Raw genomic sequence first — 109,116 nt, 5'->3', positions numbered from 1 at the left:
GCGACGAGTGGGAAAGTCTATCTGGCGCGCGACTTCCGCGCGTCCAGCCCAGACATTTTGGCGGACTGCGCCGCTGCTGTCACCGCTGCGGGGATGACGCCGGTCGATTGTGGAGCGGTTCCAACGCCAGCCTTGGCGCTGCATGCGATGAGCGATGCTTCGCCAGCGATCATGGTGACTGGTAGTCATATTCCGGCGGATCGAAACGGGCTCAAATTCTACGTTCCGACCGGCGAGATTTCGAAGGCAGACGAAGCGGGTATTCTCGCTGCGCTGCAGGACGATGATATCGATGGCGCTGGCTATGGTGCTGCAAATGAGTTTGGCGCGGCGACAGAGCGCTATATTGCTCGGTTTGAGCCCATTCTGCCGATTGGCGCCCTCAACGGTCTGCGTGTGGGTGTCTATGAACACTCGACAGTCGCGCGCGATATTCTCCACCGGGTCTTGCGCCATCATGGGGCGGAAACGCTGAGCCTTGGACGCAGGACCGACTTTGTCCCGGTGGATACGGAAGCCTTTGGCGACGCCATTTTTGCGCCCCTTAAGGCGTGGCTTGATGAACATGAGCTCGATGCCATTGTGTCGGCAGACGGAGACGGGGATCGTCCTCTTCTTATGGACAACACCGGCGCGTTCGTACGCGGTGACGTCTTGGGCCTGCTGACGGCCAAGTTTTGCGCGGCCAAGACTGTTGTGACCCCTGTGACCTCGAACTCTGCCATTGAGCGGACAGGCTTGTTTGAAAGCGTTGTTCGGACGCGCGTGGGCTCGCCTTATGTGGTGGCCGAACTTGAGGGCGCCGAAGGGCCTGCTATCGGCTTTGAGGCCAACGGCGGGACATTTGTGGGGCAGGGTGTGCTTGTGAACGGTAAGCGCCTAGCGCCTCTTGAAACACGTGATGCTGTTCTGCCTATTCTTGCAGTGCTTGGGTTGGCCGCAGCTGCGAAACAATCCGTGGCAGAAATCGTCGCTGATCTGCCGTTGCAGCATGCTGTTGCGGATCGCTTGCAAGACGTGCCCAGCGAGAAGAGCGGCGCGTTTCTGAAGCGCCTAGGCGAAGATCGTGCCTATGCGGAGCAGGTGTTCGCGCCGCATGGTATCTCCGGGTTTTCTGATATTGACGGTCTACAGTTCCGCACCAGTTCGGGCGATATGGTGCATTTCCGGGCCTCGGGGAATGCTCCGGAACTGCGTGTTTATGTTGAGGGCTCGACGAGAGAGCGGGCAGACGAACTGCTTGCGTGGGGTCTGCAAATCGCGGCGCAAGCTGTAGCTTAACCAAAAAAATAGGGGCCGGTTGACCGGCCCCTTTTGTCTTATTGCGCGTTGGCGGTGACGTTGATCTTGGCCAGAATGGCCATTGGATCGTCTTCCGCCGCTTCAAATTCCTCGAGCGAAATGCCGTTTTCTGATTTGGCTGCGATGCCAATGTTCAGAGTCTTGGCTGTGCCAGCAACGAATTTGCTGACAGCATCGCCGAGATCCGCTGCGTCTGCGAGGTCGGCGAGATAGGCGATAATCGTACCCTTCACCAAATCCGCGTAAACCGGGCGCATGGCGTTGGCGTCGGCGCCCATTTCGCCGCTGACGGCTGCGAGAACCACTTCGCTAATGCCGTTGTCGACCGTGGAGAGATTGAGGGTTCCGAGGGCGAGAGCACGGCTTGCGGCGAGTGCCTTGATGTAGTCGACGTCAAAGAGCGTTGGCGAGGCGTTGACGAGCAGGCCATCAAGTTTCACGGAACCCATATCTTTGAGGTCGAAGGAAATCTCTTCAAGGGTGATCGCCTCGTCCGCTTCGGTCCATTCTCCGGCAACACGGAAGCTGCCGTTGATTTCGGTGAGACCGGCCAAGAGCATCATCGATAGAAGTTCATCGCTCTCGTTCTCAGGAATGTTGACGATGATATTGTTGGCAGAGACGTCGGCCTTCGACGGAATTCCGTTGATGTAATTGGCCAGCGTGAGGTCGAAATCTGCGACGGTGAGCTTAAAGGGTTCGTCGTCCACGAAGTCGAGTTCCAAGCCCGTAAACGACAGACCTGCAAAGTTCGGCGACAGTAGGCGCTGGTTGGTGTCCATCCATTCTTCGGTGATCGGCTGCGGAGCCGCTTCGATCGCTGCGATGATGTCGGTGAAGTCAGACGGCTTGGAGGAGATTTCAGTGATCGAGAGGTGGTTCTCGTCTTCGAAGGTGCCGCGAATGTTTTTTGCCGTTACGGCCGGGGAGAAGCCTGGCTCGATCGCGGCGATCGAGATCGTCTCGATATCGACGCGGTCGTTGAACTTGTTTTCGTCGTCACCGGACACTTCGCGGCAGTAGAAATCTTCGACTTCGGACGGGCCGGATTTTACAGAGGTAACCAGATGCGCGTAGCTGGTGAGCAGGGGGGCCAAAAGCGCTAGATCGTCGCTTCCATCCCAAATGTCGCTATCGGCAAGCTTGATGAAATTGGCGACGGCTTCTCCTACAGGGCGCATCTGCACGTCTGCCCCCGATATGGAGCCTATGGCGCATTCGGTATCGTCGGCATTCAGGCTTGCCCCGGCGATACTGAAGTTGCCATAAAGCGGATAAAATGTGTCTTCCGCGGCTACGCTTGGCGTGGTGGTACGGGCGATATTGGCGAGGCTAATGTTATCGAAAGTAAGGCTGTCGACCTGGATCGCGCCGTGCTTGTTCGAGGTGGCAATCGCGCCAATGGTCATCGTCTCCGCGGTACCAGCGCGTACATTGGTCAGGACGACATCGCTGTAGGTGATCGTGGTCGACTTCGCCTTTTTGGTCTTAGGCGCGATTGTGACAAGGATCTCGGGGATCGTCAGAGAATCTGCGTTCCACTCACGGAGCTCGTTTTCGTGACCGATGAGTGCATCACTAATGGCCGCACGAAGGCTGTCATCGTCTAGGGAGGAGTTGACCGCCACAAGAGACGTCAGGGCAATTGTCGTGTCGGCGGACGTATCGGTGGGTGCCGTTGTCTCGGTGGACTGGTCTTGCGCGAATGTGGGTTGCACTGAAACGCAAAGCGCAAGTGTTGCTAAGGAAACGGCCACATATTTGGGCGCCGTTTTCAGCTTGGGCATGCCATATCTCCTCACAGTGGATCAGCTCGATCCTATCTCTGATTGGACTATATGACACTAAAGACAAAAATGCGGCCTGAGAGGCCGCATTCTTTCGCATAGTTAAATCGAGGTAAGGACTTCGATCTCGTTCGAGTTTCCGGGGATGATCTGGAAATCTCGATTGAACACCCGATCGCCTAATTTGGCAAGGACGCTGTAATCTCCCTCAGCGAGAACGGTGCTCGGAAAGGCTCCGCGATCTGTAAAGAGCGTGGCGCCGGTGGCGTCTTTAACGGTCCACTCGACGTCGGCAATAGCCTCGCCACCTGTTTCAGAAACGAGCTTGAAGCCGACCTCGCTTGCGTGATGGTAGAGCGTAGCGTCTGTCATCTGACCGGGCTCAACGCGCAGGTCTGCACGCACTTCGGCGTTGATCGTGCCGAAATGGGAGACAATCTGATAGGTCCCCGCATTGAGGGTGACGATCTCGTTCGTGCGGATACCGTCAGCGATCAGCGCGCGATTAGCGCCGTCTCCAGTGGTGTAAATTTCAAATGTCAAAAGCTGCGGCGATATGGGGATGTCACCGGTAACGGCAGAATGCAGACGCAGTCCGCCAACATTCAGAATGACGTCCTTCTGCATACCACCGGGCAGGATTGTTATGGATTCGCTGTATTGAGCACGTCCATAGGCGACATGAAGCATGTATTCGCCGGGACGGAGTTCGATGCGAGCATTGGCGGTTTCCGCCTTGGCAACCAATGCCATCTCGCCGCTTTCATCGGGGTTGCCCTCAAAAACGCGCCAGATAAGGCCTTCGGTGATCGGGGTGCCGCCTTCGATTATCCGAGCGCTAAGCGTCACTGGCTGAGGGATGTCGGCCGCAGCTTCAATTGCGGCCTGTGCCTCAACGGCAGCGCGTTCCTGCTCGGGGCTTATTTCCTCCGGCTGCGCGTTCCGATCCGGGCGTGGACGCGGTAGGGGCGGGATTTCGGCGCTAGCTTGGGCATAGCTGGCGACGGGAGCCATAGCTGTTGGAACGGCAGTCAGCAGGACGGCCAATATCGCTAGGAGTGGAGCAAAACGCATAAGGTCTCCCAAGGAACGCAGGGCAGGCGACTCTCAGGTCGTCTCTAACCAATCATTGCGGAAAAGCTGTGTCATACCCTACGCCATTTTGGAACAGGGCGCAGCGCTTTGCCCAAGATTGCCGCAGGAAAGACTTGGCGCGCAGGCAGTGGGGGACTATTGCACGAGCATTGGGAAAGGAACCATCATGGCCGTCAACACTGCGCTGCGCGATTATCTCCTCACTCGTCGTTCGGTCGGCCTTGGGTTTCTGAATGAACCTGGCCCGAGCCAGGCCGAACTGGATACTATTCTGACCATCGCAACGCGCGTCCCTGATCACGGTAAGATCACGCCTTGGAGGCTGATGGTTTACGCAGGGGAAGCTCGTGCGCTTGTCGGCGAGCGTTTGGCTGAGATCGCTCGGAAGCGCTTTCCCACCTATGACGACGCTTCATTGGACGTCGAGCGGAAGCGTTTCCTGCCTGCGCCGCTCACCATTGGTGTGATCTCGCGTCCGCAAGAGCACCCCAAGGTGCCAGAACTCGAACAGGTGCTCTCTGCGGGCAATGTTGCGTTCAATCTCATTCACGCAGCGCATGCCCATGGCTATGCAGCGTCGTGGATCACCCGCTGGTTTGCCTTCGATCAGGAAGCCGCGAGCATGCTTGGCGCGAAAGAGGGTGAGCAATTTGTCGGTTTCGTTCACATCGGCACGCCGAGTGTTACGCCTGAAGAGCGCCCGCGCCCGGATTTGACATCGGTCGTTTCGTATTATGAGGGCTAAAAACCCGCACAGTTTTGCGGCGTGTCCTTAAGTTAACAAAATATTGCTGTGTGTCTTGTGGTAGGCTTGGGAAAGCTGATTCACAGGACACGCGCGATCGAATGGGCATCAAACCCGTTTCAATTCCCCAGAATTTGGTCAACGCGCTTACTGCTGCGGGGGAAAAAAGCGGTGTGGATTTCAGCTACTTGCTGCAGACCGCAGTACGTGAGAGCAGTCTCAATCCCAGTGCCAAGGCCAGAACATCGTCAGCTGTTGGTCTATTCCAGTTTCTGGAAGGGACTTGGCTGCAGGTGATGAAAACCGACGGCCCTCGGCTTGGCTATCAGAGGTACGCCGACGAAATCACACGCACGTCTGATGGCGATTACGTCGTTCGAGATCCCCGGAAGAAAGCTGAGATTCTTGCTTTGCGCGAGAACCCACAGATTGCAGCTGATTTGGCCGCAGCCTTCACGCGTTCAAATGGAGATTTTCTGAAGACCGCGTTTGGGCGAATGCCTAGCGCTGGCGAACTCTATATCGCGCATTTTCTGGGTGCCCAGGGCGCGGAGCGCATGTTCCAGGCGGGATTGCAAAATCCCGAGCAAGTTGCGGTCAACCTGTTCCCGAAGCAGGCGAATGCAAACCAAACGATATTTTATGACGGCTCAGGTAAACCACGTACTATTCGTGAAGTTTATCAGGTGCTTGTAGCAAAGCATAATGCCGAGGCCAACGCTGGTTTTGCAGCACAGCAGATCAGTTCGTCCACGCCAACGAAACCGATTGAGCCTGCGGTTCCTTCGCGGTTTTCTCCGGCGAATATGTCTTTTACTGGTCTATTTCGAACAGAGCCAGAAGCAGCGGCTGATGAGGGAAACGGCAATGCCGCATTCTTCACGCAGCTCTATAGCCAGTAAGTTTTAGCGATCAGACAAAGCGCATAAGTATTTTATAGTATCCGCGCTGCCGTCGTTTATGGTGAACGCTTCCTTAAACTTCTGACAGTACTTTCATTTCCTAGTGCTGGAGGAAGTGTATGGTCGGATACCAAGCCTTTGCTGAGCTGTGTCAATCGGCAGACAGTGATGCGCGTGGTCATGCCGCTCATCTGGCTGCTTTGGCCTATCTCGACCATCGTGGGCATGCCGAAGAACACGCCGCGCTCTATGCAGCCCTGATTGGCTTTCTCGATGATCCCTCGGTTAAAGTTCGTGCGGCATTGGCCTTTGGGCTACTGCACGCTGACACTGCCCCGCGTCCTGTCATCTTGTCGTTGTTGGGCGATAGCCCGGTAATCTCGCGGGCAGTGCTGCAATATTCGCCCGTTCTAATCGATGCGGATCTTGCGCCGTTGATCCGGCGAGGCGAAATTTCTGACCTGCTCGCGATTGCGCAGCGTCGGTCTATTAGCGCGCGGCTAGCGGGAATGATGTTAGAGGCCGAACAGCGCGAAGTCTCTTTGTTGCTGTTGCGGCGGTTAGAGGTCGCTGCGCCTGCTGAGGTGCTTCTGGCTTTGGCGATGCGCCATTCGGGTGACCCACAGGTCCGCGGTGCATTGTTGGCGAGACATGACTTGCCGGCACAAGGGCGACTAATTCTCATTCGCGCTGTGGCTGAGGGGCTGAAGTCTTGTCGGGTCGTGAAGGGCTCGTTGCCGAGTGGGCGTCTCAATAAAATACTTCGCGACAGTCTTGATACGGCTATTTCAGTGATCGGCGAGGCGAGTGACGGTGACACGCGTTATGTGGATGACCTTGCCGTTAGCGAAAACCTCAACACGCGCACTCTGCTGCACGCGCTGGTCAATGGCCGCGTGCTCTTCTTCTGCGATTGCATAGGGCATTTGGCAGGCGTGAAGACTGAGAAGGTGTTCTCCGTGCTCAACTCGGGTGGACGTGCAACGGTTGCGGCACTCTTTGCGCGGGCTGGGCTGGCACCATCTGTCGTCGGGCTGATGGTGCGGTTCATTCAACACGCCCGTATGACAGATCTTTCTGACGATGTGTCGGCGCGCCACTATGTGGTTACCGCGCTGACTGAAGAGCTGTTGGCGGAGTATTCGAACGACATCCCATTCGAGCTTGAGGAAGCATTCGGGTATTTGAGTGAGCAAAATATCACCTTAGCGCGACAGGCTGCGCGAGGTGTGGTTTCAGCTTTTGCAGAACACCGCATGGGTGCGTTCGCGCTCCCCGCGCCAGCCGAGGAGCGCATTGCGCTGCCGGCGGCCTAGAAGCGGAACTGTTCCGTTAGGACCCGCTCTTCCAGACTGGTGCCGGGATCAAACATCAACGCTACGGCGTGTGTTCGATCTTCGCGTACGCTCACAGATGCAACATTATGAAATTCCACATTGTCTGCCACGGCGCTTACAGGTCGCTTGTCGCTTTCACGCGTGAGGAACGTGACTTCTGCGCGGTTCGATAGAATGGCACCGCGCCAGCGGCGTGGGCGGAACGGCGAGATTGGGGTAAGGGCCAGCAGCGGAGCCTCGATAGGCAGGATCGGACCATGCGCAGAGAGGTTATATGCGGTGGACCCGGCCGGCGTTGCGAGGAGGGCGCCATCGCAAATCAATTCTTCCAGACGCACTTCGCCATCGACCAAAATCTGCAGTTTCGCGGCTTGGTAGGTTGAGCGGAACAGGGACACTTCATTGATGGCTAGTGCCGAGCGCGTCTCGCCGGATTGATCCGTAACCGTCATCGACAGTGGATAGATATGCGTCCGCTGCGCGTCATTGAGACGTTCGAGAAGGTTCTCTTCGTTGTATGGGTTCATCATGAACCCAACCGAGCCGAAGTTCATGCCGTAGACGGGGATGTTCTGGCCCATCACCTGATGCAATGTCTGCAACATCAAGCCATCGCCGCCGAGAGCAACAACGACGTCAGCGTCAGCCAGTTCATGGGCGCCATAAGCGAGGCGTAGCCTTGCAGCGGCTTCATCAGCAGCTGAGGTGTTGTTCGATACGAAACATATCCGCGACAAAGATAGGTCGGACAAGTGCGGCTCCATTGAAGTCGCTCTTGCCTAGCATGCTAGGGTGCGGCGGACCATCCTGCACAAGGCGTAGACCTCCCCCAATTCAGTACTTGCTGAAAGAGCAGGCCGCGAGTGTTCTGTTCGATCAGATTTCAGCACCGTAGCGCCGAAAGTGAAGCTTAGGCTTTTGCCTGCGTTCTTTTTGTTGAGCGAGAACAGGGATGACGAGCAGCGATAGGTTGCCTGCACTGCGGAGTGCCCGCAGTGTCTTCTTGACCGTGTGCTGGGGCGTGGTTGCCCAATGCGAAACGAGCAGCGCGACTTGAACTAAGGGTGTCACATAGAGGGTATCAGCGAGCTCACCCATGGCGGCGGTGTCGATAATTACGATGTCAAAGTGGCTGCGCGCCTTTGTAATCAAATGTTCAAAGCCTCTTCCACCAAGCAAGTCAGTCGGTGAAATGTCTTCCCTTTCGGCCCCGACGACGACACTGAGCGGGCTCAACGGATCCGTTGTGACGAGGGTGTCGAAATTTGTGTCAGTGATTGGCCTAACAAGGTGGTCGACAAGAGCCAGCGATGGCCCGATTTTGAGGTTGCGATGGACGCCGGGATCACGGAGATCGCCATCGATGAGCAGCGTACTGGCGCCGGAACGAGCAAAACACCGCGCTAGCGCAACGGCCAACGTGGTCTTTCCCTCCCCAATGGTTGTCGAGCACACCATAATGACCAAGCCACCATCGGTTACAGACTTTGATGGTGAGAGTGCGAAGCCTATTGAGGCCCGCAATCTGCGTACGGCTTCGGAGTAGGCAGAATTGGGGTCTTCGACGATCAATTCTGCAACAGAATCTGCGTCTGTTCGGGGGCGGGCACGCGGCAGCACGCTGGCCTCGTCCAGTTTAAGCGCGCTGGCCATTTGCTCATCGGTCATAAAGCCACCGATCAGGTGCTCATAAAGCAGTGCCAGTGCGATACCCGCCATCAAGCCTGCTAGCGCTGATAGAGTGAGTGTAAGGCCGTAGTTTGGGCTGGAAGGGTAGAGCGGCACAATCGCTGCCGATATGATTTGGCTGTTCGCAACCTGAAGATCGGTTTGTGCGGTTAGATCACGAAGCCGGTCGATAAGTGACTAGTATTGGGCGGTGGCGACATCGGCGTTGCGTAAGAGTTCGTGTTGGCTCTCAACGATGCCTGGCCCGACCATGGGTCGATGAAATGCTGCTTGGTCTGTTTGTTGGGCGGGTAGGGGGTGGCTCATATCGAAGCTGCGATCTCGCTCAGCAGCTGCATCGGCGATATCGATTTTTGCATCTTCTAAATGGCGAGCAAGGATCGCCCGATGATTTTCGAGGTTGGAAATCTTGTGGCGAAGCTGAGCTGCGATATAGGTTTCGGCAAGGCTATTGGCGACAGTTGCAGCACGCTCGGGACTAGCGGAATGCGCAGTAATGGCAATGATGAAGGTCTCGCCACGTCGTTTCACAGTGGTTGATCTGCGCATTTTTGTGAGCGCGCTATGCAATGCTTCAGCGGTGCTTGGTTTAGTGTGGCTCACTAGGCCCAGAGTTGCGAGCGCTCTTTGCGCGAGTCCTGCTGGGGCTGGAGTATCCGCTAACATTGCCCCTATTGGTGTCCGCCGGATTGTTTCGAGGAGAACGGCGTCGGACCGGATGAATTCGACTTCACTATCGATCCTCGCACTGGCTTCACCACCGGCGTCTGAGCTCGAGGTTGGATCTAATAGATTTTTGTCGCTCGGATCGAATAAGACAAGTGCTGTCGCGGTGTAGAGCGGTTTTGTCAGGAAAAGATGTGTTGCTGCAATTGCAATAAAAATAAACGCCACTCCCAAAGCCAGGAGTGATTGTCGTTGTATTGATAGAAGTATTTGCCGAATATCTATTTCGGCTCTTTCCATTTCGATATTCTTTGTTTGGTTGTCGTGTTTAGCTTTATCAATAAGGATACGTCTTGAATATTGGTTTTTTCAGTAGTGGTGGCCGGAATTGAAAATAATTTAATGCGCAGCAATTATTTGCGCCCACATGCCACCTTTTTCTGAGTGGCGCGTTGACCTTACAGGGTACAAGATCGGCATCGAGAATTCTTGGACCTCTGCCGATATGGCTTTGCTAGAGCGATGCCCCGTATGGTCAATCTGCTGATATTTTTAAAAGCTTAGGATTAATCGTATTTCGTGTTTAAACATAAGAGTGTTCAGAGATTTCTGTGAAAAATTGGATGTCATAAATTCCAGCCCACATGGGATGAATGCGATGCGTCGTAGAACTATAATTTTGAATATTCTGGTGGCTGTCGCCCTGAGCTTTCAGCCCGTATATGCCGCCGATCTGCCAACTCTCACTCTGACTGCTGGTTCCAATACGGTCGTATATGATCGCGATGCGCTGGAGGCCATGCCTCAGACGGAGATTAGCACCACAAGCCCCTGGACTGAGGGCGTCGTTCAATACAAGGGCGTTGCGCTGAGCCATCTTCTTGAAGTGAGTGGTGCGGATGGCGCCATGGCTATCGTTACGGCCCTTAACGATTATAGCGTGGACATTCCCACAAGTGATTTTGCCGAGTTCGGTCCGATCCTAGCCATCAAAAGGGATGGGGAATATATGCCGGTGTCTGACAAGGGGCCATTCTTCATCGTCTATCCCTTTGATGAAAATCCGGCATTGCGCCAGCAGCCCTATCACGGGCGCGCCGTGTGGCAGGTTAAGGCCATTGCCATCCCCTAGCCTGACGCTCATGAAAGGGCACAGGACGTAAAATGCACCCATTGCGGATTATATTGGCGGTTCTGGTCGTCGGTTTTGTGACTGCCGCCAGTTACATTACGCTCCTTCTGTATGATCGGTATGCGGCGCTGGACCAAGCCGGTCTCTGGAACGTCACGTGGATGTTTACGCAAGCTCCAAGCGAATTCTCTCGCCTAGAGCATAGGGTGAGCGGGTACGCCGCTGGGCTTCCCGGAGTGGATGAGAATGAAGTCCGCCTAAGGTTTGACATTGTCGTCAGTCGCTTGAGTACTCTGAACGGAAGAGAAGCTTCCGTATTTCTCGGACAGTCACCCCTGAGCGTGGCGACATTACAAGAGCTCGGTGCGGCATTGGTTCGGGTTGAGCCAATGTTGGATGAGCTCGACGAGCCGGGAAAACCTGCTGAAATCCTAAGTATACTTGAGCCCATATTTCCAAAATTGGCGCGGCTATCCGTCGATGCAAACACGTGGAACTCGGCAAATCTCAATCGTGATCGGCGCGCCTTATTCGATTTGCAATGGGCATTCACAGGCGTGGCGTTTGGCTTGATTGGAGGCGGCTGCTTGCTCGTTGGCATGTTGCTGTTCCACAATCGGCTCTTGGGTCGCGCGCAGGATGTGTTGCGTCAGAAAGAGCAGTCGCTTGTCATCCAAAACGCTCGTTTTGATGCGGCGCTACAAGCGATGTCAGTGGGGCTGTGTCTGCTCGATCATGAAGACACTTTGATTGTCTATAACGCTCGCTTTTTAGAACTGTTTTCGCTCGATGCTTCGCGCAACTGGGAAGGTATCCATATTAGCGAAGCTCTGGACGGCCATTTATCGGGCGGCGACATTTTTGCGGATACGGCGGCAGACGGCGAAAGCAGCGACGATATAACTATTCTGAGTAGCCGCGTGCAGCACATGCCGAATGGCATTGTGCTTAGGGTCTCGCGGGAAAAGACGATTGAAGGCGGTTGGGTCTGTACCTTTGAGGATATTACAGAGCGCCAACGCGCGCAGGATCGCGTCGTCCAGATGGCACGGCACGATGCGCTGACGGGCATGGCCAATCGCCTCTACTTCTGGGAGCGCACTGCGCAAGCTCTGCGGCAAAACAAGGACGCGGGCCGAGGCCTGGCTGTGCTGTACTTGGATCTCGATCGCTTCAAAGAGGTCAACGATACGCTTGGGCACCAAGTTGGCGACGAGCTGCTACGCGATGTGGCTGCTCGAATTATGTCCACGGTCGATCCTCGCGACATCGTTGCGCGCCTAGGTGGGGACGAATTTGCCATTCTGCATGTCAGTAAGGGCGATGCCGAGGAGAGTTGCCGGCGCTTGGCAGCACGCCTGCTGACCGTCATTGGTGAACCATACCTCATTTTTGGGCATGAAGTGTCTGTGAGCACCAGCATCGGCATTGCACTCGCATTCGAAACCGATCTGCATCCTGATACTCTTATGAAGAACGCGGATTTGGCGCTGTATAATGTTAAGGCAGAAGGGAGGGCGGCCTATCGCTTCTTCTCGATGCGGATGCTTGAGGATCTGCAACATAGGCGCAACCTCGACATCGACATGCGTCAGGGGATCGAGCTTGGACAATTCGAGGTCCACTATCAGCCACTAGTTCTGCTCAAGACAGGCAAGATCGTTGCTGGTGAAGCATTGCTGCGCTGGCGTCACCCGGAGAGGGGCCTCGTGCCTCCGGGCGAGTTCATTCACATTGCCGAAGAGACCGGTTTCATCAATAAGCTTGGCGAGTGGGTCTTGCAGCGCGCGTGTCGCGATGCGCTTCAATGGCCTGGCGACATTAGCGTGTCCGTGAATCTCTCGCCTATGCAGTTCCGGGACAGCAATCTCGTCAAGAGCGTTGCTGCTGCCCTTGTCCAGAGCGGGCTCAATCCATCACGTCTTGAGCTTGAAATCACTGAATCTGTATTGCTGCAGAAGAATGACGCAAATCTCGAGGCGCTGCTCCAACTCAAGAGTTTGGGCCTGACGATTGCCCTAGACGACTTTGGGACGGGATATTCGTCGCTGAGTTATCTACAGCGCTTCCCATTTGATAAGATCAAGATCGACCAAAGTTTTGTGCGAGATGTCGATCGCTGGCCGGACAGTCTTCCAATTTTGCAGTCCATCGCGAGCTTGGGGAAGAATCTAGGGATGAAGACGACAGCTGAAGGCGTGGAAACCGCAGCTCAGCTCGAGATTATTACCAATGCCGGGTTCATTGAAGCGCAGGGCTATTATTTCAGCCGACCTGTGCCGCTTCCTCAATTTATGGAGCTGGTCGAAGGGCGCATGGGCGGCGTGACGCAGTTAAACGCGCTACCTCGGCCTGCATAGCGCAATTGGCCATTTGTCGCCTATTTGGTGTAGAGCGTTGAATGTGCAGAGAAAAGCGCGAGTTTCCGTCGGTCTTTGCAAAGAAGAAGCACTTGGCGCCATAGCGCCTGCTCGGATATCTGCGCGGCAGACTTCGTTGCCCGTTGACCCACCGTGTAAATAGATCAACAACACCCTGGCAGTGATATTAGGCTGCCGCATGCCGCCCATATTCAAGCAATTGCAGCAAGTTTACACGCGAGATGCTCCGGCAATAGAGGGGGGCGGCGAGTTTTATACGCTCAGGCTATAGCCCTATTGGAATAGCCTACAGCCGCTCACTATCCTTAGATAATGTTGTGCCTTCGAAAATGGCGTGAACGTTAATCGCATTTTATTTTGTAGAAATTCCGAAAATTTAACTAAACCCTTCCAGGGAAATCATTTATTGCTCAAGTATATAGCGGGGCGGATTTCCCATGAAAATAAATTTGATTGCTGCAGCATTGCTGTTTGGTTTGACCGGTCAGGTGAGTGCGGATCCATTGAGCATCGACGCGCCGAGCGCTAGCTGGGCCGGCGCTTATATTGGCGCCTTTGGCGGCTGGACAAATAGTAAGACGACTGGGACCGACGTGACGGGCGAGGAGTGGGGCCCACCTGGTGCCATCCTTGGCATGACCGATGCTGGTCTAATCGGCGGCGTGGCGGCAGGCTACAATTTCCAGAACGGTAACTGGGTATTTGGTCCCGAGCTAGAGTTGGGTTGGATTTCCAATGACAAGCTCTATGTCGATCCAACCGACGACGATGACGGTGTCTATACTCAGTACGGCTTCTATGGCGCTCTAACTGGCCGCGTAGGTTATGTAGCCAACAATACTTTGTTCTATGGCAAGGGCGGTGTTGTTTTTGCTAATATGAGAAACGCTGGCGGTGAATTTGACGGTATCGGCAACGAAGACGGCAGAGGCAAGTGGGGGTTCGACGGTAACGAAGCTGGCTTCGGCGAAGAGACGCGTACTGGTCTGACCGTTGGGGCGGGTATGGAGCACGCTCTAAGCGATAATTGGACGTTCAAGACCGAATATATGTTTGCTGATTTCGGCACTAAAACCTACGGCCACGTAGACGGTGATATGTCGCAGCCGTTTGACTTTAATAACCATATTCATACGGTAAAAGTCGGACTGAATTACCGGTTCTGATTTAAGTTTTTATCAAAATCTTTGAGAACCGGCACTCGTGCCGGTTTTTTCTTTTTCGGTCGCAGTTTAGACGAATGAGGCTTCGTACTGGCTTGTAACGAAGTGCCTCGCCGACCTCATTTGCATTAGTTTGTGAACAGCGATGGGCAGCCGTTTTCGTTCCAGCCTTTCCCTTGTTTCGCCGCTCAAGAGTGAAGATTTTGGGGAGTGGTCGAGGAGCTGTCTCGCATGTCGTCAGATCTTTGGCCCAACTGTTTCAGTTGTGTCTGGATGTGGACTAGCACACCCACTGAGTGGGTTTCTGGTGAGGCAACGTAGTGGGGAGTTTGAATGGTGCCGGCAACAGGGTTCGAACCCGTGACCCCCTGATTACAAATCAGGTGCTCTACCAACTGAGCTATACCGGCACACAGGCAGCGAATTAGCACCTCGCTTTGGTGAGGGCAATAGCATGCGCGCACTGTCCACGTTTTTGCTGGGTAGAACTTTTTTTTCGTTCGCTGGGCCTATCGCGCATCAAGAGTAATCTAACTGTGGTGCGTTCCGCACTGGATTGTTGTGGCTTGAGTAAGTGTTGCACAAATTTGCTCCAACCTATTGTAATGAAAGGGTTTGGGCGAGTTGATGGCTTGTCTATGGAGGTGTTTCGGCACTAGTTTCCGGCCAAGTTTACTGCCTTGGAGTTGGCAGTAATTAGTTTGGAGTGGATGCGACGTGACGACGACACGACTAACCCATCTGCAGGCCCTGGAAGCCGAAAGTATTGAGATCCTGCGGGAGGTTGCGGCGAGCTTCGAGCGTCCCGTGATGATGTACTCCATCGGTAAGGATTCTAGTGTGCTGCTACATTTGGCGCGCAAGGCTTTCTATCCAAGCAAGATTCCTTTCCCGCTCCTACACGTCGATACGACTTTCAAGTTCCGCGAAATGATCGCGTTTCGAGATCAGACGGCTGAGGACTATGGCTTTGATCTGATCCGCCACACCAATCAGGATGGTGTCCGGGATGGGATCAATCCCTTCGATCACGGTTCGTCGCGCTATACTGACATTATGAAAACCGCGGCGCTGCGTCAGGCGCTCACTGCTGGGCAGTATGATGCGGCGATTGGCGGGGCACGGCGAGATGAAGAAAAATCGCGTGCCAAGGAGCGTGTGTTCTCGCATCGCAATGCTTCCCATGCTTGGGATCCGAAGAACCAGCGACCAGAGCTGTGGCGGACGTTTAATACGCGGCTCAATCCCGGTGAGAGCATGCGCGTATTTCCGATCTCCAATTGGACCGAGTTGGACGTGTGGACCTATATCTACGCTGAGAACATTCCAATTGTGCCGCTCTATTTCGCTAAGCCGCGCCCGGTGGTGGAACGCTCTGGCACGCTGATCATGGTCGATGATGAGCGCCTGCCATTGTTGCCCGGTGAGACGCCGAAAGAAGAGGTGGTGCGGTTCCGAACGCTTGGTTGCTATCCGCTCACCGGCGCCATTCGATCTTCGGCCTCAGACCTTCCCAGTATCATCATGGAAATGCAGGCGAGCCGGACCTCGGAACGTGAGGGGCGGTTGATCGACAGCGACTCTGTGGGGTCGATGGAGAAGAAAAAGCAGGAAGGGTATTTCTGATGTCTGCTGTTATGGCTCTTGCGGAGAATGATCTCGATATCTGGCTCGGTCAGCAGAAGGAGAAATCGCTGCTGCGCTTCCTCACCTGTGGGAGCGTGGATGACGGTAAATCGACGCTGATTGGGCGGTTGCTCTATGACAGCCAGCAGATCTTGGACGATCAGTTGGCGAGCTTAAAGAAAGAGTCGCGCAATCGCAGCGTTGGTGATGAGGGAATTGATTTTTCGCTCTTGGTTGATGGGCTGAGTGCTGAGCGGGAGCAAGGCATTACTATTGACGTAGCCTATCGGTTTTTCTCGACCGACAAGCGCAAGTTCATTGTCGCCGATACGCCGGGGCACGAGCAATATACCCGCAACATGGCGACGGGGGCTTCGAACGCGGATCTGGCGCTGGTGCTGATCGATGCGCGCAAGGGCGTGCTGACTCAGACGCGCCGCCACAGTTTTATTCTCTCGCTCATCGGCGTGAAGCACGTGGTGCTGGTGGTCAATAAGATCGACTTGGTGGATTACGACCAAGGGGTGTTTGATCGGATCGTGTCTGAATACGGGGCCTTTGCTGAGACTCTGGGCTTTAAGACGCTGGCCGCCATTCCTGTGTCGGCACTGCGAGGGGATAATATCGTGACCCCGAGTGGGCAGACGCCCTGGTATACGGGCCTGCCGCTGGTGCCGTATCTGGAGACGATTAATGTTTCGTCGGACCGGAGTGCAGACCAGTTTCGATTTCCCGTGCAATGGGTGAACCGGCCCAATCTCGATTTTCGCGGGTTCTCAGGCACGATAGCGACGGGCAGTATCGCGGTGGGGGACGAGGTTTTGGTTGCCTCATCGCGTAAGCCCGCAGTGATCAACCGGATTGTCACTATGGATGGCGACCTCTCCCAGGCAGGCGCCGGACAGGCGGTGACGCTGGTGCTGGATCGTGAAGTAGAGGTGTCGCGTGGCGAGGTCTTGTCTCGGCCCGGGGAAACACCGGAGTTTTCCAATCAGTTTCAGGCGCGGCTGGTCTGGATGCATGAAGAGCCCGCTTTTGCTGGGCGTTCCTATTTGCTGAAAATCGGTGGGCAGCTGGTCCCTGCGACGATTACCGACATCAAATACCGCACCAACGTCAATACGCTGGAGCACGCCGCAGCGACAAAGGTTGATCTCAACGAAGTCGCGACGGTGACGCTGGCGACGGATAAGGCGATTGCGTTTGATCCGTATGGGACGAACGCGGTGACGGGCGGGTTTATTCTGATTGATCGTTTGAGCAATGCGACGCTGGCCGCGGGGACGATCGACTTTGGCCTTCGCCGAGCCCAAAACCTGACGTATCAAAGTTTTGACGTTAACCGGGAGGTGCGGGCGCGTCTAAAGGGCCAGGAGCCGCGGATCATCTGGTTCACCGGGCTATCCGGCTCTGGAAAGTCGTCCATTGCCAATTTGCTGGAGAAACGCCTGACGGCCGAAGGCCGACACGCCTATATCTTGGACGGTGACAATGTTCGCCACGGGCTCAACAAGGACCTTGGGTTCACTGAGGCGGCGCGAGTAGAAAACATCCGACGTGTGTCGGAAGTGGCTAAGCTTATGGCGGACGCCGGGCTGATTGTACTCGTGTCGTTTATCTCACCCTTTGAGAATGAACGGCGGTTGGCGCGTGAGATAGCGGGCGATATCGAGTTTACCGAAGTCTATGTCGATACGCCGATTGAGGTCTGTGAGGCACGGGACCCGAAGGGTCTCTACAAGAAGGCGCGGGCTGGGGAGATCAAGAATTTTACCGGCATAGACTCGCCATTTGAAGTGCCGAGGCAGCCAGAATTGGTATTGCACGGAGCGGAAGGGGAGACAGTCGAGCTGGCGGATCAGCTTCACATCTTCCTCAAGCTCTAAAATAAGGGGCACCTCCTGGGCGCCCCTTATTTTTAGCTACGACCGAATTCGTCTTCGATGCGGATGATGTCATCCTCGCCTAAATAAGAGCCCGTTTGAACTTCGATCAACTCCAATAGAATCTTGCCGGGGTTCGCCAGGCGATGGACGCAACCGAGGGGCAAGTAGATCGACTGGTTTTCCGAAATTTCCGTGACTGTGCCGTCGATGGTGACGAGCGCAGTTCCGCGCACCACAATCCAATGTTCAGCGCGGTGGTGATGCTTCTGCAAGCTCAGCTTTTTACCCGGCTTAACGAACAGGCGCTTCACTTGGAAACGGTCGCCGCTAAGGATCGACGAATATCCACCCCAAGGCCGGTATGCCGTTCGGTGGATTTCAGTGAGCGGAGCAGTGGCCTCGTCCTTGCGGAGGCGTTTAACGATGTCGCCGACCTTTTGCGCCTCGGATAGTTTTCCGACATAGACGGCGTCGTTTGTCGCGATTACAGCGACATTGTCGAGGCCGTTGACCGCAACGTGGGCGTGGTCGGAAATAACGAGGGACTGCGATACGTTTTCGAGCGTCGCTTTTCCTTGCACAAGGTTTCCAGACGCGTCACGAGAACTGTTCTTCCAGACGGCGTCCCAGCTGCCGAGATCTGACCATGCGAAATCTACGGCTATGACCGCCGCTTTTTTGGTTTTCTCGAAGATAGCGTAGTCTATGGAAATGTTCGGCGCTTGGGCGAAGCTAGCCTCATCGAGACGAACAAAATCGAGATCGCTCTTGGCAGAAGCCACGGCGTCTGTGGCCGCTCTATAGGTCTCAGGAGCTAGCGCTTCACACTCCTCAAGGATTGCTTGAGCGGCCAGCATGAACATTCCGGAGTTCCAAAGATATCCGCCTGTTGCCAGCATTTCCGTTGCACGATCTAGGTTTGGCTTTTCAACAAAGCGGTCAACCGGCTGCGCTTCCGCACCGACACTCGCTGCTGATTGGATATAGCCATAGCCCGTTTCAGGATGTGTGGGGGCAATGCCAAAGGTGACGAGCTTGCCCGCACGCGCAGCATTGGCCGCGCGCGTCACGGCGCTATAGTAGTCGGCCGATGCGTCGATGTCGTGATCTGATGCCAGAATGTGAAGGATTGCATCCTCACCGAACTTCTGTCGTGCATAAACGGCGGCGCTCGCGATAGCGACAGCTGTGTTTCGGGCCACTGGTTCAAGCAAAATTGCGGCAAGCGACTGATGACATTCCGCGGCCTGCTCGGCCACGATGAAGCGATACTCGCTATTGGTGATGACGATCGGCGCTGCATAAACGTCGGGCCGTGCAACGCGCTCAAGCGTGAGTTGATAGAGGCTTTTCTCTCCGGTGAGCGGCAGAAACTGCTTTGGGCGTGCCGCGCGGGACATCGGCCATAGACGTGTGCCCTGACCGCCAGCGAGAATGACAGGAATAACGGGATGGTTCACCAGTTTCGCCTCAGTACTTTCTGCGCGATGGCAGTGATTTGTTCGTTTTATTCGCAAGCCTCAACTATTTGCCCAATATTCTATCGGAAGTCGAGAGTGGGGCGAAGTCGAGGTGATCGATGTCGCGGAGCGTTTTCATTTGCAGACCGCGGAAGATGGGTTCTTTTTCGTCCATGTGGACGATCAGCTCAGGAATGCCATTTATGCGGCAGACGAGGGCGCTTTGTAGGGCGTTTTCTATCTCATGTTGCATCAAGGGCAAGGCGCGTGCGCCCGGGCCGACGATGACGATGTGGCTAGGGTCGTGCATGGAAAGCATGCGAGCGAGCCCGTAGCCAATGGCGCGACCGGCGACGGCAAATGCGTGTATGGCTTCACGATCACCGTGTTGCGCCCGAGAAATCAGCGCCTCGTATTGAGCCGTAGGCACAGAGTGGGCCGGGGGCGTAGTGTCGGGGACCGAGAAAGCCGAGCGCAGTACGCCATAGTCGGCGGCATAGGCCTCAATGCACCCACGGGCACCACAGCGGCAAAGGGCACCGCCAGGGCTGTGGTTCATATGGCCGAACTCGGTGGCGCCGTTACTGCTTTGTCCTGTGGCATGGGGATCTAGGCTGAGCCCAATGGCAACGGTGGAGCCGATGAATACCGTTGCGATGCTTGCGTCCTGTAGACGCTCATCAACCCAACGTGTGCCTTCGGCCAACAGGCTACCGCGCTTGTGTAGCGACACTGGCAGGCCGGTTAAGCCAGTGAGTTCAGTGGTGATATCATTGCCAGTGAAGTGCTTTATCGGTGACCATTTAAGTCCAGTCCCATCGCGGACCAGAATACCTTGGACCGATATGGCTATCCGGCGTAGCGCGGCATAGGCGCTTGGATTGCGTTTTTCGAGTGCGGCCAACCGTTCTGCGATAAACTGTACTGGCGGGGCGTCCTTGAAACTGGCGGGGCCAAGTTCGGTCTCGATCCGATCAACGAGTACGCCACTATAGTCAACGAGCGACAGGCGGCAGCGATTGACGTCAATCTCAAAGAGCGCGCCATAGGCTGCATCGCGCTTAAAACCGACTAGTGTCGAAGGGCGACCACGCGAGCGGCTGTCATTGCTGCTCGGGCTGACCAATTCGGTAACAATCTTCTGCGCTAGCAGATCCTGCATGATGGCGGTGACGCTGGCGTGGCTGAGGCCAGTAGTGGTCGCTAGGACCGTGCGGGATTGAGGGCCGCGATCGCGCAGTGCGCCAAGCAGCAGGCTGCGGTTCTGTCGACGCAGGCTATCGCTATCGCTGACGGTCCGCGCCACGCACAGTTCTCCCTGTTTATTCTTTCTGACATACCCCGATTCGTTGTTTGACCGGGGAAAGGTGTCGCCCTCCGATTCCAGATTGACACGTCACGTTGTCGCATGCGACAGGTTTTTTCGAGCAGTAAAAATATTGCTCATGGCGCAGGGAGCGGCGCCTGGTTGGGGTTATGCCGCCAGCCTGCAGACGGGCAGAAAACTGCCCATTGGGAGGACAGATATGAACAAGTTTGCAGCAGTTCTGCTTGCATCGACTGTGCTTGCCGGATCGGCCATTGCGCAGGATGAGATTACCGTTGGCGTGTCTTGGAATAACTTCCAGGAAGAACGCTGGAAAACCGACGAAGCCGCTATCAAGGGTATCTTGGATGCCGCTGGTGCGAAGTATATTTCTGCTGACGCGCAGTCGTCGGCTTCCAAGCAGCTCACCGATATCGAAAGCCTGATCAGCCAGGGCGCTGACGCTATCATCGTTCTGGCGCAGGACAGCGAAGCTGTTGGGCCGGCGGTGGCAGCAGCAGTAGCTGAAGGCATTCCAGTCGTTGGTTATGACCGTCTGATCGAAAATCCAGACGCTTTTTACCTCACCTTCGATAACAAGGAAGTGGGCCGCCTACAGGCTTCAGGTGTTGCTGCCGTCGTCGCGGAAGGCAATTTTGTCTTCATCAAGGGCAACTCGGCTGACCCCAACGCGGACTTCCTGTTCGAAGGCCAGATGGAAGTGCTGAAGGCTGGTATCGATGCTGGCAAGATCAAGAATGTCGGCGAGGCCTATACCGACAACTGGAACCCGGAAGTCGCTCAGGCGAACATGGAGCAGTTCCTGACCGCCAATAACAATGAAGTCGACGCCGTTGTCGCTTCGAATGACGGCACTGCCGGTGGCGCGATTGCAGCTCTTGCCGCCCAGGGGCTCGCTGGTTCTGTACCAGTGTCCGGGCAGGACGGCGATCATGCTGCGCTCAATCGCATTGCGCTCGGCACTCAGACCGTTTCGGTTTGGAAAGACGCACGTGAGCTTGGCAAGAAAGCCGCTGAAGTGGCGCTCGAGTTGGCTGGTGGGAAGGCGCTGAACGAAGTGACTGGCGTTGTGCCGTTCTCCGGCGGTCCAAAGGGCGTCGAAATGAACGCGTTCTTCATCGCGCCTGTCGCCATCACCAAGGACAACCTCAACGTTGTGATCGACGCTGGCTGGGTCTCTAAGGACGTTGTTTGTCAGGGTGTAGCTGCCGGTTCGGTCTCTGCCTGCTGATCTACTTACATCTCGGAGTTGGAGGCGCGGTGCATTCGCCTCCAATCACCGCTCTGTTGCGCCCCGGTCCGCCGGGGCGCATCTTAATGGGGGAAGTTGATGGCCGTTTTACCAGCCACATCGAATATTTCACATCCGAGTAGCAATGTGCAGAACCCGCTTCAGAGGTTCTTGCTGGCTACGGAGATCGATACGCGTCTGCTGGGCATGGTCGGCGCTTTGGCGATCATTTGGATCGGCTTTCATATTTTCTCAGGTGGTCTGTTTCTGACCCCGCGCAATCTTTGGAATCTCTCAGTCCAAACTGCGTCTGTGGCAGTGATGGTCACTGGCATGGTGCTGGTGATCGTGACGCGCAATATTGATCTGTCCGTCGGCTCCATACTTGGTGTGGTCGGCATGATTATGGGCGTGACGCAGACCCAGTTCCTGCCGATCAACCTCGGTCTTGGCTTGGGCCATCCGATGATTTGGTCGCTTTCGCTGGTTATCGGCCTCGCCTGTGGTGTTGGCATTGGGGCCATTCAGGGCGCAATTATCGCTTATCTGCGTGTGCCGGCCTTTATTGTCACCTTGGGTGGCTACCTCGTCTGGCGGGGCGCTGCATGGTGGGTCACGGCGGGGCGCACTGTGGCTCCGATGGATTCCACTTTCCAGCTCATCGGCGGCGGCCCTTCTGGGTCTGTCGGGGCGTTTTGGAGCTGGGTGATCGGTCTTGCGGCCTGTGCGGCTATTGTCGGTGGGCTTTATCTTGGTCGCCGTCAGCGCCATCGGTTCCAGTTCCCACAGCGGCCAATTTGGGCTGAAGTTGCCTTGGCAGTCATCGGTTGCGGCCTAACTATTGGTGCAGTTTTGGTGGCCAATGGCTATCCGTGGCCGACACGCATCGCCGCCAATTATGCGCAGGCGAATGGGATTACTGTACCAGAAGGCGGGTTGTTCATATCCCATGGCATCGCCATTCCAGTGCTGATCGCTTTGGGTGTGGGCGTGGTGATGACATTCCTTGCCACTCGCACGCGCTTTGGTCGCTACGTCTATGCCATGGGTGGCAATCCGGAAGCGGCGGAACTCGCCGGGATCAATACCCGTTGGGTGACGGTGAAGATTTTCATGCTGATGGGTGGCCTCTGCGCCATTGCAGCGGCGATTTCCTCGGCCCGACTGAACGCCGCAACCAATGCACTTGGTACGCTCGATGAACTCTATGTCATTGCGGCTGCCGTGATTGGCGGAACGTCCCTCGCAGGTGGGGTGGGCACGATTGCCGGTGCTTTGCTGGGTGCATTGGTAATGCAGTCGTTACAGTCCGGCATGGTGCTTATGGGCATGGATAGCCCGCTGCAATCCATCGTTGTTGGTATCGTTTTGGTGTTCGCAGTGTGGCTCGACACGCTGTACCGCCGGAACAAGCTTTAGGAGTTGCGGTCATGTTGGATGCAAAAACTCCACTGGTCGAAATGACCGATATCTCTATCTCGTTCGGCGGCATCCGCGCTGTTGATCAGGCCTCGGTGACGCTCCATGAAGGCGAAGTTGTCGGGCTGCTTGGTCACAACGGAGCGGGGAAGTCGACACTGATCAAGATCTTGTCCGGCGCCTATAAGCGCGACAGCGGCGAGATTAAGATCAAAGGCCAAAGCGCCAGCATCAACAATCCTCGCGATGCAAAAGCTTATGGCATCGAGACCATCTACCAGCAGCTAGCGGTGGCAGATAACGTCGATGCTGCGGCCAATCTTTTCCTCGGTCGTGAGATTACCACTGCGCTCGGTACGCTTGACGATGCGGCGATGGAATCCAAAGCGCGTGAAGTGATGGGGCGGCTCAATCCGAATTTCCGTCGCTTTAAAGAGCCAGTGAAGGCGCTGTCCGGTGGTCAGCGTCAATCGGTGGCCATTGCTCGCGCTATTCTGTTTAACGCCCGCATTCTGATCATGGATGAGCCGACCGCTGCACTCGGGCCGCAAGAAACGGCACAGGTGGGGGAGCTGATCAAACAGCTCAAATCGGACGGCATCGGGATTTTCCTTATCAGTCACGATATCCACGATGTCTTCGATTTGGCGGATCGTCTGGTGGTCATGAAGAATGGTCAGGTGGTCGGAGAAGCACGGACTGAAGATGTGACAAAGGACGAAGTCCTGGGCATGATCATCATGGGCAAGGTACCCCCCGGAGCGACGCCGGGGCCGGGAGCCTTAAAGAGCTAAGCGCGTTATACAAGGGCGTCGACACAGGTCGGCGCCCTCTCATTTTGTGGGACTGTATTTGCCAATGCCACAGCGCGCGGCCAAACCCTTTATTGAGCGGATCATGCCGCGCCATATGGCGTTCAGTGTGAGCCTTTTGGTCGGAATAGGTGTTCTTGTTGTTACGCTTTTTCTGATGCCGTCATTTGCCTTTAGCTTGGCGGCGATCGCCATGTTCTCAGTGTTTCTGCTGCTGACCTTGTTGCGCATTCCGCATCTCACCGGGCACTATTTGCGGACGCACGCGAGCGCTGAGGATACCCCTGTTGCTGGTATCTTCTTGGTTACGCTTATCGTCGTTGTCGCGTCAGTCGTGTCGATTTTTCTGGCGCTGCACGGTGGCGACGAGCCGGACATTTGGGGTGTCGCGGCGAGCGTGAGTTCTGTCGTTTTGGGGTGGTTCACCATCCACACTATGGCGGCGCTGCATTATGCCTATGAATATTATCGGCCGAATGATGATGGAGAAGGTGAGCGGCATATGCAGGTGCCCGGCGATGATGAGCCGGACATTTCAACCTTTCTCTATTTCTCTTATGTGCTGGCTACGGCCTTCGCGGTCTCGGACATAAAGGTGACGTCCAACGGGATGCGGCGGATGGTGATGCGTCATTCTGTTTTTTCATATTTCTTCAACACCACGCTGTTTGCCGCCACCGTCAATATCGTCATCGCCCTCGGAAAAATCTAAGCAGCACCTGCCTTGTGCTGACTGTGCGTAACGTTTTGGTTGCGGACGTTTGTGGTATTTGCCTGTTGGTCTGGGAGCGCTTTTGTTCTGCTTGAACTTGTTGCTGGGGGCGGTCGCTGCTAGCTATGCGGTTCTTATATGTGCCGAACGATCTTTGGAGGCCCTTCACATGAAGACGCGTGCAGCCGTTGCCTTTGCCGCTGGCAAACCCTTGGAAATTGTCGAGGTTGATCTCGAAGGCCCCAAGGCTGGCGAAGTTCTCATCGAAATTAAGGCGACTGGCCTTTGCCATACTGACGATTTCACGCTGAGCGGCGCTGACCCAGAAGGCATTTTCCCGTCGATCCTTGGCCATGAAGGCGCAGGCGTTGTTGTTGACGTTGGTCCGGGTGTGACTTCGCTCAAGAAGGGCGACCACGTCATCCCGCTGTACACGCCAGAATGCCGTGAGTGTTACGCTTGCCGTTCGGGTAAGACCAATCTCTGCACTTCGATCCGTTCGACCCAGGGTCAGGGCTTGATGCCAGATGGTACCTCGCGCTTCTCCTTCGAAGGCAAGCCGATCTATCACTACATGGGGTGTTCGACGTTCTCGAACTACACCGTCATGCCAGAAATCGCGGTGGCGAAGATCGACTCCTCGGCGGCCTTCGATAAGGTTTGCTACGTCGGTTGCGGTGTGACCACTGGCATTGGTGCGGTGATCAATACCGCTAAGGTTGAGATCGGCGCGACGGCTGTTGTGTTCGGTCTCGGCGGTATCGGCCTCAATGTGATCCAGGGTCTACGCCTTGCTGGTGCGGATATGATCATTGGCGTCGATATCAACAATTCCAAGAAGGAATGGGGTGAGCGCTTCGGCATGACCCACTTCGTCAATCCGCTTGAGATTGGCGAAGATGTTGTTCCCTACATCACCAATTTGACCAAGCGCCGTGGCGATCTCATTGGTGGCGCTGACTACACTTTTGACTGCACGGGTAACACCAAGGTAATGCGTCAGGCGCTCGAGTGCAGCCATCGAGGTTGGGGTAAGTCGGTCGTTATCGGTGTGGCTGGCGCAGGTCAGGAAATTTCCACCCGTCCATTCCAGCTGGTCACAGGCCGCACTTGGATGGGCACTGCCTTCGGTGGTGCAAAGGGCCGTACGGATGTGCCGAAGATTGTTGATTGGTACCTCGACGGCAAGATCGAAATCGATCCGATGATTACCCACACGCTGCGTCTCGAAGACATCAACAAGGGCTTTGAGCTGATGCATAAGGGCGAAAGCATTCGCTCTGTGGTCGTTTACTAAGGCGGCTTGATGCAATTGGAAGGCCGGGAGCTAAACCTCCCGGCCTTCCTGTTTTAAAGATGAGTGAATCCAGTGCGTTGCGCTGCAAATTCGTAATGAATGTGTTTCGGGTGATGTAGTTTGGCTAATCCAAAAATCTTCGTTGATGCTGATGCGTGTCCAGTCAAGGAAGAGGCGAAGCGTGTCGCTGAGCGCCTTGAATTGGTCGTGGTCTATGTTTCGAACGGCGGAGTGCGTCCGTCGCGTGATCCGATGGTGCAGGTGGTTATCGTCCCCGCTGGCGCTGATGCGGCAGATGATTGGATTGTCGAAAATGCCACCTCGAATGACATCGTTTTGACCGCCGATATTCCTCTGGCCAGTCGCGCAATCGACAAGGGTTGTCATGTGCTGGGCTTCACCGGCAAAGAGTTCACTCCAGCGTCTATTGGCATGGCATTGGCGATGCGCGATTTGCGGGCCCATTTGCGCGAAACCGGGGAGATGCAGAGCTTTAACGCAAGCTTCCGGGCGGCCGATCGCTCTGCTTTTTTGAGCGCTCTCGATACTTTAGCGCGTAAAGCGAAGTCGCGGTCGATACAGTAATTCTGCGCGCTGAGTAGAACAATATTAACCATAATCGCCAAGTGTAGGGCTTAGTTGAAAGCTTTGCGTCGGGTGTTGTGGTGCGGTTGTTGGGTGCGCTTTGTGTTACCGGAATTGTGGCAAGTGCTCTTGCTGGCTGCGCCAAGCCGCCCAAGCAGACGGACCTGATCTCACAGCCAATCCCTACTGTGGAAACCACGGCCAGTGTGAGTGCATATCTTCCAGCTGATATTCGTTTGGAGCAGGCGATGCCGCCGCGTATTTTTGCCGCCAGCAATATCGCGGGGCGTGTGCTGACCGTTGCGGCGACCACCGACATCATACTTAACCCCGGCGAAGTGATCATCACTTTTGATGATGGTCCACGCCCCGGCAAGACACCGGCCATTCTTGACACGCTAGACCAGTTCGGCGTGAAAGCGACGTTCTTGATGCTTGGCGCTTCAGCGCAGGCGCATCCGGAGATTGCGCGGATGGTGGCAACGCGCGGCCATAGTGTCGGTAGCCACACCTTTGAGCATGTCGATTTGACGACGTTGAGCCGCCAGGCTGCCTACGCGGAAATTACGCGGGGTGAGCAGGCGGTGTCTGATGCGCTGCGTGGCGCGGGCAATGGTCTAGCCCCATTCTTCCGCTTCCCTTATCTGGCGCAAGACGGTTTCCTGCGCACAGCTCTCATGGGTGGCGATATGGTCGTTCTGGACGTCGATATCGACTCCAAGGACTACTACAAGGATACGCCAGCGGTCGTGGCTCAGCGGACGCTCGATCGCCTCGATGCGCGGGGGAGTGGTGTGATCCTGTTCCATGATATTCACCAGCGCACGGTGGATATGCTGCCCGAGTTCCTGTCGGAACTGGCGGCACGTGGGTATTCCGTGGTCCATCTTGAGCCGAGCAAGCCTGGCGTATTTGGGCGTCCGGTGGTCACCGCCGACCGCGAAACGAACGCCAATCAGTTTTAGCCGCTATCGCCTCAGGCGCAAATAAATTGCCCGGCAAGAGATGATCTTGCCGGGCTTTTTGCTGTCTTAGAAGAGGAGCTTAGTCAGGTAGGAATTACGGAACTTTCCGTCTGGATCGAAGCGATTGGCGAGCTGCTTAAACTCGGCAAGCTTCGGGTAGCGCGATTGCACCACGGTCGGGGCCATGTTGAACACTTTCGCCCAGTGCGGGCGTGGCTCGAACGGCGCGAGAGTTGCTTCTATGATGTCGACGGCGGTTGAGACGGCTGCGGCGTCCGGCTTCCATGTGAAGTGGAAACCGACAGTGTCGCGGCCGTAGGCGCCGCTCATCCAGAGCGTGTCTGCCGCCATGGTGCGGATTTCGGACACGTAAAGTGTGTGGTTGAATTGCTGTTGGATGGCGTAAAGCGCGGCAAAGGCGGCGACCGCGTTTTTCCGGTCGACGTAAAACTCCGACTGCAGCTCATTGCCTGCAGATGGGGTGGCGGAGGCGGGGAAGTGGAAGATCCGCTCGCCCCATGATCCGGCGATGCCGCCTTGTTGGGTGCAGGTTGTTCCGTCAAATTCGGCAATAGGATGAAGAGCGTGCGCGGCCAACGAAGCGCCGAAAGCGTGCTGCGCAGGTGTGTAGGTGGCGCTCAGTGCCTTCTGCCAGAGCTGGTCGACATTGGTGCTGTTCCAGCGCGTGAACATGCTTACGCTATAGGCGGAGCTGGTGATCGCATCGAACTCGGCCAGTGCGGTGCTTACGGGTAGGCCGGTGAACACGGTCTGAGCAATGTCGTAGGCGGGAACTGTGTCGAGGGTGATATCGACGACCACGCCGAGTGCGCCAAGATTGACAACTGCGCCATCAAAATCCGCATCACCTCGCTGGAGCTTTACGATCTCGCCGTCTGCGCGAACAAAGGTCAGGGCGCTGACGGCTGCGGATAGGTTTTGATTGGCGTCGCCAGAGCCGTGCGTAGAAGTGGCTGTAGCGCCCGCAATGGTGATGTGGGGCAGGGATGCCCCCGTGGCGAGGCCAAGGCCGCTTTCTGCCAGCGCTGGCAGGATTTGCGCGTAGGTGATGCCGCCGCCGGTCGTGATGGTTTTGGTGGTTGGGTCAACTCGGATGGCGCGGGGCATATCTGCCAGCGTGATCAGTGTGCCATCTGTGTCGGCAATCGTATTGAACGAGTGACCAGAGCCGACGACGCGCAGTTTGTCTGCGCGTCGCACGATGTCTTGGATCTCTTCCACGCGTGTTGGCCGTTCAATCTTGGCCGCGTTGAAAGTGATGTTTCCTGCCCAGTTCTTCATGGCTCTCCCCCTGCCATTTAGAATTTACTCTTCGTCGTCTTGCACGTCTGTGAGGTAGACAGAAATTTCGATGTCAATTCCGTGGCTTGCGATCGCTGCCGCTGCATGCGCAGGCAGGCGGGCCGACATGGCTTCGCCTTCTGGCGGATAGTCGAAAGCGATATCAAGCACGGCCTTGCCGATACGACGATCATCCAGCATGGCGGCAATAGCCGCTCCGGAGGTCTCTGCCAGATCGAGAATCGCGCGAACCGGATTGGTTACATCCAAGTCGATCTGCGCGTAGTGGCTAGTGTCAGCGTCTTCAGGCTCAAAGCGTGTGGACGACTGCTTCAGCGCAGCGTCGAGATCTTTTTGCGAAACCGCTACGCCAGACAGGCGTAGGGCTGCTGCGAATGGCTCAAAAGTGCTCATTAAGCGCGACCGGCAGTAGCAGCGAACAGAGCAATAGCTGCGGCGTTGGACACGTTCAGCGACTTGATTGGGCCCGGCATGTCGAGGCGGACCATTTCATCGCAGAGTTCGCGTGTGCGCTGGCGCAGGCCTTTGCCTTCGGCGCCCATGACAACCGCAAGCGGGGTGTCGTCGGTGCGCGGCTTCAGCTGTGTTTCTGCATCAGAATCAAAGCCAAGCACGGTTAGGCCGCGTTCTTTGAGGGCTTCGAGCGTGTCGGCCAGATTGCGGACTTCGATCATCGGCACCAGGTCGAGTGCGCCTGAGGCAGCTTTCGCCATGACGCCAGTTTCGCGTGGCGAGTGGCGAGCCGTGGTGATGACGGCGTCTGCACCAAAAGCACAGGCTGTACGCAGAATCGCGCCGACATTGTGTGGGTCGGTCAGCTGATCGAGCACAACGACGAGGCGTAGGTTCTTGATATCATTGAGGCCGAAGCGGCTGACGGGGTCAACTTCAAGCGCCACGCCCTGGTGGACGGCTTCGCCACCGAGAAGGCGGTCGAGGTCCTTTGGGGTGGTTTCAGTGACCTTCACATTACCGATCTCACCCGTCTCTTTGAGTCGGTTGAGGGCGTTAGGCGTTGCAAGCAAAGCCTTTTTAATGCGGCCGGGATTCTCCAATGCAGCGCGCACAGTGTGCAGGCCATAAAGGTATACCGGGCCGGTATCTGGATCGTATTTTGGCTTAGGCGGAAATTTATTGCGGCTCATGGCTGAGCGGTATCGCTTCGCAGGCCAAGGAGCAAGCGCAGACTGGTGGGCGGGATGGTTTCCGCTAACACATTTGCGAAGATGGATGAGAAACAGTGCGCTTTCGCGCGTCCCGATGGTGGAGGGGACTGGATTCGAACCAGTGTAGCCTGAGGCGTCAGATTTACAGTCTGATGGATTTAACCACTCTCCCACCCCTCCACATAACGGGTAGGCATCGTGCGAGGATCTCGCTCCGAACTTTTTCCTAATCAGCTAAGTCTTTGGAACTTAGGCCCTAACAAGAGAACTTGCGTTCTCTGAGAGGGGGTGGTGGAGGGAACTGGATTCGAACCAGTGTAGCCTGAGGCGTCAGATTTACAGTCTGATGGATTTAACCACTCTCCCATCCCTCCACATTTCTGAGATGGAAGCGAACCGCTTTCGCGCTTCGTTGTGTGGCTTATCGTCAAAAGTGGTTTTGGTGTCAACAGGCTAGGAATAGAGGCTGTGGAAGAAATTCTAATTGCAGGAAATTCTGGGCATTGTGTTTGAGAGCTCTTGCGCTGATTGGGCCCTTCGCGCTAATCGAATGCCACATGCCTTCGGGCGGGTATAGCTCAATGGTAGAGCAGCAGCCTTCCAAGCTGAATACACGGGTTCGATTCCCGTTACCCGCTCCAATCCTCCCCAAAAATTGGCGTTTTATTGGCTTTTGGCTGGCACTTGTTGGCCGCTGGATGGGCGCAGCCTGGGCTTTTTGGGGCGAGCCGGAGCTAGGTGCTCTATGCCCAGGCTCGGTGCGTCGTTCCAATAGATGGAGAATTTGCCGCCTTAGCTGGTGTTGCAACCGTCGTGGATGACTCTGCAAATATCATTGTCAGCGACGATCAGTGCGGCGCTGCGCAGTCCTGAAAATGAGTGGCCATTTGAAAGGCGCGACTAACGAGAAAACCGTAATGGCCAAGGCCATGCAAATGAGTGGGTTCGGAAATCCAAAAAATGGAGAGCCGCACACGGACAGATGCGGTTATCTGGTGCGTACACGCCTTTCTAGAGGTCTTTGTGCCCAATAGGATTGATCAGCTTTTTAGGCTGATCAATGATTTGGCGCGGATGGCGCAAGACTTATGCGGTTACGGCCGGAGTTTTTGGCAGTGTAGAGCGCGCGGTCGGCACTGTTGATAAGATATTCGTAATCCGGATGCCCCCCGTGGGTCGCGACGCCAATCGAGACACTGGTGAGCAGGGGGCCATGACCCGGCACATTGACCGCATGGGACTGAATGTCGTTGCGAATGCGCTCGGCGATCAGTGCGGCTTCCTCGGCGCCAGTTTCCACCAGCACGATCAAGAATTCTTCGCCACCGTAGCGGAACACAAAATCGCTCGAGCGAACGGAGCTCAATAGGGTCTCGGCGGTGTGGCTGAGGACCAAGTCGCCGATAGAGTGGCTGTATTGGTCGTTGATCGTCTTAAAATGATCGATATCGACCATGAGCACTGAGAGCGGCGTTTGGTCTTGCTGCGCCATCGACAGTTCTCGGCTCAGGACCGAGGGCAAGAAGCGTCGGTTGAGCGTGCGCGTTAGCGGATCGCGGCCGTTTTCAACCGAAGAGGCGGACTGGAAAAGGTCATTGATGAGGTATTTGATCTCGTCCACGCGACGCTGAAGATCTGCCACGGTGTTGGGATCGGCAGTGTTGAGGCGGGGCAGGGCGATTTTATCGACGGCCAGCATCAATTCTTCAATTGTCGGCAGGATGGGTGAGCCGTGGAACAGCACGCCGGCACGGTGACGAATCCAGAGGCCGAATGTGGAGGAACTCAGGGTGCCTGCTGCCTCGCTGCCACGATTGCCGAACAGGCCAAAGAGGACTGTCTGGCTCCATTCCATCAATGCGGCGCGTTGCGTTTCGCGCTCCAAATTGATGTCCTGACCAAGTGAAAACAGGCGGAAGGCCTCGTCGTTGCGCACGTGGCGCTTGGTGTCTTTGAAATAGGCCGCACTCATAAGGCGCATCGCATAATCGATAAGATCATCGACCATCATGATGGCGTTGGTGGCTGTGCGTTCGGGGTAACCTGCCTCGATCAACTTGAAGCCGATTTCCGTTTTCAGCACGCTGCCGCCAGCGAGGACCAGTTGTACTGGAATTTTCAGGCGGGCATGGATTTCGCCGATCTTGATCTGGCGCGCATTGAAGGCAGTCAAATCGCCTGTCGGCTGTGCAGACATCAAATCGAGCATCCACGCGCGCAGCGATGGGCTAAGCCTTTGCTGAACAACGCCGTGCGAGAGGAACGCTGACGCGGTCTCGTCCTCTAGGAAGATGTCGTAGAAGATAGAAACAAGGCGATCTGTGTTTGCCTTGATAATTGTCGTGAGCGCGGCGCGTGCAGCATCTTGATCTTCGGTGGTCGTGACTTCCCAGAAAAATCGGGTGCGACGCGTCGTGGTGCTCAAAATTCAATTCCTCGGAACTTCTTCGTGGTCCCGATACTTCTTTAGCACCATTCCGGCAAGTATGCTTATTGTCTTGAAACTGAACCAGAATAAAGCACTGTGGTTGGTACGCCATAGGTGTTCCAAGTGGCGCAGGAGGCCAGTTGGGCAATAGCGCGGCCTGAGCCCTTGAGGCTCAGATTGGTTGTGCCGATGGCGAGTGCGTTCTGGCGCGCGCCGGTGCCATGCACATAAAGATCGAAGCGGTTGCCACGGGCGAGCTCAGTCAGAAGGCGTGGATTGAGGCCCGGGAGAATGACAGCGCGGTTGGCGCGATCAAAATAGCCGTCAGTCTTCTGCCAAGGGTGACCTTTCACTTGCCAAGTGACTGCTGTGGTATGTGGGAGCGTGGGAGAGCGCATAAAGCCGCTATAAGTACCATCGACATTGGCAATGATGCCGACGCGCATTGAGCCGGTTTTGAGCTCGGCAATGCAGGTTTGGTCGCTGTAGGAGCGAGAGAATGACCAGGAAGGCGAGCCTGCCAGCACTGGGGTGGCGAGGGAAAACATCAACAAAGACAATCCGATGGCACGCATTAGAGTTCTCCACAACACGCTGTAACGCCCGGCAGGCTTGGGTTTCTGGGCTATTATGTGCCTCAATCCTATTGAGTTTTCCTCAACAGATTGTGCAAGACGCGTTGAGCCCCTTGCATCCCGCGAAGCCTTTCAGTAAACACCTCCTTGCCTGAAGGGGTTTAGCTCAGTTGGTAGAGCATCGGTCTCCAAAACCGAGGGTCGTGGGTTCGAGTCCCCCAGCCCCTGCCAGGCCTTCCACTTGAAATCGTTAGATAAAACCGGCTTTTGCCGGTCCCTCAAATTCTAAGGTTTGACAACTTTAGACCGAGGTTTGACACTTTTGTTCGCTTTTTGAACCGATTCCATCAAAGCGATTTTCTTCGGTTCCTGCTTAGCACGGCGGGAATAATGCTTCGGCATAGCAACCGAATCTTGGCCCAATTGCAGGCCAATGTCACGATCTTCCCAGCCATCCTCGCGCAATTCTGTAGCGACCGCATGGCGCGTTCCGTGGAACGTTAGATCGGGTCCAATGTGCCCTTCCTCCTCAGCCTTAGCCTTCCACTTCCGCCATGACGCGCGGAAGCCACTGCCAGTCCAAGGCTTACCCTTGGAGTTCACGACCAGCGTTGTTGCTTCGTTCGGCGGTATCGTGTCGAGGATCGCAGCGAGGATGGGTGAAACCGGCTGATCCATCAGCTTGCGGTTCTTTGATGCTCGCCACTTCAACCGGCCTTCTGCGTAAGCCTTCTTGCTCATGCGCAGGATATCGCCCTGTCGAGCGCCATGGAATAAGCCGATGGCGACCGGCCAAAGGATATGCGGCGGCGCATTGGCGAGAACGTATTCACGCTCTTCCGCAGTCCAAGGGCGGTTGGCCTCTTCGTCCTCGTCGCTGTCGATATCGGCTGAGTATTCCGGCTTTGGCTTCTGCGCTCTGCCAACCTTGGCGGCTTCGTTGGAAGCGACGAAACCTTTGTCGACGCCATGTTGAAGGATCTGCTTTAGCGTCGTGAGAAACTGGTTTGCGAACTTGTATTCGTGATCAAGCTTGGCCTTATCTCGCAGAAAGGCAATGTCAGGCGCTGTAATGTCGATCAGGGGCGTATCTAAGCCATCTTCTCCGATCCATTTGAGCACGCGCTCGTAATCGGCTCTGGTGCGCTCTCTAAGGCCACCCCAATGGTCGCTGTGCGTGCGGTAGTCGATGACGAGCAGGCGAAGGGTGCCAGGCTGTGGTTCTTTGGCTTTGTGTAGCTTGTCTAGGCGGTCAACTTCGGCAGCGAGCGCCGCGCCGGTAAGGTGGCCGGGAATAGGCGTGCGGCTGGCGCGGTGGTACATTCGCACCTTGCCGTGCCTATCTTTGAACCGCTGAATGCCTTTGATCTTAACCCGCACGAGATACACGCTCCGCGAAGCCGCGCTTGCGCTCTGCTGGCGTGCTCAATTGATCGAGCCATGCGTCCAGAGCCTTTTGATCATAGAGCATCTTCGAGCCGATCTGAACTGGTGCGACCGGTACAGCCGCCGCGAAGGCAGAGCCTGTCTCAAAGCCGCAGTAGTTCGCGGCCTCTGCCTTGTTCAGCATGCGCTTGGTTGGGATTGGCAGCACCCCCATCTCACTTACCTCCCATAGCTGCTGAGAGGGCGGGAGCGCGGCGGTTCCAGTACGCGAACGCTTGTTCGGCAGTGACGCCTGTTTCAGTCGGCGTTTCGAGACCGCATGAGGTGCACGCAACCCACGCCCCCAACGCTCCACACGGGCCGTGAACCGATACCGACCCGCCGCCGCAGAACGGACAGGGGAGCAGTTCTTCTTTGATGCTGTCACTCACTGGTACAGGTGTGCTTTCGAGGGCGGGCTTGAAGCCGATATCCTTGATGGCGAAATCGCGTTCAGCGCCCTTGGCAACGTCCCAACCTTTGAGAAGCCATTGCGGCTCTGGGTGCCATTCGGTTGAGCCGTACCAAGGGGAAATCGGTACAATCTCGCGCTCGCTATATTCGCCGCGCCAGTTTGTGTAGCCGATCAGGACCGATGGGCCGTTCTTGTCTGTCGCCGGAAACTTATCCAGCACTGACTGCAATGGATGGGAGGCGCTGCGCTTGTCGAGGCAGGTGATTTCAGCGCCTTCTTCCGCCCACTGCTCAGCTTCTCGCTTAGAACGCGTTACGGCAGTGTGACTGCTGATCGAGCCTGCACCGGGCCAGTAGGCTTCATATGCTGCGGCGTCACTGATCTTGTCGGTCATACCTGTTCACTCCTGCGAACGAGAGGGCGGGTTGCTGTTTTCTGCGGCTGAGCCTTTGCAAAGCCTCTGGATTGGAGTTGAGAGCGCTTCGGCCTGTCCCAGCCTTGGGTAACGATGCGGTCACGCTTTGCTTTCTTGGCAGCATCGGTCGCGTCCTTAGCCGCCTTGCATTTGGTGTGTGCCGGCGCAGTGTTCGTGTCGTCGTCAGCGCCGCCTTGAGCAAGCGGGGTAGGGTGCTCGACAAACCACTTTTCACCGGGACGGATTTGCTGGCCGCAGTTGCAGCACTTGCCGTTGTGAGCGAGGAAGATTTTCGCTGCGCGGGCCTTGGTCATGCCCCTGCGCTTGGTGTGAGGGACAAGCTCAAGCATGAGCTATCTCCACCACCTCGACGCCAGCACGGCGAGCTTTCCGCACCATGTCGGCAGTGCCTCGTCCACCGGGGAAGGCGATAACCAAGTCTGGCTGGCCCTCGTTGAGCATCCGAGTATTGCGGGCTGGCCCTGCGAATGAGCCTTGGTTTTCCCAATCGGCTTCGTATGTTTCGACAGTGACGGCGAAGGCATCAGCCCATTGGCGGGCTAGACGATCAGCGCCGTTTGCTCCGCCCTCGATTAGAGCGTCAATGCCTTTAGCCTCGTGCATCTTCGACAGCACAGCGCGAACGCGGGCATGGTCGTCGTAATTCCGGCCACCACAGACGAGAACTCTCATACTGGTTCTGCCTCTTGCGCTTCGAACTGATCACAATCCGAGACTTCCCAGTCGAACTCATGCGACGCTCTACACTCGGCGATATCCATCGCCTCTGCTTCGCTGGATGCCTCGACAATGGTCGTTGCTGTGATTGAACCCGTGCCAGACAGGCGCACTCGCCATTCGAGCTTGTCGCCTTCTTTCTTGCCGAATAGCGGATCGTGTTTCCGCAGTTCGACAGCGGCCATGCCGTAGGGCAGGGCGGCGATGCGCTGCATTTCTTCGGGGCTGATTGGTCCGGTCGCTTTGTGCGTCACGCTGCTTCCTTCTCATCCTGGAACTTGACGCCGTGCTTTGGATTGAAGGCGTACTTGTCGGGTGGAATGGTCAGATCAATGCCCGCCTCGGCATGGCGCTGGTGAACAAGGTCCATGTATTTGGTCATGGCCTTGACGCTCATCAGCCGCGTTACCGGCATGTCGGTGTCTCGGATCAACGCCAGCTTGTCGGCATAGACGAGAGGGCGCACGAGGCGGTCATAGGTTTCGCGGAATTTGTCGGATGCATCGCGCATGATCGGAACGCCGATTTCGAGCTTGCAGCGGGCGCGAACCTCTTCGCGGTCTTCGCCGGTCTGCTCAGCGATTTCGGCGTACCACTTCTGGGACAGGCGGTTCTGCTCTGCGCTGCGGTCCCGTCCATCGGTTATATCGATGGTGAACGGGTGTTTGCGGGCGCGCAGGAAGGCAATCAGCTTTTCGAGGTCAGCCGGGGTTTTGATGATGCGCTGCGTCATGCTGCCATCCCTCCCGTCACAGCGCCGTAAGCATCGCGATAGGCTGCCTGCAGGTTCAGGCGCACTTCACGGTTGAGCGCTCGTACCTCGTCGCTATCTAGTAGGGCGGCAACCTCAAGAAGGGTGTCCCGGCTCTTGGTTTCCTTCGCCTGCCTACAAAGGCTCTGAACCTTCGTTACTAGCTCTACGTGCTGGGTGATGGTGTCGAGGGTCATGCGTAGATCCCAAGGCTGCGTTGGTGCGCCTTGGCGTCTGGGTGACGATTGCACCAGTCCTCATGGCCTGCGATATCGCTCAGCGAGTAGCATTCGGAGCAACACGAGGCATGAACGCCTTCGCGCTTTTGAATGTGCTGCGAAGAAAGCTTGAAGTAGCCGTTCGACTTTGGTCCTTCGTCTGTATCAAAGACTTCTTTGAAGTGATCGGGTCGCACATAAACAACCACGCGGCCACCCGCTGCCACTCTGACAACATGACCTTCAACATGCGCGTTTACACGTTCCTCATCCCAATATCCGGTCACGCAAGCGCGCACAGGCTCGCCAGCAGCGAACATTGGACGCCGCCAATCGCATTTGAACTTGATCGAGGTGAGGCCCAGTCCTGCCAGCGACTTCTTGAGCTTGGCTCGCTCTGCGCATGGGCCATTCCCAAAGACGCAGCCTTTGCATGTGCGGTAGACGGTCATTAGAAAACATCAGGGCCGTTTGTTAGACTGCGCCCTGTCCCTGAGAGGAATGGGGTTACTCGGCCAAGAGGCTCGCTTGCGCAGGCGATGGCGGAGTTGGCGTCGAAACGCGCTTCATCGCCCGCTGCTTGATCTTGGTCGCGATATCGAGATTGAGTTCGTCGCTGGTGAGCGTGGCTTCCACGTCCATCTCTGCCCATGCTTCCTCGACGGCGTCGGCGGTGTGAGCGCCTGCCATTGCCAGTTCGAGGCTTTCGAAGAAGGTGGCCGCGTCGAAGTCCTGCTCGCCGGTTACAGCTTCTGGGATTTCGTCAGCAATTGGCTCGTCGGCTTCGATGATTGTGGGGCTTGGCGGTGTTGGTGGGGATGGAGGCGTTACAACGCGTGGCTCGTCGGTGAATGGCTCGCTGTCGTGCGCTTCGTCTTGGCTAACGATGCCGCCGAGAACGTCCGCGAACAGATCGTTAAGGCAGCGTGCAGTTGCGCGGCGCTCCATCATCATGTCTGGGTGCTGTTGCCAAGGGCCGGTCTTGGTTGCGAGCCCAGCACGCTGCGCTTGCTCCCAAGTGAACTCGCGCCGCATTTCTTCGCCCGTGTCGCTGCGCTTAGCCTCACACCAGCCCTTTGTGAGGTCGCCGCCTGCTCGAATGAACTCGCAGCGGCCGGACTGACGCACCACAGCCTTGAGCCCATCACCCCACAGCGCAGGGCGACCGTTCACCACTGCATAGGAGCGCAGAGCCATAAGCGGGGTAAGGCCAAGCTCTGCCCCGGCCATAATGGCGATGGCGCACGCGGCGATAGCCTCATCTTGAGCCTTGCCTTCCACCAGTGACTTGGGGGCCATTTTGCCAACGGCCGCCATCTTGGCGATGCGCCAGATATCATCGATCGTTTCCGGCAGGATAACGTTAACGGCACTGTTGGTGCGAGAGATTGGGGCGAGATGGTTCATTATGCAGCCCTTTGCTCAGAAGCTATCTTCATGCCGGGAAGCTCGACGCCGGACTTTGCAGCGCGATTGGCGAGGCTTTCGACCACTTCGCGGATTTCCTGCCGATCCTTGAGCGCCATAAGCAGAGCGTCGAAATCGGTGATCTGTGCAGAGACGAACGTGCGAAGCGAAACCTTGGCGCCAGTGCGACCAGCAGCGGCGTTGCGTGACTGCGCGTCGCGCTCTGCCTGTGCGGCTTCGTTGGCGAGGCGCTCAGCTTCCTTCGCCGCGCTGTCGTCATTCGCGGCCGCAGCCTTGGCGGCCGCTTCGTCGGCTTCACGCTGCTTGCGCTCTGCCTCTTCCCGGGCCTTGCGTTGGCGTTCCTGCTCCATGCGCTGCTGTTCGAGCAGAAATGGGTCGATGTGCCGCTTAAGCTTCTTGGTGAGGGTGTCAGGCTCTTCCTTGAGGTCGCGGAACTTGTCGTCAACAGCGCGGCCGCCGTCGAGGAATGGCTGCTTTTCAACCTTGTGCAAGTTCGTTGCCTTGGACTTGATGCCAGACAGGCGCTTGGTCAGAACTGCGATCTGGTCAGCGTGTGCCTGATCTGTGACGGGTTTTGCCAGCAACTCGGCCGCGACTTCCTGTTCGGCCGCAAACTCAATCTTGAGCGCTTCGAACGGGTCGGCCGGCATGTTGCTCGGCACCGTTGCCTTGCGCGGCTCGTCAGACCACTCGCCGCCGCCAGTGACCTTGCGATACTCAGCTTCGGTGATTGGTTTGTCGCAGACCCAAGTCCAGATATCGGCAGCATCAGCACTCTTGCCGTCGACAAGCGCAACGAACGCGCCGTCCTGCTTCCAGATTGCGACCGGCACGAAAGGGCCGTCCTTGAACAACCGGCGGCGATAGAAACCGCACTGCGGATCGCCATCGGAGATTGGCCCGAGGTTGCCAGCCAGGGCGTTGGACCAATAAGCGTAGTCGGGGTGTACCTGAGACATTTTCTTATCCTCGTAGCCAGTGAGCGAGTTGGAAGAGAGCGGGGAACAGAGTGAGCATCAGGACGACTTCGCCTGCGGCTCCGATGATCTGTTCGCGGAATGTGAGGGGGCGGGGCTCTTGGCGGGCGGTCATGCTGGGTATTCCTTCGCGATGGCGTCCGCTGTCCGGTCTGCCTGTTCGGGGTTGATGCGGCGGAGTTCCGCGAGGTTGTGACGCTCTGACCAAAGAGGCTTGGAAGCGCGCTTGATTGCTTCCTGTGCCTCGTCAAAGCGGGCTTGTTCGGATGGGGTGAGGGTCATGCCGCAGCCTCACGCTGATAGGCGCGCCGGTTCTGAATGTTGCGCTTGATGGCGCGGCGGGCACAGTCGATCAGCTGGCCAACCATTTCGTCGATCGCGGCATCATCAAAAAGCGATAGGCCGTGAGTGCGCAGCAGGTCGGATACGGCGTCATTGCCGCTAACCACTGGCTTGCCGAAGCTGAGAATGAAGCTCTCTTTGCGTTCGCGGGTAGCTTTCATCGCCATCACTCTGCAGCCATGAGGGTAGGGGCAGGGCTTGCGGCCATAGCCTCGGCCAGCGCTTCCCATTCCATATCGGTGATAGCGGCGCGGTCGCGATGCCAAGGGGCTTCACCCTTGTAAGCGTGCTCAACAGAGCCGCCAGCAGGCACGGTGAAGGTGTCGAGAGCATCCCAGCCAGCAGCGTCGTCGGTGCAATACTGCACGATGTAGTCAACGCCATCGAACTCAACGCCGTAGACTTCTGCGGAGCCGAAATCTGGAACGATGATTTCAACGCCGGTCGTCAGTCGTTCGATTGGGATCAGGTCGCTGGCCATTTCTCTTCATCCTCCTATTGAGCCGATCTGCGTTTGCGTCTTCGGGCTCGGTTGATGAAATGATGAAAGCATATCTTTCACTTGCTTTCAACCCGAAAGAAAGCAAATCTTTCATTTTAGAGTGCAGGGTGCTATAAGCAGGTGTCAGCGCAGAGGCGCTGAGGTGCGCGGTGCAAAGAAAAACCCCGCGCAATGGCGGGGTTGAGGTTATCAGAGCGATTGAGCTGCTCCGCGCAATACTGACAGTCCAGCCGTCCAGCCCGGAATTAGATGCAAAAGTAGTTAGAGCGACGGCTCATGTCGTGTTCGATTGGGCTCTACTGGGTGCTGAACCACTATCACTTCTCGCCGACCTCCTAAAGACAACACCAGTCCTACTATGAGGAGGATTGCACCCCCTATGATGCCGATAAAAGCAGAGATGCCAGTCATTGTTGTGGCTGCGATGCCTGCACCTATTGCTGTGCCAACTTGATTACCGCTCTCCTGCATCAGGTCGCTTGCAACCCGGCCTGAGAGCATCATCATGGACAGCGGAAGTGCTAGCACGCTAACGCCAGCCAGAAGGAAGCCACGGCCAAAGGCTCGCCGGATTGTAGGGGCAAAGAAGCCGAGCAAAGCCCCAATCCCTACGACGACGAAGAAGACCCAGGAGGTATTTCCGTTGCCGTCACCAAAGGCCGCGAAAGCAGGTATGAGAGCAATACCGCTCACAATTCCCAATATCGCACCAATGGCGGTTCGAAAAACATGTTTGACGTATTTCATGGCCCCTCCCAAGCGCCCCTCAGCGCTGCTCTAGACAACAACGAATTCGGCCCAAGAGTCCATAGGCAAAGAAAAACCCCGCACAATGGCGGGGCCTGATCATCCGACTATTGCTCGAGAGCCCGCCTGTGGGGGTATAGGCGGGCTCTCTGTGTCGAAATCCTTTGGAGGTCAACACCTTGAGCTTAGGCGGTGGGCTCAGAGCCCTATATAATACTTTGGACTAATGCGAGATGCGGCCCTGCTTTAGTGCTTGTTATCGGCAAGCGGAAGGCCATCTATCTCAGCCTCAAGGAGATAAATAGCAGCCAGTCGAGGCGGAATTGTCGTTACGCTCCTGCTGACCATTTTGCCGTTGATGTTCGCGTGGATCATCGCGTTCTCCACGAAGTAGGTGGCCTTATATGTAGTTCCGTTTCTAGACACCTCTACCTCGTGGATCTGGTTTTCCTCGTCCATGGGAGTTCCTCCGTGCTATTGCGGGCATAGCATCGTGACTCCAATCGAATATTGAGACAAGAAAAAAGCCCGTCGGCGCGGGCTGGGGTAGGGCGGTGTGTTGGACAGTTCCTATCGGTTTGTGCGGATCATATGATTTGAAATCTCGACCCACAACCGGCGAGCGGCAGGCTTTTCGCATCTAAAATCCCATTCCAATTCGATTAGCGAAAATGCTTGGGCGATACGGTTTGCTGCCTGCACCTCACCGCAACTTATGCCGAGGAAGCAGAGCGCTTTGAAGCGGTCGTCTTTCAGCGGCTTTCCGTAACTTCGGGCAATCCGGTTCATATCGTTATCGATGGCCACCAAGATTGCGTCGTTTGCAAGCGCAGTTTCACAAACGACCGTGTCGGAAATGCCTTCTGCCAGAACCTCGTTGTACAGGATAGCGATGTGACCTCGTTCTCGAATCGCATTTGCGACGGATACCGGGGCTCCAGCATCCAGCATAAACCGCATTGATTGCTGAGCTCTTCTGGTCACGCTGCCTTATGTGCTATTGCTGCTTCAACGTCTTCGCGGGTTAACGAGGGATACTGCTCGATGATTTGCTCGACCGAATAACCCGCATCCGCGAAGGCCTTGATGCTCCTGACAGGGATTCTCGTACCAGCGATCACCTGCTGATTATGGGCGACATTCCTTGATTGTGCGATCTGACCCACTTCGGAGCCTTCGCGCTTCCTCATCGCATCTACGGCGGCGTGCAGTTCTCCCGCCACAACCTTGAGCGGGATGCTCAATACGCCTTGCTGGGAAACAACTTCCTCAAGCGCTCCGGTATCAGGGTTATGGAAAACGACCTGCTTATTCAGCACATACAGGACTGTACTGGCCCAAATATCATCCCCCAGATGAGCCAGTCGCTCCTTAACGTCTCGAAGGTGCGCCAGGCTGACCTTGCTTTCATTGCGCAACGCATTGAGCACCTTTAGGGAAACTAGATCCCGGAAGGTGTAAAGCCTGCTGTAGGGAAGTCTGCGATTTTCGTTGGCAAGACTGGGCGCAAGGAAGCCCGTCCGGTCCCAATAGCGCAACTGTGTCACACTAATGCCGGTGAGTCTCTCCACTTGATCCTCGGTAAAGGCCGAGATTACCGTCGTTTTCTGGTCTTGCTTTTTCATGTCGTATCACTAAGGGATCGTAACGCGCGCGAGGACATTTCGAAACACAAATATCAGCTAGGCGCGTGATTAGCCTCTTCGTGGTTTACGTCCTCTTTCCACCCAATAGCCGCAAGCACTGCATACGCTGCTCTATCCCCTCCCAAGCGCCCCTCAGCGCTGCTTTAACTTGCTCTTAGGAAATGACGGACTCACCCAGAAACGATAAGCAAAATATGCAAGTATGATACAGGACGAGCCAATAAACATGCCTTCCGTTTGGACTTGATAGACGGAGCCGCTCATAAGTGTGGAACATGAATGAAAGACGCCCAGTAGCCCAAATCCCCCGAGGATGGCTGTAGCCGGTACGCCTACTATCGGCTTCCAGAGTGCAGGCTTTTGAGTGTTGTGTGAATTCATCCTGATCTCGTGAATATTCGTGAGTGTTCAATAAGTCGTCGTTATTCTACTCAGAGAAGCCTACTTATTTTATTTCCTCCACTGGAACCAGCCGATTATGCGCCCGTATACTCGGACATCTTCTCGCAATAGCCGGTCAGTGGGGTAGCGTTCGTTGTTGTCTGAAATGACATCGATATGCGGCGAGCGGGGCACAAGTCGCAGGCGCTTTACCACAAGACCATCACCAGCATCGAGCGCGTAGATGTCGTCTGGCGGCAGCTGGTTCTGCTCTGTGTCAACGAACACCACTGATCCGCCAGCAAGCGTCGGCTCCATACTGTCGCCCCGAACTTCCCAAGCATAGACACCGCGTCCATTACGAAACGCGCTCACCATGTATTCAGGGAACGTCCAGAAGCCGCGTAGCTGATCCGGGTCGGTCGGCATCCCATTATCGACGCCGCTGATGACTTCCAGCAGGCCGCCGCCGCCCAAGGATCCGAACAAGTTCAGGTCTGGAATGCGCACCAGGTTAGTAGGGCGAGGAATTGGCGCTACGTTCTGCGACGGGTCCATGTCGCCGCGACCGGTTGCAAGCCACTCGTAAGATACACCGGTGCGTTCGCTGATCAGCTCGAGGTTTTCTTCCTTGATGCCCTGATCGCGTTCCCAGTTTCCTACCGCACCCCGAGTGACGCCTCCGAGCATGTCTGCAAACGCAGATTGAGTGAGCTGGAGTTTCTGCCGAACGGCGAGGATTCTTGAGCCTTTGGTTTTCATGAAGCGAATAATGGCGAAAGCGCTCCTTTCATGCACTGAAAGTTATGCTTGCATTGAAATGAAAGAAATGCTTTCATTCGTGTATGGAAACACCACTTGAACGAGCAAAAGAGGCGCTTGGCGGTCCTGCGGGTCTCGCGAAGGCGCTTGGTAACATCACGTCGCAAGCGATCTCCCAGTGGAGGCAAGTTCCTCATGATCGGGTGATCGACGTTGAGCGCGTCACTGGCATCTCGCGCCACGAACTGCGCCCAGACCTTTCAAAGATATTTGTCAGCACAGCTCCAGAGCAGGAGAGCGCATAGCCATGGCCGTAGAAGACAGCGTTGCAGACGAAATCATCCAAAGCGCGTTCCGCCGCTGGTCCAACTTGGAAGACAAGAAGGACGAAGTTTCGGCGGACATGAAGGAACTCATGGCTGAGCTGAAAGGTCAGGGGCTGGACCCCAAAATCGCCCGCGCTGCATTCCGCGCCGAACGCTTGGCGGCAGACGCTGGCAAGGCGGCAGAAGTCGAGGAAACAGAAGCACTTGTCGACCTTTACCGCGCGGCCCTCGCGCGTAACGCGCGTAAGGAGGCTGCGTGATGGGTGAAGTTCATGCGATGCAATGGCGCTCATGTCCGCGTTTCCCAAACTTTGAAGTGTCCGAGTGGGGTGACGTTCGTCGCGCCGTGGATGTTCACGGGGGCTCTGCGGGCGAGCGATTGAAGGGCTTCGTGGATGCCGATGGTTATCGTCGCTACGTTCTGACCAATACCGAAGGACAGAAGCACCACGTCACCGATTATCGGCTCGTGGCTGAAGCTTTCATTGGTCCTGCGCCAAGTGAGCGTCACGAAGTAGCGCACAACAACGGCTCGCGAGTATGCGCGCACTACAGCGAATTGCGCTGGGCCACGCGCAAAGAAAATCATGGGGACATGAAGGTCCACGGAACCGCCCCGGGCGTTGGTCAGGACAATCCAAGAGCCAAACTGACCGACGCTGACGTAATCGCACTTCGCCGAGAGTATCGGGCCATCAAAAACCGTCTGGTGGCTAAGAAGATATCGGATCTGGCCAAAGAGTACGGACTGCATCACGCGACGGTGTGCAGCATCGTGAGCGGCAAGTCGTGGTCCCATATCCCGTTGGAGGCCGCGTAACATGCGCAGCCGCTCCACCAACATTCCCGCACCATCGGACAGTACGCTGCGCTTTGCGTTCGCTGCCCTAGCTGGCTTTGCCGTTCTGTTGGTCGCTGCCGTCATTCTCAACGCTACGGGCGGGGGCATCTAATGGCCCTCGCTCTCAAATACGATCGCAAGCAAAGGCACCAAGCGATAGATGCGCAGGTGGGTGCCTTTCCTCGTCGTCGTGACATTCAATCTGTCCATTCGGCTCGCGTTTCCTCCCCGCGCAGCCGTGGGGCCGGTGCGTTCTCCTCCTCCCTCGCACTGGCCCAACCCTTTTCGCTGAGCGCGCTTTCCGCTGCTCGCATCCGACTTTCCCAAGCCTTCGGCATCAGCCTCCAGCTTGGGAAACATGAGTATCAGCTTGCTTCTCAATTCATCGCTGATCTCAACCATAAGAGTGTTTTCCTTCGTGTCGGTTCGGGGGCAATCCGACCATGACACCGAGGCTCTCCAACCAAATGGAAAAGTTCTACAAGTTCCCGGACCCGCCGGAGTTGGCGGTCCAATTGCGTACTTATTCGGTCCAGCGTTGGCCGACGATGAACCACGAGTGGCGCAAGAATAAGCTCGCCTCCATCCTCCGCATGAAAGCCCGTCGCTTGGCGTCCTATTGGTACGCCGAGGAAAGCTTATCGCCGCGAGTGGATGAACTAGAAGCGATCCTCGCCCTGCTCAAATTGCCTGAAGAAGTCATTGAGAGGGAAAACCTGAATGAACTCCAAGCCCTCAAGGAGCGAGTTGCTCGCCTCGAAGCACTCCTTGCCCAAGCAGGAGCGCTTGATCTTGGCGAACAGGTGGATGGCGGAAGCTAAAGCGCTTCTCGCCGACGCCGAGGAAATGAACCCGACCAGCCTTCCAAACAACCGACCTAAGCCCGAGGAGGGAAGTGAATGAAACTGTTTCGCCGCCTCATGCGCGCCTTCCGTGCAAAGCCGCAGCTCGTGTTCAGCCGCTCAAAGAAAGCCGCCAAGGCTCTCACTGACAGCGACACCAACCTTAAGCTCGCCAACGAGCTCGCCAGCAAGGGCGAATACGTGCCGGCGTATTTCAGATCGGCGGTGAAACATGGCTAGGGCGCTATCAACGATTGAACCATATGGCGCTGCTGCGCGCCGCGAGCGCCTTCGTCGCTCATTGAGCACAGTGGCTCCGCTCTTTCACATGGGCTTGGATACCGTGTCTATCGCGGAACGCCTGCACATGACCGAGGCAGAAGTTTACTCAACCCTGGCTCAGCGCTCGCGCCCCCAGACGCCGCAGCGCGCTCCATACGCGGGGGCAGAGCGATGAACGCTATAGCAATGGAACACTTGGCCCGCCGCAAGCGCCTTGGCATGGAGCCTGCAAAGCCAGTAGTTCGGGCGCTGATTGTCTCCGACCGCGAGCTAGAGCAGGTCGTCGGGAAGATGGTCGCTGGCATCACACTCAAGAGCGTCGATGCAAAGATTGTGGAGCTACTGGAAGGCCGCAGCGACGCGCGTCTTAGCGGCGTAGTCGAGCGTGCCATTCGGGCGGGTTATCGGCGCGAACTAACTCGGCTGCACGAGCTGCGCCGTGAGAATGATCGTCTGGAAAGGGCTAACGAGGCGCCTAGCCAGAAGACTGCCAGCGTAGACGGGATAATCGAAGCTGTTGCATTGGCGCACGGTTTCACCGTGGCCGAGATGCTAAGTGCGCAGCAGAGCCAGCCAGTGGTTCGCGCGCGCCAAGAAGCCATGTACCGCCTGAGCACTGAAACGAGTTTGTCTAGAGCTGGGATCGGGCGGCGATTGGGCGGGAAAGACCACACAACGGTCATTCACGGCATCAAGCAGCACAAGAAGCGCATGGAGGCACAGCAGCCATGAGCCGCCCTTGGTATCGTCGCTTCCCCGACAACTTCATTGCAGGAACCGTTGGGCTCACTCTGGAAGAGAAGGGCGCTTACAGCCTCGTACTCGACCTGATGTATGTGCGCGGCGGTCCAGTTCCTGATGAGCCTCGCTACATTGCTGGCGTGTGCAATTGCTCCGTTCGCAAGTGGAACGCGATCCGCGAAAGGCTGATCAGCCTCGGCAAAATTCATGTCGTAAACGGCTATCTCACCAACGAACGAGCAGAAAAAGAGATCGAAAACGGCGCGAAAGATGCTCAAGAACGCGCTGAAAGTGGAAGAAAAGGCGGCGCAAAAACTGCCGAAAATCGCACCAACATCAGCAGAAACAACGCTGTAAGGCCAGCTAAGCTCCAGCACGCGGGCGCGGTTCTAAATCAAAATCAAAATTCAGTTCTTAAGGGCGATTTTTCTTCTTCTCAAAAGGGCGAAGGAAACGATGGCGTTCGGCTAGATCGATGGGCCGATGAAGACCTGTTCAAAGCCTGTGAGGCGGCGATGGGCGAGAAGGTTCCTGCGTTCCTGCAGTTCAAGGTTTTCCCTGCCGAGGTTGTCGAGCAGGCCAGGGGCTCGATGGGAGTTGCAGCATGAGCCTCACATACGGAAGCGTTTGTTCTGGCATTGAAGCCGCAACCATGGCCTGGCACCCGCTCGGTTGGAAGCCGGCGTTCTTCTCAGAAATCGAGAAGTTCCCTTCTAACGTTCTCGATCATCATTACCCAACCGTCCCGAACCTTGGGGACATGACCAAGTTTCAGGAGTGGCCAGATCATGCAATTGACCTTCTTGTCGGAGGAACTCCCTGCCAGTCGTTCTCGATCGCAGGCCTCAGAGCCGGATTGGCTGACCCTCGCGGCAACCTCATGCTCACCTATCTTGCCATTGCTGCACGATATCAGCCCCGCTGGCTGGTCTGGGAGAATGTCCCTGGTGTTCTGTCCAGCAATGGAGGACGGGACTTTGGCACCTTCCTCCGGGGGTTGGCAGAACTCGGGTATGGGTTCGCCTACCGAGTGCTGGACGCTCAGTTCTGTCGAGCATATGGATATGAGTGGGCGGTCCCACAACGCCGACGCCGTGTGTTCGTTGTCGGATATCTTGGAGACTGGCGCCGTGCCGCAGCGGTACTATTTGACGGCCAAAGCCTGCGCGGGGATCCTGCGCCGTGCCGGCAAACGGGGCAAAGAGTTGCCCCCACAATTAGCGCGCGCACTAAAGGCGGTGGCGGACTTGGAACCGACTTCGACCTCGATGCAGGCTTGATCGCGAACTCTGGCGACGTGGGCTATTGCCTTACTGCCCGCGGACAACAGAGCCTCGACGCGGAGACGGAGACGTTGCTTGCGCAGCCTATCGTTATGATGGAGCGCGGGCGCGCTGATGGCCCTTCGCTCGAAACACGGCAGGACGGCACAGCGAACGCGATCCTGACGCCGAGCGGCGGGCGGGGGGGCTTGGGCGTCGGGGCAATAGCCTTCGACACCACGCAGATCACCAGCAAGGCTAACCGCAGCGTGCCGAAAATGGGTGATCCTTGTCATCCGCTTGCTGCGGGCGCTCACGCGCCGGCTATCGCGTGGTCAATCATGCCACAGAACAGCGGCAAGGATTACAAGGCGCGGCCCGTGGAAGTTGCGCAGCCTATCATGGCTGGCGGGCCGGTGGGGGGCAATCAGGGCGGCGACTATATCCAGCAGGCATGGGCGGTTCGTCGCTTGACACCAACCGAGTGTGAACGCCTCCAGGGTTTCCCCGACAACTTCACTGCCATTCCTTATCGCGGAAAAGTTGCTGCCGATGGCCCTCGATACAAAGCCCTCGGCAACAGTATGGCCGTGAACGTCATGCGTGTGATCGGGGCTCGAATTGCGATGGTTGACGCCATTGCAGAGCGGGAAGCCGCAGCATGACCCCAGAGCAAGAACTCGAATGGCACCGAGACTGGCGGAAGCGTCTCTTAGCCAAGATGCGCGAATGGTGGAGGCCAGCCAACTACGCCGCCGCCTGCAAAGCTTGGACCGAAGTCCAGATAATTCTCAAAGAGCAGCCAGAGCCGACCGAAGGGGAAACGAGATGAGCCAACAGACTTCTAAACGGATTATCGCCGCTCGCTTGATCCAAGACCCTTCTATGAGCGATGCGGAGTTCTACCATCAGCGCCAGATCAAATCCGGGCCGAACGTGGGCAAGGTCATGGTGCAGATGAACCTTGTCGAATACATCGGCGGGCTGGCACGGCTAGAGGGCGTTTCAGAACTCCAGATCATGGCGGCCGCAAAATATCGCAATGCTTATGATCGGGCACAGATCGGCGGGGCTAGGGCAGTGGACTATGCCGCGGTCAAAGTCGACACCAGCGGGCCGCGTGAAGATGTGCTGACGGCTTCGGTTGCCGATGCGTTAGAAACCTACCGCCGTGCCGCTCAGTTCCTAGGCATGATCCGTTCGAACCTAATCGAACGCGTTGTCTGTCATGATCAGAGCCTCACCCACCGAGGGATGAGCGCAAGAACAAGAGCGCGAGCAAAACAAGATCTTTTCGAAATTCTGGACGACTTGGCCACGCATTTTAAACTGAAATCAAAATTTCAGCCGCCAAAATGATATAAGCGAGTGAGGGTCGATGGCCCTCCAATGAGTTCAATAGTCTTCAGCAGTGTCTTTCCCAGTACTGCCTCGCCTCACGAACAGCGAAGAAAGTCAGCTTCCGCGAACGTTCTGAACCTTAGTTCGCAGACCTATGCTGGGCACGAAAACCACAACTGAGCGGGGTTCTATCAGTGCAGGCTCGAGCGTTGAGGGGTTACGCCCCATGCGGGCCTTGCGTGATCGCACCTCAAATGTCCCAAATGATGAAAGTTTGACACGCTGATCTCTAACTATAGCTTCTGCAATAAGTTCAATCGTGCGATTTACCAGGCTCTTAACCTCATCCCCATTCAAGTGGCAAGCGGCGTAGGCGACTGTCGTCAGATTTGTCCGAGTGATGGTTTTGGAGGGCATTTGCGGGCACTTTTGCTAGCGGGTGGGTGAACGTCAATCACTCGACACGTGCGGCCTAATTTAGGCAAAATCACCTTGCGAGACTAAACGTTTGTAAGATGGCTGCGGGCTTCCATTCAGTTCGATGGCGAAAGGCTAGGCGCAAAGTAACTTTCGATCGCATCACTGATCGCGTCAAGCGTTGCCTCTGGTACTTCGGAGTTTATCGTCAGCCCATCGCTCGCAAGTGACAGTACTGTAAGTGCCTCATTTGGCTCGTCCGCATACAGATCAGTATTAATCTCAAAGTCTGGGAACTCATTCGTAAGATAGGTGTCAAGTTCACCCAATTTACCTCCTCGACCATAGTGCGCTTTCTCCCAGCTGCGGGGCAACACAACGCCGATCATTGGTTTTTTGGTCATATCCGACAACTCATCGATATTTTTCGAATGTGTAAACTCTTGAGACGGGGAAGCGATCCAGATGCGCAGCAGACGCGCATGACATAAAGCGAGAGAATACTATTGACGGCGGAGCACGGCCGAGTATGATTCAGGTACTAGCGGTAATCGCGCCAAGTGATTTGACTTGCTGGAAGTCTAAATTTTTTGGCGGCTTTGGGGGACACACCAAAGTTGTACACCGCTAACTTAAGGGCAGCTGCTTAGGCGACTGCCTTCTTTTTTGTCTACCCCACAACATAGAGGCAAACATGCACATCCGCACCTTCATTGGCGCGGCGCTTGTTGCTGTCTGCGCACTGGCCTTCGCGCCCGTTGCAATGGCAGATCCTGCGCCAGACATCTGCGTTCTCGAACTGCCCTCTCACTCCATCGACATCGCCGTTCCTGATTTCCAAGCTCCGGCTTTCGTTATCTGCGAGCACAAGGCGCTGCCAACCAAGCTCGCTTTCCTCACTCCGGGCGGCGATGATGAAGACGCCGCTCATCCGAGTTTCGTGAAGCTTCCGGCTGCTTTCGACTTTGCTAGTGCGCGCCTGCATTACGACCCGGGCCGAACGTGGGCTTAGCCATTTCTGATTGAATTCGGACGGCCTGCTTAATCGCGGGTCGCCCTGCTTTTCAAGGCTGTGTAGGCGCTGCGCACATCCTTGAAAAGTAGGCTGACTATTCACTCCACTCGTGAAAGCCAATGCGCGTTCTTTTTTCCGTGCTGGGTATCACCGTCAACAAGAGCCCTACCTGCGTGTAATGCTGCACCAGCCTAACTGGGTTGCCGTTAGCATCTTGACCGGCAACAATCAGCCAGTCCGGATCCTTGTAGGTAATGACTCTGACAACGAATGGCTCAATATTCGATCCAATAATTGTTGCCCCGACCAAGTCGGTTTCGTTTTTTAGCCCATCCGAAAACTGTTTGATCGAGTTGTGAAGAATTTTTGCCGCGCGACTGGCCGCAACTGCTTCGGGCCTCACGAGCATTTTTGACGGGTCACTAATGGTGATCATGTTTCCTCCCAGTAATACTGCAGTCACAACGATAGCAGAATGGGCTGGGATGGCAAAAGACACACGTTAATCTGGCGTGGGCCAGCCGACCCCTCATCCGCAGCGTGCGCAGTCTCGCGTCATACCGGTGGGATGCCGGTAATCAGACTCTTGAAGTAAGTGCTTTTCGGCACAATTGAACCTATTCCTGGCCCTCTCGCAGAACCCGGTTGATTTCTGCCATCTGTGCATTTAGCGCTTTCATATCGTCTGCCGAAAGCGACCCTTTTCGCGCCAAATTTAGGGCGTGCAGATGGTGTGTAAAATAGGCTGTTATCGGTAGAATTGATTGTCCGCCGTTACCCTTCGCCAAATCTACATGAAGCGTGTGCTCGGCCAGGGCAAGCGTTACTGCGGTCTCGCGTGTATGACGCGCGTCGTCCCTGTGGGCCTGAACGATCATCGTCGCGACGGAACTAGCAGCACCGACAAGCGCGCCCATTAATGCTGACAATAGCGGAACCCAGAACTCCATTTATACCCCGCTTAGCTCTAGACAAGAGAGCATCTCTGAAGCACTGGCCAAGTGCAAGCAATTGTCAGCAATTACGGCTACCACTCATCACGTGGCAGGGACGTCAAGTAAATGAACAGGCCGCGCCCGCCCGCAGAGATATTCGACAACCAAGCTGAGCCTGTTTTCATTCCTGCCCATAATTTAGTTGAATGGGCGCGAGAAACCTTCATCAATGATGGTGCTGCGCTTCAAAACGAAGACCATCGGCATTTGCAGTGGGCAAACATAGGCGCTCTCTGGACCAATGTTCCAAACGGTCGCCAAGGTCGCCGTGTTCTAGGTCAGTGCGAACGTGGCCTCCCGCCCATGAACAAATGGGGCAGGGCTCGGGTAGAACGGCAGTTCCTTGATTGGTTCGGCCAGGTGCCAGACTTCTTGCTGACGTTCGATGCTGAATACGCCAATGACTGTGACGATGCAGAATTCATGGCGCTGGTAGAGCACGAGCTTTACCATGCAGCGCAAGAGCGAGATGCTTTCGGCGCGCCTCGGTTCAACAAGCAGACCGGCAGGCCAGTATTCGGCATTCGCGGTCATGACGTAGAAGAATTCGTCGGTGTGGTTCGTCGCTATGGCGCAGCAGCTTCCGGCGTGCAGGAAATGGTAGATGCCGCTAACGCAGGCCCAACGATTGCAAAGGTGCATATCGCTCAGGCCTGTGGAACATGTCAGTTACGGGTGGCTTAGCTAAGCTGCAAAGAGCGCGAAGTAGGCAGCCGCGAGGGCGCTGAGTGCAGCGCTCCCATTTAGAGCTGCAGCGATTGCGTTTCGGTAGCTTACCGCTTGCTGATAGCGAGATAATGCGCCGAAAGATGGCACCCTAATCCCATTCACAATTACCTCGCCTTCGCCGTCAACTGAGGCGGAGACACGTACACCAACCCCATCGCCAGTAGCGGGACCTGATCCTAGATCAAGTTTTGCGCGCATTGCCCAAACAGAAGTGAAGGCTGACAAGAGCCACAAGGTGGCCGCCAGGAACCCGAAGACCAGGCTCAGTTGTTGTTGTGACATTTTGTAATCCCCCTGACTGGAGCCTGACATTTACATGGCAAAAGGCAAGCTGTCAGATGACGTAAAAACGTTCATCGTTCAGAGTTTGGCTTGCTTCGATACACCGTCCGTTGTCGTGGCTGCGGTCAAGCAGGAATTCGGTGAAGTCATCACCCGCCAATCTGTTGAAGGGTACGACCCCAACAAGCGGGCAGGGGCGAACCTTTCCGAGAAGTGGAAGTCGCTGTTTGAAGAGACGCGAAAGACGTTTCTTGAGGACACCAGCAAGATCGCCATCAGCCATCGCGCGGTTCGCCTCCGGGCATTGCAGCGCATGGCAGAGAAGGCAGAGACACAAGGTAACATGGCCCTCGCTGCCAATCTGATGGAGCAAGCGGCCAAGGAGGTTGGCGATAGCTACACGAACCGGCGCGAACTGACCGGGAAGGATGGAAAGGACTTACCGGCAGCAGTGTCTCCGGTGACGATCTTCCAGCTACCAGACAATGGCAGGAGTTGAGCCGGGGCCTGTTGCCCCTAAGGTGGTCGGGCCGCAGCCCGGACCGCAAATGACGTTCCTATCCTCAGCGGCTGATATTGCCATTTATGGCGGTTCGGCTGGTGGGGGGAAGACATGGGCGCTTCTGATGGAGCCCTTGCGTCACGTTGCGGTTCAGGGCTTCGGCGCTGTCTTCTTCCGCCGCTCCACGGTTCAGGTCCGAAACGAGGGCGGCTTGTGGGACGAGAGCGAAAAGCTTTACCCGCTGATTGGCGCCAGCCCAAAAGAACACGTGCTGGAGTGGAAGTTTCCATCGGGCTCGTCTGTTTCGTTCGCTCACCTTGAGCACGACAAGACGGTTTTGAACTGGCAGGGGTCGCAGATCCCGCTCATCTGCTTTGACGAGCTGACACACTTCAGCGCCAAGCAGTTCTGGTACATGGTTTCGCGTAATCGCTCGATGTGTGGCGTAAGGCCATATATCCGGGCAACGTGCAACCCAGACGCTGACAGCTGGGTCGCTGAGTTCATTAGCTGGTGGATCGATCAAGACACCGGCTTGGCTATCCCAGAGCGCGGCGGTGTGCTGCGCTGGTTCATTCGCATAGGCGACAAGATCATTTGGGCAGATCGTCCCGAGGAGTTAGCGCACTACACCGCGCCGGACGAGAACGGCGAAGATAAACCGATCCCGCCGAAGTCGGTAACGTTTATCCCGGCCAAGCTCTCGGATAACCGGGCGCTTATGGCTGCTGATCCAGGCTACATGGCAAACCTCATGTCGCTTCCCACCGTGGAGCGTGAGCGTCTGCTGGGTGGTAACTGGAAAATTAGGCCAGCGGCTGGGCTGCTGTTCCAGCGTGGCTGGTGTCAGATCGTAGACGCAGTGCCAGCGGGCGTTCGCTGGATGCGCGGTTGGGACTTGGCAGCAACCCCAAAAACAGACGGAAACGACCCAGACGGAACGGCCGGCACAAAAGTCGGCAAGCTTCCTGATGGTCGCTACATCATCGGTCATCACGTTAAAGACTTCCTGTCGCCAGCGGGCGTCGAGAAGCTGATCAAGAACACCGCTGAGCAGGATGGTAGCGACGTCGAGATTTCGCTGCCTCAAGACCCTGGCCAAGCAGGTAAGGCGCAGGTCGCCAACCTTATCAAACTGCTGAGCGGGTACACGGCTCGGGCAACGCCAGAAAGTGGCGACAAGGTTACGCGGTTCAGCCCGTTCTCTGCTCAGGCGGAAGCTGGCAATGTCTTGGTCCTTCGCGGGCCATGGAATGAAGATTGGTTCACCTCGCTTGAGGGCTTTCCTGAAGCGGATCACGACGACGATGCGGACAGTACGAGCCGCGCCTTCAATGCTCTGCTGAGCGGCCCCATCGAGGCTATGGTATTCCTGACTAAGAGGCACCGCACATGAACCCGCTTGCCTTGATCGTCAACGCAGCCCGCCGTCTCGACAATATGTTTCCGGGCTACTTCGAAAAGCAGCAGAAGCATAACCACTACGCTGACTTCGGCTATCCGGCAAACCTCACGTTCACTCAGCTTCATCAGATGTATAGCCGCAACGGCATTGCACGAGCTGGTATCGAAAAGACCATCCTCAAGACATGGCAGGACACGCCGTTTCTTCTGGAGGCTGAACGAGACGGCAGCGAAGGCAAGCTGAAGAAGGAAACGCCGCTCGAAAAGGAAATCCGGCTTCGTTTCGATCAATTGCGTCTGTGGCAGCATTTGGCAGAGGCTGACCGGCGTTCGCTCGTTGGCAAGTACTCGGGCCTGATCTTGCGGCTGGGGGATAACAAGCGGTTCAATGAGGCCGTCGATACGGTAGGTGGCGGCCTGCTTGGTCTGGTTGAAGTCATCCCAGCATGGGAAGGCCAGTTGACCGTTGGCGAATGGGAAACGGACGAGACTTCGGAGAACTACGGTCAGCCGAAGATGTACCAATTCAACGAAGCGCAGGTTGGCGATACCACCAACAAGACGCGCCAGTTCGATCTTCATCCTGACCGCGTTCTGATCTGGTCGAAAGATGGCACCGTTCACGGCCAATCGTTGCTTGAACCGGGTTACAACAGCCTGCTCGATATGGAGAAAATCAGCGGGGCAGGTGGCGAGGGCTTCTGGAAGAACGCCAAGTCAGCGCCTGTTCTGCAGGTCGATAAGGAAGCCAAGCCCGATCAGATGGCAAAGGCCATGGGCATTGATCCATCCGAGCTGGTCGACAAGATCGGTGAGCAGGTCGAGGATTGGAACAAGGGCTTTGACAAGCTGCTGATGCTTCAAGGCATCGAGGCTAAAACCCTCGGCGTCAACCTGCCAAGCCCTGAGCACTTCTTTGCAATCGCGCTGCAATCATTTGCGGCCTCTATCCCGATCCCGCTCAAGATCCTTGTTGGATCTCAGACCGGTGAGCGCGCCAGCACTGAAGACGCTAAGGAATGGGCGCAAACGAACATGTCGCGCCGCGCGGGGCAGGTGATCCCGAACACCATGGCACTGGTAAAGCGCCTGGCACAATTCAGTATCCTGCCCGAGAAAGACTGGTTCCTCGATTGGACCGATCTGACCGAAAGTTCAATGGCTGAAAAGATCGATCGCGTCGTCAAAATGGCAGACACGAACCAGAAGATGAAAGACAGCAAAGAGGCTGTGTTCTCTCACGAAGAGATGCGCGCTGTCGTTGACTATGAGCCGCTGTCTGACGCGGACAAGTTTCGCGACGACATCACCGGTGACGACGCAGACGACGCGCTCAACCTCCCTACAGTCGCACAACCCGAATAATTCGGAGACAGATCAGTGAAAACCGTCCGAGTGAATGTTCGCTCGGTCATGAACTCGGCTGCCGTGCGCAAGGTAAAGCGCAATGGCCGTGACCTCATGATCGTGCCTAGCGCAACCCTGCCTGATGACGTTGTTATGAACGGCATCAAATATCCGGCTGCGGAGATTGAGGCTTCCTATGCCTCGCTGAACCGCACGCCAGCCCCGCTTGGTCACCCCGTGGTCAATGGCCGGTTCGTTTCGGCACGCGACCCAGAGGGCATCAACCTCGGGTACATCGGCGCATGGAACGAGAACGTCCGGCGTAAAGATGGCCGCGTGTTGCTTGACAAGGTGATCGATGTCGAGGTCGCCAACCGCAGTGAGGGCGGTAAGGCCGTTCTTGCGGCTATCGCGAAGGGCGAGCCGATCCACACGTCGACAGGCCTCATCGCCAAGCTTGAGGCAGTCAACGGCGCGGACGATCACAAGCATGTCGCCCGTAGCATTCAGTTCGATCACGACGCTATCCTGCTCAACGAAGACGGCGCAGCCACCCCAGATCAGGGCGTTGGAATGCTGGTCAACGCGCAGGGGCAGGACGAAGAAATCGAGGTCATCAATTCGGCTCTGAGCGAGGCGGATCGAGACTTGGATTGGGCGGTGGATAGCCTCGCCCGTGCGCTCGAAAAGCGCGAACGCGCTCCAATGTTGGAACGCCTCAAAACCGCAATCATCGATGTCTTTCACGGCACCGGGCGGGAACCCTCTCTCAACAACAAGGAAACCGAAATGACTGTTACGACAGAACAGTTCGATGCGCTTTCCGCAGAGGTCAAGGCCCTCTCGGACGGTATCGGCAACACAGTGGCTCAGGCCGTTGCTGACGCGGTTAAGCCGCTCACCGACAATCTTGCGACGATCCAGGCTAACGCAAAGGCTCAGGAAGATGCTGAGCTTGCCGGTCTGGTCAACACCATCGTCAAGGCGAACCTTCTCGATGAAGAAACCGCCAAGGAATTGACGCTCAACGCTGCCCGAAAGCTAGCCGAAAAGGCAAAGCCCGGTAAGGCCGCTGGGCTCAATGGTGCGACCGCTATCACCAACGCCGACGACGAGTTTGCCGGTGTCGACCTCAACGCCGACATGGAGACCAAGTAAATGGCCGGAAACGTCATCTATCGCGGCCCGGTCACTTCGGGCCATCAGCCACGCACCAGCAATAAGCCGGTGTCTGGCGCCTATCTTCCCGGTTCGTTCGTGGAAGAAACCGCAACCGCGTTGACGCAGATCACAACTGCACTCGGCAAGCTCCCCATGATCCTCGGGACTGCCGACTATAAGGGGCAGGCGGTTTCGGACACTTACACCTCCGGCGATACCGGCGTGGCGTATCACCTTGAACCTGGTCAGGTCTATCAGGCCCGTATGGCGGCAGCCACCTACGCCAAGGATGCGCCACTGACCATTGGCGCTTCTGGTCGCCTTACTGCTGCAACAGCTGAAACGCCTGTGGTCGCGTTCTTCAGCGACACCCCCGGTGCGAAGGCCGCCGATGCGCTGTGCGACGTAGTAATCGCCAACACCTACACCGTACCAGCCCCGGCTGCTGGCTAAGGGAGACAACCAATGCTTCGTTTTACTCCAGAACAGCAGGCGTTCGTTATCGGCAATCGCCGGGACTTTAACGCCCGCCAGGCGCAGATTGCCGAACAGCACGGCTCCACCGTGCTCGGCAACGCCGCAACCCTTCCCAAGGACGTTTGGGGCCAGTGGGACCGCGAGGGCATCGAGGTCCAGCGTGAAGTGCTTTCGGTCTTCAACGATCTTGCGGCTTCCGTCTCGACGCCAATGCCAATCGGCAAGCTTGTTCACCACTTCCAGACCATCTCGGACAGTGGAAGCGTGAACATCTCGCTTGATGGTCGCTCAAAGGCGCGCACTGATCAGCTTGTGATCGACTACCACGGTACACCACTGCCGATCCTCGACAGCACGTTCAGCTACGGTTGGCGTCAAGTTGAGGCTGCACGTTCTGAAGGCTTCCAGCTGGATAGCGCCGGTCGCAGCAATGCGATGTTCAAGGTTGCCAATGCACTCGAAAGCATCGCACTCGACGGCAATGCATCCATTGTTGTTGGTGGTGCCACCCTCTACGGCATGCGCAACCATCCGAAGCGTGCAACCCGCACTACCGGTCAGGCCCTTAATGGAGCGACCGGGGCTCAGTGGCTTGCAGAAATCACCGCAACGCTGAAGCTCCTGCATGCCAAGAACTTCAAGGTGCCGGTAACGTTGTACCTGAACTGGTCGGACTGGTTCTACGCCAGCAACACCGACTTCTCCACTGCCTATCCGAATAAGACCATTGCTCAGCGCATTCGTGAAATCGAAGGTATTGCAGCTGTGGTGCCTGCGGACAAGGTGGCAGCAGGCCAGATCATTGCGCTGGTTAAGAACCGTCGCACTGTTCAGGTCTTGAACGGTATGCCGATGACCACTCGCGCTCAGTTCCGCGCAAATCCAGAAGACGATTACAACTTCGTCACGATGGCGGCGGCGGCAGTCGAGATCAAATTCGACGCTGAGAACAACTGCGGCTTGGCCGTCTCGACGCTCTAAGGCAAGCGGCGGGCCGCTGAGCCCGCCGTCCGTTCCCATCAATCCAGGACCTGCATCATGAAACTCAAGATCACCCAGTCCAGCGTGTTCAACGCCAAAAGCGAAGAGCTTGAAGTGGGCTCCATCATTGAAATTGAAGGCGACACCATTCCGGCTTGGCTCGTGAACAAGGCCCAGCAGCTCGACACCGACACAGGCGGCGGAGATGACACGGGCGTAACGCTCGATCGTGACGACCTTAAGAAGCAGGCTGACGAACTTGGCCTTGAATACGCCCGCAACATCAGCACTGAAAAGCTCAAAGAGCTGATCGACGCAAAGCTCGCTGCCTGATTAGGCGCTTTGCAACGAGCGCGGCCCCCGGCCAGGGCAAGGGCTGGGGCCGCGTGCGAGACTAGTTATTGGCGGTAAAACCACCCTCAACGCACTGCTCTAGGGTAATGCTGGAGATATCAAGGTCTCCTTCTGCGTTGTCACTCTGGGCAGTGTGAGTGGCGTCTGCTTCACTGCTTTCGGGTACTGCCGTCTCAGGCGTCTGGGTCCCGGTTGTGCCTTGCAAAGTATGCAGTTCAGCGCATCGCTCCTCGACTGCAGAAGACATGTCAGCGGGGATCGAGTGTCCATTGATAGTCCGGTCCTGCGCAAACGCGGTACTTGACGCGAGCGCAAGAAGCAGAATCGGTACTGAGATAATGATCGGTTTCATATGGGTCTCCTCTTTTTTGCGCCGGCCAAACGTTAGCGCTCGGTAGGAGTTGCCAAACTTAACCCTTAAGGATTTTTGATGTCCGGATATGGTGACGACGCGCTCTTCACGGCTTGGCTGACGGCGAACGGATACTTGCTGCCGGGCGGGGCTGCTTCACCTGCTGTATTGCGCCAGCGCGGCTCAGTATACATCGACGGCACATATGGAACGCGGTTTGTTGGCCAGAAAGCCGGGGGCTACGCTCAGGAGCGTGAATGGCCGCGCTCTGGAGCGTCTGTGGCAGGCGAAACGATCCCAGACAGTGTTGTGCCGTTGGCAATTATTCACGCCAGCTACGAGGCTGCTCTGCAAGAGGCGCGTGAACCCGAAAGCCTATCGATCATCGGCTCTGCTGCTGAGCGCGTGAAGCGCGAAAAAGTCGATGGCGCTGTTGAGGTTGAATATCAGTCCGCTTCGGCGGCAGACTTTGGCACAACGCTTGTGCCGGTCATGACAGCGGTAGAGGGGCTTCTTGCTCCATTCCTCCGCGTTGAGGTAACGGGCGCGGGTGTGGGTCTCTGGAGCATTGGCGGTTAATGGCTAAGCGCTTCAATTACGACAAGATGCAAGGCACGACCAATCGTCTCCTCGACAAGTTCCAGCAAGGCACAGTGCAGCTCAAACGCATTAAGGTCACGCCTCCTGCGAACAATTGGGAAGAAGGCACCGAAACCGAAACCATCTGGACGCTCAAGGCTACGGTAAAGCGCGTTCACCAGCGCTATGAGAACGGAACCCTGATCGTAGAGACAGGCGACATTCTCACTGTGGCGACGAAATGCACGCTGATCAAAGATGAAGGCGAAGACGTCACGCCGGTTGAGCAGGCCTTCGCGCCGGAGAACGGCGATCTGCTGATTATCGACGGCGCGTTGCGCGCCATCGACAATATTACGCCATTGCCGGGGGCAGGTGTGGCGAGTACGTGGAAGCTTTGGAGTAAGGCTTAGCCGCCCATCGCTAGTATAGCGTGGCAGCCTCTATCCTTATTGATGAAGCTGAGGGTTACATGGGTCGCGCTAACCCACGCAGGAGGACCTTCCTCGAAGTCTACACCTTCCACAAAGCCACGAGATGCAAGCTCGGCTTTGATCTCAATGGTTGTTCGCCCGCGGCGAATGAACTTAATTGGCACCACGTCAGACATCCCTCTTTTGCGTTATAGAAGCAGGACTTTTATTCATGCTCAAGAGGCTAACCCAACGCGATCTACTCCTAGCCCTCGCCAGCGAACGGCAGGCAACGCTTGTCGAGGAATGGCTTGCAGCGCTCCTGTCGATCAAGAACGGCGTAACTATCAAAGGGCTGGTCGCTGAAATCGAGCGCGGCAATGTTGAAGCAGTCGTTCGTATGCTCGATATGGATGCATCGCGCTTTGCACGCTTTGAACGAGCTATTTACGACACCTGGAACCAAGGCGGGCAGGCGCATGTGAGTGGGATACCAGCGCTTCGAGCTGGCGACGGAAACCGCGTTCATTTCTCATGGGGCGTTCGCAACATCGCGGCTGAGCAGGCTATACGCAATCATGCAGCAAGCCTAGTAGATGGCCTTGTCGCTGAGCAATTGACCGTAACTCGCATGGTGCTGGTGGACGGCCTCTCGCGCGGCCAGAACCCGCGGCAAACGGCTTTGCAACTGGTCGGGCCGATCAATCGAGCAACCGGCGCAAGGGAAGGGGGCATTATCGGCCTCTCACACCCAAGCGTGGCCACTCTGAACAAGATCTACATGGGCCTGCGCACTGGTGACGAGCAGGCCATGCGCGATTATCTCGGCTATGCGCTGAGAGATAAGCGTTTCGACGGGAATGTGAAGCGGGCTTTGGAGGCTGGCGAGGCCGTTCCGGCTGGCGCTGTCGACCGCATCACAACGGCTTACACAAATCGCGCACTGAAATACCGCGCTGACAATATTGCGCTGACAGAAACGAACGTCGCTCTGGCTCAGGCCAAGACCGACGCATTTCAGCAGCAGATCGATGCGGGAAAGCTTGACGCTCAGGACGTAACCAAAACCTGGGGCGTTTCAGTCAGTAAAGAGAAGCGCGAAGACCATCTCGCAATGGTCGGACAGAGCATTCCATTCGGTGAGCTGTTTACGCTTCCAGATGGAACGCAATGCACCGGGCCTCATGATCCGAGCCTTCCGGCAAAGCATCTCGTGGGATGCAAATGCCCGCCGGTAGAAGTGTCGATCGATTTCACGGCGCAGGCTTTGCGCAAATATCGGGCTCGGGTCGGTGAGTAGCTTTAGCGCTGCCGTTGGCGCATGGGCGAAGAAAGTGCCGGAAGCCATTGATGCCGTTTTCAAGAACTCCGCTCAGAGGCTAACCAAAGAGCTTCAATCTGAGCTTGGGCGCATGGTCTACGACGCTCCTGCGTCACCTTCTGGCTATCAGCGCACCGGCTTTCTGCGGTCCTCTCTGGTGGCTTCGACGGAAGTTATGCCTCAACTCACTCAAGATAACCCCGGCGCGTCGACCAACAGTGACGCGCTCGGCTCTGTCATGCTGGTAATCAATGGCTGGGAAGGTGGGGAAACACTCTATCTCGGTTACACCGCCAAGTATGGCGCACACGTGCATTTTGGGGCCAACGGCACGGTACCCAAGCCTTGGGTGACGCTTACCGCTCAGCGTTGGCAGCAGATAGTCAAAGAAGAAGCGGCGAAGGTTAAGCAGGCCTTTGGTTTGTAGGAGCGCTTATGTCCATCCCAAGCATCGAAACCAGAATATTCGAGGCCATTAGGACGCGGGTGAGCTCCCTTCCAATGGCAGTAACCTACGAGATCATCTGGACCGAGGGCGCTGAACTTACTCTAGAGCCTTCGAAGCGCTATTTACGATGCACGTGGACACCAAACGCAACCCAACGCATCGCGATCAATTCGGCAGGGCAGCATCGTCGTCCCGGCGTACTTCAGATTGATGTCATCGCCCTCAAAAGTCAGGCCGCTAGTGTCGCTAGAGAGGTTGCAGGTCAGGTCGCGGCGCATTTCCCCGCGGACCTAAGCCTAGAGTTTATGGGGGTCCGCGCTCGGGTAACAGCGGCTCCTTCGGTTTTTAGTCCTTTCATAGGCACGCATGTTCAGGTGCCGGTTTCTATCCTGATTGAGGCATTCGCCTAAATAGCGCCCCTTCTTCTCAGGCTTTTCAGTGCCGTTAGTGGCATTTCCTTTTACCACTCACCAAACCTACGGAGGCCGCAATGGCTAACGATCTCTATCCTGTCGCCGGGATGCGCATCTTCATTGGCGGCGCTATCTCAGTGCCTTCAGTCGACATGACCGAAGCTGACTTTCAAACGGCGCTGGCGTCTGCTGTCGAAATCGACGGCTGGACCCAGTGCGGCGCTCTTGGCGACAATGCTGCTGTCATTACTCAGGCCCTCATCAATCGTGGTCGCGACTACAAGATGAAGGGCACGGCCAACGCGGGCTCGATGCAGAACGTCTTCGCCGCCATTGACGATGATGTCGGTCAGATCGCGCTCATCGCTGCAGCTCAGCCAGCCAACAAAAACAACTATGCAGTCAAGATCGTTGGCAATGACGCGCCAGCACCAAAGTCGGCAGCCGTCACGATCTCTAACGCTTCTCCGGGCGTTGTTAGCTGGGCGAACCATGGCCTCGCTAACGGCACCAAGGTGAAGTTTTCAACCGCTGGCTCTTTGCCAACCGGCCTGACTGCGGACACCGAATACTATGTTGTGGGCGCCGATACCGGCACGTTCAGCGTATCGGCAACAAAGGGCGGTTCTGCCATCAACACCACGGCAGCAGGGTCCGGCACGCATACGGCGACAACCGTTCCTGAGCCCTCCGAGCGCCTGTTTGCGGCGATGGCAATGTCTGCCTCTGATGGCGGCGGCGAAGCCAACACCGTGCGCACGCTCAACGGCACGCTCGAAATCAATTCCAACATCGTTGTCGTAGGTCGTCGCGGCTAATGGATATCAACTCAATCAGGCGCGATAGCGCCTCTATCGAAGCCGGTCAGTGGATCGGTGATATTCCGGGCTTTGGTGATGTGCGCTTCAAGGTGCGCGGCCTCACCAGCCCAACCGCTGTGGCCCTCCGCTCCCGTAAAGAGCGCAAGGTTCCTATTGAAGACCGCGAGCGCGACGGCTCACTCAAGCCTCAAGTTGCCCTTCGCCTTATGGGCGAGATCCTGCACGAAGCCTGTCTGCTCGATTGGGAGGGCATCACGGACGGCGAGAAGCCGGTCGCTTACGATAGCGAACAGGCTAAGGCATGGCTGACCGATCCGGACTTCATGAGCTTTGCTGATGCTGTCGCCTATGCCGCTGGCGTGGTCGATCGTACACGTGCAGGGCAGACGGAAGCACTGTCAAAAAACTCCGCAGCGCCGTCGCGTGGGAAATAACGCACGGCGCGGAGTATCGCGAATGGATGGACGGCGGGCCTCTGCCGTCCTGTTCTCACCTGCCAGAGCTTTTACCCGGCGCTGAGCAGTTCTTAGATGCCTTCTGGCACCTTTCAGCAGATCGACAGATCGGAATGCAGGCGGGGCCAATCCCATCGGCTTCAATCGACCGTTGGGCAGACCGCAACGGGCTCGATCCCGACGAATACCATCTTTTCACACACTGCATTCGCGCCATGGACGCTGAATGGCTGTCAAAGGCAGCAGAGCTTTCCGGCAAGGAACGCCCTGACAAGCCCAAACAGCCGGCCCGCAAAATGTCGACTGAGCTTTTCGATGCGATTTTCGGAGTGACCCACGATGACTGATATCGCAGAACTCGGCTTGGTCGTTCGCTCTGATGGCGTAGTGGTGGCTTCCCAGCGGCTTAAAGACCTTGAAGGGCAGGCGGGCCACACCGAAAAGGCAATGGCTCTTCTGGGTCGTGCAGCTGCTGCCGCGATGGCTGCGTTCAGCGTTGGCAAGCTGATTGAATATGCAGACGCTTGGTCCGACATGCAGAGCCGGGTTGGCGCCGCGATCAAGAGCATGGACGCAGCCCCGGCGATGATGCAGCGCATTGTTGACATCGCCAACGCTTCCTATTCCCCGCTTGCTCAGACCGCAGAAATCTACGCTCGCAACGTAGGCGTGCTGCGCGACCTCGGCTTGGGCTCTAAGGAAGCCGCTGACTATACCGAAAGCCTCAACCACATGCTGGTGATCACCGCGACGCGCGGGGAACGGGCGACATCGGTACAGAACGCGCTTTCTAAGGCCATGGCTATGGGCAAGCTGACTGGCGAAGGGCTTGAAAGCGTTCTCGCTAATGGCGGGCGCGTTGCTGAGGCACTGGCAAAAGAACTCGATACCAACGTCAACGGCCTGCGCAAGCTTGCCAGCGAGGGCAAGATCACAAGCGGCGTAATCTCGAACGCTCTGCTCAAGTCGCTTGAAGATGTGCGGGTCGAGGCGGGTGAAATGTCCGCAACCGTGTCTGATGCCTGGGTCATTATGAATAACAACGTGACCGCAGCGATCGGCACGTTTGATAAGGCTTATGGCGTTTCGGGTAAGCTGGCTGAGGGCATCATCTTCCTTGCCAACAACCTCGATATGGTCGTCGCGGGTGCGGCTGGCCTAGCTGCTGCCATTGGCGTGGTGTTCGCGCCTGCGGTCGTTGCAGCAACGGGCGCGATGTGGGCTTTCACCGCATCGCTCTTGGCAAATCCGCTCACCGCCGTTGCTGTAGTCGTCGCTCTGGTAGTGGCGCGAATTGTGACCCTCATTCAAGAAGTTGGCGGACTCGGTAACGCGTTCCAACATGTTCAGATGACCGCAATGGACGTTTGGGAGCGCATCAAGGCTGGCGGGCAGTCGCTGGCCGATGTGATGCAGGGCATTGCCCTTGCAATCCAAGGGTCGTTTATCCGCGCTTGGGCTGCCATTGCAGAGGGGTTTGCAAATCTAATCGGATCGCTCGGCGGTGCCGCAGGTATGCTTGGCCTCGATGCTTCGGGCGCTGCGGCTTACGCGAAGAGCTTGCACACCGCTGCGGCGTCCTATGAAGCTGGGTCTTCAATCGCATTCAACAATGCAGGGCGCAACTGGAGCAAGGCAACTGGCCCGTCAGCTCAAAGGGACATCATTGGGCAGGGGACAAACTGGAAAGAGTTCAACGGCATGTTCAATGCCGGAAACGACAACGGCCTTGGTGGCGGCGCTATCGGTGCTGCGGGAATTGGCGGGGGTGGCGGCGGCAAGCGCGATGCTTACGGCGATCTCATACGCGGTGCGCGTGAATTCATCGACGCCAAGAACCTCGAAATTCAGACTCTCGGCATGGCGACAGAAGCCGCAGCGCGGATGCGTCATGAGCAAGAGCTTCTGAACAAGGCTGCAAATGACAATATCGCCCTGTCTCCAACGATGCGGGCTGAGATCGCCGGTATCGCTCAAGAGATGGCGGCGACAGAGGAACGCGCTCGCTCCCTCACCGAAACCTACAATTTCGGCAAGGGCATCTTCCAAGGCGTGTTCAGCGACCTTCGGCAGGGGCTCAAGGAAGGTAAAAGCCTCTGGGAGAGCCTCGGCAACGCCGCATTGAACGCTCTCGATAAGATTGCCGAAAAGGCCATGAACATGGCCGCAGAAGGCATCTGGAACATGATCTTTGGCGCATTCACTGGCGGCGGCATGGGCGGCGGAGGTGGCGGCATTCTCGGAGGCATCGGCAAGCTGTTCTCGTTCGATGGCGGCGGTCACACCGGCAGCGGGCCTCGTTCTGGCGGCATGGATGGCAAGGGCGGGTTCCTCGCCATGCTGCACCCGCAAGAAACCGTTGTGGATCACACCAAGCCTGCTAACTCCAATACTGCGCCTCAAAAGTCGGTGGTGGAATTAAAGCTAAGCCCGGAATTGGTCGCCCAGATACTGAACGAGGCTGCTGGCCAGTCCGTCAAAATCAGCCAGGGTATGGTGGAGCCGGTTTCTAAGGCTGTCGACCACATGGCCAACCAGCAGCGGTACGCATAATGGAACGCAAGGTTATTGAGTTCGACGCGGCCCATTTCTTCGCCACGTCCTTTGATTGGCAGATCGATTGGCGGGGGCAGGCAGGGCAGGCGGGCGTCACAGGGTCGGGGCAGGTGGTCTATGGCAGCCAACCACGCTGGATTGCACAGCTGGACTTTGCAACGCTGCGCCGGGATCAAATCAGATCGTGGCGCGGTATCATCAATCAACTGCGGGGACGCTATAACGTCCTGCGCGTCCGTCTCCATGACCCTTTGCAGCCAAGCTGGCAGGAGATCGGCTCGCCTTATCGCGGTCGTCCTGTCCCGCACTCTGACGGGTCTTATTTCAGCGATGGCTCTGGCTATTCTCAAGGCATGACGGCGCCGGTTCTGGAAACGGCACCGGCTGGGGCAACCTCTCTGCGTATTGACGCCAACTATCTCGGCAACTTCATCAGCGCAGGGCACAAATTCTCGGTCAACGACTGGCTCTATGAGGCAGTCGGGATCGAGGGGCAGGGCGAAAACGCAGTGTTGCACTTTGAAATGCCGCTGCGCCGCCCGGTGTTTGCGGAAGAAGAAATCAACCTCAACGCGACGTGCTTGGTGGCGCTTGAGGGGGATTTGACCGGCGCTCTGCGGGTTGAGCCCGGTGATATTGGCGCACCGAGCCTGTCTCTTGTCGAATGGGTGGGGCCGGGTCGCTCATGAGCATTCCAGCAGAAATCGCGCAGCGCCTAAACGATGAGGTGGTGGGCGCTGTTATTTTGATCGAGATCGACAGTTCCGAAGGATTTGTTCGGCTCTATCCGGGCGAAGCTGGGGTGTTCGAGAGCGCAGACAGCAAGAGATGGATCGGCTGCACACTGCTGCGCATGGGGGCAGTCAAACTCAGCAGCAACGGGGCAGCGCCAACTTGGGAAGCATCTCTATCCTATGTTCATGATCCAGACCGCACCGACCTCTTAGAGGTGATCCGTAACTACGGCGTTGCGGCTATCAATGGCCGCAAGTGCAATCTCTACTTTCAGTATTTCGGCAAGACCGAAGAAATGTATGCGCCGATCTGGACACCGATCCTGCTGCGGTCTGTGACCATGCGCAGGCTCGTCTATAACATCGTCGGGCCATCCGAGCGTTCTGTGACGCTGATCTGCGAGGGACCATTCCCATTGCGTTCGAAGCCGCTCAATGGTCGTTACTCGGATGCTGACCAACGCCGTCGCTACCCCGGTGATCCGAGCCTGGAGTTCATGCCGACACACGGTTTCGACGATCAACCGCTGTTCGGGCTCTAAGATGGATCACGTCACAAAGCACCTTCAGCGTTGGATGCGCTCGGAGTTCAAGTGGGGCGAGCTCGACTGCACCCTTGCTATTGCCGATTATGTGCGCGATGTGACCGGCAAAGACCCGGCTGAACCCTTTCGCGGTCGCTACTCTACGCGAGCCGAAGCCGTTGCGCTAAGTGGGCTCGATAACGGGCTAAACACCGTGTTTGCGGGCGGCGCTGAACGGCTCGGCCTTACGCCAACGGATAACCCCAAGCGCGGCGATGTGGCAGCGCTCAAACAAGGCGGCATCGAGTTCGGTGGGCTTTATCTCGGCAGCCGCTGGGCCGTGTTCTCTCTCGACGGGCTCCTGCTCTTAGACAATCCGACAGTTTTGGCCGCTTGGTCGGTTAGAGGATAAGCACAACATGCTCTTGCGCCTGTTCCGGGCTGCTCTTCTGGGCGGCACGATGCTTTTTGCCGTCCCTACGCTGGCTATGGCTGACCCTATCTCGGTAGGCATCCTTGGCGCGATGGGCTTTAGCGGCGCGGCTGGCCTGATGGCTCCGACCGCCGTTCTTATGAGCCTTGTCGGCAACGCCATCATGGCGGCGCTGCCGGGCTTCCTGCTCAACCTCGCCATTGGTGTTGGCCTGACCATGCTGGTGAGCGCGCTAACACCGCAAAAACACGTGCAGATGCAGGACCCCGGCGCGCGTATCGTCAACTTGCGCCAGTCTATTCAGGATCGATCGAAGTCGTATGGTTTGGTGCGGGCTGGTGGGCCGGTCGCGTTTTGGAAGGCCAAGGGCGGCAAGCGTTATGTCGTCGTGCTGCTGAATACCGGGCGGATCGACGGCGTTCAGGAATACCACCTCGATGAAACAGTCGTGACGCTCGATGATAATGGATATGTGCAGCAAGACCAATTCAACGTTATCGGTTGGGGGCGCCAGCCAATGGTGCGCATTGGCTCATTCCTTGGCGCACCGGGCCAGACCGCTCACCCCTACATTACCAGCGCATTTAGCGAATGGACCGCCAACCATAAGCTGCAAGGTATTGCGGGGCTTGTTGGCGTCTTCCAAAACCCTGCGCCTGAGCAGTTCCAGAAGATCTATCCCAACGGTCGAGAGCCAACGCTGAACGCGGTTTTCCGTGGCACGCGCGTCTATGATCCGCGCGACCCGACACAAACCCTTAGCAATCCCGCGACCTACAAATACTCGACCAATGCCGCACTGGTGATTGCCGACTGGATTGTTAGCCCCGATGGCTATGGCCAACAGGTGGATTGGGCAGAGGTTGCCGAAGAGGCAGACATTGCTGACAGCCTTATTCGTCGCCGTGACGGATCTTGGATTAAGAAATGGCAGCTCTGCGGCACCTATTATTTCGGGCAGACCCGCGAGGAAGTGCGCAAGCAGCTCGCCGCCGCGTGCGATGCCTGGTTCTATGACCGGCCAGACGGCAAAGTTGGCTTTAAGGTTGGCCGCTGGATGGAGCCGCGCGTCACGCTGCGCGCCGAACACATCAACTCGATAAAACTTGGCGAAGGTCAGGACGGTGAAAACCAGACCAACGCCATGACGATTGAGTATGTCGAGCCGTCTGCCGGCTTCCGCCAAACACTCTCTGCCGCTGTGTCGATCGCTGATGGCGAGGAAACGGTTCTAGGCTCTGCAGCGGTTCATTGGATACCGAACCACACCCAAGCCTGCGCGGTAGCGAAAAGGACCCTCCACGCGTCCCGTGCACCGTACGACATCACGTTGAACACCAAGCTTTATGGTTTGCTGCTCATGCCGTCGAACAAAGACGATGCAACCCGAATATTCGCGGTCGATGCGCCGGAGTTTGGAATTTCCGGCAATTTTGAAATGTCGGATTGGGAGTTTGCGCCGGATGGCATGTCCATCAACATCACCGGGAAAAGCACCAAACAATCCGACTGGCCGTTTGATGGGCTTACGGATGAACCGGAGCCAACCGCGTTTAACGACATTGGCGGCAGCGAAACGGTTGCTGACCCAACCAACGTAACACTCGCTTCGCCTGCTGCTGGCGCTCTGCACGTTACTTTCGACCCGCCATCTCGGCCAAGCCTGCTGCAAAAGGTGCGTTATAAGGCTGTGTCTTCGTCCGATTGGAACGAGGTCACGGTCCCATCGTCACAGACGTATCTCACCATCAACGGCCTGCCACCAGGGACACCCTATCAGGCTCAGGTGCAGTTCAGGACTGCTACACAAGTCAGCAGCAATTGGGTAGCGTCAACACCGTCGAGTATCAATATTGCCTCGACTTCAACACCTCCGGGCCCGGTAACTTCGCCATCGGTGACGGGCGGAGCAGGGCAAGCAACCTTCTCTTGGACCGCGCCAAACAGTCCGAACTACGTTGGCGCTCAGATTTTCATCAATACCACAAACACATTCCCGACCGGCACGCCAGCGGCGACCGAATATGGGCTTCCGAACGCTGCCGACAGCCGTGTTGTTTCGGGCCTTAGCGCTGGCACCAAATACGGCTGGATCGTCGCTATCAACTCAAATGGCGATAGGGCCGATCCCGTAGCGACCGGCAGCTTCACCGTCACCTAACCCGCACTCACATCATCGACCTTTCGCCCGCCTCTGAGCGGGATTTTTTGTTTTGGGGCAAGCCATGACGCTCGATATTGATACCGTTTTCCGCGACAGCAAGGTCAAGAACGATCCACACAGCGGTGAACACTGGCCCGATAAGCCAGAGATCCGCGCACTTCTGAAGATGATCCAGAACAGCGGTGGTCAAGCGGTTACCCGCAACACAGTCACCGCTCTGAATGCCGTCACGCCGCCCAATGAGAACTATATGGGCGTGGTGCTAACCGGAGCGGATGCCGGCTACTACAGCCGTTTAGACGGCGCATGGGTTAAAGGGCGGGGGTTTACTGATACCGCAGCGCGGCTGACGAACGTTGCTGGCACGGGAAATGCACCAACGGCTTCCACAGTGCCAGGCGTTGATCCGGCACAAGCGGTGATGCTGTTCTTCACGCCGCGGTACCGCAATACTGGCGCCATGACGCTTTCGGTGAACGGCGATGCAGCAAAGCCTCTGCTAACGTTCGATGGCCAGCCAATGGAAACCGATTTCCTCAAGGCCGATGCGACCATCCCTGTCTATGACAATGGGACAGAGTACCGTCTGCTTTGGGATCATCGTTGGGAGGTTCTGGCGGCACAAACGCGCGCGGACAGGGATGCTGCTATTGGGGCACGTGGCGGCGCGGAAGTGGCGCAGGGGGCCTCCGAAACCGCACAGGACCTTTCCGAGGCGGCTCGTGACCTGTCCGAACAATATGCCCAGGATGCTTTTGAGAATGCGACAGGGTTGCTGTTTGCGGATCAATCCGATGCGACAGGTGGGGTTAACACGACCAAGGCCATGAATGCGCTGCGGGTCCGTCAGGCAATCGACGCGCAGAGCGGCGGCGTTTCGCTCATCAACTATATAGGCAACGCCAGCCCTGGCACTGCTGCGCAGGTCAACGATGCACTCGACGCCGTCCGTTCTCGAGGTGGCAGCGTCGAACTGCCGGCAGGAAAAGAGATCAGCGTTGACCAGACGATCGTCATTACAAGTGGTGCGAGTAGCCAGAACCCGGTACGACTTTTTGGTCTAGGGTCAAAGGGCTCATTCCTCGGGTACAAGCCAGCTACGTTTAAGCGCGCACCAGGCTTTTCTGGTCCTATGTTTACCGCCCATGGGAGAGGGTTCGAGTTTGATGGCGTAACCATCGACGGCGATCGTCAAAATGGGCACGGCATTCAGATCACCCGTGGGTTTGAGGCCGCTTTCCGCCGCACGCGCATAATCGGGGTAGTTGGCTTCGGCATCTTGGGTATGGCGCTTTCGAACACCCTCTTCGACCATGTGTTTATCGATGAAAGTGGGTACACGAAAAACTGCGCCGATGGGGCAATGACATCTGGGTCGAGCCAGTTCACTTCCGCGTCGACCACATTCGGGCCGCAGGACATTGGGGCGACAATAACCGTCCCAGGGGCCGGTGTGGCTGGGGCCGATCTAAAAACCCGAATTGCGTCAATTGTCTCGCCTACGGTTGTTCTCCTGCGCGCCCAAGCAGCAACAACAGTGAGCGAAAAATTCTGCGTTTGGGACGCGGCTGCCCTGCGAATTACAGGTAACGGGGATAGTGCAGAATATGTCTCCAACACCACACAGCTCCATCACGTCCACCTAGAGCGGAACAGAGGCATCGATCTCGACCTGGGCTGGGGCAATGACAATGATTGCTACGCAGAATTCACCCAGATCAGCAACCTCCACATCGAGGCGACGGGGCTGGGCGGAACCGATCCAACAAGCACCAAGTCGCGTCCGCTAATCCGGGCCGGCAATGTCCGAGGGCTTTATAGCGTGAATGCTTTCACCTACGGTGGTTCCGGCCCTCACATCTTGTATGAGAAGCTAAGAGACGCTGGCGCCAATGCGGTCAACGGTATCACCTTTGTGGGCGGTCGCATGCTTGGGCATGTTAGCAACGGCGCCATAACTGCTGAAACGCCGGATCGCCTTGTAGACCTTGTTTCGGGCAGCGAGGCGAAGTTTACCGACGTGCAATTTGATACGGCGCTGCAAGAGCACATTCGGGTTCGATCCACGTTCGGGGCCGATGTTTCTGTCAAAGGTGACAGCCACACGACGAGGTCCGGAGCTACAGCAACATTTCTTCGAGATGATCGTGCTGATACGGAATCCGCTCGGAAGGGGAGCCGGCTCAATGGCTGGAGTTCATCCGGCGACACCTTTTTGGAAAAGGCAGCCGGCGCAGCTCTCGCCGTAATCTCCTCGCTTGCGGGCCAAGTTGCGCAACATCGCTTCAGGAGCGGTGCCTCGGGCCGCTGGGATTTGGGCAAGACGGCCGATGCTGAAACCGGCAGCAATTCAGGTTCGAATTTTGTGCTGCTCAGGCGCTCGGACGCAGGGGCGAACCTGGGCGCTGTTATGACCGCCAATCGCTCAAATGGTATTGTGAGTTTTGCGGGCATGAGTATTCCGACAAAGCTCGGCGTGCCATCCGACGCAGATTTTGATACCGCACCACCAGTTGGCACCTTGGTCTATAACGCCGCAAATGACCGGATCTATGTGAGAGGAACTGGCGGTGTGTGGCGCGGGGTACAGGCAACCTAGCAGCTGCTAGGTTGCGCCCCTTGTGGTTACCTCGATCACACTTTCACGCCAATCAATCTTAAGCTTGGGGCTTCGATAAAGCGATAAATTGCCGTAGGCACGATGATCGCAACGAAGACAGCGCCAAAGAATACGAGCACTGGAACATTGAAACCAAGCTTTGCAGCCACAAAAGGCACTGCCGGGGCGAAAATCGGATGGAAGAGATAGATCGCATAGCTAGCAGCGCCTAGCACTATCGCCCACGATGGCACTCTTGCCCCATATTTTCGATCGGCTGCGACAACTCCGAAGACGATCGCGACGGCGGGCAATCCTCGGGTGAGCAAATCAGGCGCCAGCGGCAACATAGTGTCTAGTGAAAGGATGAGAACGAAGCCGACACCAATGGCTGCTAATGCAATACGTTCATCAAACCGCCGGTCCATGATCAAGCGCGCGATCAGCATTCCCGCGAAGAACTCCAGGACGATGGGGTCCAGCAGAACAAGAATGGGCGGGGTGTTTGATGTTTTGAACAGGGAAATCAGTGCAACTGCAGTCATGACCGAGCCGACAAACGCATAGATGTTTACGCGCATCGCAAGCGCGATCGCAAATACGATGTAGAAGAACGCCTCAAAGTACAAAGTCCAGCCGACGCCCAGCAGTGGCTCCACGCGACCATCAGAGTTGTAGTCAGGGATCAAGAGATAGGATTTAGCGATAGACGCGAAATCTAGTCCTGAGTGGAGGACAGCGACTGGCAACGCCAGAAGCACCAACAGGTTGAGGCTCGTTGCTAGCCAATAAAGCGGCAGAATGCGCTTCGCTCGCTTAAACAAGAACTCGCCACCAGACACTTGCGAACCGTCACGGCGAGCCGAAGCCCAAACCATTACAAACCCGCTTATGACGAAAAAAATATCTACACCTACGATGCCACCCTTCCACACCGGAAAAGACGCATCCAGTCTCTCGTTCACGTAAAACGACGCGTGTGTCAGCAGCACCAATAGTGCTGCAATGAACCTTAAGCCCTGCACCCCAGCGAACCGCTGTTTGACGACCTGACCCATAATTGTGCCCCCTAAGCATCGCTCAGGTTATACACAAGTCCAAAGGCCCTGCGTAGACTATGCCTTTATAAGATTAACTTCCGGGCGGCTCAGAGCTGACGGCCGAGAAGCCATGCCAATTAGAATCCCTACGTAGATGTTGATTGGCCAAACCTCCACTGAGGTAATTGTGAGGCCTGCGACCGCAAGGACCAGCATCATTGCAACGTAAACCCATCTATCCCGACCAGCATTTAACCACGCTGCTTTGGTAAAATAGAAGAAGATCCAGAGCGCCACACAACCTAGCGGGATGCCTAATTCGAAAACATATTTTAAAAACACATTGTGAGGTTCGTTCCAGATCGAGCCTGATTGGGCAAACACCTCTCCTAAACCGCTTCCGGCGCTGCCCAGGCCAAAGCCAGTTATAAGTGCGCCCGGAAATTCAGTCCAGTATTCAGCGAAACCCAGATACGAAACCGACCTGCCACGTAAGCGATCGTCGTAGACGAGGGCCCAGAATTCGGTACTGACTAACCCGCCTGAGAAGAAATCCAATAGTGCGACGCCCAGTACGGTAATATATATTCCGACTACAAGCCTTGCCTTAGACTGCATAAGGAAAGTCAATAATGGAACCGCAAATATGATTATAAGGAATGTTCTGGTTAGGGATGAATAGCACGCTCCGACTGCGACCGCCCAGAGCAGCAAGCGCTTTGTTTTGCTAAGTCCAGACTTGAATATCGCATACATCGCCAGGACACATGCGGCTGTACCTAGGTGGAATGCTCCCGACAGAAGGCTTAGGGACCTGATCTGATTATCAATTACATTGCTGTAAAAGTCAGAAGATTGAGCGTTCAAAAGGGCCTGGTCGAAGCTGTCGAAGTAAAATCTCTGCTTGATGCCATAGAGGCAGACATAGATTAAGCTGAAGACGATTGAGGCGCGGATAAATGAGTGGTTCTCGTCTTTGATATGCCGGCCGACGCTTATGGCAACGAGAAGGACAAATGTTTTTCGGAAGCCTTGAACGGCTCCCTCGATTCCTGGGAAGTTCACGAAGAACGCCCACTGCACAAATGCGTAACCAATCATCGCAGCAATGAGGACATCGAAGCCCGACCGCTTCGAAGTGAGCGTTGACATGAAGTATGCGACTAGTGCCACGTCCACGGCGGCAATTAGTGCCCTTCCCAAAGATGCATCCAGCCCTCGGGCTCCGGATGCAATGGGAGCTAGGACTAGGAGAGCAGATAGCGCAAGAACCGACCATTGCCGCGATTTAGAAGAGGTAGTGGTGAGGCGTTGTGCTGCTGTTGCCATTGGTCATGCCCTTACGAGATAAACCGTTGCTTACATCATTGCGTGTCGGTCCAGAAGCGTGAACAACCCTAATTGCGACGACATCTTGCCCATTCGGCAGCGATGGTTGCGGCGGCAAGTTACGCGCTGCGCAGTTTGTTGAGTTGACGAAATGACTTTAAAGCTGATCCCTCGCTATGCTCAATTCCATCGGGGGTTCGTAATGCGGCATAAAAATCTCTACATCTCGCTCGGGATCACTATCGCCTGCGCAAGTCCGACATTCGCTGAGGCTGTCACAGTAAAAAGAGGGGACACGCTTAGCAAAATTGCGGCGCAAACGTTGGGCGCAGCGGATAGGTGGCCCGAGCTGTGCGAGGCAAACAAGGCTACAATTCGAAACTGCAATAGTCTTCCAATTGGGGTGCAAGTCACGATCCCCGCCGGTGCAGTCGTAAAGGACGCTGTGGCATCCACTGAGGAAGCTGAGCCAAACACAGGTGATGACGCACCTATCGTCGTAAAACTTAAGTGTTCTGACTTGCCCGGAGCGCCTGGCTTTAGCAGAGATATCGCCTTCACTCGGGAAGTCGCAGGCCTCTCATATTCGACAGGCGTTGCCGGCCAGATGAACTACGAAAAGTGGGTCGGCGCGATCAGTGATGATGGCTCGCTTGAGATAACTGGTGAATACATACAGGGCGGACCCGATCTGAAGTCGATCAAGTTCGATGGGACGGCGGACGGAGCAGATCTTGAGGCTTCCGGCACCAGAGGCCCCAGGTCTTGCACTATTGCAAGTGTTAGTCCCTAGTGGTCTTCGTGAAAGAAGCGGCGATTGCCATGGCGCCCATGCCTAGCAGGAGCATGCCTGTCGGGATGCCAATCAGGAGTAGCTCGCTTTTCGCATTTATGGCCACGAGCATAGCTCCAATAAAGCTTCCCGTGAAAAGGACGGCCGCGGCGGTCACCGGAACATTGGACACTTTGTCCGTCTCCTAGCATGAAAGTTAATCTTCGAGGCTAAAGCTTCGGGCGATAGTGTCGCATATGCCGACCGATATCACTAGTTCATAGGCCTCGCTTCTGCGGGGCCTTTTTCATTTCCATCATCACAGGAGGCCTCTATGGCCAAGACTAACGCGGAAGCAACTTTCCGTGCGAAAGCGCCTTTCATCATGTCTAAGTTGCTTGGTGATTTTTCAATCGGCCCCGAAGATGCGGCGGCAATCGTCGGCAATCTCGGCCATGAATGTGGAGGCTTTACCCAGCTGCAAGAGCTGAAGCCGGTTGTTGCTGGCTCTCGCGGGGGGTACGGCTGGGCCCAATGGACGGGCCCGCGTCGTCGTTCCTATGAGGCGTATTGCAAGCGCACTGGCAAAGACCCAGCGTCTGATGAAGCGAACTACGCCTATCTCTGGATTGAGCTAAAGGGCATTGAGGGTTCAGAAGGTCAGGCCATTGCCAAGACCGTTGCTGCTAAGGGCCTCGATGCAAAGGTTGAGGCTTTCGAAAAGGCGTTCCTGCGGGCAGGAGTGAAGCACTACCCAAGCCGGAAGAAGTACGCCGGAATTGCTCTCGCCGCATGGCAGATCGCTGGCAAGCCGGTTGTGAAGCCGACGCAGACGGCAACTGGCAAGGAGCCCGAGCCGATAAAACCCAAAGTGCCTATCAGTGTTGCAGTGCTCGCACTGGCCCTCCTCGTGGGGGCCTTTTTGTTTTTCACCCTTCCCATTTTCCCGCGCTAAGGAGGCGTCATCATGGGTGCTCTAACAGGTATCGTTGCGCAGTGGATCTTCCGGCGCATACTTGAACTTGGCGGGTTGCTCGCCGCTGGCCTAACGGCGTGGAACGGCCTGCCGCCAGAAGTGCAGGGGGCCATCATTGGGCTGCTCGGCACCAAGTGGGAACAGATCAGCCTCGGCACTGCCGTTGGCATTGGCGTTGCGCTCTGGGGCTATGCCTGGAGCTTCATCAGCACCGTTAAGCCTCATGTGACTGTAGACGGTCGCCAGACGCCGATTTCGTCGCTTCCGAACAACACTGCGGTGCTTGTCGAGGAAACTGCACGAACGGTGCAGCAGAAGCGGCAAACCCTCTTCGACATCATCGGCGGGTTGTTCAAGCGCTAAGCAAAGCGGCCCGCTGCAGAAGGGTGTAGTTTCTGCAACGGGCCTGACCAAAACGCCAGCTAGGAGCAAGGCGAATGGCTAAGACGGTTCAATGGGCTGAGTCGGTGAAGGGGCGGTAAATGGCTGGGTTGAAATTCGACAGCACGATAAATCTCGGCCACGTCATCACCCTAGGGGGCGTCGTCGTTACGATGATCATGGGCTGGTCCAACATGGATACCCGGCTGCGATCCGTTGAGAAGACGCTAGAGACGGTTACGACCACGCTCATTGAGCAGGTGCGACAGGGGAGCGAATTACAGGCGCTCACACAGCGCGTAGAAAGGGTGGAACGAATTGTCGACGCCCGTTGAGCAGGTTGTTTGCCCTCACCACGGCGTGCCGGCCAATTGGGACTGGATGCCGTATAGATGCGCCGGAAAGCTTCAGATCGCCTACCGCTTCGATTGCTGCGACTTTCAGCTTCACGTTAGCGGCTTGCCAGTGCCAGGTATCCACAGACCCCTTCCTGAAACCGCACGTTTGAAGCCGTGAATTGACGTGTTCCGCTTTTGTTCTCATAAATCGAGCAAATCGGAGAATCGAAAAATGAGCTTAGCGATCAAAGTTGGACCCGCTGTTCAAATCAGACGGCTGTTCGATACCGGCCTCGAAGCAGACGACATTGTCAAGCTTACAGGCTACGCGCCTGTCGTGGTGCGGAATGCCCTTGCGGTTAAGCGGCCCCTCAAAAAATGAGCATGACGCCAAGCAGGCGACAGCTAGAAGCGTATCGCCTCCATCACGCTGCCGACGAGGGTAGGGTCATCATCTACAGGTGCGGTTGCTGCAAGCGGGAAACTGCCTTACTGGCAGCTGACCTGCTGGAGATCTATGACCCTGAGATGATGGTTTATCAGCCGCCGTCACGGTGCGGGTTTTGCAAAGCATCTGGCCGGATGACGGTCAGGTTTCATATTCCCACACGCTTTGATTACGGCACGCTTCGGCTCAGGCGTCCTGCCGGTCGGCGCCAGCTTTGGAAATGGGAAATGTATGGCCCGGATATGGTGAAGTCGTCTTAGGTCACGGGTCCGACTTCTTGCCTACGGCTACAATCTCGAGCGCGCCATCGGGGAGGGGCCTTTGCAGTCCGATTGCGAGCTCTTTCGGTCCGGTAAGCCACATCTCGATCTCATCTGGGTCCGTGAGGATCACCGGCATAGCTTTGGGATGAATGGCACCAACAACGTCATTCGGCGTGCAGGTGAGGAAGGCGAAAAGATCGATGCCTTCCTCAATGCCGGTCTTTGCCTTGCGAACGCCGTTCCATCCTTCAAGCCAGATCCCGGCAAAGAATGCCAGCGGCCTCGATTGGTCGAGGGCGAACCAAGTGTCGCCAAGCTTCTTGCCATCCGCGCCTGCGCGGCTGTCATATTCAGAGAAGCTGGTGAACGGAACCAAGCACCTGTTCTCGACGCCCATCCAGCGGCCCCAGTGCCGGTTCCATTTGTCTTTCTCGGGATCGTAGATATTGCGCACGTTGGTCGTGCCTGCATCAGGCCCCATACGCAGCAGCTCTGTGAAATCGACAATCTGCCCTTTGGCTTCTAATTTTTCAGCGCGCTTCTTCGCGTTCTGCATCAACGCAAACTGGCTCGACGGCATTCCCCAGCGAGCCATCGCTAGTTCTCGGCCATCGGGAGTGTTCCGAACGATCGGCGCAAGATAGTCAGGGAAGATGCTAGGCTGCGGCTCAAGGTTGCCGACGCTCGAATGGACGCGGGTTAGGTCGCTAACCATCGCTGTGATCGCGGATCGGTTGCTGGTGTGGCTATACAGGTTGCACATCTGCGCGCTTCTTTCGTCGGTCGAGCTCCTGAACCTGACGATCAAACTCTTTCAGCATTGTGCTGGCTGCATCGTCATCAACGGGTTTCAACAGAAGCACCTTATCAGTTGCCTCTCCCAATGCAGCAGCGATGCTTGTGGTATTCGGTACGCGAGCCATGTCGCAGACTACAGGCACTTGCCACGCAGATGCAACGTGGCCTGCTCTCCGCCCTGCACCTCTCGTTTCTCCATTACCGTGAACTAAGGGGGAACGGCTGACGGTCAAAAGGTTTGACAAAACCACAGCTATCCCATTGATACATAGTGACGAGTTTGACAGTTTTGGCAGCGCTTAACCGTTGGGAATAAACGACAATTGCGCGGTCTCCAAAACCGAGGGTCGTGGGTTCGAGTCCCCCAGCCCCTGCCAGGCACTAAATTGACTGTCGAGTGATCCAGTCTTTTTATCTCACCAACATCGTTCAATGATTTGAAGCGCCATTGCGCTTGCCTCGCTTTGATCGCTGTCTTATCGACGGGCGGCAGCGGAGTTTTAGCGTGGTTTCCATCTATTATATCAATTTGGCCTCTCGTCCGGATCGTCGGGAGTTCATGGAGCATCAACTGGTCGGCCTTGGCCTGGTTGGGACGCGCATTGAATCGGCGACGCCTGATGATCTGACGGCTGAGCAGCTGGCGCTCTATTGTAATAGTGAGAAGCCAAAATATCTGCGGCCGCGTGAGCTGGCTTGCACGATGAGCCATGAGCGCGCTTGGGCGGCAATGCTGGCCAATGGCGATGAGCGCGCGCTGATCTTGGAAGATGATGCTGAGCTGTCCAGCATGCTGCCGCGCCTGCTCGCCGAGTTGGATGGAATCGACATTGATATCCTGCGCCTTGAGGCGACGGGGCGTCGTTTGCGGCTTCTGCCTAAGGTGCAAACCACGGCTGGTGGTGTTGATCTCCATCCCTTCCGGTCCACCCCTATGGGTGCGGCGGGCTATATAGTGAATGCGCGTGCGGCAAAGGCTCTGCTCGGGCATCCGGCGTTTCGTGTGTTGCAGACGGATTTGGTTCTCTACAATCCGTTTGAGGCGCCGGCGAAGTCATTGTCTCGTTTGCAGACGCTGCCGGGGATGGTGTGCCAGCTGGGGCAGGAGCATCCGGTTATGCGTTCGGTGGGCAAGAGTGACATTGCCCATGTCGAAGAGCGGCACGCGTTTAAATTCAAACACCCCATCCAATTCCGCTGGATGCGATTCCGCGATGGCCTGGTTGATGGTTATCGCAACGCGCGCGATCATTTCGCTAATCGGAAAAACGGATTGTTCCGGAAGGCGATTCCATTTGCCGGCGCGGACGGGCAGGGACGGTAAAAACTATTCCGCCGCCATGCGCTGATTGCTTTGGTGGCGGGATTTGAGTTTGTTCAGTTGACGGGCGGCATGACCCAAAAGGGCTGTGCGGACGATTTCGGACGAGGCGTTGGCGCAATCGGCTTTAACGGGCAGGTCGAGCCCATATTCGGTGTCGTTGCCCATGAACGACTCGCGGATACGAACCCGCACCTTGCCGGTGACTCGCCCGGCAATGACTCGGTGCGGTGATGCGTGCAGCAACTGGCAACTGATTACGTCAAATGACATCGGTCTCTCCCCCCAGAGTGTCGAAATGCCGACTACCAACAGAAATTAATTCAATTTCAACCAATCGCCCGCCGCAAGGGGCTTTGGCAGGGTTTTGCACTTATGGTTTACGCGCGGTTGAGGGCCTGGCTTATGGTGTTGGCCAATTCTTGATGATGCCCCTGTTGCATTTGCTGGATAAAAGCTCTAGACAACCGATCTCTAGCCGTGCGGGGGATTCCTGCGCGGCGTTTGGTTTTGCACCAAGTTTGACGAGTTGTATGCCCATGGCCCGCACGAACCCAGTCCAGTTTTTCCAGCAGGTTCGCTCGGAAGTTAGTAAGGTCACGTGGCCTGGTCGGAACGAAGTTGTGATCTCTACGATCATGGTTCTGATCATGGTTATCTTGGCTAGCTTGTTCTTCCTGCTGGCCGACCAGGTCATCTCCTGGCTCGTCTCTATGTTGCTGTCGATCCGTTAAGCGGTTCATTCATTAGCTATTTGGGAGCGGTGACGCTTTATGGCCAAGCGCTGGTACATCGTTCAGGCTTACTCGAATTTTGAGCGCAAAGTGGCGGAAGATATCCGTCAAAAGGTTGCGCAGAAGAAGCTCGAGCACCTGTTTGAAGACGTGATCGTGCCGACTGAGAAGGTCGTTGAGATCCGCCGTGGTCGCAAGGTTGACACCGAGCGCAAGTTCTTCCCGGGCTACGTTCTGGTGAAGATGGACATGACCGATGAGGCATTCCATCTGATTAAGAACACGCCGAAGGTGACAGGCTTCCTCGGTTCTGATAATCGCCCTTCGCCGATTTCGGAAAAGGAAGCGATGTCGATCCTGCAGCAGGTGCAGGAAGGCGTCGAACATCCGAAGTCTTCTATCATTTTCGAAGTTGGTCAGAACGTCCGTGTTACGGATGGTCCGTTTGCCAGCTTTAGCGGCGTCGTTGAGGAAGTGGACGAAGAACGTTCGCGCCTCAAGGTCGAAGTTTCGATTTTTGGGCGTCCTACTCCGGTAGAGCTCGAATACGGTCAGGTCGAAAAGGTCTGATCCAAACCCGTGGGAGTGCCGAGTGGTTGCCAGCCACTCACTAAGGTTCCGACCACGGCGTCATCGCTCACTCCGGTGAGCTTTTGAAAGGACGATACATGGCAAAGAAAATCGTTGGCTACGTAAAGCTGCAGGTTGCTGCCGGTTCGGCAACACCTTCCCCACCGATTGGCCCGGCACTCGGCCAGCGCGGTCTGAACATCATGGAATTCTGCAAGGCCTTCAACGCGGCTACGCAGGAAATGGAAAAGGGTTCCCCGATTCCAGTCGTGATCACCGCCTATGCCGACAAGAGCTTCACCTTCGAAATGAAGCAGCCGCCGGTAACCTACTTCATCAAGAAGGCCGTTGGCCTCAAGGCTGGCTCCAAGCTTCCAGGCAAGGAATCGGCTGGCAAGATCACTGAAGCTCAGCTTCGTGAAATTGCTGAGAAGAAGATGAAGGATCTTAACGCTGACAACATCGAAGCTGCTGTTTCGATGATTGCTGGCTCTGCCCGTTCCATGGGCATTCAGGTCGAGGGCTAATCACTATGGCAAAGATCGCTAAGAAGGTCGCTGCTGGCCGTGAAGGTATCGACCGTACCAAGCTGTATGGTCTCGAAGAAGCCATCACTCTGGTAAAGTCCAAGGCTTCGGCTAAGTTTGACGAAACCGTCGAAATCGCAATGAACCTCGGTGTTGACCCACGTCACGCTGACCAGATGGTTCGTGGCGTTGTTACCCTGCCAAACGGCACCGGTAAGACTGTTCGCGTTGCTGTTTTCGCACGTGGCGCTAAGGCTGACGAAGCTAAGGCTGCTGGTGCAGACATCGTTGGCGCAGAAGACCTCCTGGAAATCATCCAGGGCGGTAAGCTCGACTTCGACCGTTGTATCGCTACCCCAGACATGATGCCACTCGTTGGTCGTCTTGGTAAGATCCTCGGCCCACGCAACTTGATGCCAAACCCTAAGGTTGGCACCGTGACCATGGACGTTAAGGGTGCTGTCGGCGCTGCCAAGGGCGGTGCTGTTGAGTACCGCGTCGAAAAGGCCGGTATCATCCACGCAGGTATTGGTAAGGTCTCGTTCTCGGAAGAAGCACTTCTCCAGAACATCAAGGCTTTCACCGACGCAGTTGTGAAGTCCAAGCCAGCTGGCGCTAAGGGCACCTACGTCAAGAAGGTTGCAGTTTCCTCGACCATGGGCCCAGGCGTCCATGTTGAGCCAGCTTCGGCAATCAAGTAATAAGAATTCTGGGCGGTACGCCGCCCAGTATCGTCCCTCCTGGGGACGTTAAGTCCTGTCCGAGACTGCCGGTGCTGACCAATTTGGGTCCGCTTAATATCGAAAGATGCCAGCATAGATGGGGTGAGAACAATATTCGGTCCGAAAGGGCAGGGTGTGTTCGAACCAGGCCAGTTGCCCTGCCGGGCAGCGCGGTTGACAGGCGTTTAACCGTTGCTCCTCCCTTTTGGGGGAGGGCAGCAATTGGCAATGGCTCAGCATTTATCTGCTGAGCTTTATGTGGAGACTAGCCGTGGACAGAACGGAAAAGCGTGAGCTTGTCGCATCGCTTCAGTCAGCCCTTTCGGGCGCTGGGTCGATCGTACTCGCGCAGAACACCGGTCTGACCGTAGCTAATCTGGAGTCGCTTCGCCGTGAGGTGAAGACTGCAGGTGGCTACGTGAAGGTCGCGAAGAACCGTCTTGCCAAGCTTGCTCTTAAAGAAACCGATCACGCGGACATTTCGGCCCTGTTCACAGGTCCGATCGTCATCGCTTATGCGGAAGATCCCATGGTTGCGCCAAAGCTGGCGCAGAAGTTCGCTGACAAGAACGCAAAGTTTGTCGTTCTTGGTGGCGTGATGGGCCCGACCGCTCTTGACGCGAATAACGTCAAGGCGCTGGCGACTATGCCTTCGCTCAACGAACTGCGCGCAACGCTCGCTGGTATGCTCAAGCAGCCAGCAACCCGTATCGCGTCGGTTATCGTGGCGCCGGCTGGTGGTATCGCGCGCGTGTTGGCCGCTCATGCGGAAAAGAGCAACGAAGCAGCGTAACCCCATTGTCCCTTATGGGACTGGTTTGAACTAACACCTAATAAAGAGAGATTCTCAAATGGCTGATCTCGCCAAAATCGTAGACGAACTTTCCGCTTTGACCGTTCTGGAAGCTTCCGAGCTTTCCAAGCTTCTCGAAGAAAAGTGGGGCGTTTCTGCTGCTGCTCCAGTTGCTGTTGCTGCCGCTGGCGGCGCTCCAGCTGCTGCTGCTGAAGAAAAGACCGAATTCGACGTCATCCTGGCATCGTTCGGCGACAACAAGATCAACGTGATCAAGGAAGTTCGCGCGATCACCGGTCTCGGTCTCGGCGAAGCTAAGGCACTCGTTGAAGGCGCTCCAAAGGCCCTCAAGGAAGGCGTGTCGAAGGCTGAAGCTGAAGACATCAAGAAGAAGCTTGAAGAAGCTGGCGCAAAGGTCGAACTCAAGTAATCTGAGTTTACCCCTTGTATTTGGCGGGGTGGCGCTATATGTGCCATCTCGCCTTTGTCGTTTCTAATAGGGACGATTCGCTGAGCCGATTGGATTGGTTTCAGCGCTAATTTGCGGAAATATATGACGAATTTGGATGTCTCAGGCGCGTTTTAAGCCTTTGAAGACCTCGCCGTGGATTTCTCCACGAGCGGGGGATTGGCGTTTGTAACGAGCAATTGATCTACTTTTCGGGTCGAAAGTGGATTTTGAGATGTCTGCGGCCCAAAATTTTTGACTACCAAGGCATATATCCCGAGCGCCGACGGCTGATAGTCGGGTCTTTGGATATCTGCCTCCGAGACAAGCGAGGGCGTCTACCGGAATTTTGCGATCCGGATTGGTGCCCCAAAACATAAACAGGAGCGTTCATGGCTACCACGTTCAACGGCCGCCGTAAGGTACGCAAGTCCTTCGGCTCGATCCGCGAAGTCACGGAGATGCCAAACCTGATCGAAGTCCAAAAGGCTTCTTATGATCAGTTTCTTCTCGTTGATGAGCCTAAGGCTGGTCGTCCAGACGAGGGCCTTCAGTCGGTCTTTCGTTCGGTCTTCCCGATCACCGATTTTGCCAATACGGCAAGCCTTGAATTCGTTCGTTACGAATTCGAGCAGCCAAAGTATGACATTGATGAGTGCCGTGCGCGCGATATCACTTTCGCTGCCCCGCTCAAGGTCACGCTGCGTCTGATCGTTTTTGAAGTCGACGAAGAAACCAATGCTCGTTCCGTTAAGGACATCAAGGAGCAGGACGTTTACATGGGCGATATGCCGTTCATGACGTCCAACGGTACCTTTATCGTCAACGGTACTGAGCGCGTTATCGTCTCGCAGATGCACCGTTCGCCGGGCGTGTTCTTCGATCACGACAAGGGCAAGACCCACTCGTCTGGCAAGCTGCTGTTTGCTGGCCGTATCATTCCATACCGCGGTTCCTGGCTCGATATCGAATTCGACGCCAAGGATATCGTCTACGCACGTATCGACCGTCGTCGTAAGATCCCGGTTACTTCGCTGCTCAAGGCGCTTGGCATGGATGCCGAGGAAATCCTCGACACCTATTACACCAAGCTTGAGTACGAAAAGACCGAGAGCGGCTGGCGCGTTCCTTACGATGCGGAAAAGTGGAAGGGCGCAAAGCCAACCCACGACCTCATCGACGCGGCAACTGGCGACGTCGTGCACGAAGGCGGCAAGAAGCTGTCTGCGCGTCAGGCTAAGAAGCTGGCTGAAAACGGTCTGACCCACTTGCTGGCGACCGACGAAGACCTCTACGGCATGTATCTGGCCGAGGACATCGTCAACCTTAAGACCGGTGAAATCTACGCTGAAGCTGGCGACGAGCTGGACGAGAAGCTTCTCGTTAAGCTGGTTGACCTCGGCTATCACGATCTGCCGATCCTCGACATCGACCACATCACCATCGGTGCTTACATCCGTAACACCCTTGCCGTGGACAAGAACGAGTCGCGTGAAGACGCGCTGTTCGACATCTACCGCGTGATGCGTCCGGGTGAACCACCAACCGTCGAAACTGCAGAAGCGATGTTCCAGTCGCTGTTCTTCGATAGCGAGCGCTACGACCTTTCGGCCGTTGGTCGCGTCAAGATGAACATGCGTCTTGAGCTCGATGCTCCAGACACCATGCGCACCCTGCGCAAGGAAGACATTGTTGAAGTTGTTCGTACGCTGGTTGATCTGCGCGATGGTCGCGGTGAAATCGACGACATCGACAACCTCGGCAACCGTCGCGTTCGCTCTGTTGGCGAATTGATGGAAAACTCCTACCGCCTCGGTCTGCTGCGTATGGAACGCGCGATCAAGGAGCGTATGAGCTCTGTCGAAATCGACACCGTGATGCCGCAGGATCTGATCAACGCTAAGCCGGCTGCTGCTGCAGTTCGTGAATTCTTCGGCTCCTCGCAGCTGTCGCAGTTCATGGACCAGACCAACCCGCTTTCGGAAATCACCCACAAGCGTCGTCTTTCGGCACTTGGACCTGGTGGTCTGACCCGTGAACGCGCAGGCTTTGAAGTCCGTGACGTTCACCCGACCCACTACGGCCGTATCTGCCCGATTGAAACGCCAGAAGGCCCGAACATCGGTCTGATCAACTCGCTCTCGACCTTCGCGCGCGTCAACAAGTACGGTTTCATCGAAACCCCTTACCGCAAGATCGTTGACGGCAAGCTGACCGAAGACGTTGTCTACCTCTCCGCTATGGAAGAGGCTAAGCACTACGTCGCGCAGGCGAATGCTGAGTTCAATCCAGACGGCACGCTGATGCATGATCTGGTTGTGGCTCGCCACGCCGGTGACAACGGCCTGACACCGAAGGAAAACGTCGACCTTATGGACGTTTCCCCGAAGCAGATGGTTTCGGTTGCGGCATCGCTTATTCCGTTCCTTGAAAACGACGACGCTAACCGCGCTCTGATGGGCTCGAACATGCAGCGTCAGGCTGTGCCTCTGCTGCGCGCAGAAGCACCGTTTGTCGGCACCGGCATGGAGCCAATCGTTGCTCGTGACTCGGGCGCTGCTATCGTTGCCAAGCGTACCGGTATCGTCGACCAGGTTGACGCGACCCGTATCGTTATCCGTGCAACGGAAGAAACCGATGCGTCGCGTTCGGGCGTCGACATCTACAATCTGATGAAGTTCCAGCGTTCGAACCAGTCGACCTGTATCAATCAGCGTCCGCTGGTTGTTGTTGGCGACCACATTAACTCTGGCGACATCATTGCAGACGGTCCTTCGACCGAACTCGGTGATCTGGCTCTCGGCCGTAACGTGCTCGTCGCGTTCATGCCGTGGAACGGCTATAACTACGAAGACTCCATCCTTCTGTCTGAAAAGATTGCGATGCAGGACGTCTTCACTTCGATCCACATCGAAGAATATGAAGTTATGGCTCGCGACACCAAGCTTGGCCCAGAAGAAATCACGCGCGACATTCCGAACGTTTCGGAAGAAGCGCTGAAGAGCCTCGACGAAGCGGGTATCGTTCACATCGGTGCTGAAGTTCAGCCGGGCGACATTCTGGTTGGCAAGATCACCCCGAAGGGTGAATCGCCAATGACGCCAGAAGAAAAGCTCCTGCGCGCTATCTTCGGTGAAAAGGCTTCTGACGTTCGTGATACATCGCTGCGCGTGCCACCAGGCGACGCCGGTACTGTCGTGGAAGTTCGCGTCTTTAACCGTCATGGTATCGACAAGGACGAGCGCGCGATGGCTATCGAGCGCGAAGAAATCGAACGTCTGGCTAAGGACCGTGACGACGAACAGTCGATCCTCGACCGTAACGTCTACGCGCGTCTCAAGGAAATGCTGTTCGGTAAGGCCGCAACTGCTGGTCCAAAGGGCTATGTAGTTGGTACGCGCCTGAACGACTCCATCTTCGAAGCGCAGCCGCGCGCGAAGTGGTGGCAGTTCGCGGTTGATGACGACAAGGTCATGACCGAGATGGAAGCGCTTCATGCTCAGTATGAAGAAAGCCGCCGTCTGCTCGAACAGCGCTTCATCGACAAGGTCGACAAACTCCAGCGTGGCGACGAACTGCCTCCTGGCGTGATGAAGATGGTCAAGGTCTTTATCGCGACCAAGCGTAAGATCCAGCCAGGCGACAAGATGGCCGGTCGTCACGGGAACAAGGGCGTGGTTTCGCGCATCGTTCCAGTCGAAGACATGCCATACCTTGAAGATGGTACCTCGGTTGATATCGTGCTGAACCCACTCGGTGTTCCGTCGCGTATGAACGTGGGTCAGATTCTCGAAACGCACCTTGGTTGGGCTTGTGCCGGTCTTGGGAAGCGCATCGACAAGATGGTTCGCGAATATCACTCCAAGGGCGATCTCCAGCCACTGCGCAGCGAAATCAAGGAACTGTTCTCGAACGACGAACAGCTTCGCGATCTCGATGACGACGGTCTGGTTCGTCTCGGCGAGCACCTCTCGAAGGGTGTTTCCATCGCAACGCCAGTGTTTGACGGCGCGAAGGAACACAACATCGTTGAGATGCTGGAGCGTGCAGGTCTGAAGGCCTCTGGCCAGTCGACCGTCTTTGACGGCCGTACCGGTGAACAGTTCGACCGTCAGGTTACTGTTGGCTACATCTACATGCTGAAGCTCGACCACTTGGTCGACAACAAGATCCACGCGCGCTCGATTGGGCCGTACTCCCTCGTCACCCAGCAGCCGCTTGGTGGTAAGGCACAGTTCGGTGGTCAGCGCTTCGGTGAGATGGAAGTTTGGGCTCTTGAAGCGTATGGCGCCGCCTACACGCTGCAGGAAATGCTCACCATCAAGTCGGACGACGTGGCCGGTCGTACCAAGGTCTACGAAGCCATTGTCCGTGGTGACGATACCTTCGAAGCGGGCATTCCGGAAAGCTTCAACGTTCTGGTTAAGGAAATCCGGTCCCTCGGTCTCAATGTCGAACTCGACATGCGGGACAAGGACCTGGAAAACCAGGCAGAAGCGGAGCTCGCGCCTCCTCAGGAAGCGGCGGAATAATCCGGCACTTCCAATCCTAATCACCTTCCGTTCAGGCGCGTTAAAACGCTGCCTGGGCGGATAGAGGAGAGAACTGATGAACCATCATTCCCACGTTATGGACCCGTTCAACCCAGGGCTCCCCGTGCAGACATTTGATCAGATGAAAATCTCGATCGCGTCGCCGGAAAAAATCCTGTCCTGGTCGTACGGCGAAATCAAAAAGCCAGAAACCATCAACTATCGTACGTTCAAGCCTGAACGCGATGGTCTGTTCTGTGCGCGTATCTTTGGCCCCGTAAAGGACTACGAATGCTTGTGCGGCAAGTACAAGCGTATGAAGTTCAAGGGCGTCATCTGCGAGAAGTGCGGTGTTGAAGTTACCCTGAGCCGCGTTCGTCGCGAGCGCATGGGCCACATCGAGCTGGCAGCTCCAGTTGCGCACATCTGGTTCCTGAAGTCGCTTCCAAGCCGTATCGCGCTTCTGCTCGATATGACTCTGAAAGACATCGAACGTATTCTGTACTTCGAAAACTATGTCGTTCTCGATCCGGGTCTGACCCCGTTCACGCTGAACGAACTTCTTACAGAAGAACAGTACCTCGACGCACAGGACGAGTACGGTGCTGACAGCTTCACCGCCAAGATCGGCGCGGAAGCTATCCGTGACATTCTGCTGGCGCTCGATCTGGAAAAGATCGCTGGTGATCTGCGTGTAGAAATCGCGGAATCCACCACCGAACTGAAGCCAAAGAAGCTCGCAAAGCGTCTTAAGATCGTTGAGCAGTTCATCGTTTCTGGCAACAAGCCAGAATGGATGATCATGACCGTTATTCCGGTGATCCCACCGGAACTGCGTCCGCTTGTGCCATTGGATGGTGGTCGTTTCGCGACTTCGGATCTGAACGATCTGTATCGTCGCGTGATCAACCGTAACAACCGCCTCAAGCGCCTGATCGAGCTGCGTGCGCCGGACATCATTATCCGTAACGAAAAGCGTATGCTTCAGGAAGCTGTTGACGCGCTGTTCGATAACGGCCGTCGCGGTCGTACCATCACCGGTGCGAACAAGCGTCCGCTCAAGTCGCTCTCTGACATGCTCAAGGGCAAGCAGGGCCGCTTCCGTCAGAACTTGCTCGGTAAGCGCGTCGACTATTCGGGTCGTTCGGTTATTACCGTTGGTCCATACCTCAAGCTGCACCAGTGCGGTCTTCCAAAGAAGATGGCTCTGGAACTGTTCAAGCCGTTCATCTACTCGCGCCTTGAAGCCAAGGGCTTTAGCTCGACCGTCAAGCAGGCCAAGAAGCTTGTTGAGAAGGAAAAGCCAGAAGTCTGGGATATCCTGGAAGAAGTGATCCGCGAGCACCCGGTTCTGCTGAACCGCGCTCCGACCCTTCACCGTCTGGGCATTCAGGCATTCGAGCCGATCCTGATCGAAGGCAAGGCAATCCGTCTGCACCCACTCGTTTGCTCGGCGTTTAACGCTGACTTTGACGGTGACCAGATGGCTGTGCACGTTCCGCTGTCGCTTGAAGCGCAGCTGGAAGCACGCGTTCTGATGATGTCGACCAACAACATTCTGCACCCAGCGAATGGTCAGCCGATCATCGTGCCGTCGCAGGACATTGTTCTGGGCCTCTACTACCTCTCGCTCGCTAACGACGGTGAGCCAGGTGAGGGCATGGCGTTCGGCTCTTATGCTGAACTCGAACACGCGCTCGACAATGACGTTGTCACGCTCCACACCAAGATCAAGGCCCGCGTGCCGGCTTGGGACGAGAATGGCAAGGAAATCACCGAGATCGTGGACACGACCCCGGGCCGTATGCTCATCGGTCAGATCCTGCCGAAGCACCCAACCGTTCCGTACTCGACTGCAAACCAGTTGATGACGAAGAAGATGATCTCGAAGATGATCGACACCGTGTATCGCGGTTGCGGTCAGAAGGAGACCGTCATTTTCTGTGACCGCGTCATGCAGCTTGGTTTCAAGAACGCATGTGACGCCGGTATTTCGTTCGGTAAGGATGACATGGTTATCCCGGCCGCGAAGTACACCATGGTTGATGAAACCCGTAAGCTGGTCGAAGAATTCGAGCAGCAGTACAACGACGGTCTCATCACCCAGGGCGAAAAGTACAACAAGGTTGTCGACGCCTGGGCAAAGTGCGGTGACAAGGTTGCCGAAGAGATGATGAAGGGCATTGCTGCCGTTCAGGTCGACAAGGAAACCGGTCGTCAGAAGCCGATCAACTCGGTTTACATGATGAGCCACTCGGGTGCTCGTGGTTCACCAGCACAGATGAAGCAGCTTGCTGGTATGCGCGGCCTTATGGCTCGTCCAGACGGCTCGATCATTGAGACGCCGATCACCGCGAACTTCAAGGAAGGCCTCAACGTTCTTGAGTACTTCAACTCCTCGCACGGTGCTCGTAAGGGTCTTGCTGATACCGCGTTGAAGACCGCGAACTCGGGTTACTTGACCCGTCGTCTCGTGGACGTTGCTCAGGATGCGATCATTGTGGTCGACGACTGCGGCACCGAAAAGGGTCTGACCATGGAGCCCATCGTGGACGCCGGTCAGGTCGTTGCTTCGATCGGTCAGCGTATCCTTGGTCGTACGACTGCGGATGACGTGTTCCACCCGCTCACCGGTGACCTCATTGCTCCGAAGGGCATTCTGCTCGACGAAAAGCACATCGAGATCATCGAAGACGCGCGTATTCAGTCGATCCGTATCCGTTCGCCACTGACTTGCGAAATGCGTCAGGGTTGCTGCGCGGCCTGCTATGGTCGTGACCTTGCACGCGGCACTCCGGTCAACATGGGTGAAGCTGTCGGCGTTATCGCTGCACAGTCGATCGGTGAACCAGGCACTCAGCTGACCATGCGTACGTTCCACATTGGTGGTACGGCACAGGTTGTTGACAGCTCGTTCCTCGAGTCCGGCGCTGAAGGTAAGATCGAAGTTCGTAACTCCAACCTTGCTAACGTCGCAGACGGCAAGCAGGTGGTTATGGCTCGTAACGTTGCTCTCGTTATCGTTGATGGCGAAGGCAAGGAACGCGCAGTCCATAAGGTTGCTTACGGCTCCAAGCTTCTGGTTAAGGCTGGCGACAATGTTCGTCGCGGCCAGCGTCTGGCTGAATGGGATCCGTACACCCGTCCGATCCTGGCTGAAGTTGAAGGCGAAGCGCAGTTTGAAGACCTGAACGACGGCGTTTCCGTTGCGGAAAACACCGACGAAGCAACAGGCTTCACCAAACGCGTTGTTATCGACTGGCGCGGCAATCAGCGTGGTGAAGGCCTCAAGCCTGCACTCGTGATTAACCGTGGCGGTTCGGTCGCTAAGGTTGAACGTGGTGGTGACGCTCGTTACCTGCTTTCCGTTGATGCTGTTATCAACGTTGAGCCAGGTGAAAAGGTCTCGCCAGGTGACATTCTTGCTCGTATCCCGCTCGAAAGCGCGAAGACCAAGGACATCACCGGCGGTCTGCCACGCGTTGCTGAACTCTTTGAAGCTCGTCGTCCAAAGGACCACGCTATCATCGCCGAAATCGATGGTACGATCCGCTTTGGCCGCGACTACAAGAACAAGCGTCGCATCATCATCGAGCCAAACGAAGACGGTGCAGAAGCCGTTGAGTACCTGATCCCGAAGGGCAAGCCATTCCACCTCCAGGAAGGCGACACCATCGAAAAGGGCGAATACATCCTGGACGGCAACCCAGCTCCACACGACATCCTTGCGATCAAGGGTGTTGAAGAACTGGCTCGTTACCTCGTGAACGAAATTCAGGAAGTGTATCGTCTGCAGGGCGTTCTGATTAACGACAAGCACATCGAAGTGATTGTTCGTCAGATGCTGCAGAAGGTCGAAATCGTCACCCCAGGCGACTCCGGTCTCCTGAAGGATGAACAGCTCGACAAGCTCGACTTTGATGAACTCAACGACGCGCTCGTTGCCGATGGCAAGAAGCCAGCGACTGCTAACCCAGTTCTGCTCGGTATCACCAAGGCATCGCTGCAGACCCGTTCGTTCATCTCGGCCGCTTCCTTCCAGGAAACGACCCGCGTGCTGACCGAAGCTGCCGTTTCCGGCAAGGCCGACCTTCTCGAAGGCCTGAAGGAAAACGTGATCGTTGGCCGTCTGATCCCAGCCGGTACCGGCGCAGGCCAGACCAAGGCGAAGCTTATTGCGCAGAAGCGCGACGAGCTGATCCTGGAAGAGCGCCGTCGTCAGGCAGAGACAGCAGCAATTGCTGCTCCGCGCCGCTAAGCGACAAGACATTGAATAGGAAAGGGGCCCTTCGGGGCCCCTTTTTTTTGTCTCTGCCGTTTGAACTCAGGGGGTGGGAGGCTGCAAGCCGAGGTAGTCGATAAGCTCGCGCGTGGCTGCGGCGCCGGCGCGGTTGGCCCCTACGGTTGACGCCGAAGGGCCATAGCCAACCAAATGAATACGGGGATCTTTGGCCACTTGGGTGGCGAGACGGCCGGTCATGACAATGCCGCCGGATTGTTCGCGCAGGTTCAGGGGCGCGAGATGATCAAGCGCTGACTGGAAACCGGTGCACCATAGGATGGTATCGACAGCGCGCTCTTGCCCGTCCGCCCAGCGGACGCCGGTGGGGGTAATCTCAGAGAACATGGGAAGGCGGTTGAGTACGCCGCGCCGCTGCATGGCTTCGACGGCGGGGGTGACGGGTAAGCCAGTCACCGATACGACGGCCTTGGGAGGAAGACCCTGACGCACGCGATCCTCGACCATGGCGACCGCAGCGCGGCCTGCGGCTTCATCAAACGGTCCTGTACGGAAGCGAGGCGGTGTGCGGGTAACCCATGTGGTTTGGGTGACTTGCGATATCTCGTCGAGCAACTGGATCGCTGAAATGCCGCCGCCGACGATAAGAACATGCTGGCCGATAAAGCGCTCAGCGGTTTTATAGTCCTTGGTGTGGAGTTGGGTGCCTAAAAAGGTGTCAGCACCGGGGTAGGGCGGGATATAGGGCTTTTCCCAGGTGCCGGTGGCGTTGATGATGCCCCGGGCGGAGAGTAGGCCTTTGTCGGTTTCGACACGAAAGCGCTCGCCGCGGTCGCAGACCACTTGCACTCGTCTGGGACGCACAACCTCAAGATCAAAACGGGCTTCGTAAGCCGTGTAATATGCGGGTACGGCTTGTGCCGCTTGAACCGTTGGGCCACTGGCGAAAGCGCCGAACTGCATGCCCGGCAAGTCGTGAACCCGATTGACCGTCGAGAGGGTGAGTGAGGGCCAACGGTGTTGCCAAGCGCCGCCAGGGTTGGGGTTGGCGTCTAAAACATAGAAGTCGCGACGCGCCACATAGCCCATGCGGGTGAGATGATAAGCAGCACTGAGTCCAGCCTGCCCAGCGCCGATGATGACAATGTTTGTTTTTAGGGCCGTATTCGGGCTGCGGGGCAGGGGAGCGATCATAGCGACATTTGAGCGCAAATGATTTGAGAACGCGAGTGGGTTGATCCATTTTGCGTGTCAACTTTCACCTCGAGGTAACGCCTCAACCAGGTGTGAACAGATGGGAAGTGCGCGGGAATTGTGGAGTTGTTAACCCTAGCGAAAAAATCGTTAATGCAATTTCGTGTTTGTTGCCGAACGGTTTTTACTTAATCCGTCCGGTTCCTGAAAAGCCTCTTGACCCGCTGAACCCCCGGAAACGCATAGCTTCCCTTCGAGTTGTTCAAGAAAGAATCCTTGACGGAGCGAGTCATCGGCTCTAAACAGCCCCTACCTTAGCGGTCGGTCGTGATTGTCACACCGGGTCCCTGCCACCTAGCGCGGGAATCCAGGGCAATCAAACACACTGTCGGGTATTAGACGAAGTAAATCCTTGTGCGCATGACTGCTGCCTGTAATAGGGCGGGTGGTCCTCTGCAACTGAGGCGCTGCCGCATCCTTAATGGGGTGAGGTGGGCGTCGCTTTGGTTTGCTTGTGTTGACCGTTTATAAATTTGGACCAATGGAAAGAGCGCAATGCCCACCATTAATCAGCTGATCCGCAAGCCACGCGCCAGCAAGCCAAAGCGGAACAAAGTTCCCGCCATGGAAGCGAACCCGCAGAAGCGTGGCGTTTGCTCCCGTGTGTACACGACGACCCCAAAGAAGCCGAACTCGGCACTGCGTAAGGTTGCCAAGGTACGTCTCACCAACCAGCGCGAAGTGATCTCCTACATTCCGGGCGAAGGTCACAACCTGCAGGAGCACTCTGTTGTTCTGATCCGTGGCGGCCGCGTACGCGACTTGCCAGGTGTTCGTTACCACGTGCTTCGCGGTGTTCTTGATACGCAGAGTGTCAAGGATCGTAAGCAACGCCGTTCGAAGTACGGCGCGAAGCGTCCGAAGTAAGGAGTATTTGAGTCATGTCCCGTCGCCACCGTGCAGAGAAGCGTGACGTTATTCCGGACCCAAAGTTCGGTGATCTCGTCGTCTCCAAGTTCATGAATTACCTGATGCTCGACGGCAAGAAGTCCGCCGCCGAATCCATCGTCTACGGTGCTTTTGACATCGTAGAAACCAAGACCAAGCAGGATCCAGTCACCGTGTTCCACGGCGCTCTGGACAACATCCGTCCGGCTGTTGAAGTTCGTTCGCGTCGCGTTGGCGGTGCTACGTACCAGGTTCCTGTCGAAGTTCGTGCTGACCGTCAGCAGGCTCTGGCCATTCGTTGGCTCATCGAGTCCGCTCGTAAGCGCGGCGAAAACACCATGCGTGAGCGTCTTTCCGGCGAACTCATGGATGCTATGAACGGCCGTGGTCAGGCCGTTAAGAAGCGCGAAGACACGCACCGTATGGCTGACGCCAACCGTGCATTCTCGCACTACCGCTGGTAGTAGGAACCGATTATGGCACGTACCACTCCGATCAATCTGTACCGTAACTTCGGCATCATGGCTCACATCGATGCTGGCAAGACCACTACGACTGAACGCATCCTGTATTACACTGGCAAGAACCATAAGATGGGTGAAACCCACGATGGCGCTTCGACCATGGACTGGATGGAGCAGGAGCAGGAACGCGGCATCACCATCACTTCCGCAGCGACCACGACTTCGTGGACCTCGCGTGATGGCGTGCAGCACCGCTTCAACATCATCGACACCCCCGGCCACGTTGACTTCACCATTGAAGTAGAACGTTCGCTGCGCGTGCTCGACGGTGCTGTGGCTCTGCTCGATGCGAACGCTGGTGTTGAACCTCAGACTGAAACCGTTTGGCGCCAGGCTGACAAGTACAACGTTCCACGTCTCATCTTCGTCAATAAGATGGACAAGATCGGCGCAGACTTCTACCGCTGCCTCGAAATGATCGGTTCGCGTCTCGGTGCCAAGGGCGTCGCGGCTCAGCTGCCAATCGGCGCTGAAACCGAGTTCAAGGGCGTTGTCGATCTCATCGAGATGAAGGCACTCGTCTGGCAGAACGAAGAACTCGGCGCTGCCTGGGACGTTCTTGAGATCCCAGCGGATCTGAAGGACAAGGCTGTCGAATACCGCGAAAAGCTGATCGAAGCTGCCGTCGAAATGGACGATGCAGCAATGGAAGCGTATCTGAACGGTGAAACACCGGACAACGATACCATCCGTCGTCTGCTTCGCCGTGGCGTTATTGATGCGAAGTTCTTCCTCGTTTTTGCTGGCTCTGCCTTCAAGAACAAGGGCGTTCAGCCGCTCCTCGATGGCGTTATCGACTTCCTGCCAGCTCCGACCGACGTTCCTGCTATCCAGGGTATCGACGCGAAGACTGAAGAGCCAATCGAACGTCACGCTGACGACAACGAGCCGCTCTCCATGCTGGCGTTCAAGATCGCCAACGACCCACACATGGGTTCGCTGACTTTCTGCCGCATCTACTCGGGTCACCTCGAAGCTGGCATTCAGCTGGAAAACACCGTGAAGGGCAAGCGCGAACGCGTTGGCCGCATGTTCCAGATGCACGCAAACAGCCGCGAGCAGATCACTGAAGCTTACGCAGGCGATATCGTTGCTATCGTTGGTCTCAAGGACACCACCACTGGTGATACCCTGACCCCAGCGAACGCACAGGTTATCCTTGAACGTATGATCTTCCCGGATCCGGTTATCGACATCTCCGTCGAGCCAAAGTCCAAGGCCGACCAGGAAAAGATGGGCCTCGCCCTGAACCGCCTGGCAGCTGAAGATCCATCGTTCCGCGTTAAGACCGACGAAGAATCGGGCCAGACGATCATTTCGGGTATGGGTGAACTTCACCTTGATATTCTCGTCGATCGTATGAAGCGTGAATTCAAGGTCGAAGCGAACATCGGTCAGCCGCAGGTTGCGTATCGTGAAACGATCACGCGCAAGTCGGACAAGGACTACAGCCACAAGAAGCAGTCTGGTGGTTCGGGTCAGTTCGCTCGTATCAAGTTCACTGTTGAACCCGGTGAAGTTGGCAAGGGCTTCGAGTTCGTGAACTCGATCGTCGGTGGTGCTATTCCTCGCGAATACATCCCAGGCGTTCAGAAGGGCATGGAATCGGTCATGGGCGCAGGTCCGCTGATCGGCTTCCCAGTGGTTGACGTTAAGGTCACTCTGACCGACGGCGCATACCACGACGTTGACTCGTCTGTTCTCGCCTTCGAAATCGCCGGCCGTGCAGGTCTGCGTGAAGCGCTTCGTGAAGCTGGTCCGAAGATTCTCGAACCAATCATGAAGGTTGAAGTTGTCACGCCAGACGACTACATGGGTGACGTAATCGGCGACTTGAATTCTCGTCGTGGTCAGATCCAGGGCACTGAAAGCCGTGGTGTCGTCCAGGTCGTGAACGCGTTTGTTCCGCTCGCGAATATGTTCGGCTATGTGAACTCGCTGCGCTCTATGAGCCAGGGTCGTGCACAGTACAGCATGGTGTTCGATCACTACGAACAGGTTCCGCAGGCGGTTGCCGACGAAGTCCAGGCCAAGTACGCCTAAAACCAGCGCAAGCTAACTAATCTCAACTTTAAGTCGGCGATTGCGCTGACAATTTTGGAGAAAATCGATGGGTAAGGAAAAATTTTCCCGCTCCAAGCCGCATTGCAACATCGGCACCATTGGTCACGTTGACCACGGCAAGACCTCGCTGACCGCAGCGATCACCAAGGTTTTGGCTGAATCCGGCGGCGCAGCGTTCAAGGACTATGCGTCGATCGACAGCGCGCCAGAAGAAAAGGCACGCGGTATCACCATCAACACTTCGCACGTTGAATACGAAACCGCGAACCGCCACTACGCACACGTCGACTGCCCAGGCCACGCTGACTATGTTAAGAACATGATCACCGGCGCTGCTCAGATGGACGGCGCGATCCTGGTTGTGTCGGCTGCTGACGGCCCAATGCCACAGACTCGCGAACACATCCTGCTCGCTCGCCAGGTTGGCGTTCCAGCACTGGTCGTGTTCCTGAACAAGTGCGACATGGTTGACGACGCTGAACTGCTCGAACTCGTCGAAATGGAAGTTCGTGAACTTCTGTCTTCGTACGAATTCCCAGGCGACGACATCCCAGTCATCAAGGGCTCGGCTCTCGCAGCTCTCGAAGACAGCAACAAGGCTCTCGGCCATGACGCTGTTCTCGAACTGATGGCCGCTGTTGATGCGTACATCCCACAGCCAGAACGTCCAGTTGACCAGCCGTTCCTGCTCCCGATCGAAGACGTGTTCTCGATCTCGGGTCGCGGTACTGTTGTGACCGGTCGTGTTGAACGTGGTATCGTCAAGGTTGGCGAAGAAGTCGAAATTGTCGGCATCAAGGCAACCCAGAAGACCACCGTTACCGGCGTTGAAATGTTCCGCAAGCTGCTCGACTCCGGTCAGGCAGGCGACAACGTTGGCGCGCTGATCCGTGGTATCGACCGCACTCAGGTTGAGCGCGGCCAGGTTCTCTGCAAGCCAGGTTCCGTACAGCCACACACCGACTTCACTGCTGAGGTTTACATCCTCACCAAGGAAGAAGGCGGTCGCCACACTCCGTTCTTCGGTAACTACCGTCCTCAGTTCTACTTCCGTACAACCGACGTGACCGGCATTGTTACCCTTCCAGAAGGCACCGAAATGGTGATGCCTGGGGATAACCTGAATATCAACGTTCAGCTTATCGTTCCGATCGCTATGGAAGAGAAGCTCCGCTTCGCTATCCGTGAAGGCGGCCGTACTGTTGGTTCGGGCGTCGTAGCTACGATCCTGAAGTAAGAACAATTTGACACTCGCGGCGCGTGCTTTGTTGCGCGCCGCGATCCTTTTTGTCAGGATTTAAAAGATGAACGGTCAGAATATTCGCATTCGCCTCAAGGCGTTTGACCATCGCGTGCTCGATACGTCGACTCGTGAAATCGTCAACACTGCCAAGCGTACGGGTGCTCAGGTTCGCGGTCCAATCCCGCTGCCGACCCACATCGACAAGTTCACCGTGAACCGCTCGCCGCACATCGATAAGAAGTCGCGTGAGCAGTTTGAGATTCGTACCCACAAGCGTTTGCTTGACATTGTGGATCCGACCCCTCAAACGGTCGATGCGTTGATGAAGCTTGACCTCGCCGCCGGCGTCGACGTCGAAATCAAGCTCTAAAGCATACAAGTTTCCGCGCCTGCCGTTAAAAGGGTCCTCTGAAACCATGACCCGGCAGCGCGCCAATTGAAAAGGTAAGAACCTATGCGTTCTGGATTGATCGCACAGAAGCTGGGCATGACCCGCATCTTTGCAGAGGACGGATCCCACGTCCCTGTAACGGTGCTGAGCCTGCAAAACTGCCAGGTGGTAGCTCAGCGGACCGCCGAGAAGGATGGCTACGTAGCCCTGCAGCTCGGCGCCGGCCAGGCAAAGGCCAAGAACGTCAGCAAGGCCGAACGTGGCCAGTATGCTGTCGCTAAGGTTGAGCCGAAGCGTCGCGTCGCGGAATTCCGCGTTGACGCTGATAACCTCATCGAGGTTGGTGCAACTCTTAAGGCCGATCACTTTGCCGAAGGTCAGCTGGTCGACGTGACCGGTACCTCTATCGGTAAGGGCTTTGCCGGCGGTATGAAGCGCTGGAATTTTGGCGGTCTTCGTGCGTCGCACGGTGTGTCTGTCTCTCACCGCTCGATCGGTTCGACCGGTCAGCGTCAGGACCCAGGCCGTACCTTCAAGAATAAGAAGATGCCGGGCCACATGGGCGACCGTCGCATCACCACTCAGAACCTCACTGTTGTGAAGACCGACGTAGAACGTGGTCTGATCATGGTTCAGGGTTCTGTTCCGGGCTCCAAGGGTGCTTGGATCATGGTCAAGGACGCCGTCAAGAAGCCGGCTCCCGCGAACGTTGCCCTTCCGGGTTCGTTCGAAGCCGCTGCTGCGGGGGAATCGAAGTAAATGGAACTCCAGGTAACCACTCTCGACGGTAAGTCCGCAGGCAAGGTTGAACTTCAGGACGCCGTGTTCGGCCTTGAAGTCCGTGCTGACCTTCTTCACCGTATGGTTCGCTACCAGCAGCTTAAGGCTATGGCTGGCACCCACGACGTCAAGAACCGCTCTGAAGGTGCACTGACCGGTAAGAAGTTTGTAAAGCAGAAGGGTTCTGGCGGCGCTCGTCACGGCGACCGTAAGGCTCCTCAGTTCCGTGGTGGCGGCCGTGCATTCGGTCCAACTCCGCGTAGCCATGCTATCGATCTTCCAAAGAAGGTCCGTGCTTTGGCTCTCAAGCATGCTCTCTCGGCTAAGGCTGCTGCAGGCTCGCTGATCGTTCTCGACAGCGTTGCACAGGCTCAGGCTAAGACTGCTGCTCTGCGCACCACTTTCGGCAAGCTGGAATGGCTTAACGCTCTGATCATCGACGGTGCAACCGTTGACCAGAACTTCGCTCTTGCTGCTCGCAACATCCCAAATATCGACGTGCTGCCGGTGCAGGGGATCAACGTTGTTTCGATCCTGAAGCGTGACAAGCTCGTCCTCACCAAGGCAGCGCTTGAAGCGCTCGAAGCGAGGTTCGCATGAACAAGCTTGCCGCTTACGACATTATCCGCAACCCAGTCGTGACGGAAAAGTCGACCATGGCTTCTGAAGCCAACCAGGTCGTTTTCGATGTTGCTATTGACGCGAACAAGACTGAGATCAAGGCAGCTGTTGAACAGCTTTTCTCGGTCAAGGTGAAGGCTGTTAACACTTTGGTCCGCAAGGGCAAGGTAAAGCGCTTCCGTGGTCGTGTTGGTGTTCGCAACGACGTCAAGAAGGCAGTTGTGACCCTGGCCGAAGGTCAGTCGATCGACATCTCGACCGGCCTCTAAGGGATAAGAGACAAAAATGGCTCTAAAGACTTACAATCCCACCTCTGAAGGCCGTCGTACGCTTGTTACGACTGATCGTTCGGAACTGTGGAAGGGTGCACCGGTCAAGGCTTTGACCGAAGGCCTCAGCAAATCCGGTGGTCGTAATAACACCGGCCGCATCACTGCTTTCCACCGTGGTGGTGGTCACAAGCGCTCGTACCGTTTGATCGATTTCAAGCGCGTTAAGTTCGACGCAGTCGGGACCGTAGAACGTCTCGAATACGATCCGAACCGTACCGCTTGGATCGCTCTGATTAAGTACGAAGACGGCGAACTGGCTTACATCGTTGCTCCACAGCGTCTTGCTGCTGGCGACAAGGTTGTATCGTCCATGAACGCAGTCGACGTGAAGCCAGGCAATGCAATGCCGCTCGAGCGCATGCCGGTCGGCACCATTGTGCACAACATCGAACTGAAGCCTCGCAAGGGTGGTCAGGTCGCTCGTTCTGCTGGCGCCTATGCTCAGTACGTTGGCCGTGACTCCGGTTGGGCGATCCTTCGCCTGAACTCGGGTGAACAGCGTCGCGTTCACGGCACTTGCCTTGCGACTGTTGGTGCTGTGTCCAACCAGGACCATGCTAACACCTCGCTCGGTAAGGCAGGTCGCAACCGTTGGCTCGGCCGCAAGCCAGTCAACCGTGGTGTTACCATGAACCCGGTCGACCACCCACATGGTGGTGGTGAAGGCCGTACCTCTGGTGGCCGTCACCCGGTTTCTCCGTGGGGCAAGCCAACTAAGGGCAAGCGTACGCGTACCAACAAGGCAACGGACCAGTTTATCGTTCGTAGCCGTCACGTGAAGAAGGGCAGGTAACAACATGACCCGTTCGATTTGGAAGGGGCCGTTCGTAGACGGTTACCTGCTCAAGAAGGCCGAGAAGGCTGCGTCATCTGGTCGCCACGAAGTGGTGAAGATTTGGTCGCGTCGCTCGACGATCCTGCCGCAGTTCGTGGGTATCACGTTCGGCGTTCACAATGGTCAGAAGCACGTCCCAGTCCTCGTGACTGAAGACATGATTGGCCACAAGTTCGGTGAATTCGCGCCGACCCGTACCTACTACGGTCACGCGGCCGACAAGAAGGCCAAGAGGAAGTAAGATGAGCAAGCCAAAGACTGAGCGCGCTCTCAAGGATAACGAGGCTAAGGCTGTACTGCGCATGCTGCGTATCAGCCCTCAGAAGCTGAACCTCGTCGCGCAGTTGATCCGTGGTAAGAAGGTAGAGCGTGCTCTGTCCGACCTCGAGTTCAGCCACAAGCGTATCGCCGGCCAGGTGAAGAAGGTGCTGGAAAGCGCCATCGCCAACGCTGAAAACAACCACGGTCTCGACAGCGACGCTCTCGTTGTTGCCGAAGCCTTCGTCGGTAACTCGCTGGTTATGAAGCGCTTCCACGCTCGTGGTCGCGGCAAGTCGGCTCGTGTTGAGAAGCCATTCTCGCACCTGACGATCGTCGTCCGTCAAGTTGAGGAGGCCGCATAATGGGTCAGAAGATCAATCCAATCGGCTTCCGCCTCGGTATCAACCGCACTTGGGACAGCCGCTGGTACGCAAACCGTGGTGAGTACGGCACGCTTCTTCAGGAAGACCTGAAGATTCGTTCCATGCTCATGGAAGAGCTCAAGGCAGCTGCGGTTTCCAAGATCGTTATCGAACGCCCGCACCGTAAGTGCCGCGTGTCGATCCACACTGCCCGTCCAGGCATTGTGATCGGCAAGAAGGGCGCAGACATCGACAAGATCCGCGCCAAGGTGAAGAAGTTCACCGATAGCGAAGTGCACATCAACATCGTTGAAGTGCGCAAGCCGGAAACCGACGCGACTCTGGTTGCTCAGGGTATTGCCCAGCAGCTGGAACGCCGTGTGGCATTCCGTCGCGCTATGAAGCGTGCGGTTCAGACAGCGATCCGTATGGGCGCTGGTGGTATCCGCGTTAACGTTGGTGGTCGTCTTGGTGGCGCCGATATCGCTCGTACCGAATGGTACCGCGAAGGCCGTGTTCCACTGCACACCCTCCGTGCTGACATCGACTACGGTACTGCAGAAGCCGCAACCACTTACGGCATCATCGGTATCAAGGTCTGGGTCTTCAAGGGCGAAGTCCTTGAGCATGATCCGTCGGCTCACGAGCGTCGCGCTACCGAAGGTGGCGAAGGTGCTGGTCAGCGTTCTCCACGCCATGAGCGTGGCGACCGCGATCGCGAACGCGCATAAGAAGGTTAGTTCATTATGCTGCAACCAAAGAGAACTAAGTTCCGCAAGGCCCACAAGGGCCGTATCCATGGCGAAGCCAAGGGCGGTACCACCCTCGCATTCGGTCAGTACGCACTGAAGGCCACTGAGCCAGAACGTGTTACTGCCCGTCAGATCGAAGCTGCGCGTCGCGCGATCACTCGCGAAATGAAGCGTCAGGGTCGTGTTTGGATCCGTATTTTCCCGGATCTGCCTGTTTCCAAGAAGCCTACCGAAGTCCGTATGGGTAAGGGTAAGGGCTCCGTGGAGTACTGGGCTGCACGTGTAAAACCTGGTCGTATCGTTTTTGAGATTGACGGCGTACCAGAAGACGTTGCAAAGGAGGCACTTCGCCTCGGTGCAATGAAGCTGCCGATCACCACGCGTATCGTTACGCGTATTGCTGACTAAGGAACACGAGTGATGAATTCCAGTGATGTGCGGGCCAAAACCGCAGACGAACTGAAAGACCAGCTCGTCGACCTTAAGAAAGAACAGTTCAACCTGCGTTTCCAGCGTGCTACCCAGCAACTGGAAAAGCCGGCTCGGGTGAAGGAAGTCCGTCGCGATATCGCGCGGATCAAAACCATCCTCGCCGAAAAGAACGCAGCTAAGTAAGGAATAAAACCCATGCCAAAGCGCGTTTTGCAGGGGACTGTGGTCTCCGACGCCAATGACAAGACCATCGTGGTTCGTGTCGAGCGCCGTTTCACGCACCCGGTTATGAAAAAGACCGTGCGTCGTTCCAAGAAGTACCATGCTCACGACGAAAATAACGTCGCGAAAATCGGTCAGATCGTTTGGATCGAAGAAACTGCGCCGATCAGCAAGAACAAGCGTTGGGCTCTGGTCCAGGATAACGCTTCTTCTTCCGTGTCTGCGTAAGAGAAACAATAGGTCGGCGCACCGTTTAGCGGTGCTGCCGACAAACTAGAAGGCATCCAGTCATGATCCAGATGCAGTCCAACCTCGACGTCGCCGATAATTCCGGCGCCAAGCGAGTAATGTGCATCAAGGTGCTGGGCGGTTCGCATCGCAAGTACGCCTCGGTCGGCGACATTATTGTCGTTTCGGTCAAGGACGCTATTCCGCGTGGCCGCGTTAAGAAGGGCCAGGTAATGAAGGCTGTGGTCGTTCGCACCGCAACCGACATCCGTCGCCCAGATGGCACCGTCATCCGTTTCGACAAGAACGCCGCAGTTCTTCTGAACAATCAGAAAGAACCAATCGGCACCCGTATCTTCGGACCAGTTCCGCGTGAACTTCGCGCTAAGAACCAAATGAAGATCATCTCGCTCGCCCCAGAGGTGCTGTAATGGCCGCCAAGATTAAGAAGGGCGACAAGGTAGTCGTCCTTGCAGGTAAGGATAAGGGTAAGACCGGTTCGGTCTTGCAGATCTTCCCGACCGAAAACCGTGCGCTCGTACAGGGTATCAACCTTGTACGTCGCCACCAGAAGCAGACTGCTACGCAGGACTCCGGTATCTTCTCGAAAGAAGCACCGATCCACCTGTCGAACCTTGCAGTTGCAGACGCGAATGGTAAGCCAACCCGTGTTGGTTTCCAGATCACCGATGGCGTGAAGACCCGCGTTGCTAAGACCACCGGAGATGCGATCAATGGCTGAGACCGTTTACGTTCCGCGCCTGCGCACCCAGTATGACGAATCGATCAAGCCCGAGCTGCTCAAGCAGTTCGAGTACAAGAACGTCATGCAGCTTCCGCGCCTGGAAAAGATCGTCCTGAACATGGGCGTTGGTGAAGCCGTTGCTGACACCAAGAAGGTGAAGTCCGCTGCTGAGCAGATGGAACTCATCGCTGGTCAGAAGCCAATCATCACCTACGCTCGCAAGTCGATTGCAGGCTTCAAGGTACGTGAAAACATGCCGCTGGGCGTGAAGGTTACCCTTCGTGGCGTCCGCATGTATGAATTCATGGACCGCCTGGTAAACATCGCTTTGCCTCGCGTTCGCGACTTCCGTGGCCTCAACCCGAACGCCTTTGATGGCCGTGGCAACTACGCCATGGGTATCAAGGAACACATCATCTTCCCAGAAATTAACTATGATCAGATCGATCAGGTTTGGGGTATGGATATCGTGGTTTGCACCACAGCCCGTACAGATGATGAAGCGCGTGCGCTTCTTAAGGCTTTCAACTTCCCATTCCGCGCGTAAGCGGATAGGGAAGGGATAGAGGATCAGGATATGGCAAAGACCAGTTCCATTGAAAAGAACAAGAAGCGCGCAGTTCTGGCCGCTCAGTATGCCGATAAGCGCGCTGCGCTGAAGGCAACTGTGATGAACCAGGAAACGCCGATTGAAGAACGCTTCAAGGCAAGCTTGAAGCTCGCTGAACTTCCACGCAACTCGGCTCAGATCCGCGTTCGCAACCGTTGTGAAGTGTCGGGCCGTCCGCGCGCTTACTACCGCAAGCTCAAGATGAGCCGTATTGCCCTGCGTCAGCTGGGCAACCTGGGTCTCATCCCGGGTCTGGTAAAGTCGAGCTGGTAAGGAGAAACTAAGATGAGCTTTTCCGATCCAATCGGCGATATGCTGACCCGTATCCGGAACGCACAAATGCGTCGCCGGAACACCGTAACGACCCCAGCGTCGACCCTCCGTGGTCGTGTGCTGGACGTTCTTCAGTCCGAGGGCTTTATTCGCGGCTACTCGGAAACCAAGTTCGAAAACGGCGCTGCCGAATACGAAATTGAACTGAAGTATTCTGACAATGAAGGCGTTATCCGCACCATCGAACGCGTGTCGCGTCCGGGCCGTCGCGTTTACGCCTCCGTCAAGAATATTCCACAGGTTGCTAATGGCCTCGGCGTGTCGATCCTCTCCACCCCTAAGGGTGTGATGGCCGACCACGAAGCTAAGGCTGCCAATGTGGGTGGCGAGGTACTCTGCCGCGTCTTCTAAGCCATTTGGCTTAGAAGTACGGTAAGACGATTACTCAAGGAAAGAATATGTCACGTACTGGCAAGAAACCGGTGGCCCCGGTTAGCGGTGTTACGGTAACGATCGATGGTCGTACCGTGTCCGCAAAGGGCCCGAAGGGCGAACTGAGCCTCCAGCTCATGGATATCGTCAACGTAGAGCAGGGCGACGACGGTATCTCCGTTGTTCCTGCAAATGATAGCCGTTTTGCTCGCGCTGCCTGGGGCACCACACGCGCGCTGATCCAGAACATGGTCACCGGTGTGAGCGCAGGCTTCGAAAAGAAGTTGGCAATTCAGGGCGTGGGTTACCGCGCCGCGATGCAGGGCAAGGACGTTAAGCTCTCGCTCGGTTTCAGCCACGAAGTGATTTATAACGCTCCTGAAGGCATCACGCTTGCGGTGCCGGTTCCGACGGAAATCGTCGTAACTGGCATCGATAAGCAGGCTGTTGGCCAGGTTGCGGCTGAGATCCGCAGCTGGCGTCCCCCTGAGCCCTACAAGGGCAAGGGCGTGCGTTACGCTGGCGAGCAGGTCTTCCGCAAAGAAGGCAAGAAGAAGTAAGGAGCGCCACCTATGGCTATTTCTGCAAAGGGTGCGGACCGCCGCAAGGCTCGTGTCCGCAAGGCGCTCAAGGCTCGTGCCTTCGGTCGCCCACGTCTGTCGGTTTTCCGTTCAGGCAAGAATATGTACGCACAGATCATCGACGACGCAGCTGGCCGCACACTCGCTGCCGCTTCGACGCTCGACAAGGACGTTCGTGCAACCATCACCAACGGTGGTACAGCCGAAGCCGCTGCTGCAATTGGCAAGCTGATTGCTGAGCGCGGTTCGAAGGCTGGCGTGACCGAAGTGGTGTTCGACCGCGGCGCCTACATCTATCACGGCCGTGTTAAGGCCCTTGCAGACGCTGCCCGTGAGGGCGGTCTGCAGTTCTAATACGGCGAGGAAGAGAAGATTATGAGCAGAGACGTTCAAGAACGCGAAAGCGAGTTCGTCGATCGCCTGGTCCACATCAACCGTGTGGCTAAGGTAGTGAAGGGCGGCCGTCGCTTCGGTTTCGCTGCCCTCGTCGTAGTTGGTGACCAGAAGGGTCGCGTTGGGTTCGGTCACGGTAAGGCCCGTGAAGTTCCTGAAGCGATCCGTAAGGCAACCGAACAGGCTAAGCGCCAGATGATCCGCGTGCCGCTCCGCGACGCACGTACGCTCCATCACGATGTTACCGGTCGCCACGGCGCTGGTAAGGTGATCCTGCGTGCAGCCGTTCCGGGTACTGGTATCATCGCCGGTGGTCCAATGCGTGCGGTTTTCGAAACGCTTGGTATCAACGACATCGTTGCTAAGTCGCAGGGTACGGCTAACCCGTACAACATGGTTCGTGCTACTTTCGATGCGCTCAAGCGCGTTGATAGCCCACGTTCCGTGGCTGCCCGTCGCGGCCTTAAGGTTTCGGAACTGCAAGCTCGCCGCGGCGAAGCTTCGGTCGAAGCGTAAGACCGGCCAGGAGACACAACTATGGCCAATCAAAAGACCATTATCGTGAAGCAGGTTGGTTCGCCAATCCGCCGCGAAAAGAGCCAGCGCGCGACCCTTATCGGTCTCGGGCTGAACAAGATGAACAAGCAGCGCGAGCTCATTGATACGCCAGAAGTACGTGGCATGATCAATAAGGTCGGGCACCTCGTCCGCGTCGTCGGCGAGTAAGAGAAGGTCGGTAGAACAATGACTCGTTTGAACGAACTTCGCGACAACCCAGGTGCAAACAAGGTCCGCGTTCGCGTGGGCCGTGGCATCGGTTCGGGCGTTGGTAAGACCGGCGGCCGTGGCGGCAAGGGCCAGACTGCACGTTCTGGTGTTGCGATCAACGGCTTTGAAGGCGGCCAGATGCCCCTTCACATGCGTATGCCAAAGCGTGGCTTCAATGCTTGGAATCCTTCGGATTTCAACGAAGTCCGCATTGACCGCATCCAGGCTTACATCGACTCTGGCAAGCTTGATGCCAAGGCAGTTATCGACTCGGCAGCTCTGATTGCTGCTGGCGTTATCCGCCGCGCTAAGGACGGTGTACGTCTGATCGGCGCAGAAGGCTTCAAGGCTTCCAAGGCTACCTTCAAGGTGGATTATGCAACCAAGGGCGCTGCCGCAGCTATCGAAGCTGCTGGTGGCAAGATTGAGCTGATCCCAGTGAAGGAAACCTGGAAGAAGCCAGCACGCACTGTCTAATCCAGTCAGTGAGCGCACCCGGTCGTGAGGCCGGGTGCGCTTTTTTGGTTTGTTGCGTCTGGGCGGCAATTTAGTATGCTCCTTAGGCGCTCCGAGCGCACTTGGCATTCAAGCCATAGGAGCGGTATATGGCGTCCGCAGCCGAACAGCTGGCACGTAATTTAAGTTTCTCGACCTTTTCGAAGGCCAAGGCCCTGCAGCAGCGCATCTGGTTCACACTGGGAGCGCTGCTTATTTATCGTTTGGGCACCTTCATTCCTGTTCCAGGTATTGACCCTGATGCTTTCCGCGCGACTTTTGAACAGTCGCAGCAGGGCATCATCGGCATGTTCAACATGTTCTCCGGTGGTGCTGTTGAGCGTATGGCAATTTTCGCCCTCAACCTGATTCCTTACATCACTGCTTCGATCGTTGTGCAGGTGGTTGCGACCGCTTCGCCGCGTCTCGAAGCGCTGAAGAAGGAAGGGGAGGCGGGTCGCCGCAAGATGAACCAGTACACCCGCTATTTGGCGGTGTTGTTCTGCGCGGTTCAGGCATACGGCCTTGC

General features: G+C 56.4%; 130 protein-coding genes and 5 tRNA genes (2 of these 135 running past the window's edge). 90 read left to right on the top strand and 45 right to left on the bottom strand.

Features of this window, described 5'->3' with window-relative positions; genetic code table 11:
- On the top strand, positions 1-1,281 hold the 3' portion of the coding sequence (locus HKD40_RS06940) for a phosphomannomutase (RefSeq protein WP_169195007.1). Its footprint begins 129 nt before the window's first position; the window shows 1,281 of its 1,410 coding nt (coding positions 130-1,410); the start codon falls outside the window, past its left edge; its stop codon occupies positions 1,279-1,281.
- Between the two features lie 38 nt (positions 1,282-1,319).
- On the opposite strand, the gene HKD40_RS06935 is transcribed toward HKD40_RS06940, so the two are convergent.
- On the bottom strand, positions 1,320-3,089 hold the full coding sequence (locus HKD40_RS06935) for a hypothetical protein (protein ID WP_169195006.1): 1,770 nt from the start codon (positions 3,087-3,089) through the stop codon (positions 1,320-1,322).
- A gap of 102 nt (positions 3,090-3,191) precedes the next feature.
- Positions 3,192-4,163 (bottom strand): hypothetical protein, encoded by a 972-nt coding sequence (locus tag HKD40_RS06930; protein WP_169195005.1) that lies wholly within the window; start codon positions 4,161-4,163, stop codon positions 3,192-3,194.
- 187 nt (positions 4,164-4,350) lie between these two features.
- On the opposite strand from HKD40_RS06930, the gene HKD40_RS06925 reads away from it, so the two are divergent.
- The 3 genes from HKD40_RS06925 (at position 4,351) to HKD40_RS06915 (ending at position 7,147) form a co-directional block, all read left to right on the top strand.
- A complete protein-coding gene (locus tag HKD40_RS06925; protein ID WP_169195004.1) occupies positions 4,351-4,929 on the top strand; it encodes a nitroreductase in 579 nt (192 codons plus the stop codon).
- Positions 4,930-5,030: 101 nt separating this feature from the next.
- Positions 5,031-5,831, top strand: a complete 801-nt coding sequence (locus HKD40_RS06920; protein WP_169195003.1) for a transglycosylase SLT domain-containing protein — start codon at positions 5,031-5,033, stop codon at positions 5,829-5,831.
- Positions 5,832-5,950: 119 nt separating this feature from the next.
- Entirely contained in the window at positions 5,951-7,147 is a 1,197-nt protein-coding gene (locus HKD40_RS06915) for a DUF2336 domain-containing protein (RefSeq protein ID WP_169195002.1), read from the top strand.
- Here HKD40_RS06915 and HKD40_RS06910 read toward each other — a convergent pair.
- The 3 genes from HKD40_RS06910 to HKD40_RS06900 all read right to left on the bottom strand — a co-directional run bounded on the left by HKD40_RS06910 (position 7,144) and on the right by HKD40_RS06900 (position 9,823).
- Complete coding sequence (locus tag HKD40_RS06910; RefSeq protein WP_248305947.1) at positions 7,144-7,920, bottom strand: NAD kinase; 777 nt, start codon at positions 7,918-7,920, stop codon at positions 7,144-7,146. The genes HKD40_RS06915 and HKD40_RS06910 overlap by 4 nt on opposite strands.
- 124 nt (positions 7,921-8,044) lie before the next feature.
- Positions 8,045-8,887, bottom strand: coding sequence for a CpsD/CapB family tyrosine-protein kinase (locus HKD40_RS06905; RefSeq protein WP_169195000.1), 843 nt, complete (start codon positions 8,885-8,887; stop codon positions 8,045-8,047).
- A gap of 147 nt (positions 8,888-9,034) precedes the next feature.
- Complete coding sequence (locus tag HKD40_RS06900; RefSeq protein ID WP_169194999.1) at positions 9,035-9,823, bottom strand: Wzz/FepE/Etk N-terminal domain-containing protein; 789 nt, start codon at positions 9,821-9,823, stop codon at positions 9,035-9,037.
- Positions 9,824-10,181: 358 nt separating this feature from the next.
- Between HKD40_RS06900 and HKD40_RS06895 the strand changes: the two genes are divergently transcribed.
- From HKD40_RS06895 to HKD40_RS06885, 3 genes are all read left to right on the top strand, one after another.
- Positions 10,182-10,655: an oxidoreductase gene (locus tag HKD40_RS06895; protein WP_169194998.1), complete on the top strand. Its 474-nt coding sequence runs from the start codon at positions 10,182-10,184 to the stop codon at positions 10,653-10,655.
- 341 nt (positions 10,656-10,996) lie between these two features.
- Positions 10,997-13,015 carry an EAL domain-containing protein gene (locus HKD40_RS06890; RefSeq protein ID WP_169194997.1) on the top strand — a complete coding sequence of 673 codons (2,019 nt, stop codon included), beginning with the start codon at positions 10,997-10,999 and terminating at the stop codon, positions 13,013-13,015.
- A 458-nt stretch (positions 13,016-13,473) separates the two neighbouring features.
- On the top strand, positions 13,474-14,202 hold the full coding sequence (locus HKD40_RS06885) for an outer membrane protein (RefSeq protein ID WP_169194996.1): 729 nt from the start codon (positions 13,474-13,476) through the stop codon (positions 14,200-14,202).
- Positions 14,203-14,533: 331 nt separating this feature from the next.
- On the opposite strand, the gene HKD40_RS06880 is transcribed toward HKD40_RS06885, so the two are convergent.
- Positions 14,534-14,609 (bottom strand) — tRNA-Thr (locus HKD40_RS06880).
- Between the two features lie 307 nt (positions 14,610-14,916).
- On the opposite strand from HKD40_RS06880, the gene cysD reads away from it, so the two are divergent.
- Positions 14,917-15,825, top strand: coding sequence for a sulfate adenylyltransferase subunit CysD (gene cysD / locus HKD40_RS06875; protein WP_169194995.1), 909 nt, complete (start codon positions 14,917-14,919; stop codon positions 15,823-15,825).
- A complete protein-coding gene (gene cysN, locus HKD40_RS06870; RefSeq protein ID WP_169194994.1) occupies positions 15,825-17,711 on the top strand; it encodes a sulfate adenylyltransferase subunit CysN in 1,887 nt (628 codons plus the stop codon). The genes cysD and cysN overlap by 1 nt, the downstream gene beginning before the upstream one ends.
- 32 nt (positions 17,712-17,743) lie before the next feature.
- Here cysN and HKD40_RS06865 read toward each other — a convergent pair whose 3' ends face one another.
- Together HKD40_RS06865 and HKD40_RS06860 are read right to left on the bottom strand one after the other, a co-directional pair.
- The gene (locus tag HKD40_RS06865) at positions 17,744-19,171 is read right to left on the bottom strand and encodes a mannose-1-phosphate guanylyltransferase/mannose-6-phosphate isomerase (protein ID WP_169194993.1); all 1,428 of its coding nucleotides are present in this window, start codon (positions 19,169-19,171) and stop codon (positions 17,744-17,746) included.
- A 64-nt stretch (positions 19,172-19,235) separates the two neighbouring features.
- Entirely contained in the window at positions 19,236-20,477 is a 1,242-nt protein-coding gene (locus tag HKD40_RS06860) for an ROK family protein (protein WP_169194992.1), read from the bottom strand.
- Positions 20,478-20,697: 220 nt separating this feature from the next.
- On the opposite strand from HKD40_RS06860, the gene xylF reads away from it, so the two are divergent.
- The 7 genes from xylF to HKD40_RS06825 all read left to right on the top strand — a co-directional run bounded on the left by xylF (position 20,698) and on the right by HKD40_RS06825 (position 27,519).
- The gene (gene xylF, locus HKD40_RS06855) at positions 20,698-21,729 is read left to right on the top strand and encodes a D-xylose ABC transporter substrate-binding protein (RefSeq protein WP_169194991.1); all 1,032 of its coding nucleotides are present in this window, start codon (positions 20,698-20,700) and stop codon (positions 21,727-21,729) included.
- A 99-nt stretch (positions 21,730-21,828) separates the two neighbouring features.
- The gene (locus tag HKD40_RS06850) at positions 21,829-23,148 is read left to right on the top strand and encodes a sugar ABC transporter permease (RefSeq protein WP_169194990.1); all 1,320 of its coding nucleotides are present in this window, start codon (positions 21,829-21,831) and stop codon (positions 23,146-23,148) included.
- Between the two features lie 11 nt (positions 23,149-23,159).
- Positions 23,160-23,942 carry an ATP-binding cassette domain-containing protein gene (locus HKD40_RS06845; protein ID WP_169194989.1) on the top strand — a complete coding sequence of 261 codons (783 nt, stop codon included), beginning with the start codon at positions 23,160-23,162 and terminating at the stop codon, positions 23,940-23,942.
- 64 nt (positions 23,943-24,006) lie between these two features.
- Positions 24,007-24,672, top strand: coding sequence for a DUF1345 domain-containing protein (locus HKD40_RS06840; RefSeq protein ID WP_169194988.1), 666 nt, complete (start codon positions 24,007-24,009; stop codon positions 24,670-24,672).
- A 169-nt stretch (positions 24,673-24,841) separates the two neighbouring features.
- Complete coding sequence (locus HKD40_RS06835; protein ID WP_169194987.1) at positions 24,842-25,969, top strand: S-(hydroxymethyl)glutathione dehydrogenase/class III alcohol dehydrogenase; 1,128 nt, start codon at positions 24,842-24,844, stop codon at positions 25,967-25,969.
- Positions 25,970-26,089: 120 nt separating this feature from the next.
- The gene (locus HKD40_RS06830; protein WP_169194986.1) at positions 26,090-26,554 is read left to right on the top strand and encodes a YaiI/YqxD family protein; all 465 of its coding nucleotides are present in this window, start codon (positions 26,090-26,092) and stop codon (positions 26,552-26,554) included.
- Positions 26,555-26,802: 248 nt separating this feature from the next.
- Positions 26,803-27,519 (top strand): polysaccharide deacetylase family protein, encoded by a 717-nt coding sequence (locus tag HKD40_RS06825; RefSeq protein WP_169194985.1) that lies wholly within the window; start codon positions 26,803-26,805, stop codon positions 27,517-27,519.
- 66 nt (positions 27,520-27,585) lie between these two features.
- On the opposite strand, the gene HKD40_RS06820 is transcribed toward HKD40_RS06825, so the two are convergent.
- The 5 genes from HKD40_RS06820 to HKD40_RS06800 all read right to left on the bottom strand — a co-directional run bounded on the left by HKD40_RS06820 (position 27,586) and on the right by HKD40_RS06800 (position 30,382).
- Positions 27,586-28,821, bottom strand: coding sequence for an FAD-binding protein (locus HKD40_RS06820; protein WP_169194984.1), 1,236 nt, complete (start codon positions 28,819-28,821; stop codon positions 27,586-27,588).
- Between the two features lie 24 nt (positions 28,822-28,845).
- Positions 28,846-29,235: a hypothetical protein gene (locus HKD40_RS06815; RefSeq protein WP_169194983.1), complete on the bottom strand. Its 390-nt coding sequence runs from the start codon at positions 29,233-29,235 to the stop codon at positions 28,846-28,848.
- Positions 29,235-29,987: a 23S rRNA (guanosine(2251)-2'-O)-methyltransferase RlmB gene (rlmB, locus tag HKD40_RS06810; protein WP_169194982.1), complete on the bottom strand. Its 753-nt coding sequence runs from the start codon at positions 29,985-29,987 to the stop codon at positions 29,235-29,237. The genes HKD40_RS06815 and rlmB overlap by 1 nt, the downstream gene beginning before the upstream one ends.
- Positions 29,988-30,103: 116 nt before the next feature.
- Positions 30,104-30,188: transfer RNA gene (locus HKD40_RS06805), tRNA-Tyr, on the bottom strand.
- Between the two features lie 109 nt (positions 30,189-30,297).
- Positions 30,298-30,382 (bottom strand) — tRNA-Tyr (locus HKD40_RS06800).
- Positions 30,383-30,575: 193 nt separating this feature from the next.
- On the opposite strand from HKD40_RS06800, the gene HKD40_RS06795 reads away from it, so the two are divergent.
- Positions 30,576-30,649 (top strand) — tRNA-Gly (locus tag HKD40_RS06795).
- A 416-nt stretch (positions 30,650-31,065) separates the two neighbouring features.
- Here the strand turns inward: HKD40_RS06795 and HKD40_RS06790 are convergent.
- Together HKD40_RS06790 and HKD40_RS06785 are read right to left on the bottom strand one after the other, a co-directional pair.
- Positions 31,066-32,433, bottom strand: a complete 1,368-nt coding sequence (locus tag HKD40_RS06790; RefSeq protein WP_169194981.1) for a GGDEF domain-containing protein — start codon at positions 32,431-32,433, stop codon at positions 31,066-31,068.
- 65 nt (positions 32,434-32,498) lie between these two features.
- Positions 32,499-33,011 (bottom strand): hypothetical protein, encoded by a 513-nt coding sequence (locus tag HKD40_RS06785; protein ID WP_169194980.1) that lies wholly within the window; start codon positions 33,009-33,011, stop codon positions 32,499-32,501.
- Between the two features lie 155 nt (positions 33,012-33,166).
- Here HKD40_RS06785 and HKD40_RS06780 point away from each other — a divergent pair.
- Positions 33,167-33,242: transfer RNA gene (locus HKD40_RS06780), tRNA-Trp, on the top strand.
- 54 nt (positions 33,243-33,296) lie between these two features.
- Here HKD40_RS06780 and HKD40_RS06775 read toward each other — a convergent pair.
- The 20 genes from HKD40_RS06775 to HKD40_RS06685 form a co-directional block, all read right to left on the bottom strand.
- Complete coding sequence (locus tag HKD40_RS06775) at positions 33,297-34,334, bottom strand: tyrosine-type recombinase/integrase (protein ID WP_169194979.1); 1,038 nt, start codon at positions 34,332-34,334, stop codon at positions 33,297-33,299.
- A gap of 46 nt (positions 34,335-34,380) precedes the next feature.
- Positions 34,381-34,611, bottom strand: coding sequence for a hypothetical protein (locus HKD40_RS06770; protein ID WP_169194978.1), 231 nt, complete (start codon positions 34,609-34,611; stop codon positions 34,381-34,383).
- Between the two features lies 1 nt (position 34,612).
- Positions 34,613-35,245, bottom strand: a complete 633-nt coding sequence (locus HKD40_RS06765) for a Lar family restriction alleviation protein (protein ID WP_169194977.1) — start codon at positions 35,243-35,245, stop codon at positions 34,613-34,615.
- Positions 35,242-35,616, bottom strand: a complete 375-nt coding sequence (locus HKD40_RS06760) for an HNH endonuclease (RefSeq protein ID WP_169194976.1) — start codon at positions 35,614-35,616, stop codon at positions 35,242-35,244. Before HKD40_RS06760 ends, HKD40_RS06765 begins: the two co-directional genes overlap by 4 nt.
- The gene (locus HKD40_RS06755; RefSeq protein WP_169194975.1) at positions 35,609-35,959 is read right to left on the bottom strand and encodes a DUF2493 domain-containing protein; all 351 of its coding nucleotides are present in this window, start codon (positions 35,957-35,959) and stop codon (positions 35,609-35,611) included. The genes HKD40_RS06760 and HKD40_RS06755 overlap by 8 nt, the downstream gene beginning before the upstream one ends.
- Entirely contained in the window at positions 35,956-36,258 is a 303-nt protein-coding gene (locus tag HKD40_RS06750) for a hypothetical protein (protein ID WP_169194974.1), read from the bottom strand. The genes HKD40_RS06755 and HKD40_RS06750 overlap by 4 nt, the downstream gene beginning before the upstream one ends.
- The gene (locus HKD40_RS06745; RefSeq protein ID WP_210257041.1) at positions 36,255-36,737 is read right to left on the bottom strand and encodes a hypothetical protein; all 483 of its coding nucleotides are present in this window, start codon (positions 36,735-36,737) and stop codon (positions 36,255-36,257) included. Before HKD40_RS06745 ends, HKD40_RS06750 begins: the two co-directional genes overlap by 4 nt.
- The gene (locus tag HKD40_RS06740; protein WP_169194973.1) at positions 36,734-36,952 is read right to left on the bottom strand and encodes a hypothetical protein; all 219 of its coding nucleotides are present in this window, start codon (positions 36,950-36,952) and stop codon (positions 36,734-36,736) included. Before HKD40_RS06740 ends, HKD40_RS06745 begins: the two co-directional genes overlap by 4 nt.
- The gene (locus HKD40_RS06735) at positions 36,949-37,425 is read right to left on the bottom strand and encodes a hypothetical protein (protein ID WP_169194972.1); all 477 of its coding nucleotides are present in this window, start codon (positions 37,423-37,425) and stop codon (positions 36,949-36,951) included. The genes HKD40_RS06740 and HKD40_RS06735 overlap by 4 nt, the downstream gene beginning before the upstream one ends.
- A 55-nt stretch (positions 37,426-37,480) precedes the next feature.
- Positions 37,481-38,380 (bottom strand): recombinase RecT, encoded by a 900-nt coding sequence (locus HKD40_RS06730; RefSeq protein WP_169194971.1) that lies wholly within the window; start codon positions 38,378-38,380, stop codon positions 37,481-37,483.
- The gene (locus HKD40_RS06725; protein WP_169194970.1) at positions 38,380-39,360 is read right to left on the bottom strand and encodes a hypothetical protein; all 981 of its coding nucleotides are present in this window, start codon (positions 39,358-39,360) and stop codon (positions 38,380-38,382) included. The genes HKD40_RS06730 and HKD40_RS06725 overlap by 1 nt, the downstream gene beginning before the upstream one ends.
- Positions 39,361-39,364: 4 nt before the next feature.
- Positions 39,365-39,493 (bottom strand): hypothetical protein, encoded by a 129-nt coding sequence (locus HKD40_RS18030; protein WP_282567882.1) that lies wholly within the window; start codon positions 39,491-39,493, stop codon positions 39,365-39,367.
- On the bottom strand, positions 39,490-39,660 hold the full coding sequence (locus HKD40_RS06720; RefSeq protein ID WP_169194969.1) for a hypothetical protein: 171 nt from the start codon (positions 39,658-39,660) through the stop codon (positions 39,490-39,492). Before HKD40_RS06720 ends, HKD40_RS18030 begins: the two co-directional genes overlap by 4 nt.
- Positions 39,657-39,881 (bottom strand): hypothetical protein, encoded by a 225-nt coding sequence (locus HKD40_RS06715; RefSeq protein WP_169194968.1) that lies wholly within the window; start codon positions 39,879-39,881, stop codon positions 39,657-39,659. The genes HKD40_RS06720 and HKD40_RS06715 overlap by 4 nt, the downstream gene beginning before the upstream one ends.
- Before the next feature lie 5 nt (positions 39,882-39,886).
- Entirely contained in the window at positions 39,887-40,201 is a 315-nt protein-coding gene (locus tag HKD40_RS06710) for a hypothetical protein (RefSeq protein WP_169194967.1), read from the bottom strand.
- Between the two features lie 282 nt (positions 40,202-40,483).
- Complete coding sequence (locus tag HKD40_RS06705) at positions 40,484-40,969, bottom strand: hypothetical protein (protein ID WP_169194966.1); 486 nt, start codon at positions 40,967-40,969, stop codon at positions 40,484-40,486.
- A 246-nt stretch (positions 40,970-41,215) separates the two neighbouring features.
- A complete protein-coding gene (locus HKD40_RS06700) occupies positions 41,216-41,428 on the bottom strand; it encodes a hypothetical protein (protein WP_169194965.1) in 213 nt (70 codons plus the stop codon).
- A gap of 111 nt (positions 41,429-41,539) precedes the next feature.
- Positions 41,540-41,929, bottom strand: coding sequence for a DUF5615 family PIN-like protein (locus HKD40_RS06695; protein WP_169194964.1), 390 nt, complete (start codon positions 41,927-41,929; stop codon positions 41,540-41,542).
- Positions 41,930-41,949: 20 nt separating this feature from the next.
- Positions 41,950-42,594, bottom strand: coding sequence for a DUF433 domain-containing protein (locus tag HKD40_RS06690; protein ID WP_169194963.1), 645 nt, complete (start codon positions 42,592-42,594; stop codon positions 41,950-41,952).
- A gap of 471 nt (positions 42,595-43,065) precedes the next feature.
- Positions 43,066-43,794, bottom strand: coding sequence for an XRE family transcriptional regulator (locus HKD40_RS06685; RefSeq protein WP_169194962.1), 729 nt, complete (start codon positions 43,792-43,794; stop codon positions 43,066-43,068).
- A gap of 47 nt (positions 43,795-43,841) precedes the next feature.
- Here HKD40_RS06685 and HKD40_RS06680 point away from each other — a divergent pair, with 47 nt between their 5' ends.
- The 4 genes from HKD40_RS06680 to HKD40_RS18025 are packed head-to-tail and all read left to right on the top strand — an operon-like array spanning position 43,842 to position 45,037.
- Complete coding sequence (locus tag HKD40_RS06680; RefSeq protein ID WP_169194961.1) at positions 43,842-44,063, top strand: Cro/CI family transcriptional regulator; 222 nt, start codon at positions 43,842-43,844, stop codon at positions 44,061-44,063.
- A 2-nt stretch (positions 44,064-44,065) separates the two neighbouring features.
- A complete protein-coding gene (locus HKD40_RS06675) occupies positions 44,066-44,344 on the top strand; it encodes a GapR family DNA-binding domain-containing protein (RefSeq protein WP_169194960.1) in 279 nt (92 codons plus the stop codon).
- Positions 44,344-44,904, top strand: coding sequence for an HNH endonuclease (locus HKD40_RS06670; protein ID WP_169194959.1), 561 nt, complete (start codon positions 44,344-44,346; stop codon positions 44,902-44,904). Before HKD40_RS06675 ends, HKD40_RS06670 begins: the two co-directional genes overlap by 1 nt.
- Position 44,905: 1 nt before the next feature.
- Positions 44,906-45,037 carry a hypothetical protein gene (locus HKD40_RS18025; RefSeq protein WP_282567881.1) on the top strand — a complete coding sequence of 44 codons (132 nt, stop codon included), beginning with the start codon at positions 44,906-44,908 and terminating at the stop codon, positions 45,035-45,037.
- Here the strand turns inward: HKD40_RS18025 and HKD40_RS06665 are convergent.
- The gene (locus HKD40_RS06665; protein WP_169194958.1) at positions 45,034-45,327 is read right to left on the bottom strand and encodes a hypothetical protein; all 294 of its coding nucleotides are present in this window, start codon (positions 45,325-45,327) and stop codon (positions 45,034-45,036) included. The genes HKD40_RS18025 and HKD40_RS06665 overlap by 4 nt on opposite strands.
- A 41-nt stretch (positions 45,328-45,368) precedes the next feature.
- On the opposite strand from HKD40_RS06665, the gene HKD40_RS06660 reads away from it, so the two are divergent.
- From HKD40_RS06660 to HKD40_RS06630, 7 genes are all read left to right on the top strand, one after another.
- Positions 45,369-45,746 carry a hypothetical protein gene (locus tag HKD40_RS06660; RefSeq protein ID WP_169194957.1) on the top strand — a complete coding sequence of 126 codons (378 nt, stop codon included), beginning with the start codon at positions 45,369-45,371 and terminating at the stop codon, positions 45,744-45,746.
- 78 nt (positions 45,747-45,824) lie between these two features.
- Positions 45,825-46,007, top strand: coding sequence for a hypothetical protein (locus HKD40_RS06655; RefSeq protein ID WP_169194956.1), 183 nt, complete (start codon positions 45,825-45,827; stop codon positions 46,005-46,007).
- Positions 46,000-46,224, top strand: a complete 225-nt coding sequence (locus tag HKD40_RS06650) for a hypothetical protein (protein ID WP_169194955.1) — start codon at positions 46,000-46,002, stop codon at positions 46,222-46,224. The genes HKD40_RS06655 and HKD40_RS06650 overlap by 8 nt, the downstream gene beginning before the upstream one ends.
- Positions 46,221-46,781: a helix-turn-helix domain-containing protein gene (locus HKD40_RS06645; protein ID WP_169194954.1), complete on the top strand. Its 561-nt coding sequence runs from the start codon at positions 46,221-46,223 to the stop codon at positions 46,779-46,781. Before HKD40_RS06650 ends, HKD40_RS06645 begins: the two co-directional genes overlap by 4 nt.
- Positions 46,778-47,398: a YdaU family protein gene (locus HKD40_RS06640; RefSeq protein ID WP_169194953.1), complete on the top strand. Its 621-nt coding sequence runs from the start codon at positions 46,778-46,780 to the stop codon at positions 47,396-47,398. The genes HKD40_RS06645 and HKD40_RS06640 overlap by 4 nt, the downstream gene beginning before the upstream one ends.
- Positions 47,395-48,717, top strand: a complete 1,323-nt coding sequence (locus HKD40_RS17835; protein ID WP_169194952.1) for a DNA cytosine methyltransferase — start codon at positions 47,395-47,397, stop codon at positions 48,715-48,717. Before HKD40_RS06640 ends, HKD40_RS17835 begins: the two co-directional genes overlap by 4 nt.
- Positions 48,718-48,880: 163 nt before the next feature.
- The gene (locus HKD40_RS06630; protein ID WP_169194951.1) at positions 48,881-49,411 is read left to right on the top strand and encodes a hypothetical protein; all 531 of its coding nucleotides are present in this window, start codon (positions 48,881-48,883) and stop codon (positions 49,409-49,411) included.
- Positions 49,412-49,926: 515 nt separating this feature from the next.
- Here the strand turns inward: HKD40_RS06630 and HKD40_RS06620 are convergent.
- Positions 49,927-50,214 (bottom strand): hypothetical protein, encoded by a 288-nt coding sequence (locus HKD40_RS06620; RefSeq protein ID WP_169194949.1) that lies wholly within the window; start codon positions 50,212-50,214, stop codon positions 49,927-49,929.
- Between the two features lie 290 nt (positions 50,215-50,504).
- On the opposite strand from HKD40_RS06620, the gene HKD40_RS06615 reads away from it, so the two are divergent.
- Entirely contained in the window at positions 50,505-50,822 is a 318-nt protein-coding gene (locus HKD40_RS06615; protein WP_169194948.1) for a hypothetical protein, read from the top strand.
- 97 nt (positions 50,823-50,919) lie between these two features.
- On the opposite strand, the gene HKD40_RS06610 is transcribed toward HKD40_RS06615, so the two are convergent.
- Together HKD40_RS06610 and HKD40_RS06605 are read right to left on the bottom strand one after the other, a co-directional pair.
- Positions 50,920-51,261, bottom strand: a complete 342-nt coding sequence (locus tag HKD40_RS06610) for a hypothetical protein (protein ID WP_169194947.1) — start codon at positions 51,259-51,261, stop codon at positions 50,920-50,922.
- A 181-nt stretch (positions 51,262-51,442) separates the two neighbouring features.
- Positions 51,443-51,775 carry a hypothetical protein gene (locus tag HKD40_RS06605; protein ID WP_169194946.1) on the bottom strand — a complete coding sequence of 111 codons (333 nt, stop codon included), beginning with the start codon at positions 51,773-51,775 and terminating at the stop codon, positions 51,443-51,445.
- A gap of 111 nt (positions 51,776-51,886) precedes the next feature.
- Here HKD40_RS06605 and HKD40_RS06600 point away from each other — a divergent pair, with 111 nt between their 5' ends.
- The 8 genes from HKD40_RS06600 to HKD40_RS06565 all read left to right on the top strand — a co-directional run bounded on the left by HKD40_RS06600 (position 51,887) and on the right by HKD40_RS06565 (position 59,036).
- A complete protein-coding gene (locus HKD40_RS06600; protein ID WP_169194945.1) occupies positions 51,887-52,504 on the top strand; it encodes a putative metallopeptidase in 618 nt (205 codons plus the stop codon).
- Between the two features lie 361 nt (positions 52,505-52,865).
- Positions 52,866-53,330, top strand: a complete 465-nt coding sequence (locus HKD40_RS06595; RefSeq protein ID WP_169194944.1) for a DUF2280 domain-containing protein — start codon at positions 52,866-52,868, stop codon at positions 53,328-53,330.
- Positions 53,317-54,729: a phage terminase large subunit gene (gene terL, locus HKD40_RS06590; RefSeq protein ID WP_169194943.1), complete on the top strand. Its 1,413-nt coding sequence runs from the start codon at positions 53,317-53,319 to the stop codon at positions 54,727-54,729. Before HKD40_RS06595 ends, terL begins: the two co-directional genes overlap by 14 nt.
- Entirely contained in the window at positions 54,726-56,102 is a 1,377-nt protein-coding gene (locus HKD40_RS06585) for a phage portal protein (RefSeq protein WP_169194942.1), read from the top strand. The genes terL and HKD40_RS06585 overlap by 4 nt, the downstream gene beginning before the upstream one ends.
- A gap of 15 nt (positions 56,103-56,117) precedes the next feature.
- The gene (locus HKD40_RS06580) at positions 56,118-57,242 is read left to right on the top strand and encodes a hypothetical protein (protein WP_349236792.1); all 1,125 of its coding nucleotides are present in this window, start codon (positions 56,118-56,120) and stop codon (positions 57,240-57,242) included.
- Complete coding sequence (locus HKD40_RS06575; protein WP_169194941.1) at positions 57,243-57,698, top strand: hypothetical protein; 456 nt, start codon at positions 57,243-57,245, stop codon at positions 57,696-57,698.
- A gap of 12 nt (positions 57,699-57,710) precedes the next feature.
- A complete protein-coding gene (locus HKD40_RS06570; RefSeq protein ID WP_169194940.1) occupies positions 57,711-58,703 on the top strand; it encodes a major capsid protein in 993 nt (330 codons plus the stop codon).
- Positions 58,704-58,760: 57 nt separating this feature from the next.
- Entirely contained in the window at positions 58,761-59,036 is a 276-nt protein-coding gene (locus tag HKD40_RS06565; RefSeq protein ID WP_169194939.1) for a hypothetical protein, read from the top strand.
- A 61-nt stretch (positions 59,037-59,097) separates the two neighbouring features.
- Here HKD40_RS06565 and HKD40_RS06560 read toward each other — a convergent pair whose 3' ends face one another.
- Positions 59,098-59,409: a hypothetical protein gene (locus HKD40_RS06560; RefSeq protein WP_169194938.1), complete on the bottom strand. Its 312-nt coding sequence runs from the start codon at positions 59,407-59,409 to the stop codon at positions 59,098-59,100.
- A gap of 78 nt (positions 59,410-59,487) precedes the next feature.
- Here HKD40_RS06560 and HKD40_RS06555 point away from each other — a divergent pair, with 78 nt between their 5' ends.
- From HKD40_RS06555 to HKD40_RS06490, 14 genes are all read left to right on the top strand, one after another.
- A complete protein-coding gene (locus tag HKD40_RS06555; protein WP_169194937.1) occupies positions 59,488-59,988 on the top strand; it encodes a DnaT-like ssDNA-binding protein in 501 nt (166 codons plus the stop codon).
- A complete protein-coding gene (locus HKD40_RS06550) occupies positions 59,988-60,401 on the top strand; it encodes a hypothetical protein (protein ID WP_169194936.1) in 414 nt (137 codons plus the stop codon). The genes HKD40_RS06555 and HKD40_RS06550 overlap by 1 nt, the downstream gene beginning before the upstream one ends.
- A gap of 232 nt (positions 60,402-60,633) precedes the next feature.
- Positions 60,634-61,701 (top strand): head morphogenesis protein, encoded by a 1,068-nt coding sequence (locus HKD40_RS06545; protein ID WP_169194935.1) that lies wholly within the window; start codon positions 60,634-60,636, stop codon positions 61,699-61,701.
- Positions 61,694-62,149 (top strand): HK97 gp10 family phage protein, encoded by a 456-nt coding sequence (locus tag HKD40_RS06540; RefSeq protein WP_210257040.1) that lies wholly within the window; start codon positions 61,694-61,696, stop codon positions 62,147-62,149. The genes HKD40_RS06545 and HKD40_RS06540 overlap by 8 nt, the downstream gene beginning before the upstream one ends.
- Before the next feature lie 8 nt (positions 62,150-62,157).
- Positions 62,158-62,580: a phage tail terminator-like protein gene (locus tag HKD40_RS06535; RefSeq protein WP_169194934.1), complete on the top strand. Its 423-nt coding sequence runs from the start codon at positions 62,158-62,160 to the stop codon at positions 62,578-62,580.
- Between the two features lie 80 nt (positions 62,581-62,660).
- Positions 62,661-63,401: a hypothetical protein gene (locus HKD40_RS06530; protein WP_169194933.1), complete on the top strand. Its 741-nt coding sequence runs from the start codon at positions 62,661-62,663 to the stop codon at positions 63,399-63,401.
- Positions 63,401-63,838, top strand: coding sequence for a hypothetical protein (locus HKD40_RS06525; protein ID WP_169194932.1), 438 nt, complete (start codon positions 63,401-63,403; stop codon positions 63,836-63,838). The genes HKD40_RS06530 and HKD40_RS06525 overlap by 1 nt, the downstream gene beginning before the upstream one ends.
- Positions 63,839-63,864: 26 nt before the next feature.
- Positions 63,865-64,206: a hypothetical protein gene (locus HKD40_RS06520; RefSeq protein WP_169194931.1), complete on the top strand. Its 342-nt coding sequence runs from the start codon at positions 63,865-63,867 to the stop codon at positions 64,204-64,206.
- Positions 64,199-66,412, top strand: coding sequence for a tape measure protein (locus tag HKD40_RS06515; protein ID WP_169194930.1), 2,214 nt, complete (start codon positions 64,199-64,201; stop codon positions 66,410-66,412). Before HKD40_RS06520 ends, HKD40_RS06515 begins: the two co-directional genes overlap by 8 nt.
- The gene (locus tag HKD40_RS06510; RefSeq protein WP_169194929.1) at positions 66,412-67,104 is read left to right on the top strand and encodes a hypothetical protein; all 693 of its coding nucleotides are present in this window, start codon (positions 66,412-66,414) and stop codon (positions 67,102-67,104) included. The genes HKD40_RS06515 and HKD40_RS06510 overlap by 1 nt, the downstream gene beginning before the upstream one ends.
- Positions 67,101-67,691: a hypothetical protein gene (locus HKD40_RS06505; RefSeq protein ID WP_169194928.1), complete on the top strand. Its 591-nt coding sequence runs from the start codon at positions 67,101-67,103 to the stop codon at positions 67,689-67,691. Before HKD40_RS06510 ends, HKD40_RS06505 begins: the two co-directional genes overlap by 4 nt.
- Position 67,692: 1 nt before the next feature.
- A complete protein-coding gene (locus HKD40_RS06500) occupies positions 67,693-68,085 on the top strand; it encodes a hypothetical protein (RefSeq protein ID WP_169194927.1) in 393 nt (130 codons plus the stop codon).
- Positions 68,086-68,092: 7 nt separating this feature from the next.
- On the top strand, positions 68,093-70,267 hold the full coding sequence (locus HKD40_RS06495) for a fibronectin type III domain-containing protein (RefSeq protein WP_169194926.1): 2,175 nt from the start codon (positions 68,093-68,095) through the stop codon (positions 70,265-70,267).
- Positions 70,268-70,331: 64 nt separating this feature from the next.
- Positions 70,332-72,869, top strand: coding sequence for a hypothetical protein (locus tag HKD40_RS06490; protein ID WP_169194925.1), 2,538 nt, complete (start codon positions 70,332-70,334; stop codon positions 72,867-72,869).
- 35 nt (positions 72,870-72,904) lie between these two features.
- Here HKD40_RS06490 and HKD40_RS06485 read toward each other — a convergent pair whose 3' ends face one another.
- Positions 72,905-73,927 (bottom strand): acyltransferase, encoded by a 1,023-nt coding sequence (locus HKD40_RS06485; RefSeq protein ID WP_169194924.1) that lies wholly within the window; start codon positions 73,925-73,927, stop codon positions 72,905-72,907.
- Positions 73,928-73,984: 57 nt separating this feature from the next.
- Positions 73,985-75,238, bottom strand: a complete 1,254-nt coding sequence (locus HKD40_RS06480; RefSeq protein ID WP_169194923.1) for a hypothetical protein — start codon at positions 75,236-75,238, stop codon at positions 73,985-73,987.
- A gap of 1,106 nt (positions 75,239-76,344) precedes the next feature.
- Here HKD40_RS06480 and HKD40_RS06470 point away from each other — a divergent pair.
- The 3 genes from HKD40_RS06470 to HKD40_RS06460 all read left to right on the top strand — a co-directional run bounded on the left by HKD40_RS06470 (position 76,345) and on the right by HKD40_RS06460 (position 77,702).
- On the top strand, positions 76,345-76,965 hold the full coding sequence (locus tag HKD40_RS06470; protein WP_169194921.1) for a phage tail tip lysozyme: 621 nt from the start codon (positions 76,345-76,347) through the stop codon (positions 76,963-76,965).
- Between the two features lie 12 nt (positions 76,966-76,977).
- Positions 76,978-77,349 carry a hypothetical protein gene (locus HKD40_RS06465; protein ID WP_169194920.1) on the top strand — a complete coding sequence of 124 codons (372 nt, stop codon included), beginning with the start codon at positions 76,978-76,980 and terminating at the stop codon, positions 77,347-77,349.
- Positions 77,350-77,468: 119 nt separating this feature from the next.
- Entirely contained in the window at positions 77,469-77,702 is a 234-nt protein-coding gene (locus HKD40_RS06460) for a hypothetical protein (protein WP_169194919.1), read from the top strand.
- A 712-nt stretch (positions 77,703-78,414) separates the two neighbouring features.
- Here HKD40_RS06460 and HKD40_RS06455 read toward each other — a convergent pair.
- On the bottom strand, positions 78,415-79,179 hold the full coding sequence (locus HKD40_RS06455) for an SOS response-associated peptidase family protein (RefSeq protein WP_169194918.1): 765 nt from the start codon (positions 79,177-79,179) through the stop codon (positions 78,415-78,417).
- A 540-nt stretch (positions 79,180-79,719) separates the two neighbouring features.
- On the opposite strand from HKD40_RS06455, the gene HKD40_RS06450 reads away from it, so the two are divergent.
- Entirely contained in the window at positions 79,720-80,538 is an 819-nt protein-coding gene (locus HKD40_RS06450) for a glycosyltransferase family 25 protein (protein WP_169194917.1), read from the top strand.
- 3 nt (positions 80,539-80,541) lie between these two features.
- On the opposite strand, the gene HKD40_RS06445 is transcribed toward HKD40_RS06450, so the two are convergent.
- On the bottom strand, positions 80,542-80,808 hold the full coding sequence (locus tag HKD40_RS06445; RefSeq protein WP_169194916.1) for a hypothetical protein: 267 nt from the start codon (positions 80,806-80,808) through the stop codon (positions 80,542-80,544).
- Positions 80,809-81,074: 266 nt separating this feature from the next.
- Here HKD40_RS06445 and secE point away from each other — a divergent pair, with 266 nt between their 5' ends.
- The 8 genes from secE to rpoC all read left to right on the top strand — a co-directional run bounded on the left by secE (position 81,075) and on the right by rpoC (position 93,119).
- The gene (gene secE / locus HKD40_RS06440) at positions 81,075-81,269 is read left to right on the top strand and encodes a preprotein translocase subunit SecE (protein ID WP_169194915.1); all 195 of its coding nucleotides are present in this window, start codon (positions 81,075-81,077) and stop codon (positions 81,267-81,269) included.
- 39 nt (positions 81,270-81,308) lie between these two features.
- Positions 81,309-81,839 (top strand): transcription termination/antitermination protein NusG, encoded by a 531-nt coding sequence (gene nusG, locus HKD40_RS06435; protein WP_169194914.1) that lies wholly within the window; start codon positions 81,309-81,311, stop codon positions 81,837-81,839.
- 98 nt (positions 81,840-81,937) lie between these two features.
- Complete coding sequence (rplK, locus tag HKD40_RS06430; protein ID WP_169194913.1) at positions 81,938-82,366, top strand: 50S ribosomal protein L11; 429 nt, start codon at positions 81,938-81,940, stop codon at positions 82,364-82,366.
- A gap of 5 nt (positions 82,367-82,371) precedes the next feature.
- Positions 82,372-83,067: a 50S ribosomal protein L1 gene (rplA, locus tag HKD40_RS06425; RefSeq protein WP_169194912.1), complete on the top strand. Its 696-nt coding sequence runs from the start codon at positions 82,372-82,374 to the stop codon at positions 83,065-83,067.
- Between the two features lie 292 nt (positions 83,068-83,359).
- Positions 83,360-83,881: a 50S ribosomal protein L10 gene (gene rplJ / locus HKD40_RS06420; RefSeq protein ID WP_169194911.1), complete on the top strand. Its 522-nt coding sequence runs from the start codon at positions 83,360-83,362 to the stop codon at positions 83,879-83,881.
- 58 nt (positions 83,882-83,939) lie between these two features.
- The gene (gene rplL / locus HKD40_RS06415; protein ID WP_169194910.1) at positions 83,940-84,311 is read left to right on the top strand and encodes a 50S ribosomal protein L7/L12; all 372 of its coding nucleotides are present in this window, start codon (positions 83,940-83,942) and stop codon (positions 84,309-84,311) included.
- Positions 84,312-84,721: 410 nt separating this feature from the next.
- Positions 84,722-88,861, top strand: coding sequence for a DNA-directed RNA polymerase subunit beta (rpoB, locus tag HKD40_RS06410; protein ID WP_169194909.1), 4,140 nt, complete (start codon positions 84,722-84,724; stop codon positions 88,859-88,861).
- 76 nt (positions 88,862-88,937) lie between these two features.
- Complete coding sequence (gene rpoC / locus HKD40_RS06405; protein ID WP_169194908.1) at positions 88,938-93,119, top strand: DNA-directed RNA polymerase subunit beta'; 4,182 nt, start codon at positions 88,938-88,940, stop codon at positions 93,117-93,119.
- A 66-nt stretch (positions 93,120-93,185) separates the two neighbouring features.
- On the opposite strand, the gene HKD40_RS06400 is transcribed toward rpoC, so the two are convergent.
- Positions 93,186-94,295, bottom strand: coding sequence for an NAD(P)-binding domain-containing protein (locus HKD40_RS06400; protein WP_169194907.1), 1,110 nt, complete (start codon positions 94,293-94,295; stop codon positions 93,186-93,188).
- A 555-nt stretch (positions 94,296-94,850) separates the two neighbouring features.
- Between HKD40_RS06400 and rpsL the strand changes: the two genes are divergently transcribed.
- The 26 genes from rpsL to secY all read left to right on the top strand — a co-directional run.
- Positions 94,851-95,222: a 30S ribosomal protein S12 gene (rpsL, locus tag HKD40_RS06395; protein ID WP_035080811.1), complete on the top strand. Its 372-nt coding sequence runs from the start codon at positions 94,851-94,853 to the stop codon at positions 95,220-95,222.
- Between the two features lie 14 nt (positions 95,223-95,236).
- Positions 95,237-95,707 carry a 30S ribosomal protein S7 gene (gene rpsG / locus HKD40_RS06390; RefSeq protein ID WP_169194906.1) on the top strand — a complete coding sequence of 157 codons (471 nt, stop codon included), beginning with the start codon at positions 95,237-95,239 and terminating at the stop codon, positions 95,705-95,707.
- 12 nt (positions 95,708-95,719) lie between these two features.
- Positions 95,720-97,810: an elongation factor G gene (gene fusA / locus HKD40_RS06385; protein WP_169194905.1), complete on the top strand. Its 2,091-nt coding sequence runs from the start codon at positions 95,720-95,722 to the stop codon at positions 97,808-97,810.
- A gap of 67 nt (positions 97,811-97,877) precedes the next feature.
- Positions 97,878-99,068 (top strand): elongation factor Tu, encoded by a 1,191-nt coding sequence (tuf, locus tag HKD40_RS06380; RefSeq protein ID WP_169194904.1) that lies wholly within the window; start codon positions 97,878-97,880, stop codon positions 99,066-99,068.
- A 67-nt stretch (positions 99,069-99,135) separates the two neighbouring features.
- Positions 99,136-99,444: a 30S ribosomal protein S10 gene (gene rpsJ / locus HKD40_RS06375; protein WP_169194903.1), complete on the top strand. Its 309-nt coding sequence runs from the start codon at positions 99,136-99,138 to the stop codon at positions 99,442-99,444.
- A gap of 84 nt (positions 99,445-99,528) precedes the next feature.
- Positions 99,529-100,224 carry a 50S ribosomal protein L3 gene (gene rplC / locus HKD40_RS06370; protein WP_169194902.1) on the top strand — a complete coding sequence of 232 codons (696 nt, stop codon included), beginning with the start codon at positions 99,529-99,531 and terminating at the stop codon, positions 100,222-100,224.
- The gene (gene rplD / locus HKD40_RS06365) at positions 100,225-100,845 is read left to right on the top strand and encodes a 50S ribosomal protein L4 (RefSeq protein WP_169194901.1); all 621 of its coding nucleotides are present in this window, start codon (positions 100,225-100,227) and stop codon (positions 100,843-100,845) included. It abuts the gene before it with no gap.
- Positions 100,842-101,135: a 50S ribosomal protein L23 gene (locus HKD40_RS06360; RefSeq protein ID WP_169194900.1), complete on the top strand. Its 294-nt coding sequence runs from the start codon at positions 100,842-100,844 to the stop codon at positions 101,133-101,135. Before rplD ends, HKD40_RS06360 begins: the two co-directional genes overlap by 4 nt.
- A gap of 16 nt (positions 101,136-101,151) precedes the next feature.
- On the top strand, positions 101,152-101,991 hold the full coding sequence (gene rplB / locus HKD40_RS06355; RefSeq protein WP_169194899.1) for a 50S ribosomal protein L2: 840 nt from the start codon (positions 101,152-101,154) through the stop codon (positions 101,989-101,991).
- 4 nt (positions 101,992-101,995) lie between these two features.
- Positions 101,996-102,274, top strand: a complete 279-nt coding sequence (gene rpsS, locus HKD40_RS06350) for a 30S ribosomal protein S19 (RefSeq protein WP_169194898.1) — start codon at positions 101,996-101,998, stop codon at positions 102,272-102,274.
- A 1-nt stretch (position 102,275) separates the two neighbouring features.
- Entirely contained in the window at positions 102,276-102,656 is a 381-nt protein-coding gene (gene rplV, locus HKD40_RS06345) for a 50S ribosomal protein L22 (protein ID WP_169194897.1), read from the top strand.
- Entirely contained in the window at positions 102,656-103,387 is a 732-nt protein-coding gene (gene rpsC / locus HKD40_RS06340) for a 30S ribosomal protein S3 (protein ID WP_169194896.1), read from the top strand. The genes rplV and rpsC overlap by 1 nt, the downstream gene beginning before the upstream one ends.
- Positions 103,388-103,402: 15 nt before the next feature.
- Positions 103,403-103,816, top strand: coding sequence for a 50S ribosomal protein L16 (rplP, locus tag HKD40_RS06335; RefSeq protein WP_169194895.1), 414 nt, complete (start codon positions 103,403-103,405; stop codon positions 103,814-103,816).
- Between the two features lie 12 nt (positions 103,817-103,828).
- On the top strand, positions 103,829-104,023 hold the full coding sequence (gene rpmC / locus HKD40_RS06330; RefSeq protein ID WP_169194894.1) for a 50S ribosomal protein L29: 195 nt from the start codon (positions 103,829-103,831) through the stop codon (positions 104,021-104,023).
- A 12-nt stretch (positions 104,024-104,035) separates the two neighbouring features.
- Complete coding sequence (gene rpsQ / locus HKD40_RS06325; protein WP_169194893.1) at positions 104,036-104,290, top strand: 30S ribosomal protein S17; 255 nt, start codon at positions 104,036-104,038, stop codon at positions 104,288-104,290.
- A gap of 62 nt (positions 104,291-104,352) precedes the next feature.
- On the top strand, positions 104,353-104,721 hold the full coding sequence (rplN, locus tag HKD40_RS06320) for a 50S ribosomal protein L14 (protein ID WP_169194892.1): 369 nt from the start codon (positions 104,353-104,355) through the stop codon (positions 104,719-104,721).
- Positions 104,721-105,032, top strand: a complete 312-nt coding sequence (gene rplX, locus HKD40_RS06315) for a 50S ribosomal protein L24 (RefSeq protein WP_169194891.1) — start codon at positions 104,721-104,723, stop codon at positions 105,030-105,032. Before rplN ends, rplX begins: the two co-directional genes overlap by 1 nt.
- The gene (gene rplE / locus HKD40_RS06310; RefSeq protein WP_169194890.1) at positions 105,025-105,582 is read left to right on the top strand and encodes a 50S ribosomal protein L5; all 558 of its coding nucleotides are present in this window, start codon (positions 105,025-105,027) and stop codon (positions 105,580-105,582) included. The genes rplX and rplE overlap by 8 nt, the downstream gene beginning before the upstream one ends.
- A 30-nt stretch (positions 105,583-105,612) precedes the next feature.
- Entirely contained in the window at positions 105,613-105,918 is a 306-nt protein-coding gene (gene rpsN / locus HKD40_RS06305) for a 30S ribosomal protein S14 (RefSeq protein ID WP_169194889.1), read from the top strand.
- 12 nt (positions 105,919-105,930) lie between these two features.
- Complete coding sequence (rpsH, locus tag HKD40_RS06300) at positions 105,931-106,329, top strand: 30S ribosomal protein S8 (protein WP_169194888.1); 399 nt, start codon at positions 105,931-105,933, stop codon at positions 106,327-106,329.
- A 47-nt stretch (positions 106,330-106,376) separates the two neighbouring features.
- A complete protein-coding gene (gene rplF, locus HKD40_RS06295) occupies positions 106,377-106,910 on the top strand; it encodes a 50S ribosomal protein L6 (protein WP_169194887.1) in 534 nt (177 codons plus the stop codon).
- 12 nt (positions 106,911-106,922) lie between these two features.
- Entirely contained in the window at positions 106,923-107,285 is a 363-nt protein-coding gene (rplR, locus tag HKD40_RS06290; protein WP_169194886.1) for a 50S ribosomal protein L18, read from the top strand.
- Positions 107,286-107,306: 21 nt separating this feature from the next.
- Positions 107,307-107,840, top strand: a complete 534-nt coding sequence (rpsE, locus tag HKD40_RS06285; protein WP_169194885.1) for a 30S ribosomal protein S5 — start codon at positions 107,307-107,309, stop codon at positions 107,838-107,840.
- Between the two features lie 21 nt (positions 107,841-107,861).
- Positions 107,862-108,050, top strand: coding sequence for a 50S ribosomal protein L30 (rpmD, locus tag HKD40_RS06280; protein ID WP_169194884.1), 189 nt, complete (start codon positions 107,862-107,864; stop codon positions 108,048-108,050).
- Positions 108,051-108,068: 18 nt separating this feature from the next.
- A complete protein-coding gene (rplO, locus tag HKD40_RS06275) occupies positions 108,069-108,569 on the top strand; it encodes a 50S ribosomal protein L15 (RefSeq protein WP_169194883.1) in 501 nt (166 codons plus the stop codon).
- Between the two features lie 128 nt (positions 108,570-108,697).
- Positions 108,698-109,116: the start of a preprotein translocase subunit SecY gene (gene secY, locus HKD40_RS06270; RefSeq protein WP_169194882.1), read on the top strand. The gene runs 916 nt beyond the window's last position; only the first 419 of its 1,335 coding nucleotides appear in the window; it begins with the start codon at positions 108,698-108,700; the stop codon falls past the right edge of the window.

This window comes from Devosia sp. MC1541 (assembly GCF_012847305.1).
Lineage (GTDB): Bacteria > Pseudomonadota > Alphaproteobacteria > Rhizobiales > Devosiaceae > Devosia.
The sequence above is the reverse complement of the archived record's forward strand: the minus strand, read 5'-3'. Positions and strand labels throughout refer to the sequence as shown.

Coding starts and splice junctions, on each gene's coding strand:
- HKD40_RS06935 (WP_169195006.1), bottom strand. CDS start 3,089: ATGCCCAAGCTGAAAACGGCGCCCAAATATGTGGCCGTTTCCTTAGCA.
- HKD40_RS06930 (WP_169195005.1), bottom strand. CDS start 4,163: ATGCGTTTTGCTCCACTCCTAGCGATATTGGCCGTCCTGCTGACTGCC.
- HKD40_RS06925 (WP_169195004.1), top strand. CDS start 4,351: ATGGCCGTCAACACTGCGCTGCGCGATTATCTCCTCACTCGTCGTTCG.
- HKD40_RS06920 (WP_169195003.1), top strand. CDS start 5,031: ATGGGCATCAAACCCGTTTCAATTCCCCAGAATTTGGTCAACGCGCTT.
- HKD40_RS06915 (WP_169195002.1), top strand. CDS start 5,951: ATGGTCGGATACCAAGCCTTTGCTGAGCTGTGTCAATCGGCAGACAGT.
- HKD40_RS06905 (WP_169195000.1), bottom strand. CDS start 8,887: ATGGCGGGTATCGCACTGGCACTGCTTTATGAGCACCTGATCGGTGGC.
- HKD40_RS06900 (WP_169194999.1), bottom strand. CDS start 9,823: ATGGAAAGAGCCGAAATAGATATTCGGCAAATACTTCTATCAATACAA.
- HKD40_RS06895 (WP_169194998.1), top strand. CDS start 10,182: ATGCGTCGTAGAACTATAATTTTGAATATTCTGGTGGCTGTCGCCCTG.
- HKD40_RS06885 (WP_169194996.1), top strand. CDS start 13,474: ATGAAAATAAATTTGATTGCTGCAGCATTGCTGTTTGGTTTGACCGGT.
- cysN (WP_169194994.1), top strand. CDS start 15,825: ATGTCTGCTGTTATGGCTCTTGCGGAGAATGATCTCGATATCTGGCTC.
- xylF (WP_169194991.1), top strand. CDS start 20,698: ATGAACAAGTTTGCAGCAGTTCTGCTTGCATCGACTGTGCTTGCCGGA.
- HKD40_RS06850 (WP_169194990.1), top strand. CDS start 21,829: ATGGCCGTTTTACCAGCCACATCGAATATTTCACATCCGAGTAGCAAT.
- HKD40_RS06845 (WP_169194989.1), top strand. CDS start 23,160: ATGTTGGATGCAAAAACTCCACTGGTCGAAATGACCGATATCTCTATC.
- HKD40_RS06840 (WP_169194988.1), top strand. CDS start 24,007: ATGCCACAGCGCGCGGCCAAACCCTTTATTGAGCGGATCATGCCGCGC.
- HKD40_RS06835 (WP_169194987.1), top strand. CDS start 24,842: ATGAAGACGCGTGCAGCCGTTGCCTTTGCCGCTGGCAAACCCTTGGAA.
- HKD40_RS06825 (WP_169194985.1), top strand. CDS start 26,803: ATGCCGCCGCGTATTTTTGCCGCCAGCAATATCGCGGGGCGTGTGCTG.
- HKD40_RS06820 (WP_169194984.1), bottom strand. CDS start 28,821: ATGAAGAACTGGGCAGGAAACATCACTTTCAACGCGGCCAAGATTGAA.
- HKD40_RS06815 (WP_169194983.1), bottom strand. CDS start 29,235: ATGAGCACTTTTGAGCCATTCGCAGCAGCCCTACGCCTGTCTGGCGTA.
- rlmB (WP_169194982.1), bottom strand. CDS start 29,987: ATGAGCCGCAATAAATTTCCGCCTAAGCCAAAATACGATCCAGATACC.
- HKD40_RS06785 (WP_169194980.1), bottom strand. CDS start 33,011: ATGCGTGCCATCGGATTGTCTTTGTTGATGTTTTCCCTCGCCACCCCA.
- HKD40_RS06775 (WP_169194979.1), bottom strand. CDS start 34,334: ATGTACCACCGCGCCAGCCGCACGCCTATTCCCGGCCACCTTACCGGC.
- HKD40_RS06770 (WP_169194978.1), bottom strand. CDS start 34,611: ATGGGGGTGCTGCCAATCCCAACCAAGCGCATGCTGAACAAGGCAGAG.
- HKD40_RS06765 (WP_169194977.1), bottom strand. CDS start 35,245: ATGACCGACAAGATCAGTGACGCCGCAGCATATGAAGCCTACTGGCCC.
- HKD40_RS06760 (WP_169194976.1), bottom strand. CDS start 35,616: ATGCTTGAGCTTGTCCCTCACACCAAGCGCAGGGGCATGACCAAGGCC.
- HKD40_RS06755 (WP_169194975.1), bottom strand. CDS start 35,959: ATGAGAGTTCTCGTCTGTGGTGGCCGGAATTACGACGACCATGCCCGC.
- HKD40_RS06745 (WP_210257041.1), bottom strand. CDS start 36,737: ATGACGCAGCGCATCATCAAAACCCCGGCTGACCTCGAAAAGCTGATT.
- HKD40_RS06740 (WP_169194973.1), bottom strand. CDS start 36,952: ATGACCCTCGACACCATCACCCAGCACGTAGAGCTAGTAACGAAGGTT.
- HKD40_RS06735 (WP_169194972.1), bottom strand. CDS start 37,425: ATGACCGTCTACCGCACATGCAAAGGCTGCGTCTTTGGGAATGGCCCA.
- HKD40_RS06730 (WP_169194971.1), bottom strand. CDS start 38,380: ATGAACCATCTCGCCCCAATCTCTCGCACCAACAGTGCCGTTAACGTT.
- HKD40_RS06725 (WP_169194970.1), bottom strand. CDS start 39,360: ATGTCTCAGGTACACCCCGACTACGCTTATTGGTCCAACGCCCTGGCT.
- HKD40_RS18030 (WP_282567882.1), bottom strand. CDS start 39,493: ATGACCGCCCGCCAAGAGCCCCGCCCCCTCACATTCCGCGAACAGATC.
- HKD40_RS06720 (WP_169194969.1), bottom strand. CDS start 39,660: ATGACCCTCACCCCATCCGAACAAGCCCGCTTTGACGAGGCACAGGAA.
- HKD40_RS06715 (WP_169194968.1), bottom strand. CDS start 39,881: ATGAAAGCTACCCGCGAACGCAAAGAGAGCTTCATTCTCAGCTTCGGC.
- HKD40_RS06710 (WP_169194967.1), bottom strand. CDS start 40,201: ATGGCCAGCGACCTGATCCCAATCGAACGACTGACGACCGGCGTTGAA.
- HKD40_RS06705 (WP_169194966.1), bottom strand. CDS start 40,969: ATGAAATACGTCAAACATGTTTTTCGAACCGCCATTGGTGCGATATTG.
- HKD40_RS06700 (WP_169194965.1), bottom strand. CDS start 41,428: ATGGACGAGGAAAACCAGATCCACGAGGTAGAGGTGTCTAGAAACGGA.
- HKD40_RS06695 (WP_169194964.1), bottom strand. CDS start 41,929: ATGCGGTTTATGCTGGATGCTGGAGCCCCGGTATCCGTCGCAAATGCG.
- HKD40_RS06690 (WP_169194963.1), bottom strand. CDS start 42,594: ATGAAAAAGCAAGACCAGAAAACGACGGTAATCTCGGCCTTTACCGAG.
- HKD40_RS06680 (WP_169194961.1), top strand. CDS start 43,842: ATGGAAACACCACTTGAACGAGCAAAAGAGGCGCTTGGCGGTCCTGCG.
- HKD40_RS06675 (WP_169194960.1), top strand. CDS start 44,066: ATGGCCGTAGAAGACAGCGTTGCAGACGAAATCATCCAAAGCGCGTTC.
- HKD40_RS06670 (WP_169194959.1), top strand. CDS start 44,344: ATGGGTGAAGTTCATGCGATGCAATGGCGCTCATGTCCGCGTTTCCCA.
- HKD40_RS18025 (WP_282567881.1), top strand. CDS start 44,906: ATGCGCAGCCGCTCCACCAACATTCCCGCACCATCGGACAGTACGCTG.
- HKD40_RS06665 (WP_169194958.1), bottom strand. CDS start 45,327: ATGGTTGAGATCAGCGATGAATTGAGAAGCAAGCTGATACTCATGTTT.
- HKD40_RS06660 (WP_169194957.1), top strand. CDS start 45,369: ATGACACCGAGGCTCTCCAACCAAATGGAAAAGTTCTACAAGTTCCCG.
- HKD40_RS06655 (WP_169194956.1), top strand. CDS start 45,825: ATGAAACTGTTTCGCCGCCTCATGCGCGCCTTCCGTGCAAAGCCGCAG.
- HKD40_RS06650 (WP_169194955.1), top strand. CDS start 46,000: ATGGCTAGGGCGCTATCAACGATTGAACCATATGGCGCTGCTGCGCGC.
- HKD40_RS06645 (WP_169194954.1), top strand. CDS start 46,221: ATGAACGCTATAGCAATGGAACACTTGGCCCGCCGCAAGCGCCTTGGC.
- HKD40_RS06640 (WP_169194953.1), top strand. CDS start 46,778: ATGAGCCGCCCTTGGTATCGTCGCTTCCCCGACAACTTCATTGCAGGA.
- HKD40_RS17835 (WP_169194952.1), top strand. CDS start 47,395: ATGAGCCTCACATACGGAAGCGTTTGTTCTGGCATTGAAGCCGCAACC.
- HKD40_RS06630 (WP_169194951.1), top strand. CDS start 48,881: ATGAGCCAACAGACTTCTAAACGGATTATCGCCGCTCGCTTGATCCAA.
- HKD40_RS06620 (WP_169194949.1), bottom strand. CDS start 50,214: ATGACCAAAAAACCAATGATCGGCGTTGTGTTGCCCCGCAGCTGGGAG.
- HKD40_RS06615 (WP_169194948.1), top strand. CDS start 50,505: ATGCACATCCGCACCTTCATTGGCGCGGCGCTTGTTGCTGTCTGCGCA.
- HKD40_RS06610 (WP_169194947.1), bottom strand. CDS start 51,261: ATGATCACCATTAGTGACCCGTCAAAAATGCTCGTGAGGCCCGAAGCA.
- HKD40_RS06605 (WP_169194946.1), bottom strand. CDS start 51,775: ATGGAGTTCTGGGTTCCGCTATTGTCAGCATTAATGGGCGCGCTTGTC.
- HKD40_RS06600 (WP_169194945.1), top strand. CDS start 51,887: ATGAACAGGCCGCGCCCGCCCGCAGAGATATTCGACAACCAAGCTGAG.
- HKD40_RS06595 (WP_169194944.1), top strand. CDS start 52,866: ATGGCAAAAGGCAAGCTGTCAGATGACGTAAAAACGTTCATCGTTCAG.
- terL (WP_169194943.1), top strand. CDS start 53,317: ATGGCAGGAGTTGAGCCGGGGCCTGTTGCCCCTAAGGTGGTCGGGCCG.
- HKD40_RS06585 (WP_169194942.1), top strand. CDS start 54,726: ATGAACCCGCTTGCCTTGATCGTCAACGCAGCCCGCCGTCTCGACAAT.
- HKD40_RS06575 (WP_169194941.1), top strand. CDS start 57,243: ATGGCCGGAAACGTCATCTATCGCGGCCCGGTCACTTCGGGCCATCAG.
- HKD40_RS06570 (WP_169194940.1), top strand. CDS start 57,711: ATGCTTCGTTTTACTCCAGAACAGCAGGCGTTCGTTATCGGCAATCGC.
- HKD40_RS06565 (WP_169194939.1), top strand. CDS start 58,761: ATGAAACTCAAGATCACCCAGTCCAGCGTGTTCAACGCCAAAAGCGAA.
- HKD40_RS06560 (WP_169194938.1), bottom strand. CDS start 59,409: ATGAAACCGATCATTATCTCAGTACCGATTCTGCTTCTTGCGCTCGCG.
- HKD40_RS06555 (WP_169194937.1), top strand. CDS start 59,488: ATGTCCGGATATGGTGACGACGCGCTCTTCACGGCTTGGCTGACGGCG.
- HKD40_RS06550 (WP_169194936.1), top strand. CDS start 59,988: ATGGCTAAGCGCTTCAATTACGACAAGATGCAAGGCACGACCAATCGT.
- HKD40_RS06545 (WP_169194935.1), top strand. CDS start 60,634: ATGCTCAAGAGGCTAACCCAACGCGATCTACTCCTAGCCCTCGCCAGC.
- HKD40_RS06535 (WP_169194934.1), top strand. CDS start 62,158: ATGTCCATCCCAAGCATCGAAACCAGAATATTCGAGGCCATTAGGACG.
- HKD40_RS06530 (WP_169194933.1), top strand. CDS start 62,661: ATGGCTAACGATCTCTATCCTGTCGCCGGGATGCGCATCTTCATTGGC.
- HKD40_RS06525 (WP_169194932.1), top strand. CDS start 63,401: ATGGATATCAACTCAATCAGGCGCGATAGCGCCTCTATCGAAGCCGGT.
- HKD40_RS06520 (WP_169194931.1), top strand. CDS start 63,865: ATGGACGGCGGGCCTCTGCCGTCCTGTTCTCACCTGCCAGAGCTTTTA.
- HKD40_RS06515 (WP_169194930.1), top strand. CDS start 64,199: ATGACTGATATCGCAGAACTCGGCTTGGTCGTTCGCTCTGATGGCGTA.
- HKD40_RS06510 (WP_169194929.1), top strand. CDS start 66,412: ATGGAACGCAAGGTTATTGAGTTCGACGCGGCCCATTTCTTCGCCACG.
- HKD40_RS06505 (WP_169194928.1), top strand. CDS start 67,101: ATGAGCATTCCAGCAGAAATCGCGCAGCGCCTAAACGATGAGGTGGTG.
- HKD40_RS06500 (WP_169194927.1), top strand. CDS start 67,693: ATGGATCACGTCACAAAGCACCTTCAGCGTTGGATGCGCTCGGAGTTC.
- HKD40_RS06495 (WP_169194926.1), top strand. CDS start 68,093: ATGCTCTTGCGCCTGTTCCGGGCTGCTCTTCTGGGCGGCACGATGCTT.
- HKD40_RS06490 (WP_169194925.1), top strand. CDS start 70,332: ATGACGCTCGATATTGATACCGTTTTCCGCGACAGCAAGGTCAAGAAC.
- HKD40_RS06485 (WP_169194924.1), bottom strand. CDS start 73,927: ATGGGTCAGGTCGTCAAACAGCGGTTCGCTGGGGTGCAGGGCTTAAGG.
- HKD40_RS06480 (WP_169194923.1), bottom strand. CDS start 75,238: ATGGCAACAGCAGCACAACGCCTCACCACTACCTCTTCTAAATCGCGG.
- HKD40_RS06470 (WP_169194921.1), top strand. CDS start 76,345: ATGGCCAAGACTAACGCGGAAGCAACTTTCCGTGCGAAAGCGCCTTTC.
- HKD40_RS06465 (WP_169194920.1), top strand. CDS start 76,978: ATGGGTGCTCTAACAGGTATCGTTGCGCAGTGGATCTTCCGGCGCATA.
- HKD40_RS06460 (WP_169194919.1), top strand. CDS start 77,469: ATGGCTGGGTTGAAATTCGACAGCACGATAAATCTCGGCCACGTCATC.
- HKD40_RS06455 (WP_169194918.1), bottom strand. CDS start 79,179: ATGTGCAACCTGTATAGCCACACCAGCAACCGATCCGCGATCACAGCG.
- HKD40_RS06445 (WP_169194916.1), bottom strand. CDS start 80,808: ATGTCATTTGACGTAATCAGTTGCCAGTTGCTGCACGCATCACCGCAC.
- secE (WP_169194915.1), top strand. CDS start 81,075: ATGGCCCGCACGAACCCAGTCCAGTTTTTCCAGCAGGTTCGCTCGGAA.
- nusG (WP_169194914.1), top strand. CDS start 81,309: ATGGCCAAGCGCTGGTACATCGTTCAGGCTTACTCGAATTTTGAGCGC.
- rplK (WP_169194913.1), top strand. CDS start 81,938: ATGGCAAAGAAAATCGTTGGCTACGTAAAGCTGCAGGTTGCTGCCGGT.
- rplA (WP_169194912.1), top strand. CDS start 82,372: ATGGCAAAGATCGCTAAGAAGGTCGCTGCTGGCCGTGAAGGTATCGAC.
- rplL (WP_169194910.1), top strand. CDS start 83,940: ATGGCTGATCTCGCCAAAATCGTAGACGAACTTTCCGCTTTGACCGTT.
- rpoB (WP_169194909.1), top strand. CDS start 84,722: ATGGCTACCACGTTCAACGGCCGCCGTAAGGTACGCAAGTCCTTCGGC.
- rpoC (WP_169194908.1), top strand. CDS start 88,938: ATGAACCATCATTCCCACGTTATGGACCCGTTCAACCCAGGGCTCCCC.
- HKD40_RS06400 (WP_169194907.1), bottom strand. CDS start 94,295: ATGATCGCTCCCCTGCCCCGCAGCCCGAATACGGCCCTAAAAACAAAC.
- rpsL (WP_035080811.1), top strand. CDS start 94,851: ATGCCCACCATTAATCAGCTGATCCGCAAGCCACGCGCCAGCAAGCCA.
- rpsG (WP_169194906.1), top strand. CDS start 95,237: ATGTCCCGTCGCCACCGTGCAGAGAAGCGTGACGTTATTCCGGACCCA.
- fusA (WP_169194905.1), top strand. CDS start 95,720: ATGGCACGTACCACTCCGATCAATCTGTACCGTAACTTCGGCATCATG.
- tuf (WP_169194904.1), top strand. CDS start 97,878: ATGGGTAAGGAAAAATTTTCCCGCTCCAAGCCGCATTGCAACATCGGC.
- rpsJ (WP_169194903.1), top strand. CDS start 99,136: ATGAACGGTCAGAATATTCGCATTCGCCTCAAGGCGTTTGACCATCGC.
- rplC (WP_169194902.1), top strand. CDS start 99,529: ATGCGTTCTGGATTGATCGCACAGAAGCTGGGCATGACCCGCATCTTT.
- rplD (WP_169194901.1), top strand. CDS start 100,225: ATGGAACTCCAGGTAACCACTCTCGACGGTAAGTCCGCAGGCAAGGTT.
- HKD40_RS06360 (WP_169194900.1), top strand. CDS start 100,842: ATGAACAAGCTTGCCGCTTACGACATTATCCGCAACCCAGTCGTGACG.
- rplB (WP_169194899.1), top strand. CDS start 101,152: ATGGCTCTAAAGACTTACAATCCCACCTCTGAAGGCCGTCGTACGCTT.
- rpsS (WP_169194898.1), top strand. CDS start 101,996: ATGACCCGTTCGATTTGGAAGGGGCCGTTCGTAGACGGTTACCTGCTC.
- rplV (WP_169194897.1), top strand. CDS start 102,276: ATGAGCAAGCCAAAGACTGAGCGCGCTCTCAAGGATAACGAGGCTAAG.
- rpsC (WP_169194896.1), top strand. CDS start 102,656: ATGGGTCAGAAGATCAATCCAATCGGCTTCCGCCTCGGTATCAACCGC.
- rplP (WP_169194895.1), top strand. CDS start 103,403: ATGCTGCAACCAAAGAGAACTAAGTTCCGCAAGGCCCACAAGGGCCGT.
- rpmC (WP_169194894.1), top strand. CDS start 103,829: ATGAATTCCAGTGATGTGCGGGCCAAAACCGCAGACGAACTGAAAGAC.
- rpsQ (WP_169194893.1), top strand. CDS start 104,036: ATGCCAAAGCGCGTTTTGCAGGGGACTGTGGTCTCCGACGCCAATGAC.
- rplN (WP_169194892.1), top strand. CDS start 104,353: ATGATCCAGATGCAGTCCAACCTCGACGTCGCCGATAATTCCGGCGCC.
- rplX (WP_169194891.1), top strand. CDS start 104,721: ATGGCCGCCAAGATTAAGAAGGGCGACAAGGTAGTCGTCCTTGCAGGT.
- rplE (WP_169194890.1), top strand. CDS start 105,025: ATGGCTGAGACCGTTTACGTTCCGCGCCTGCGCACCCAGTATGACGAA.
- rpsN (WP_169194889.1), top strand. CDS start 105,613: ATGGCAAAGACCAGTTCCATTGAAAAGAACAAGAAGCGCGCAGTTCTG.
- rpsH (WP_169194888.1), top strand. CDS start 105,931: ATGAGCTTTTCCGATCCAATCGGCGATATGCTGACCCGTATCCGGAAC.
- rplF (WP_169194887.1), top strand. CDS start 106,377: ATGTCACGTACTGGCAAGAAACCGGTGGCCCCGGTTAGCGGTGTTACG.
- rplR (WP_169194886.1), top strand. CDS start 106,923: ATGGCTATTTCTGCAAAGGGTGCGGACCGCCGCAAGGCTCGTGTCCGC.
- rpsE (WP_169194885.1), top strand. CDS start 107,307: ATGAGCAGAGACGTTCAAGAACGCGAAAGCGAGTTCGTCGATCGCCTG.
- rpmD (WP_169194884.1), top strand. CDS start 107,862: ATGGCCAATCAAAAGACCATTATCGTGAAGCAGGTTGGTTCGCCAATC.
- rplO (WP_169194883.1), top strand. CDS start 108,069: ATGACTCGTTTGAACGAACTTCGCGACAACCCAGGTGCAAACAAGGTC.